The organism is Acidobacteriota bacterium (genome assembly GCA_016716715.1).
Lineage (GTDB): Bacteria > Acidobacteriota > Thermoanaerobaculia > UBA5066 > UBA5066 > Fen-183.
The window spans coordinates 230,687-346,029 of the sequence record JADJVE010000001.1 but is presented as its reverse complement, the minus strand read 5'-3'; the positions used below and the strand labels follow the sequence as shown (position 1 = coordinate 346,029).

86 protein-coding genes, 5 tRNA genes and 3 pseudogenes (2 of these 94 running past the window's edge) are annotated in these 115,343 nt (G+C 70.6%); 52 read left to right on the top strand and 42 right to left on the bottom strand.

The genetic code is table 11. The annotated features are described in order from the left end of the window. Both gap and IPL89_01495 read left to right on the top strand, forming a co-directional pair. A protein-coding gene (gene gap, locus IPL89_01500; protein MBK9061868.1) for a type I glyceraldehyde-3-phosphate dehydrogenase crosses the window boundary here: on the top strand, positions 1-730 show its 3' portion. The gene continues 284 nt to the left of window position 1, outside the view; 730 of the gene's 1,014 nt are visible here — the last part of the coding sequence; its start codon lies off the left edge, out of view; it ends in the stop codon at positions 728-730. Positions 731-764: 34 nt separating this feature from the next. Beyond that, entirely contained in the window at positions 765-2,174 is a 1,410-nt protein-coding gene (locus IPL89_01495) for a glycosyltransferase family 39 protein (protein ID MBK9061867.1), read from the top strand. Here IPL89_01495 and IPL89_01490 read toward each other — a convergent pair. Continuing rightward, on the bottom strand, positions 2,171-5,050 hold the full coding sequence (locus tag IPL89_01490) for a protein kinase (protein MBK9061866.1): 2,880 nt from the start codon (positions 5,048-5,050) through the stop codon (positions 2,171-2,173). The two genes, IPL89_01495 and IPL89_01490, sit on opposite strands and share 4 nt — an antisense overlap. A 274-nt stretch (positions 5,051-5,324) precedes the next feature. On the opposite strand from IPL89_01490, the gene IPL89_01485 reads away from it, so the two are divergent. From IPL89_01485 to IPL89_01465, 5 genes are all read left to right on the top strand, one after another. After that, on the top strand, positions 5,325-6,737 hold the full coding sequence (locus tag IPL89_01485) for a DEAD/DEAH box helicase (GenBank protein MBK9061865.1): 1,413 nt from the start codon (positions 5,325-5,327) through the stop codon (positions 6,735-6,737). After that, the gene (locus tag IPL89_01480; GenBank protein MBK9061864.1) at positions 6,640-7,305 is read left to right on the top strand and encodes a cyclase family protein; all 666 of its coding nucleotides are present in this window, start codon (positions 6,640-6,642) and stop codon (positions 7,303-7,305) included. The genes IPL89_01485 and IPL89_01480 overlap by 98 nt, the downstream gene beginning before the upstream one ends. 190 nt (positions 7,306-7,495) lie before the next feature. Further along, on the top strand, positions 7,496-8,563 hold the full coding sequence (locus tag IPL89_01475) for an SPFH domain-containing protein (GenBank protein ID MBK9061863.1): 1,068 nt from the start codon (positions 7,496-7,498) through the stop codon (positions 8,561-8,563). A 13-nt stretch (positions 8,564-8,576) separates the two neighbouring features. Then, positions 8,577-9,677, top strand: coding sequence for a zinc ribbon domain-containing protein (locus tag IPL89_01470; protein MBK9061862.1), 1,101 nt, complete (start codon positions 8,577-8,579; stop codon positions 9,675-9,677). Positions 9,678-9,718: 41 nt separating this feature from the next. Continuing rightward, positions 9,719-11,248: a hypothetical protein gene (locus tag IPL89_01465; GenBank protein ID MBK9061861.1), complete on the top strand. Its 1,530-nt coding sequence runs from the start codon at positions 9,719-9,721 to the stop codon at positions 11,246-11,248. 133 nt (positions 11,249-11,381) lie between these two features. On the opposite strand, the gene IPL89_01460 is transcribed toward IPL89_01465, so the two are convergent. From IPL89_01460 to IPL89_01450, 3 genes are all read right to left on the bottom strand, one after another. Further along, positions 11,382-12,866, bottom strand: coding sequence for a DUF456 family protein (locus tag IPL89_01460; GenBank protein ID MBK9061860.1), 1,485 nt, complete (start codon positions 12,864-12,866; stop codon positions 11,382-11,384). 15 nt (positions 12,867-12,881) lie between these two features. Beyond that, entirely contained in the window at positions 12,882-15,038 is a 2,157-nt protein-coding gene (locus IPL89_01455; GenBank protein ID MBK9061859.1) for an alpha-galactosidase, read from the bottom strand. Positions 15,039-15,326: 288 nt separating this feature from the next. Further along, positions 15,327-17,462 carry a S46 family peptidase gene (locus IPL89_01450; protein ID MBK9061858.1) on the bottom strand — a complete coding sequence of 712 codons (2,136 nt, stop codon included), beginning with the start codon at positions 17,460-17,462 and terminating at the stop codon, positions 15,327-15,329. Between the two features lie 135 nt (positions 17,463-17,597). On the opposite strand from IPL89_01450, the gene nadC reads away from it, so the two are divergent. Genes nadC through IPL89_01430 form a run of 4 tightly spaced genes read left to right on the top strand, consistent with a single transcriptional unit; the run spans position 17,598 to position 20,897 of the window. Then, a complete protein-coding gene (nadC, locus tag IPL89_01445) occupies positions 17,598-18,638 on the top strand; it encodes a carboxylating nicotinate-nucleotide diphosphorylase (GenBank protein MBK9061857.1) in 1,041 nt (346 codons plus the stop codon). Next, positions 18,635-20,233 carry an L-aspartate oxidase gene (nadB, locus tag IPL89_01440; protein MBK9061856.1) on the top strand — a complete coding sequence of 533 codons (1,599 nt, stop codon included), beginning with the start codon at positions 18,635-18,637 and terminating at the stop codon, positions 20,231-20,233. Before nadC ends, nadB begins: the two co-directional genes overlap by 4 nt. A gap of 47 nt (positions 20,234-20,280) precedes the next feature. Continuing rightward, entirely contained in the window at positions 20,281-20,508 is a 228-nt protein-coding gene (locus IPL89_01435; protein ID MBK9061855.1) for a hypothetical protein, read from the top strand. Next, positions 20,505-20,897 carry a type II toxin-antitoxin system VapC family toxin gene (locus IPL89_01430; protein ID MBK9061854.1) on the top strand — a complete coding sequence of 131 codons (393 nt, stop codon included), beginning with the start codon at positions 20,505-20,507 and terminating at the stop codon, positions 20,895-20,897. The genes IPL89_01435 and IPL89_01430 overlap by 4 nt, the downstream gene beginning before the upstream one ends. A 4-nt stretch (positions 20,898-20,901) precedes the next feature. Here the strand turns inward: IPL89_01430 and IPL89_01425 are convergent, their stop codons facing one another. From IPL89_01425 to IPL89_01410, 4 genes are read right to left on the bottom strand one after another with little or no spacing between them, the layout of a single operon-like run. Next, positions 20,902-21,810, bottom strand: coding sequence for a hypothetical protein (locus IPL89_01425; GenBank protein ID MBK9061853.1), 909 nt, complete (start codon positions 21,808-21,810; stop codon positions 20,902-20,904). Further along, positions 21,803-22,822, bottom strand: a complete 1,020-nt coding sequence (gene ruvB / locus IPL89_01420; GenBank protein ID MBK9061852.1) for a Holliday junction branch migration DNA helicase RuvB — start codon at positions 22,820-22,822, stop codon at positions 21,803-21,805. Before ruvB ends, IPL89_01425 begins: the two co-directional genes overlap by 8 nt. Positions 22,823-22,829: 7 nt before the next feature. Then, positions 22,830-23,423 (bottom strand): Holliday junction branch migration protein RuvA, encoded by a 594-nt coding sequence (ruvA, locus tag IPL89_01415; GenBank protein MBK9061851.1) that lies wholly within the window; start codon positions 23,421-23,423, stop codon positions 22,830-22,832. Between the two features lie 23 nt (positions 23,424-23,446). Continuing rightward, positions 23,447-25,393 (bottom strand): SurA N-terminal domain-containing protein, encoded by a 1,947-nt coding sequence (locus IPL89_01410; GenBank protein MBK9061850.1) that lies wholly within the window; start codon positions 25,391-25,393, stop codon positions 23,447-23,449. Positions 25,394-25,576: 183 nt separating this feature from the next. On the opposite strand from IPL89_01410, the gene IPL89_01405 reads away from it, so the two are divergent. From IPL89_01405 to IPL89_01365, 9 genes are all read left to right on the top strand, one after another. After that, positions 25,577-27,004 (top strand): FecR domain-containing protein, encoded by a 1,428-nt coding sequence (locus IPL89_01405; GenBank protein MBK9061849.1) that lies wholly within the window; start codon positions 25,577-25,579, stop codon positions 27,002-27,004. Between the two features lie 64 nt (positions 27,005-27,068). After that, positions 27,069-28,070: a rod shape-determining protein gene (locus IPL89_01400; GenBank protein MBK9061848.1), complete on the top strand. Its 1,002-nt coding sequence runs from the start codon at positions 27,069-27,071 to the stop codon at positions 28,068-28,070. A gap of 6 nt (positions 28,071-28,076) precedes the next feature. Then, on the top strand, positions 28,077-28,937 hold the full coding sequence (locus IPL89_01395) for a rod shape-determining protein MreC (GenBank protein MBK9061847.1): 861 nt from the start codon (positions 28,077-28,079) through the stop codon (positions 28,935-28,937). Continuing rightward, positions 28,934-29,437, top strand: a complete 504-nt coding sequence (gene mreD / locus IPL89_01390) for a rod shape-determining protein MreD (protein MBK9061846.1) — start codon at positions 28,934-28,936, stop codon at positions 29,435-29,437. The genes IPL89_01395 and mreD overlap by 4 nt, the downstream gene beginning before the upstream one ends. Further along, entirely contained in the window at positions 29,437-31,320 is a 1,884-nt protein-coding gene (gene mrdA, locus IPL89_01385; GenBank protein ID MBK9061845.1) for a penicillin-binding protein 2, read from the top strand. Before mreD ends, mrdA begins: the two co-directional genes overlap by 1 nt. Further along, positions 31,321-32,421 (top strand): rod shape-determining protein RodA, encoded by a 1,101-nt coding sequence (rodA, locus tag IPL89_01380; protein MBK9061844.1) that lies wholly within the window; start codon positions 31,321-31,323, stop codon positions 32,419-32,421. It abuts the gene before it with no gap. A 39-nt stretch (positions 32,422-32,460) separates the two neighbouring features. Then, positions 32,461-34,227: a right-handed parallel beta-helix repeat-containing protein gene (locus tag IPL89_01375; protein MBK9061843.1), complete on the top strand. Its 1,767-nt coding sequence runs from the start codon at positions 32,461-32,463 to the stop codon at positions 34,225-34,227. Positions 34,228-34,264: 37 nt separating this feature from the next. Further along, positions 34,265-35,848, top strand: a complete 1,584-nt coding sequence (locus IPL89_01370) for an Rne/Rng family ribonuclease (GenBank protein MBK9061842.1) — start codon at positions 34,265-34,267, stop codon at positions 35,846-35,848. A gap of 153 nt (positions 35,849-36,001) precedes the next feature. After that, entirely contained in the window at positions 36,002-37,180 is a 1,179-nt protein-coding gene (locus IPL89_01365; GenBank protein ID MBK9061841.1) for an MFS transporter, read from the top strand. On the opposite strand, the gene lon is transcribed toward IPL89_01365, so the two are convergent. After that, on the bottom strand, positions 37,137-39,569 hold the full coding sequence (gene lon, locus IPL89_01360) for an endopeptidase La (GenBank protein MBK9061840.1): 2,433 nt from the start codon (positions 39,567-39,569) through the stop codon (positions 37,137-37,139). The two genes, IPL89_01365 and lon, sit on opposite strands and share 44 nt — an antisense overlap. An 86-nt stretch (positions 39,570-39,655) precedes the next feature. Beyond that, a complete protein-coding gene (locus IPL89_01355) occupies positions 39,656-40,804 on the bottom strand; it encodes a pyridoxal phosphate-dependent aminotransferase (protein MBK9061839.1) in 1,149 nt (382 codons plus the stop codon). A gap of 56 nt (positions 40,805-40,860) precedes the next feature. On the opposite strand from IPL89_01355, the gene IPL89_01350 reads away from it, so the two are divergent. Together IPL89_01350 and IPL89_01345 are read left to right on the top strand one after the other, a co-directional pair. Continuing rightward, positions 40,861-41,280, top strand: a complete 420-nt coding sequence (locus tag IPL89_01350; protein MBK9061838.1) for a CoA-binding protein — start codon at positions 40,861-40,863, stop codon at positions 41,278-41,280. Between the two features lie 662 nt (positions 41,281-41,942). Further along, a complete protein-coding gene (locus IPL89_01345; protein MBK9061837.1) occupies positions 41,943-44,441 on the top strand; it encodes a S8 family serine peptidase in 2,499 nt (832 codons plus the stop codon). Positions 44,442-44,453: 12 nt separating this feature from the next. Here IPL89_01345 and IPL89_01340 read toward each other — a convergent pair whose 3' ends face one another. The 3 genes from IPL89_01340 to IPL89_01330 form a co-directional block, all read right to left on the bottom strand. After that, a complete protein-coding gene (locus tag IPL89_01340) occupies positions 44,454-45,035 on the bottom strand; it encodes a hypothetical protein (GenBank protein MBK9061836.1) in 582 nt (193 codons plus the stop codon). Between the two features lie 21 nt (positions 45,036-45,056). Then, a tRNA-Arg gene (locus tag IPL89_01335) sits at positions 45,057-45,133 on the bottom strand. 18 nt (positions 45,134-45,151) lie between these two features. Further along, positions 45,152-45,227 (bottom strand) — tRNA-His (locus tag IPL89_01330). Between the two features lie 87 nt (positions 45,228-45,314). Here IPL89_01330 and pheA point away from each other — a divergent pair. The 8 genes from pheA to IPL89_01290 all read left to right on the top strand — a co-directional run bounded on the left by pheA (position 45,315) and on the right by IPL89_01290 (position 59,236). Next, positions 45,315-46,487: a prephenate dehydratase gene (gene pheA / locus IPL89_01325; protein MBK9061835.1), complete on the top strand. Its 1,173-nt coding sequence runs from the start codon at positions 45,315-45,317 to the stop codon at positions 46,485-46,487. Continuing rightward, positions 46,484-47,620 carry a 3-deoxy-7-phosphoheptulonate synthase gene (locus tag IPL89_01320; GenBank protein ID MBK9061834.1) on the top strand — a complete coding sequence of 379 codons (1,137 nt, stop codon included), beginning with the start codon at positions 46,484-46,486 and terminating at the stop codon, positions 47,618-47,620. The genes pheA and IPL89_01320 overlap by 4 nt, the downstream gene beginning before the upstream one ends. Positions 47,621-47,672: 52 nt before the next feature. Next, on the top strand, positions 47,673-49,007 hold the full coding sequence (locus IPL89_01315; GenBank protein ID MBK9061833.1) for a dicarboxylate/amino acid:cation symporter: 1,335 nt from the start codon (positions 47,673-47,675) through the stop codon (positions 49,005-49,007). A 166-nt stretch (positions 49,008-49,173) separates the two neighbouring features. Next, positions 49,174-50,085 (top strand): histidine kinase, encoded by a 912-nt coding sequence (locus tag IPL89_01310; GenBank protein MBK9061832.1) that lies wholly within the window; start codon positions 49,174-49,176, stop codon positions 50,083-50,085. Next, positions 50,085-50,663, top strand: a complete 579-nt coding sequence (locus IPL89_01305; GenBank protein ID MBK9061831.1) for a DUF1175 family protein — start codon at positions 50,085-50,087, stop codon at positions 50,661-50,663. The genes IPL89_01310 and IPL89_01305 overlap by 1 nt, the downstream gene beginning before the upstream one ends. Further along, complete coding sequence (locus IPL89_01300; GenBank protein ID MBK9061830.1) at positions 50,660-52,129, top strand: hypothetical protein; 1,470 nt, start codon at positions 50,660-50,662, stop codon at positions 52,127-52,129. The genes IPL89_01305 and IPL89_01300 overlap by 4 nt, the downstream gene beginning before the upstream one ends. Further along, positions 52,126-56,931 carry a hypothetical protein gene (locus IPL89_01295; protein ID MBK9061829.1) on the top strand — a complete coding sequence of 1,602 codons (4,806 nt, stop codon included), beginning with the start codon at positions 52,126-52,128 and terminating at the stop codon, positions 56,929-56,931. Before IPL89_01300 ends, IPL89_01295 begins: the two co-directional genes overlap by 4 nt. Position 56,932: 1 nt before the next feature. Then, positions 56,933-59,236, top strand: a complete 2,304-nt coding sequence (locus IPL89_01290) for a hypothetical protein (GenBank protein ID MBK9061828.1) — start codon at positions 56,933-56,935, stop codon at positions 59,234-59,236. Here IPL89_01290 and IPL89_01285 read toward each other — a convergent pair. The 4 genes and pseudogenes from IPL89_01285 to IPL89_01270 all read right to left on the bottom strand — a co-directional run bounded on the left by IPL89_01285 (position 59,196) and on the right by IPL89_01270 (position 65,789). After that, positions 59,196-62,158 (bottom strand): annotated as a pseudogene (locus tag IPL89_01285) (glycoside hydrolase). The gene IPL89_01290 and the pseudogene IPL89_01285 overlap by 41 nt on opposite strands. A gap of 2 nt (positions 62,159-62,160) precedes the next feature. After that, a pseudogene (locus tag IPL89_01280) lies at positions 62,161-63,472 on the bottom strand (MFS transporter). Between the two features lie 69 nt (positions 63,473-63,541). Continuing rightward, positions 63,542-64,684, bottom strand: coding sequence for an endonuclease/exonuclease/phosphatase family protein (locus IPL89_01275; protein MBK9061827.1), 1,143 nt, complete (start codon positions 64,682-64,684; stop codon positions 63,542-63,544). A 34-nt stretch (positions 64,685-64,718) separates the two neighbouring features. Beyond that, complete coding sequence (locus IPL89_01270; protein ID MBK9061826.1) at positions 64,719-65,789, bottom strand: endonuclease/exonuclease/phosphatase family protein; 1,071 nt, start codon at positions 65,787-65,789, stop codon at positions 64,719-64,721. Positions 65,790-65,966: 177 nt separating this feature from the next. Here IPL89_01270 and IPL89_01265 point away from each other — a divergent pair, with 177 nt between their 5' ends. The 3 genes from IPL89_01265 to IPL89_01255 are packed head-to-tail and all read left to right on the top strand — an operon-like array spanning position 65,967 to position 69,281. Further along, positions 65,967-66,287: a hypothetical protein gene (locus tag IPL89_01265; protein ID MBK9061825.1), complete on the top strand. Its 321-nt coding sequence runs from the start codon at positions 65,967-65,969 to the stop codon at positions 66,285-66,287. Positions 66,288-66,327: 40 nt separating this feature from the next. Then, complete coding sequence (locus tag IPL89_01260; GenBank protein MBK9061824.1) at positions 66,328-67,704, top strand: tryptophanase; 1,377 nt, start codon at positions 66,328-66,330, stop codon at positions 67,702-67,704. Beyond that, positions 67,701-69,281, top strand: coding sequence for a beta-lactamase family protein (locus tag IPL89_01255; GenBank protein MBK9061823.1), 1,581 nt, complete (start codon positions 67,701-67,703; stop codon positions 69,279-69,281). The genes IPL89_01260 and IPL89_01255 overlap by 4 nt, the downstream gene beginning before the upstream one ends. Positions 69,282-69,359: 78 nt before the next feature. Here IPL89_01255 and IPL89_01250 read toward each other — a convergent pair whose 3' ends face one another. The 5 genes from IPL89_01250 to IPL89_01230 form a co-directional block, all read right to left on the bottom strand. Then, positions 69,360-69,635, bottom strand: a complete 276-nt coding sequence (locus IPL89_01250) for a hypothetical protein (protein ID MBK9061822.1) — start codon at positions 69,633-69,635, stop codon at positions 69,360-69,362. Positions 69,636-69,847: 212 nt separating this feature from the next. Continuing rightward, positions 69,848-70,999, bottom strand: a complete 1,152-nt coding sequence (locus IPL89_01245; protein MBK9061821.1) for an FAD-binding oxidoreductase — start codon at positions 70,997-70,999, stop codon at positions 69,848-69,850. 65 nt (positions 71,000-71,064) lie between these two features. Beyond that, positions 71,065-72,822, bottom strand: coding sequence for an NAD-dependent malic enzyme (locus IPL89_01240; GenBank protein MBK9061820.1), 1,758 nt, complete (start codon positions 72,820-72,822; stop codon positions 71,065-71,067). A 61-nt stretch (positions 72,823-72,883) separates the two neighbouring features. Then, positions 72,884-73,798: a hypothetical protein gene (locus IPL89_01235; protein ID MBK9061819.1), complete on the bottom strand. Its 915-nt coding sequence runs from the start codon at positions 73,796-73,798 to the stop codon at positions 72,884-72,886. Positions 73,799-73,850: 52 nt separating this feature from the next. Continuing rightward, positions 73,851-74,684 carry a hypothetical protein gene (locus IPL89_01230; protein ID MBK9061818.1) on the bottom strand — a complete coding sequence of 278 codons (834 nt, stop codon included), beginning with the start codon at positions 74,682-74,684 and terminating at the stop codon, positions 73,851-73,853. A 321-nt stretch (positions 74,685-75,005) separates the two neighbouring features. Between IPL89_01230 and IPL89_01225 the strand changes: the two genes are divergently transcribed. Both IPL89_01225 and IPL89_01220 read left to right on the top strand, forming a co-directional pair. Beyond that, positions 75,006-75,674, top strand: coding sequence for an OmpA family protein (locus IPL89_01225; protein MBK9061817.1), 669 nt, complete (start codon positions 75,006-75,008; stop codon positions 75,672-75,674). Next, a complete protein-coding gene (locus IPL89_01220; protein MBK9061816.1) occupies positions 75,616-76,407 on the top strand; it encodes a DUF3943 domain-containing protein in 792 nt (263 codons plus the stop codon). Before IPL89_01225 ends, IPL89_01220 begins: the two co-directional genes overlap by 59 nt. Before the next feature lie 6 nt (positions 76,408-76,413). Here the strand turns inward: IPL89_01220 and IPL89_01215 are convergent, their stop codons facing one another. Beyond that, positions 76,414-77,031, bottom strand: coding sequence for an outer membrane beta-barrel protein (locus tag IPL89_01215; GenBank protein ID MBK9061815.1), 618 nt, complete (start codon positions 77,029-77,031; stop codon positions 76,414-76,416). A 53-nt stretch (positions 77,032-77,084) separates the two neighbouring features. After that, a tRNA-Arg gene (locus IPL89_01210) sits at positions 77,085-77,161 on the bottom strand. A 59-nt stretch (positions 77,162-77,220) separates the two neighbouring features. Here IPL89_01210 and IPL89_01205 point away from each other — a divergent pair. Beyond that, a complete protein-coding gene (locus IPL89_01205) occupies positions 77,221-77,853 on the top strand; it encodes a DUF4136 domain-containing protein (protein MBK9061814.1) in 633 nt (210 codons plus the stop codon). A 23-nt stretch (positions 77,854-77,876) separates the two neighbouring features. Here the strand turns inward: IPL89_01205 and IPL89_01200 are convergent, their stop codons facing one another. Next, entirely contained in the window at positions 77,877-78,617 is a 741-nt protein-coding gene (locus IPL89_01200) for an SDR family oxidoreductase (GenBank protein ID MBK9061813.1), read from the bottom strand. 33 nt (positions 78,618-78,650) lie between these two features. On the opposite strand from IPL89_01200, the gene IPL89_01195 reads away from it, so the two are divergent. Genes IPL89_01195 through IPL89_01185 form a run of 3 tightly spaced genes read left to right on the top strand, consistent with a single transcriptional unit; the run spans position 78,651 to position 81,359 of the window. Continuing rightward, a complete protein-coding gene (locus IPL89_01195) occupies positions 78,651-79,526 on the top strand; it encodes a hypothetical protein (GenBank protein ID MBK9061812.1) in 876 nt (291 codons plus the stop codon). Next, on the top strand, positions 79,523-80,227 hold the full coding sequence (locus IPL89_01190; GenBank protein MBK9061811.1) for a haloacid dehalogenase-like hydrolase: 705 nt from the start codon (positions 79,523-79,525) through the stop codon (positions 80,225-80,227). Before IPL89_01195 ends, IPL89_01190 begins: the two co-directional genes overlap by 4 nt. Next, positions 80,220-81,359 (top strand): hypothetical protein, encoded by a 1,140-nt coding sequence (locus IPL89_01185; GenBank protein MBK9061810.1) that lies wholly within the window; start codon positions 80,220-80,222, stop codon positions 81,357-81,359. The genes IPL89_01190 and IPL89_01185 overlap by 8 nt, the downstream gene beginning before the upstream one ends. Here IPL89_01185 and IPL89_01180 read toward each other — a convergent pair. From IPL89_01180 to IPL89_01160, 5 genes are all read right to left on the bottom strand, one after another. Continuing rightward, on the bottom strand, positions 81,328-81,681 hold the full coding sequence (locus IPL89_01180; GenBank protein ID MBK9061809.1) for a DUF971 domain-containing protein: 354 nt from the start codon (positions 81,679-81,681) through the stop codon (positions 81,328-81,330). The two genes, IPL89_01185 and IPL89_01180, sit on opposite strands and share 32 nt — an antisense overlap. Before the next feature lie 56 nt (positions 81,682-81,737). Beyond that, the gene (locus IPL89_01175) at positions 81,738-83,012 is read right to left on the bottom strand and encodes an ABC transporter permease (protein ID MBK9061808.1); all 1,275 of its coding nucleotides are present in this window, start codon (positions 83,010-83,012) and stop codon (positions 81,738-81,740) included. Then, positions 83,009-84,229 (bottom strand): ABC transporter permease, encoded by a 1,221-nt coding sequence (locus IPL89_01170; GenBank protein ID MBK9061807.1) that lies wholly within the window; start codon positions 84,227-84,229, stop codon positions 83,009-83,011. Before IPL89_01170 ends, IPL89_01175 begins: the two co-directional genes overlap by 4 nt. A gap of 7 nt (positions 84,230-84,236) precedes the next feature. Beyond that, entirely contained in the window at positions 84,237-85,562 is a 1,326-nt protein-coding gene (locus tag IPL89_01165) for an efflux RND transporter periplasmic adaptor subunit (protein ID MBK9061806.1), read from the bottom strand. A gap of 88 nt (positions 85,563-85,650) precedes the next feature. Then, a tRNA-Ser gene (locus tag IPL89_01160) sits at positions 85,651-85,744 on the bottom strand. Positions 85,745-85,806: 62 nt separating this feature from the next. On the opposite strand from IPL89_01160, the gene IPL89_01155 reads away from it, so the two are divergent. Beyond that, positions 85,807-85,894: transfer RNA gene (locus IPL89_01155), tRNA-Ser, on the top strand. A 10-nt stretch (positions 85,895-85,904) separates the two neighbouring features. On the opposite strand, the gene IPL89_01150 is transcribed toward IPL89_01155, so the two are convergent. The 4 genes and pseudogenes from IPL89_01150 to serS all read right to left on the bottom strand — a co-directional run bounded on the left by IPL89_01150 (position 85,905) and on the right by serS (position 93,464). Then, positions 85,905-90,344: an efflux RND transporter permease subunit gene (locus IPL89_01150; protein ID MBK9061805.1), complete on the bottom strand. Its 4,440-nt coding sequence runs from the start codon at positions 90,342-90,344 to the stop codon at positions 85,905-85,907. Between the two features lie 3 nt (positions 90,345-90,347). Next, a complete protein-coding gene (locus IPL89_01145) occupies positions 90,348-91,457 on the bottom strand; it encodes an efflux RND transporter periplasmic adaptor subunit (protein MBK9061804.1) in 1,110 nt (369 codons plus the stop codon). 434 nt (positions 91,458-91,891) lie between these two features. Beyond that, positions 91,892-92,074: pseudogene (locus IPL89_01140) on the bottom strand (helix-turn-helix transcriptional regulator). Between the two features lie 103 nt (positions 92,075-92,177). Beyond that, positions 92,178-93,464: a serine--tRNA ligase gene (gene serS / locus IPL89_01135; GenBank protein MBK9061803.1), complete on the bottom strand. Its 1,287-nt coding sequence runs from the start codon at positions 93,462-93,464 to the stop codon at positions 92,178-92,180. 71 nt (positions 93,465-93,535) lie between these two features. On the opposite strand from serS, the gene IPL89_01130 reads away from it, so the two are divergent. The 6 genes from IPL89_01130 to IPL89_01105 all read left to right on the top strand — a co-directional run bounded on the left by IPL89_01130 (position 93,536) and on the right by IPL89_01105 (position 101,396). Then, positions 93,536-94,480 carry a glycosyltransferase gene (locus IPL89_01130; protein ID MBK9061802.1) on the top strand — a complete coding sequence of 315 codons (945 nt, stop codon included), beginning with the start codon at positions 93,536-93,538 and terminating at the stop codon, positions 94,478-94,480. Next, positions 94,477-95,502 (top strand): glycosyltransferase family 2 protein, encoded by a 1,026-nt coding sequence (locus tag IPL89_01125; protein MBK9061801.1) that lies wholly within the window; start codon positions 94,477-94,479, stop codon positions 95,500-95,502. Before IPL89_01130 ends, IPL89_01125 begins: the two co-directional genes overlap by 4 nt. Next, entirely contained in the window at positions 95,499-96,599 is a 1,101-nt protein-coding gene (locus IPL89_01120) for a DUF1972 domain-containing protein (protein MBK9061800.1), read from the top strand. The genes IPL89_01125 and IPL89_01120 overlap by 4 nt, the downstream gene beginning before the upstream one ends. A 61-nt stretch (positions 96,600-96,660) precedes the next feature. Further along, positions 96,661-98,097, top strand: coding sequence for a sugar transferase (locus IPL89_01115; protein ID MBK9061799.1), 1,437 nt, complete (start codon positions 96,661-96,663; stop codon positions 98,095-98,097). Positions 98,098-98,148: 51 nt separating this feature from the next. Beyond that, the gene (locus IPL89_01110) at positions 98,149-100,788 is read left to right on the top strand and encodes a protein kinase (GenBank protein ID MBK9061798.1); all 2,640 of its coding nucleotides are present in this window, start codon (positions 98,149-98,151) and stop codon (positions 100,786-100,788) included. Beyond that, a complete protein-coding gene (locus tag IPL89_01105) occupies positions 100,785-101,396 on the top strand; it encodes a hypothetical protein (GenBank protein MBK9061797.1) in 612 nt (203 codons plus the stop codon). The genes IPL89_01110 and IPL89_01105 overlap by 4 nt, the downstream gene beginning before the upstream one ends. Here the strand turns inward: IPL89_01105 and IPL89_01100 are convergent. Continuing rightward, a complete protein-coding gene (locus IPL89_01100) occupies positions 101,365-101,919 on the bottom strand; it encodes a DinB family protein (GenBank protein ID MBK9061796.1) in 555 nt (184 codons plus the stop codon). The two genes, IPL89_01105 and IPL89_01100, sit on opposite strands and share 32 nt — an antisense overlap. Positions 101,920-101,959: 40 nt before the next feature. Between IPL89_01100 and IPL89_01095 the strand changes: the two genes are divergently transcribed. The 3 genes from IPL89_01095 (at position 101,960) to IPL89_01085 (ending at position 106,713) form a co-directional block, all read left to right on the top strand. After that, entirely contained in the window at positions 101,960-103,288 is a 1,329-nt protein-coding gene (locus IPL89_01095; protein MBK9061795.1) for an amidohydrolase family protein, read from the top strand. Between the two features lie 188 nt (positions 103,289-103,476). Beyond that, the gene (locus tag IPL89_01090; protein MBK9061794.1) at positions 103,477-103,956 is read left to right on the top strand and encodes an acyloxyacyl hydrolase; all 480 of its coding nucleotides are present in this window, start codon (positions 103,477-103,479) and stop codon (positions 103,954-103,956) included. A gap of 15 nt (positions 103,957-103,971) precedes the next feature. Further along, complete coding sequence (locus tag IPL89_01085; protein MBK9061793.1) at positions 103,972-106,713, top strand: serine/threonine-protein kinase; 2,742 nt, start codon at positions 103,972-103,974, stop codon at positions 106,711-106,713. Positions 106,714-106,723: 10 nt separating this feature from the next. On the opposite strand, the gene IPL89_01080 is transcribed toward IPL89_01085, so the two are convergent. The 4 genes from IPL89_01080 to IPL89_01065 form a co-directional block, all read right to left on the bottom strand. Then, positions 106,724-108,136 (bottom strand): M20/M25/M40 family metallo-hydrolase, encoded by a 1,413-nt coding sequence (locus IPL89_01080; protein ID MBK9061792.1) that lies wholly within the window; start codon positions 108,134-108,136, stop codon positions 106,724-106,726. Between the two features lie 51 nt (positions 108,137-108,187). Then, positions 108,188-108,517, bottom strand: coding sequence for an RNA chaperone Hfq (locus tag IPL89_01075; GenBank protein MBK9061791.1), 330 nt, complete (start codon positions 108,515-108,517; stop codon positions 108,188-108,190). 133 nt (positions 108,518-108,650) lie between these two features. Then, positions 108,651-109,157, bottom strand: a complete 507-nt coding sequence (locus tag IPL89_01070) for a hypothetical protein (protein ID MBK9061790.1) — start codon at positions 109,155-109,157, stop codon at positions 108,651-108,653. Positions 109,158-109,524: 367 nt separating this feature from the next. Then, positions 109,525-110,496 carry an ROK family protein gene (locus IPL89_01065; protein MBK9061789.1) on the bottom strand — a complete coding sequence of 324 codons (972 nt, stop codon included), beginning with the start codon at positions 110,494-110,496 and terminating at the stop codon, positions 109,525-109,527. A gap of 60 nt (positions 110,497-110,556) precedes the next feature. Between IPL89_01065 and IPL89_01060 the strand changes: the two genes are divergently transcribed. After that, on the top strand, positions 110,557-112,164 hold the full coding sequence (locus IPL89_01060) for a glucose-6-phosphate isomerase (protein ID MBK9061788.1): 1,608 nt from the start codon (positions 110,557-110,559) through the stop codon (positions 112,162-112,164). Here IPL89_01060 and IPL89_01055 read toward each other — a convergent pair. Together IPL89_01055 and IPL89_01050 are read right to left on the bottom strand one after the other, a co-directional pair. Then, positions 112,157-113,575, bottom strand: coding sequence for a glycosyltransferase family 39 protein (locus tag IPL89_01055; protein MBK9061787.1), 1,419 nt, complete (start codon positions 113,573-113,575; stop codon positions 112,157-112,159). The two genes, IPL89_01060 and IPL89_01055, sit on opposite strands and share 8 nt — an antisense overlap. A gap of 143 nt (positions 113,576-113,718) precedes the next feature. Continuing rightward, a complete protein-coding gene (locus IPL89_01050) occupies positions 113,719-114,450 on the bottom strand; it encodes a hypothetical protein (GenBank protein ID MBK9061786.1) in 732 nt (243 codons plus the stop codon). 80 nt (positions 114,451-114,530) lie between these two features. Here IPL89_01050 and IPL89_01045 point away from each other — a divergent pair, with 80 nt between their 5' ends. Then, positions 114,531-115,013, top strand: coding sequence for a hypothetical protein (locus IPL89_01045; GenBank protein MBK9061785.1), 483 nt, complete (start codon positions 114,531-114,533; stop codon positions 115,011-115,013). A gap of 18 nt (positions 115,014-115,031) precedes the next feature. Next, positions 115,032-115,262: a hypothetical protein gene (locus IPL89_01040; protein MBK9061784.1), complete on the top strand. Its 231-nt coding sequence runs from the start codon at positions 115,032-115,034 to the stop codon at positions 115,260-115,262. Here IPL89_01040 and purD read toward each other — a convergent pair. After that, positions 115,259-115,343, bottom strand: the 3' end of a protein-coding gene (gene purD / locus IPL89_01035) for a phosphoribosylamine--glycine ligase (protein MBK9061783.1). Its footprint extends 1,226 nt past the window's final position; 85 of the gene's 1,311 nt are visible here — the last part of the coding sequence; its start codon lies off the right edge, out of view — the gene reads right to left on this strand; the stop codon is at positions 115,259-115,261. The genes IPL89_01040 and purD overlap by 4 nt on opposite strands.

The window sequence follows — 115,343 nt, the reverse complement described above, 5'->3', positions numbered from 1 at the left end:
CGAGTGCTCGGGCGCCTTCCGCAAGAGGGCCGACGCCGCCAAGCACCTCGCGGGCGGCGCGAAGAAAGTCGTGATCTCGGCGCCGGCCGACGACCCGGACGGCACGTTCGTCCTCGGCGTGAACGGGCACACGTACGACCCCGGCAAGCACCACGTCGTCTCGATGGCCTCCTGCACGACGAACTCGCTCGCCCCCGTCGCCAAGGTGCTGAACGATTCCTTCGGCATCGAGCACCTCATGATCACGACCGTCCACGCCTACACGTCGAGCCAGTCCCTCATGGACGCCCCGACGAGGAAGCGCCGCCGCGGCCGCGCCGCCGCGCTCTCGATCGTCCCGACGTCCACGGGCGCCGCGAAGGCCACGGCCCTCGTCATCCCCGAGCTGAAGGGGAAGATGGACGGGATGGCGCTCCGGGTCCCCGTCCCCGACGGCTCGATCACGGACATCGTCGCGACGCTTCAGAAGGACGTCACGCCGGACTCGATCAACGCCGCGCTTTCGGCGGCCGCCGCGACGCCAGCCCTCAAGGGGATCCTCCGGGTCGCCGACGAGGCGCTCGTCTCGCGCGACATCCTCGGCGACTCGCATTCGGCGATCGTCGATCGGGACTCCACGATGGTCCTCGCCCAGCGTGTCGCAAAGGTCCTCGTGTGGTACGACAACGAGTGGGGCTACTCGGCCCGCCTCGCCGACTTCGCCGCTCTCCTCGCCGCGAAAGGCTTCTGATCGGCCGCCATCGCGGGTGCTAGGCTTTCCCGGCTTGAGCAAGACCGCCCGCCTGGCGCTCGCCGCCGCGTTCGCGGCCGGCGTCCTCGCGCGCGCGTGGGCGGTCTTCGCGCGCCCTCTCTGGGCGGACGAGATCTTCACGCTGACGGTCGCGCGCCGGAGCGTCCCGGAGATCCTCGCGGCGCTGCGGGTGGACTCCGGCCCGCCGCTCCACTACTTCGCGGCGCACGTCCTGCTCCTGCCCTTCCCGGCTCCGGGAGCGGGCGACGTCGTCGTGCGCCTGCTTTCCCTCGTCGCGTCCCTTCTGCACCTGCCGCTGCTCTACCTCGTCGGCAGGCGGCTCTCTCGCCCCACGGCGGGACTCGTCGCGGCCGCCCTCTACGCCGTCTTCCCGCTCGCGGTCCTCTACGGCGTCGAGGGACGCGGGTACGCGCTCGCGTCCCTTCTCGCGCTCCTCGCGTTCGAGCGCGCGCTCGCGCTGCGCGAGCGGCCGCGCTTCGGGACGGGCGCCGCTCTCGCGTTCGCCGCAGCCGCGGCCGTCCTCACGCACTACCTCGCGGTCTTTCCCGTGGCGGCGCTCGCGCTTCTCACGCTCGGCGCCCGCCCGGCGGCGCGACGGGCGCTTCTCCTGTCCGGCACGGCGGCCGTCCTTCTCGCCGCGCCGTGGGCTCCCGTCGCGCTCGCCCAGCCCGCCGCGTCCATGGCGTGGGCACGCACCGAAGCGTTCGCGGGAGCGTCGCGCGATCTTCCCGCGAACCTCGGCTTCGGCGTCGAGCCCTTCGGCGCTCTGACCCTCCCCCTCGCCGTCCTCGGCGGCGTCCTTCTCGCGGCACTCCTCGTGCGCGAGAGGCGCGGAGTCCTCTCTCCCGTCGCCCTCGTCCTCGGCGGCTCGCTCGTCCTTCTCGCGCTCGGTGAGCTCGCGACCGGCGCACTGGTCCTCCCCGGACGGACGGCCGTCATGTTCCTGCCGTTCGTCGCGCTCCTCCTCGCGTCGGCGCCGGCCGCCGTGCCGCTGGCCGCCGGGACGGTCGCCCTCGCGTTCCTCGTCCGCGTGCTGCCCGATCTCCCCGGTCCTTCGCACGGAGAGACGCTCGCGCGGCTCGTCGCGGCGCCGGCGCGCGCCGGGAAGACCATCGCGGCGGCCGGCTACTGGGGTCCGGAGCTGGACTACCGCCTCGCGCGTCTGGGCGCGCCGGGACGCGTCGTCCTCTTCCCGTCCGCCGTCGCAGCCCACCCGGGCTGGTACCGCGAAGAAGAGATTCCCGACGAGACTCTCGCGCGCGAGGCGGAGGCCCTCCTCGCGTCGCCCGCACGACCCGCCGTCTTCGTCCTGCCGCGCGGGTCGCGCGCCGCGACGGCGCTCGCCTCCCGAGTCGGCCCCGCGCGGCGGCTCCTCTCGAGCCCGCTCGTCGACGTCGTCGAGACGAGGCCGGCGCCGCCTTAACCCGGACGGACGGGGCCGAGAGTCCGGTCCAGCCAGTCGAGGATCTCCTTGACGAGGGACTGGATCCTCGGCGGGATGTGGCCGCCCTCGAACGTCACGTGTTTCTTTTCCTTCTCCGGCGTCCCGAGCGCCCGGAAGAGGGGAACCTGGGTCGTTTCGTACGGGTGCCCGAAGTCGTACCGGCCTGCGACGAGGAGGACCGGGATCCGGATGCGCGGCGCGAAGTTGAAGGGCTCGACCTCCGGCGCGACCCGCAGAAACCGGAGCCCTCCCGCGGCCAGGATCGCCGTCCTGACGCGCGGCTCCAGCGCGACGAAGATGACGCCGTCGATCGCGCCGAGGCTCAAGCCGTAGAACGCGATCGACTTCGCGTCGAGCTCCCGCCGCGTCTCGATGAAGTCGATCGAGCGGCCGAGCTCCTTCGACCACTGGATCCGGAGATCGCGGAAGGAAGCCGGGCCCGACGGCCGCACGGCGAGGCGCCGCTCGTACGTGTCTTTGTAGATCGGGTGGAGTAGCGCCCGGCCGCTCCGGATCACGAAGTCGACAAAGCGCATGTCGAGGTCCGCGCTCGACGGGATGACGCGAGCCTGGCTGCTCGGGAAGTAGACGACGGTCTGGTAAGGCGGGCGCGCGTTCTTCGGCAGGAAGAGGAACGCGGGGATTCGCTCGCCGCCGGACGCGGCGAGATAGCTGACCTTCTCCTTCTTCCAATATGGAGAGGCGTCGTCCACCCCCTCGCTCTTCACGTCGAGCGGGCTCTTGTCGTACGCGTAGAAGCCCTGGAAGACGCGGAAGACGTCGTCGGCGACGGGCTTCTCCTTCGAGAAGTTGCGCGCCAGGACGGGGATCTCGCGGAGCTGCTCCTCGGGCGGCGGCGCAGCGTACCGGACGCAGCGGAACCCGTTCAGGGGCGAGCGGTCGAACGCGACCTGGGCGTCCGGCTCGGAATACGAGTAGACAGCGTCCGAGAACGCGCCGCCGAGGAGATACCGGCGGCCCGCCGCCTCGTTCCAGCACCATTCCTTCACGTTTCCCGCCATGTCGTACGTCCCGTACGGGCCGAGGCCCTTGTGGGTCGCGACGGGCGCCGGGCCTTTTCCGCCGAAGTTGGACACGCGCAGGATCTCCGAGAAGTTGCCGGTGCCGGTGGCCTGATACCAGTGGTAGACCGTCGGCAGGGCCTTGCCGGCGAACTCCGCATAGGCCGCGGCCTCGTACCAGGAGACGCCGTTGACCGGGAAGTCCTCGCGACCCTCCGGGTAAGTTCCGAGCTCCCATGTCGCGGGGCCCGGTCGGCCCGTCCCGTCGCGGAAGCCGGCGAGGGCTTCCTCTAACGAGAGCGTTCGGCCTTCCTTCAAGAACGGCTGCTTCCAGTACTCGCGCTTCGCGTATCCCCCCGCGTCCACGAACGCCTTGAACTGGCGGTTCGTGACCTCCGTCCGATCCAGCCAGAAGTCGCCGAGCGTCACGGCGCTGAGGCTGCGCAGCGAGAACGGCCCACCCGGCACGCGCACCATCCCCGGCGGCACGGCCGAGACCGCGTCGAGCCGGTACGTGGCCGTCAGGGACTCCGTCGTCGCCTCGACCGTCTGGTGACCGGGCAGCGTGAACCGCCACCGGTAGTACGCGAGGGGCAGCTTGAATTCCCTGAGCGGCGTCTTGCCGGCGGGCGTCCAGCCCGACTCGCCGTCGAGATAGTGCGCGAAGAGTACGTCCGCCCCGGGCGGGTCGGTCGTCACGTCGAACGTCACCCAGTTTCCCTTGCGGAGGCGGGCGACCTCGTCCGGGAGCGTCTTCTCGGCTTCCCGGGCGAGACGCCAGGCGTCCATGAACTTCTGCTGCTCGACGAGCCGGCCGATCTCCGGGAGCGTCTTCTCGCGCACGCGCCGCACGCGCGACGTCTCGGCGATCCGCCAGGCGGCGACGCCGGCTGCGGCAAGAAGGACACAGGCCGTCAGGACGAAGGCGGGGCGTTTCCAGAGAGGCCGCGGCGATCCGGCCCCGGTCGAAGCGCCGCCGAGCGCGGCGAGCTCCTTCTCGACGTCGCCGGCGTTGGAGAACCGGTCTTCCGGACGCTTCGCGAGCGAGCGCGTGACGATCTTCTCGAGCGCGGCGGGCACGTCGGGCCTCACGGTCCCGAGCGGCGGCGGCGCGTCGCGGAGGATCGCCGTCAGAGTCCGGAGATACGAGTCCCCCTGGAACGGCCGCCGGCCGGTGAGCATCTCGTGCATCACGGCCCCGAGCGAGAAGACGTCCGAGCGCGCGTCGAGGGGCTTCCCCTCCGCCTGCTCGGGCGACATGTACGCCACCGTCCCGAGGATCACGCCCTCGCGCGTGCGCTCGACGATCGACGCGGCGGTGGCGGTTGAGTCGCTCGTCATGTCGTCCGGGCTCGAGCCCCTCTCGACGAGCTTCGCGAGGCCGAAATCGAGCACCTTCACCCGGCCGCCCGGTCCCACGACCACGTTCGCGGGCTTCACGTCGCGGTGAACGATGCCCGCCGCGTGCGCGGCGCCGAGCGCCGAGGCGATCCGGGCGGCGATGTCGACCGCGTCCCGGACGGGCAGGCCGCCCGCGGGGATCAGCTGGTTGAGCGGCGTCCCCTCGACGTATTCCATGACCATGAAGTCGACGCCCTGGTCCGCGTCGACGTCGTGGATCGTGACGATGTGCGGGTGGTTCAGGGCCGACGCGGCCTTCGCCTCGCGGACGAAGCGCCACTTGCGCTCGGGATCGCCGACGGACTCCGGCCGGAGGACCTTGAGGGCGACGACCCGGTCCAGGCGGGTGTCCTGGACGCGGTAGACGACGCCCATCCCTCCCTCGCCGATCTTCTCGAGGATGCGGTAGTGCGAGAGCGTGGTTCCGATCATGGTTCTGAGAACGTGTCGCCTTTCGCGTCACTTTACCGCTTCGCTACGGCGTTTGACGGATCGCGCCCTCCGTGAGACCCTGACGTCCGGCTGACGGGCGCCTGCGCGCGTCCCGGCCCCGAACCCCACAGGACCCGCCGCCCAACTCCTTCGGGAAACGGCCGCTTAGGTCCGCTCGATGGCCCGCCGGCGTTCCATCGTTCCCCGCCCCGCCGGACCCTGCACGGGACCGGTGCGTGTACGCAAGCGGCCCCGGAAAGCGATTCGTCCCCACATGGCATTCACCTCGTTCGGTCTCCACCCCGACCTCCTCCGCGGCGTCAAGGAAATGGGCTTCACGCGCCCGACGCCCATCCAGCTCGACTCCATCCCGCCCGCGATGGCCGGCCGCGACCTCCTCGCCTGCGCGATGACGGGCAGCGGCAAGACGGCCGCGTTCGTCCTCCCGATCCTGCACCGGCTCATGGCCAAGCCGCGCGGCACGACGCGCGCGCTGATCCTCACGCCCACGCGCGAGCTCGCCGCGCAGATCGACGAACACCTCAAGCAGCTCGCGGTCCACACGGCGATGTCGGGCGCGGCCGTTTTCGGCGGCGTCGGGATGGGCCCGCAGGAGCACGCGTTCCGGAGCGGCGTCGACGTGATCGTCGCGACGCCCGGGCGCCTCCTCGACCACTTCCGCTTCCCGTACGCGAAGCTCGCCGGCCTGGAGGTCCTCGTCCTCGACGAGGCGGACCGGATGCTCGACATGGGCTTCCTGCCCGACATCCGCCGCGTCCTCAAGCACCTGCCCCCGCGCAGCCAGACGCTGTTCTTCTCGGCGACGATGCCGCCGCCGATCGCCCAGCTCTCGAAGGAGATGCTGAAGGAACCGATCATGGTGAACATCGAGCGGCAGTCCCTGCCCGCCGTCGGGATCACGCAGGCCGTGTACCCGGTTCCGCAGGACCTGAAGTTCGCGCTCCTCCTGGCGCTCATGAAGCGCGGCGACTTCAAGAGCGTTCTCACGTTCACGCGCACGAAGCACCGCGCGAACCGCCTCGCGGACCAGCTCACGCGCCACGGCGTCCTCTGCGAGCGCATCCACGGCAACCGCAGCCAGGCGCAGCGGACGGCTGCGCTCGCGGGCTTCAAGGACGGCAAGTTCAAGGTGCTCGTCGCGACGGACATCGCGGCGCGCGGCATCGACGTCGAGGCGCTCTCGCACGTCGTGAACTTCGACGTCCCGCACGTCCCCGAGGACTACATCCACCGCGTGGGCCGCACGGCGCGCGCCGAGCTGAAGGGCGACGCGTTCACGTTCGTCGCACCCGACGAGGAGGCCGACCTCCGCCAGATCGAGCACGCGATCGGCAAGCGCCTCCCGCGCGTAACGGTGCCCGACTTCGACTACTCGACGCGCCCCACCGAGCGCTTCGAGGTTCCGATCGCCGAGCGCATCGCCGCGATCCGCGCCCGCAAGGCGGAGGAGCGGAAGAGAGCGAAGGAGAAGGCGGACCGCCGCGCGATCCACGAGGCGGGGACGGCGGGACGGCGGGGACCCGGGGGGCCTCCCGGCCCGCGGCCCGGACAGCCGGTATCCTCGCGGCATGCCGCGCCTCGTGGACCTCAGCCACACGGTCCGCGCCGGGATGGCCACGTACAAGGGCCTGCCCGGCCCGGTCATCACAGACCACCTCAGTCGTGAGGCTTCCCGCCCGCTCTACGCGGGCGGGACGACGTTCCAGATCGGGAAGATCGAGATGGTCGCGAACACGGGCACCTACGTGGACGCGCCATCTCACCGCTGGGAGGATGGCGCGGACCTCTCGCAGCTTTCTCTTGCTTCCCTCGCGGGCCTCGACACCGTTCTCATCACGGCGCCGCATGCGGAGGGGCTCGCCGTGGGAGAAGATTTCTTAGAAGGTGAAGAGGTCCGGGGCAAGGCCGTGCTGATCTTCACGGGTTGGGCATCTCGCTGGGGCACTCCCGGATACCACGAGCGCTCGCCCCATCTGACCTTCAAAGCATCTTCTCTCCTCGTTTCTCGCGGAGCCGCCCTCGTCGGGATCGACTCGCACAATCTCGACGATACGGAGGACCTCACGCGGCCCGCGCACTCGATCCTCCTCCGCGCGGGGATCCCGGTCGTCGAGCACCTCACGAACCTCGAGGCGCTGCCGCCGCCGCCCGCCCGCTTCCGGTTTTACGCGGTGCCCGTCAAGGTGGCGGGGATGGGGACGTTCCCGGTGCGCGCGTTCGCCGAGATCCCGTAACTCCTTCGTCCGCAACGGTGAACCCGGAGGGGCTCCCGTTCGTATATTTGGATAGACTGTAGCTTCCATTTTTCACCGCCGAAGGAGGTTCCTCGTGGGCCTGCTCGACAATCTCAAGAATCAGATCGGCAACCAGCTCGGCTCGCAGTTCATCGAGATCATCCAGTGGCTGGACGACTCGAACGACGCGATGGTCTACCGGTTCCCGGTCTACAACCAGGAAATCAAGATGGGCGCGCAGCTCACGGTTCGCGAGAACCAGGCCGCGCTCTTCATCAACGAGGGCAAGGCCGCCGACCTGTTCGGTCCGGGCCGCCACGAGCTCTCGACGCAGAACATGCCGATCCTGACCACGCTGCGCGGGTGGAAGTACGGCTTCCAGTCGCCGTTCAAGGCCGAGGTCTACTTCTTCAACACGCGCCTCCTCACGGACCTCAAGTGGGGCACGACGAACCCCGTCATGATGCGCGACGCGGAGTTCGGGATGATCCGCCTGCGGGCGTTCGGCACGTACGCGATGAAGATCGCCGACCCGAAGACGTTCTTCGCGACGATCGTCGGGACGCAGGGCCTCACGACGACGGACGAGATCACGGGCCAGCTGCGCTCGACGATTCTCTCGAAGCTCTCGGACGCGATCGCCGAGTCGAAGGTGGCCGCGCTCGACATCGCGTCCAAGTACGACGAGCTTTCGGGCACCGGCAAGCAGATTCTCGCGCCCGAGTTCTCGAGCTTCGGGCTCGATCTCTCGAAGTTCTTCATCGAGAACGTCTCGCTGCCCGAGGAAGTCGAGGCCGCGATCGACCAGCGGACGAAGCTGGGCGTCCTCGGCGACAAGATGGGTCAGTACACGCAGCTGCAGGCCGCCGACGCGATGAAGATCGCCGCCGCGAACCCGGGCGGCGCCGCGGGCGCCGGCATCGGCATCGGCGCGGGCATCGCGATGGGCGGGATGATGGGGAACGCCATGGGCACGAGCATGGCGGGCGCCGGTGGCGCGAGCCCCATGGCGCCGCCTCCCCCGCCGGCGGCTCCCGGTTTCGCCGCGCCGCGCTGGTCGCTCACGGTGGACGGCAAGACGTACGGGCCGTACTCCGACGACGCCGTGAAGGGCATGGTTGCGTCGGGGCAGGTGGCCGCAGGCACGCTCGCCTGGAAGCCGGGCGCCGCGGGCTGGGCGCCGATCTCGAGCTTCGAGGAGCTCGCGGGCCCGGGATCGGCCCAGGCCCCGCCGCCTCCCCCGCCGCCGGCCCGCTGACGCGCCGCCACCCATGAACGCAGCCCCGACCGTGGCTCCCGCCGCGCCGGCGAAGCTCCGCAAGTTCCCGTGCGCCGCGTGCGGCGCGGACGTCGTGTGGAGCCCCGGCGCCGCGGCCCTGACGTGCCCGTACTGCGGCGCGAAGAAGGACGTTCCGAAGACTTCCGGGCAGGTGACGGAGCGCCCGATCGAGGAGGCGCTGAAGGGCGCGACGGATCTCGGATGGGGCATGGCGCGCAAGGCCGTGAGCTGCCGGGGCTGTGGCGCGACGACGACGTTCGACGCCGGCGTCGCGGCTTCGCGGTGCGCGTTCTGCGGCGCGCCGTCCGTCGTCGAGGCGCCGCCTTCGACGACGATGGTGCGCCCCGCGGGCGTCCTCCCGTTCCGCGTCGATCGCAACGCGGCGACCGGCCGCTTCCGGCAGTGGCTCTCGTCGCTGTGGTTCCGCCCGGACGACCTCTCACAGAAGTCGGCGCTTTCCGAGCTGAAGGGCGTCTACGTCCCGTTCTGGACCTTCGACGCGGCGACCCATTCTGCGTGGACGGCGGACGCGGGATTCGACTATCAGGTCGAGGTGCGGGTCGAGGAGAACGGGCAGATGCGCACGCGTTACGAGACGCGCACGCGCTGGGAACCGGCCGAAGGTGTCTTCGAGCACTTCTTCGACGACCTTCCAGTCGCCGCGTCACGCGGGCTCCCGCCGGACCTCGCACGCGCGATCGAGCCCTTCCCGACCGCCGACCTTCTCGCGTACGAGCCGTCGTACCTCTCGGGCTTCCTCGCCGAGGAGTACGCGGTCGGCCCGAAGGAGGCTCTCGCCTCCGGACAGCAGCGCATGACGCAGGAGCTTTACGCCCTCTGCGGGCGCGAGGTGCCCGGCGACCGTTTCCGCAACCTCGCCGTGCGCACGGCGTGGTCCGGCATCGCCTGCAAGAACGGCCTCTTCCCCGTCTGGATTGCCGCGTACCAGTACGGCGGGAAGCCTTACCGTTTCCTGGTGAACGGCGTCACGGGCAAGACGGACGGGCACGCGCCGTGGTCGTGGGTCAAGATCGGCCTCGCCGTCGCCGCGGCCGTGCTGCTCTTCATCATCCTCTCCGCAATCGCGAGATGAGGCGGGCCGCGCCGATCTGATAACTTGAGCGCATGGGGTCGATGAGCGAGGCGAGGCCGCCCGCGTCGAGACTGGCCCGGGTCGACTCGCGCCCGGTCCTTGTGACCGCGCTCGTCGTGGGATGGCTGCTTCTCTCCGGCTCCGGAGCCCTGCGCGCGCTCTTCGTCCTCGGGAGTGCCGCCACCACGTCCGCCCTCGGAACCACCGACCCGCTGGCGCGCGCGGCGGCGGCCGCTCCGGATCTCGTCTCCGACGAAACCCGGCAGGTTCTCGCCCAGCGCGAGCAGCGGGCGTCCCTGGATCGAGCCCTCGCCGTTCCGCTTCTCCTGGTCGCGACGCTCGGCATCGTCGGCGCCGTTGCGTTGCTGCGCCGCAGGACCTGGTCCCGCGCGCTCCTCCTGACCGTCGGCGTCCTGGCCCTCGGGCTCTCCGCCTTCCACGCGTACCGTTCGGTCGAAATCGGCGCCTCTCCGGCCGCCGGACTCGAAGCCGATCCGGACGCGCAAAACGCCCTCGCTCTCTTCCGGGCGGCCGCCGGTATCGGCCTCGCTCTGCAGTCGATCCCGCTGGTCATCGCCATGAGCCTGCTGCGGCATCCGATCGTCCGCGACTACCTTGGCGTTCGCACGGAGCCGCAGCCGCGATCAGGTCCCGACCCGCTTCTCGTCGTCGCCGCGTGCGCGGTGCTCGTCGCCTCCGGCGCCGTTCTTCTCTCGAAGAGTCGCGCCCCGGCGCCGGCTCCGGCAAAGAGCGCCCCGGTCTTTCATCCGCCCGAACCCGCCGAGACGTTCCGCTGGAGCGATCAGCCGATCACCTTCTCGCCGCCGGCGGGATCCTGGACGCGCGAGCGCCATGCCGAGGGCGGCCGCAAGGGCGTCTCGTTCACGCGGTACGCGACGCCTCCGAGTCGCATCATCGTGGCCGAGGCTTCCGTGGCGATTCCGCCGCGAACCGTCGAAGAGGTCCTTCCCCGGTTCCGGCTGACGAAGGAGAAGTTCCCTTCCGTGGATTCGAGCACCGTGGGAGACCCGGTGCCCGCGGCCGTCGCGGGCCTTCCCGCGTTCCAGACGGACTACACCCTGAGAGAGCGGTCCATGCAGCACCGGGGCCGCGAGTTCCTCACGGTCGTCGAGGGGCACGTGTTCGTCATCACCCTGCTCGGTCCCGAGGCGGACCTGCGCGCCTTCGAGAACCTCGTGGCATCCGTCCAATTCCCGGCCGCGGGCGGATCCGACGGCGTCGTCCGGACGACGAGCGAGGAAGCTCCTCGCGAGACGAGGGAGCGCGGCGGCGGCACGGAGCTCCGCGTGGGAAGCCACCGGGTGACCGTCCGGGTGCCGCGCTCGTGGGAGCACGTCGACTACGGGGAGCGCCAGGAGTTCCGGCGCGCCGAAGCGAGAATCGTCCTCGCCGACGGAGGCGAGCTTGCGGGGGAGATCGACGACGAGCGCGTCATCGAGCGAGCGCGGCGATTCTTCGACCACGACCTCGAGCGCTGGGAGATCTCCGCAAAGACACGCATTCGCGTGGGACCGGTGGAGGCGCTCGCCGTGGACACGGGGAGCCCCTGAGCCACGTGTTCCACAACCGCACGATCCTCTTCGCGAATGGCGGGCGGCTCCTCGTCGCGGGCACGGCCCAGGGCACCGTGGAGGCGACGAAGGGTCCCCTCGACGAGCTGGTCCGGTCGATCCGGTTCGCGAACTAGCCCGGGCGCCCCGGGCGCCGCAGCATCCGCTGCGGCTCCGTCCGCACGCGGTCGCCGACGGCCCATGCCGTGTCGGCGTCGAGAGCCTGGATCGCGCGCAGCTCCTCGCCGTCGAGCGTGCGCTCGAGCGCCCACGTCGCGCCGCCGTCCCGCGTGCGGGTGACGACGGACCGCGCGGCGCCGTTCGGAAGGTAACCCACGATCCAGCCGTCGGCGCCGGCGAATGCGACGGCCGTGAAGACCGCGTCGCGCGTCCCGGCATCCACGAGGGTCCACGTGTCGCCGCCGTCCGCCGTGCGAAGAACGGTTCCGTACTCCCCGACGAGCCAGCCGTGCGACGCATCGAGCCACGCGCCACCCCACAGGTCCGGCGCGTTCTCCGTGTTCGCCGGCGCGGGGATCGGAACGCGGGCCCACGTCGCGCCGCCGTCCAGCGTCCGGAGGAGAGCGCCGTGCTTGCCCGCGAGCCAACCGCTCCTGACGTCCGTGAAATGGAGAACGCGACCATTCGCGTGGCGCGCGGCCGAGTCCTTCCCGTCGACCACCGCCCAGGTCAGCCCCGCGTCCGTCGTGTGGAAGACGCCCGTCGCGCCCACGGCCCAGCCCTCGTTCCCGTCCCGGAAGTCGAGAGCTCCGAGCAATCGCGCCCCGGGGGCCGCCTGCGCGCGCTGCCAGCTCGCTCCACCGTCGAACGTGAGGAACACGCCGTCGCCGACCGCGCAGGCGCGCATCCGGTCGAACCCGTGGACCGCGTTGAGCCCGGACGACCGGCCGCCCTTCGTCACGCCCGTGACGTACCGCCACGTCCTCCCGCCGTCCTCCGTCCGGCCGATGACCCCGCCGTCGACGAACGGGCTCCCGCCGACGATCCAGCCGACGCTCGAGTCGACGAAGTGGAGGCCGTTGAACACGGCGTCCGTGCCGATCCGGACTTCCTCCCAGCCGCCGGATTCCCGCTCTGCGGAGACGCCCGCGGCCGCCGGCTTCGCGCGACCACAACCTGAAATCAGCAGGGCGAGGGCGAAGACGCCGAGCATCGCGAAAACGATCGCGATCTTGAGGGCGGTGCCAACCGCGAGGCCGATCCACGTCGCGACGCCCGCCCTGCCGGCCTGCTGCCAGTCCCGCCTGACGGCGAACTCGCCGATCAGGGCGCCGACGAATGGCCCGACGAGGACGCCCACGAGGCCGAGGAACAGGCCCACGACGGTCCCGATCGCCGCGCCGATCAGGGCCCCCCTGCTTGCGCCCGCCCTCTTCACGCCAAGGGTCGTCGAGAGAACGTCGACGGCGATCGTGAGCGCCGCGAGGACGCCGAGGACGGCGAGCGTCCAGGGCCCGACGCGCGCGAACCCGTCGATCCACGCGGCGACGAGGAGACCGGCGAAGACGAGCGGCGCCCCGGGCAGGGCGGGAACGACGGTGCCCGCGAGGCCCGCGAGAACGAGAAGGAGCGCGAGGATCCAGAGTGCGACGGTCAAGACGGAGCCGGAATGCTACCGCCTAATCAGCGTGACCAGCGCCGCGCCGTCCGCCGGCGCGATCCCGAGCGTGATTCCTCCGCTCATGAGGTTGGCGCCGGTGTCGGTCGGGAGAACCTGAGGCGCGCGCGCATTCGAGAGGTTGGTGCTCACGGACACGTCGTAGAGCGCGCTCGCCGTGAGGCCCACCGGAAGGACGCGCGCCGCCGCGTTCGTGCCCGTGGCCGGCGCCGTCCCCGGCGCGCTCCAGACCACGATCGTCCCAGCGCCCGACTTCGACTCGTAGCTCTCGACGGCCGCGATCGGGCCCTCGCCGGGCTGGGCCGTCAGGTGGTAGACGGCGCCGTCGCGGTGGACGACGCGCTTCTGCTTGAAGAGGGCAATCGCCGCCTTCGCCGCCGATTCGGTTTCCTGCGTCCAGTCCCCGATCCGGCCCATGAGGAGGAACGGCCCGCCGGGAAGCGCCGACAGGAAGCGATACGTGTCCGGCGAGCCGTCGTCGCCGACGTACTTGTCGAGGTAGCGCGGCGGCACGAGGTAGGTGCCCCCGAAAATCGCGCGCTGGTTTCCGTACGCGTCGTTGCGATCGCTCGTGGCCGACGTGTCGTGCCGCGCGACCATTCCGAAGTCGAACAGGGCCCCGCCGTCCCAGCAGTTCTCGAGGACGAGCTTCGGGTGCCGCTTGCGGATCTCGTCGAGCACCGCGTAGTAGCCGGCCGTCGACGCCCACCAGCCGTCGCCCGCCTGGTGGGAGTGCCCCGGCGCGTCGCAGCCCGTGATGACCGTGAAATCGTGGACGAGCCAGTCGAGCGAACCCTCGGCGGCGAGGCGATCCACCTGCGCGAGAATCCAGGCCCTCACCCGCGGGTCTGCGAGGCAGAGCGCGACGCCGTCCATGTCCGTGGCGACCGGCTCGCCGCCGACGCGCGCCAGCCAGTCCGGGTGCTCGAGGGCGACCTGGGAGAGCGGGTCCGCCGCACCGAGCGCGATCCAGAGGCCGAAGCGCATCCCCTTTCCGTGGGCGCGCGCCGCGAGGTTCTTCAGCCCTCCGGGAAACTTCAGGGCGTCCGCAACCCAGTCGCCCATGCGGGGATACCAGCCCGCGTCGACCGTGAAGACCTCGACGCCCAGCCATGCCGCCCGGTCGATGAGGTCTTCGACCTGCGGCTCGACGATCCCGTAGCTGTATCCCCACGTGTCGAACCCGGCCCACGGGAAGTCCGGCGCCGGCAGGGGCGGCGCGATGCGCCGCGTCACGAACGCGCGTGTCGCGGCGCCGGCCGCGTCGAGATTTCCGGAGAAGACCCCGAAGAACGCCGTGGGCGACGTGAACGTCGCCGCGGCCGCCAGAAGGTGCGCGAACGTTGCGGGAGCGAATCCGATGCCGAGGCCCGTGCTCCCGTCGGCCGCCGTCGCGGCCGCGAGAAGGCCGGGACCGCTCCACTCCCAGCCGGCGAAGACGCCGGCATTCCATTTCGCCGAGCGCAGCGCGAGCCACGCCGCCTGGTTCCTGCCGGGTCCCGTCCGGGCCTTCACGCCGGTCCCGGGCTTGAGCGTCGCCTGCGAGGTCTGGAAGGACGTCGCCGGCTGCCCCCAGTTGAAGTTGTTCACGGTCAGGGACGTGAGCGTGCCGCCGGCCGCGGTGAGGCCGGCGTCGAGGCCGTCGACGGCCTCGAGGAGGATTCGCTGCGTCCCGGTGTTCGTCACGGCGACCGAAGAACGGAAGACCGGCGACTCCGTGTAAGAAACGAGGGACCACGTGACGGAGACCGGCGCCTCGCGCGAAGCAAGGACGAGGTCGAAGCGCATCGTGCCGTCCGAAGCGGGCTTGGACGTCGCGCGCACGAGGTCCCACGTCGACCCCTCGGTGAGCGTGACAGGGTCGAAGCCGGCGGGGTCGGCGTCCGCCGGGGCGTCGGGCGAGGAGACGCGCAGGACGACGCGGAAGCCGAGACCGCCCGCCGCAGACGCCCAGTCCAGGCTGCGCGAGCGATCCCTCAGGCCCATCGTGACGATCCGGCCGTCGCCCGTGTACCGAAGGCCGGTCGACAGGAGAGAGTTGCCAACGGTCCACGAGCGGCCGTCTTCGGGGGATGGCGCCCCGGAAGTCGCGGCAAGCGCCTGCCCGGCCACGATCGCGGCCAGGACGACGAAAAGGGCGCTCTCAGCCACTTTTTTCGACCGCGAAGTCATTCCATCGCCACTTTCTTGCCGCCAGCGGCCTGGAGTTGAGACGCAGGCTCTTCGAACCCGGGTTACGCAAGGAGCGAACCGGACGCGATCCGGAAAACAAATGTGTGCCTGGTGACACACAATTTCATGACGCTGGTTGCCACCCGGAAGTGTCGGTGGAGGGGCCTCGCCTAACGCCCGCCCGAATACCGCCCGCCACCGGCGCAACGAAAGGGCCGCCCGAGGGCGGCCCGAAAAATGGCAATTTGGCTCGACGAGGCAGGGGAACTAGGGAGCAGCTTTCACGTCGAGGCTCGGAGCCTCGCCGATCTCCTTGAGGAGGTTTGCCGCGCCGTCCACCTCGGTCATGGTCCAGAGCATGTAGCGGCTGTCGACGTGGATGGAGCGCGTGCGCGCGGTGTCGAAGAGGTAGTCCGACGCCACCGTGTCGAACGTTCCGTCGAACAGGAGGCCGCAGAGCTCGCCCTTCGCATTGAGCGTGGCCGAGCCCGAGTTGCCGCCCGTCGTGTCGACGGTCGAGAGGAAGTTCACCGGCACGTCGTTCAGCTTCGGGTCGACGTAAGGGCTCGTCTTGCCGGCGCGCAGCGCCTTGATCGCGTCGAGCTCGGCCTTCGGGGCGTTGAACTCACCCTTGCCGGTCGCCTTCTCGGCGACGCCCGCGAGCGTCGTCTGCGGCGCGTAGAGGAGTCCGTCGCGCGCCGGCACGCCGAGGACCTTGCCGTACGTGACGCGGAGCGTGGAGTTCGCGTCCGGCGACACGAGGCCGCCGTTCTTCGCGAGAAGGGCCTCGGCGTACCGCGGCCCGAGCCGGTACATCGCGCCCTCGCGCTCCTTGTTCTTCTCGCGGTTCGTCTCCTGCAGCGGGTAGAGCCCGGCGGCGAGCGTCAACATCGAATCCTTCGTCGCGACGAGATCCGAGGTGGACTTGTCGAAGAGCGACATCCGGAAGTCCTTGTCGTAGATCTTCGTGCCCGCGATCGTGCGGTCCAGCCACGCGTCGATCGCCTTGCCGGCGTCGGCCTCCGCCATTCCCGGCTTCAGGCCGATCTCCTTGTCGAGGACGTCGATCCGCTGGTCGGCCGCGAGCTTCGCGACGTCGGCGAGCGCGTACGCCAGGAGTGCGCGGTCGGCTTTCGGGGAGAGCGTGCGCTGCGCACGCTCCTGCGACTCGCGCAGGCGGCTCCAGTTGCGCTCCTGGAAAGCCGGATCGCGGTCGGCGTCCTTCTTCGCCTTTTCGATCGAGTACCGGTAGAGCGTCTGCGCCGAGCCGAGCCCCGATCCCATGACGCCCGACATTTCCATGAGGAGCGCGTTCCTCTCGCGTGTCCTCGCGCGCTCGGCGGTGAGCGCGCTCATCGCGGGGATCACGTCGCCGTACTTCGCCTTGCGGGCGGGGTCGGCGTCGATCCACTTCACGAAGTCCTTCTCCATCCTCTCCTTGTCCGAGAGGAGCCCGCCCTTGACCATCCCCTGCAGGACGCCCTTGTTCTTCGTGAGGCCGTTGTTGAGGCCGCGGATCGCCTGCGCGACGCGCAGCGCCGTCTCCTTGTCGTCCTTGCCGAGCTTCTCGAGGATCGCGATGCGGTCGGTGGAGCGTCTGATCGAGCGCGGGAGGGTCCACTCGACCGTCTCCCGGACGTCCTCGTACGGATTGAGACGGGCCGTCCTGCCCGGGTAGCCGGCGACGAACACGAGGTCGCCCGGGTTCGCGCCCGCGGGCGAGACCTTGAGCCAGTGCTTCGGCCTGTACGGAACGTTGTCCTTCGAGAACGGCACGGCCTTCCCGTCCTTCGAGACGTACGCGCGATAGAAGGACCAGTCGCCTGTGTGGCGCGGCCACTGCCAGTTGTCCGTCTCGCCGCCGAAGTTCCCGATGCCCGCCGCCGGCGCGTAGACGAGCCGGACGTCCTGGATCTCCATCTGACCGAGCTCGAACCACTTGAGCCCTTCGAAGAACGGCGCGACGCTGCACCGCAGGCCGGCCTTCTCGCACTCGGCCGTCTTCGCCTTGACGCGCTGTTCGATGGCGTCGAAGCGTTTGCGGTCCGTGAGCTTCGGGTCGAGCTTGCCGGTGATCTCGTCCGTGACGTCCCTGACGGAGACGGTCACGAAGACGCGCGAGCCCGGGCCGTTCCAGAGCTCGTCCGCGCGGGTCTTCGCGAGGTAGCCGTCGACCATGAGGTTGCGGTCGGGCTTCGAGTTGTACTGGAGCGCGCCCTGCACGCAGTGGTTGTTCGTGACGATGAGGCCGTCGGGCGAAACGAACGAGGCGCTACAGCCGCCGAGCGAGACGATGGCGCCCATCGGCTGGCCCGTCAGGTCTGCGAAGGCCTGCGGGTCGCCCTGGAAGCCCATCTCCTTGAGACGCGGGGCGAGCTGCGGGATCTGCTGGGGCATCCACATGCCTTCGTCGGCGGCGGCGCCGGCGGTCAGAAGCACGAGGACGCTCGCGAAGACGAGGCGTCCGGAACGAACGATCACGGGATTCTCCTTTGAAAACGACGTGGCGCGCCCGCGGGGCGCGCGAAACACTCGATTATGCTCCGCGAAATCGGCCCCGACATCCCTATCATTTGCATCGGTTCGTCCCGCCGGCCCGCCCGCCCTAAAGTATTCTGTGCGGGCGTGACGAAGCTCTCCCGGGACCTCGCGGAAGACCTCGACGACCTGCTGTCCCGCGCGTTCGCCGAGGACGGCGAGGACGTGACCTCGCTGGCCGTCTTCGGGCCGGCCGCCCGGCTCTCGGCCCGGATCGTGTGCCGCGAGCGCGCCGTCGTCGCCGGCGCCGCGTTCCTCCCCCGCCTCTTCGCCTTCCTCTCGCCGCCGGCGCGCGTGACCGTTCTCGTCGCGGACGGAACGCTCGTCGCCCCCGGCGCGGTCCTCGCGGAGATCGAGGGCCCCGCCATCACGGTCCTCGCGGCCGAACGCACGGCGCTGAACCTCCTCCAGCGCCTGAGCGGCGTCGCGACGAAGACGCGCGAGTACGTGGACGCGCTGAAGGGAACGAAGACCGTCCTCCTCGACACGAGGAAGACGACGGCCGGGCTGCGCCGCCTCGAGCGCTACGCCGTGCGCTGCGGCGGCGGCACGAACCACCGCTACGGCCTCGCGTGGGGGTTCCTCGTGAAGGACAACCACGCCGACGGCGCCGGCAGCGTGTGGGAGGCGACGCGCCGCGCGAAGGACTTCCGCGCGCTCAACCGGAAGCTCGCGCCGCTCCTCCTCGAGGCCGAGGCCCGCACGCGCGACGAGGTGCACCAGGCGCTCGACGCCGGCGCCGAGCGCATCCTGCTCGACAACATGACGACCGCCGCGATCGCGGAGGCCGTGGAGGACGTTCACCTCTACAACGAGGCCACGGGCGCCCGCGTCACGACGGAAGCGTCGGGGCGCATGACACCCGGGACGGCACGGGCCGCGGCGGAAGCCGGAGTCGATTTCGTCTCGGCGGGCGCCATCACGCATTCGATTCGCGCGATCGACATCGCCCTCGACGTCGACACGACCGCCCCGAAGAACTCGAAGAAGAAGATTTCCTTGAAGGTGAAGAGAGGGAAGAAGACGAAGAGGGTCCCATGACCTCCTTCCCCTCCCGCCTGCACGTCCCGGTCCTCGTCCTCGGTTCGGGAATCGCGGGCCTCTCGACCGCCTACCGCCTCGCGCGCCGCGGCGTCAAGGTCCTCGTTCTCACGAAGGCGGCGGACCCCGCCGAGTGCAACACGGCGTGGGCGCAGGGCGGGATCATCTACTTCGGCAAGGGCGACTCGCAGGCCTCGCTCGCGAAGGACATCCTCCGCGCGGGCGCCGGCCTCTGCCGGCCCGAGGCCGTCGAGCTCCTCGCGCGGCGCGGGCCCGAGGTCGTGAAGAGCGTCCTTCTCCGCGACGCCGGCGTGCCGTTCTCGCGCACGCGCCGCGGCGACCTCGACTTCACGCGCGAAGGCGCCCACTCGGTCGCCCGGATCGTCCACTCGGCCGACGCGACCGGAAAGGCGATCGAGACCGCGATGCTCGCGCGCCTGAAGACCGAGAAGAACGTCACGGTCTGGACCGAGGCGACCGCGATCGACCTCATCACGGCCCGCCACCACTCGACGAACGTGGCGCAGCGCTACGCGCTTCAGGACCCCTGCCTCGGCGCGTACGTCCTCGACGCGGACGCCCGCGTCCACACCGTCCTCGCGGAATTCACGGTCCTCGCGACCGGCGGCGTCGGGCGGCTCTTCCTCCACACGACGAACACGCGCCACGCCATCGGGGACGGCCTCGCGATGGCCGAGCGCGCGGGCGCCGCGACGTTGAACCTCGAGTACGTGCAGTTCCACCCGACGGCGCTCTACCACGAGGACGCGGAGGGCTTCCTGATCTCCGAGTCGCTGCGCGGCGAGGGCGCGGTCCTCGTGAACCGTTCGGGCGAGGCGTTCATGCGCCGGTACGACCGCCGCAAGGACCTCGCGCCACGCGACATCGTGACGCGCGCGATCGTCACGGAGATGACCGAGCGCGGCGACCCCTGCGTCTACCTCGACCTCGCGCGGCACTTCAAGTCCCACGACGGCCTCGGAATCCGCGAGCGTTTCCCGATGATCGCCGCGCGCTGCGCGGCGCTCGGCATCGACATTGCCAACGAGCCGATTCCGGTCGTCCCCGCCGCGCACTACCACTGCGGCGGCGTCCTCGTGGACCTCGACGGGCGTACGACGATCCGCCGCCTTTACGCCGTGGGCGAGGCGAGCTGCACGGGCGTCCACGGCGCGAACCGCCTCGCGTCGACGTCGCTCCTCGAAGGGCTCGTCTGGGGAGACGCAGCCGCGACCTCGATCGCGGCGCGCCTGAAGAAGGAAGGGCGGCAGCCCGCGGGCGCCTTCCGCGCGATCCCGGACTGGATGTCGCCAGGCGACGCGGCGAACGAGGACCCGGCGCTCCTTCAGCAGGACTGGGCGACGATCCGGAACACGATGTGGAACTACGTGGGGATCGTGCGGACGACCGCGCGCCTCGCCCGCGCCGTCGCGGACCTGCGCGACCTCGAGAAACGCATCCTGCGCTTCTACGAGGTCACGAAGATCAGCAAGGAGATCGTCGACCTGACGCACGGCGTCCGCGCGGCGCACGCGATCGCGACGGCGGCCTTCAAGAACCCCGTCTCGAAGGGCTGCCACTACCGGGAGAACTAGCGGCCAGGGGCCTTCACATGTGCTCCACATGCGAGTAATCTAATCGCATGTCCACGATGATCCAGATCCGCAACGTCCCCGATGATCTTCACCGCAAGCTGAAATCCCGTGCCGCGTTGGCGGGCATGTCGCTGTCGGACTACCTCCTCGGGGAAGCCCGCCGCGCCGCCGACCGCCCGACCCCCGATGAGATCCGCAAGCGCCTCGAAAGCCGCGAGCCCGTGCGGTTCAAGGGAAGCGCGGCCGAGGTCCGCCGCTTGCGGGGCCCGCTCTGACCGTCGTCGACGCGTCCGTCGTCGTCGACGTCCTTCTGGGCGAACCGGAGGCCGTGCGCTTGCGCAGCCGCCTCTTCGCGGGCGGTGCCTCGCTACACGCTCCCCACCTCCTCGACCTCGAGGTCCTGCATGTTCTTCGGCGTTTCGAACGGCGAGGAATCCTCCACCCGTCGCGGGCGGCCGAGGCCGTCGAAGACCTTCTCGATCTGCCGCTGACGCGCTATCCCCACGTCGCGCTCGCGGGCCGCGTCTGGGAGTTGCGAGGGGCGCTGACGGCCTACGACGCGGCGTACGTCGCCCTGGCCGAGGCGCTCGGCGCGCCGCTCCTCACGCGCGACGCCGCGCTCGCATCGGCACGGGAGCACCGCGCAAGGATCGAGCTCGTCTGAGGATTCACGGCACGAGGATCGAGACGTGCCCCGCCGCAGGGCCGACCGTGACCGGCGTCATGCCGGCGGCGTCGCCGTCGACCTGGACTTCCAGTTCGTAGCCCGCCTTCGAGCGCGCGGTGAACGAGCGCACGGCCATCCGCGAGACACCCTCGTCGAGGAGGTGCGCCCCCTTCCCGCCCGAGAGGTGGTGGTAGAAGAACATGAGCGTCTTCCGCGAGCGCGACGTGAACAGCACGAGGTCGAGCAGGTCGTCCGTCGGGTCCGCGTGCGGCGAGAGGATCGGGTCGCCGCCGTAGCGCGCCGTGTTCGCCGAGAGGACGAACGTCGCCTCGCGGCGGAACGGCACCCCGTGAGCGTCCACGCCCTCGACCTCGATCGCGGGGAACTCGTACTTCGCCCATTCCAGCGTCGCCGTCCAGCCGATGCCCGTACGGCCGAAGAGCCGCTTGAGAATCGGCACGGTGTGCGTCATGACGCGCGCGTCGAACCCGACGCCCGCGCCGATGAGGCAGGCGCGGCCCGCGGCGTGGAAGACCGTGAGCGGCCGCGTACGTGCGGAGAAGAGCGCGGCTTCGGCCGTCTTCCGGTCCGCGACGCCGTACTCGCGTGCGACGACGTTCGTCGTCCCCGCCGGAAGGATCGCGATCGGGACGTTTCGCCCGAGCAGCGCCTCCGCCGCCTCGCCGAGCGTGCCGTCGCCGCCCGCGACGGCCACGAGGTCGAGCGCGTCTCCGAGGCGATCGGCGACGAGCTCGGTCGCGTGGCGCGGCCGCTCGGTCGGGAGCGCGTCGAGCGCGAGGCCGCGCGCGGCCGCGCGCCTCACGACGCCGGGTACGTCGATCCGCCGCGCCGCGCCGCCCGCCTTCGGGTTGTAGACGAGAATCCCGCGCCGCGGGCGCCCGTCAGCCAAACAGCGTTCCCGGACCCGAGGCCGGCTTGAGGCCGAGGTGCCGGTAGGCGAGGGCCGACGCGACGCGCCCCTTCGGGGTGCGCTGGAGGAACCCCGACTGCAGCAGGAACGGCTCGTACAGGTCCTCGAGCGTGCCCTTGTCCTCGCCGAGGGAGTGCGCGAGCGCCGACAGCCCGACGGGACCACCGCCGAAACGCTCGATCATCGTCGAGAGGATGCGGCGGTCGACTTCGTCGAGACCGTGGTGGTCCACCTCGAGCTTGTCGAGCGCCGTCTCGGCGGCGCCCGCCGAGATGCGCGTCTCTCCCGCGACCTCGGCGTAGTCGCGCACGCGCCGGAGAAGCCGGTTCGCGATGCGCGGCGTGCCGCGGCTGCGCTTGGCGATCTCGCGTGCGGCGTCGGCGTCCACCGGGCAGCCGAGGATCTGGGACGAGCGCGTCACGATCGTCCCGAGGGCGTCGGCGTCGTAGTAGTCGAGGCGGTGCGTGATCCCGAAACGGGACGTGAACGGCTGAGAGAGGAGGCCCGCGCGCGTCGTCGCTCCGACGAGCGTGAAGGGCGGGAGCCGGAGCTCGACCGTCCGCGCGCCCGGGCCCGAGCCGATCACGAGGTCGAGCTTTCCGTCCTCCATCGCGGGATAGAGGATCTCCTCGACGGCCGGCGGCATCCGGTGGATCTCGTCGATGAAGAGGACGTCGCCCGGCGCGAGGTTCGTGAGCAGAGCCGCGAGGTCGCCCGCCTTCTCGAGGACGGGGCCGGACGTCACGCGGATCTGCGCCCCCATCTCGCGGGCGATGATGTGCGCGAGCGTCGTCTTCCCGAGGCCGGGCGGGCCCGAGAGCAGAACGTGGTCGAGCGGCTCCTGGCGCTGCCGCGCCGCCTGCAGGAAGACGCCGAGCGTCTCCTTGAGCTTCGGCTGCCCGATGAACTCCGGCAGCGCCCGCGGCCTGAGCGTGATCTCGGGGTCGGCCTCCTCCGTCTGGAGGACGCCCGAGAGGATCCGTTCGTCCATGCGCCGATTATCGGGCCAGCGACTTCAGCGCGGCCGACAGGATCTTGTTGAGGTCGCCCGTCCCGACGAGGCGCACGGCGCTCTCGACGGCCTGCTCGGCCTGGAGGGCCTTGTAGCCGAGGTTCTGGAGCGCGCCGATCGCGTCGTCCACGACGGACGTCTTCCCCGCCGGAGCGCCCGCCGCGCCGCCGAGGCCGAACCCCGCGAGCTTCTCCTTCAGCTCGAGGCCGAGGCGCTCGGCGAGCTTCTTGCCGACGCCCGGGATCGTCGCGAGGACCCGCGCGTTCTGCGAGGCGATCGCGCCGACGAGCTCCGGCAGCGGCAGGCCCGATAGCACCGTGAGCGCGACCTTCGGCCCGATGCCCGAGACGGAGAGGAGCCGCTCGAAGACGTATTTCTCCTGCGGCGTCGCGAACCCGAAGAGCTGGAGCGCATCCTCGCGGACGTGCGTGTGGACGTGGAGGACGGCCTTCTCGCCCGCGGCCGGCAGCGCCGAGAACGTCCCGAGAGGGATCGCGAGCTCGTAGCCCACGCCATGCACGTCGAGGACGACCCTGTCCGTCTTCAGGTCGAGGATCGTCCCCGTGAGGCGCGCGATCACGCCCCTATGTTACGTGCACCGCGCTACGTGCGCGCCCCGGCCATCCGCGAGAGGAGGTCCTTGTTGAACTCCACCTTGAGGTCGGACCGCTGCCGCTGGATGAGCGCCTGGAGCACGCGGGAGGCCTTCTGCCCCCGAAGCTGCTCCTTGATGGCGGCCTTCTCCTTCTCGAATGCGGCGGCGTCGAACGGCGTGACGCTCTCGATACGGAAGACGACGGCGCCGCGCGCATCGAGCGCGACCGGTCCCTTCGTCTCGCCCGCCTTCGCAGCGAACACGGCGTCGAGGACGGCCTTCGGCGCGCCGAGACCCGGGATGGGCCCGGACTTCGGGAACGCGTCGGGCGTCTCGACCTTGAGGTTCGCCTTCTTCGCGAACGCTTCGAGCGAGCCGGCGGACTCGAGCGCCTGCTTCACGCTCGTGAGCGTCGCCTCGTCCTGCTTCTTCTTCTGGATGTCGGAAAGGACGCGCGCCTTGACCTCGGCGAACGCCGGAAGGCCGGGCTTCCGGATCTCGACGCACTTGACGATCGCCTCGCCGCGCGCCGTCGAGACGCCGGCGGCGGCGGTCTCGCCTTCCTTCAGGCCGAAGAGCTTCTCCGTGAACTGCGGGTTGAACCCGATCCCCGCGGGCGCGTCCGTCCGCGCGAGGAAGTCGGTCTCGTTGAACGTGACGCCGGCGGACGCGAGCTTCCGGAGGTCGTCGTCCGAGGGCTTCCCGAGCTTCGCGACCTTCTCCGAGACCGAGAGGGCGAGCCGCTTGGCTTCCTCGCGCGCGCGATCCTCCTGGAGGCGCTGGCGGATTCCGGGCGCGACTTCGAAGAACGGCTGGACACGCTCGCCCGTCCGCTCGAGAACCTGAATCACGTGGTACCCGAAGCTGGAACGGACGGGCCCGACGATTTCCTTCTCCTTCGCGCCGAACGCGGCCTCATCGAACTCCTTGACCATGCGGCCCTTCGGGAAGGACCCGAGGTCGCCGCCGTTCGCCTTCGAGCCGGGATCGTCGGACTCGGCCTTCGCGAGGGCGGCGAAGTCCGCGCCCCCCTTCAGCTTTCTCACCGCGGCGTCGGCCCTGGCTTTCTGGGCCGCGTCGCTGGCGCCGTCGACCTTGTAGAGGATGTGGCGGACGTGGACCTCTTCGCCCTTGCGGTAGGCCTCGGTGTTCGCGGTGTAGTCGGCCTGCACGTCGGCGTCCGTCACCTGGATCGAGGGGCGGATCTTCGAGGTCTCGACGAGCAGGTACTTCGCCTTGCGCTTCTCGGGCTGCATGTAAGGCGTCGGGTTCGACTTGAACCACGCCTCGGCTTCCTGATCCGACACGGCCGCGGGCGCCGCGGCGGCCGGGGGCGCGAGCGCGTAGGCGATCTTCGCCTTCACGTTGCGGCCTTCGTACTCGGCCTTCACGTCGTCGTCGCCGACGACCATCGACTGCGTGTAGAACCGGTTCAGCTTCTCGAGGACGAGCGCGTCGCGCGAGTCGGCCTCGAAGCTCTCGGGCGAGAGGCGGTTCGCGGCGAGGATGCGCTTGTACGCGGCGTCGCCCACGAAGACGCCGTCCTTCACGAACAGCGGCCGGCCCGTCTGCGGGTCCTTGATGCCGAGGAGGTGCTGCGTGAGCTCCTCGTCCGTCACCTTGATTCCGAGCTTCTCCGCCTCGCCGCGCAGGAGGCGCCGGTCGATCATCCCGTTCAGGACCTGCTCGGGCAGGTTCATCGCGCGCGCGAGCTCGGGGCTGAAGTTCTTGCCGTAGGCCTGCCGGTAGCGCTCCTCGGCGAAGGCGTATTCCTTCTGGAACTCCGCCGTCGTCACGCGGATGCCGCCCGCCTTGGCGGCGAGCGTCGTGTCGGTCCCGGCGCCGCGCGAATTGCCCATGCCCCAGTCCACGAAGACGAAGAGGACGAAGACGGCGATGACCCCCCAGAGGATCCACTTGAGGTGCTTGAAGTTCTCGCGCAGCTGTTTGAGCATTTCTTCTCCGGAGCCGGGCACGGCCCGCATCGCGCGGTGCCGCCACCCGAAAGAACGGGCGACGATACCTTACAGACAGGCGGGGGTAAAGTTGGCGGTTCCGGCCCGGCCGGGGGCGCCCGGCAAGGCCTTCGCGTGCTATAACATCCGTTTCTAGAAGGGTTTCCGGAAAACGAAGGCGCCATGATGGACAACAAGAAGGGTCGGGACCTCGAGTCGCAGCTCGAGTGGTACTACGTCTCGACGCAAATGCTGGTCCGGATCGTCGTGGGGTTCCTCGTGATCGCGGGCCTCGTCGCGGGCGGCGTCTTCTTCTTCGTGAAGCGGGACGACTCCGCGCGCCGCGCCGCGCAGGAGATCGCCGACGCCGCCGACGTCCTCTCCCGCGCGAAAAAGCAGCAGGACGCTCCGCTCCTCCAGCGCGAGATCGCCTCGGCCGACGAGAAGCTCCTCGACGCGCGCAAGGACCTCGCGACCGGACAGAACGAGCGCGCGATCAGGACCGCCCTCGACGTGAAGTCCACCGCGCTGAAGATCATGGCGGGCGCCGTCATCAAGAGCGAGGCGCACGTCGCGGACGTCGCGGGCACCGTGCAGATCCAGCGCGCGAACCGCACGACCTGGGAGACGCTCCGCCAGAGCATGCCGCTCCACGAGGGCGACTTCGTCAAGACGGGCCCGAACGGGACGGCCGAGGTCCTCTGGAACGACGGGACGATGTACCGGATCCGGCCCGAGACCCTCTTCGAGGTCCACGCGAACGCGGGCGGCTCGAACCCGAAGCTCGTCGTCGGCACGACCGACGTCTCGACCGGCGAGAAGAGCCGCTCGAAGGTGTCGACGGACGTCGCGACGGCGAGCATCGACTCGAACTCCTCCGTCGGGATGCAGCAGGACGCGACCTCCACGTCCGTGTCTTCTTACCGCGGCTCGACGGTCCTCTCGAACGCCGCGGGCCAGAGCGTCACGCTCGGCGTGCGCGAGCGCGCCGTCGCCGCGCGCGGCGGCCCGATCGGCCCGAAGACGTCCCTGCCGGACGCGCCCGCCCTCCTCGCGCCGGACGACAACCTTCTCGTCGACCTCCGCAAGACCGAGCCCCTGCGCCTCCGGTGGTCCCCGGTCAAGGAGGCGAGCAGCTACCAGGTGGAGATTGCCGCCAGCCGGCTCTTCGTGAAGGACTCCGTCCTCCCCGGCTTCCCGTCCGAGCGCCCCCAGGCCGACACGCTCATCCAGGTGCACGACCCGGGCCTCTACTTCTGGCACGTGCGCACCGTGAAGAAGGGCTCCCCGACTCTCTACTCGGAGTGGACGGCCGAGCGGCGCTTCAAGGCCGTCGGCGGCGACCAGGCCGCGGTCCAGGGAGACGCGCTCCCGCCCGACCTCGTGATCACGCAGCGTCCGAACGTCGTCGGCTCCTCCGTCGTCCTCGTGGGAAGGACGGTCCCCGGAGCACTTGTCACCGTGAACGGGGAGATGACCGACGTGAACGCCGACGGCAGCTTCCGGAAGATCGTCACGATCGGCGGCGACGGCATGCAGACGATCGTCATCAAGGCCCGCACGGCGGGCGGCGAGACGATCAAGCGAGAAACGGTCCTCATCAGCAACTGACCCCGGCGGTCTCCCGCCGACCCCCGAAAGGAATCGCCCCTTGGCCCTGCGCTCTTTCTTCTCGATCTTCTCCTCCGACCTCGCGATCGATCTCGGCACGGCAAACACGCTCGTGTTCGCCGAGGGCCGCGGCATCGTCGTCCGCGAACCCTCGATCGTCGCCGTCAACAAGATCTCCAACAGGGTCGAGGCCGTCGGGAGCGCCGCCAAGGAGATGCTCGGCCGCACGCCCGGGAACATCGTCGCGATCCGGCCCATGAAGGACGGCGTCATCGCCGACTTCGAGGTCACGGAGCGGATGCTCGACTACTTCATCAAGAAGGCGCACGGCCGGTCGCTGTTCGTGCGCCCGAAGATCGTCATCTCGGTCCCGTCCGACATCACGCAGGTCGAGAAGCGCGCCGTGAAGGACTCCGCGCTCCAGGCGGGCGCGAGCGAGGTCTTCATCGTCGAGCAGGCGATGGCGGCCGCCATCGGCGCGGGCCTTCCGATCACGGAGCCCACGGGCAACATGATCGTGGACATCGGGGGCGGCACGACGGACGTCGCCGTCATCTCGCTCGCAGGCATCGTCTACTCGAAGTCCGTGCGCGTCGCGTCGAACGAGATGGACGAAGCGATCATTCAGTACATCAAACGCAAGTACAACCTCCTCATCGGCGAGCGCACGGCCGAGCAGATCAAGATCGAGATCGGCTCCGCCTACCCGCTCGACGAGCCCATCTCGATGGAGATCAAGGGCCGCGACCTCGTCGAGGGCGTGCCCAAGACGCTCACGCTGACGGACGCGGAGGTTCGCGAGGCGCTGGCGGAGACCGTCGGGATCATCCTCGACGCCGTCCGTGTCGCGCTCGAGAAGACGCCGCCCGAGCTTTCGGCCGACATCATGGACAAGGGCATCGTCCTCACGGGCGGCGGGTCGATGCTGAAGAACCTCGACCGGCGCCTGCGCGAGGAGACGGGGCTTCCGATCGCGACGGCCGAGGATCCGCTCTCGTCCGTCGCGCTCGGGACCGGCGCGATGCTCGCGGACGTCGACCTCCTGCGGAAGATCAGCCTCGACTAGGCGCGCGTGGCTTCGCCGTCACTCGCCGCCCGCCGACCCGAGATCCTGCTGGCGGTGCTGCTCTCGCTGTGCCTCGTCGGGCTGTCTCTCCAGGTGAGACGGCCCGGTGGGCGGACCGCCGGCCAGGCGTGGCTTCTTGCCGCCGTGTCTCCGTTCGTCGAGGGCGTGACGGCCCTGCGCGCGGGGGCCGCCGACGTCGGGACCTGGGCCTCGTCGCGACGGCGCCTCCTCGGGGCGAACCGCTCGCTCTCGGGCGAGATCGAGCGCCTCGAAGGCGAGCTCCTGAGGCTCCGCGACGCCGAGCGCGACAAGACGCGCCTCCTCGAGCTCCTCGGCGCGCAGCCGTCGCCGCCCGCGGGCACCGTGCCCGCCCGCCTCATCGCGATCGAGTCCTCGGGCCCGTTCCGCACGGGCCTCCTCGACCGCGGCTCGTCCGACGGCGTCCGCGTCGACGGCGTCGTCGTCGCGCCGGGCGGCCTCGTCGGCCGCGTGATCGCGGTCGGCCCGCGCACGGCCCGCCTTCAGCTCCTCTCCGACAAGACCGCCGCCGCGGGCGTCCTCCTCCCGCGCGGCGCGCGCGCGGGCGTCGCCAAGGGGGACGGCAGGGGCGGGATCGCCGTCGAGTACGTCCCCACGATCGAGCCCGTCGAGAAGAACGACCTCGTCGTTTCTTCGGGGACGGACGGCGTCTACCCGAACGGCCTGCCCGTGGGCCGCGTCTCGGCGATGACGCGCAAGAGCACGCTCTTCTGGGACATTCAGCTGGAGCCGGCGACCGACCCGCGCCGCGAGTCGATGGTGTTCGTCCTCCCGCCCGTCAAGCGCGCGGACGTGCAGGGCGGCCCCGCGGCCGGAGAGCGCCGGTGAAGACCCTTCGCGTCGCGATCGGCCTCGCCCTCGCCGTCCTCGCGACGCTCGCGCTCGGAGCGCTTCGCTTCCCCGCGCCTCCCGACTTCTTCCTCCTCGTCGTCGCATACATGGCGCGCGGCGGCGCCGTCGTGCCGGCGCTGCTCGCGGGCCTGCCCGCGGGCCTCATCGAGGACGCGCTCCAGGGGCCGCAGGGCCTCCTCGGTCTGCACGCCTTCTCGAAGATCCTGACGGGCTACCTCCTCGCGACGATCGGAGCGCGGACGATCGTCGAGAAGCCTCTCGCGGTCGGCGGGCTGCTCGCCGGCGCCGTCCTGGCCGAGGCCCTGACGCTCACGTTTCTCCTCTGGGTCCTCCGCGGCGACTTCCTCGCCCCCGCGCCGTGGCTCCTCCTGGGCCGCGCGGCGACGACCGGCCTCCTCGGGGGCGCGCTCCACGCCGCGTCGCGGGTCCCGTGGCGGCAGAGGCGCGACGCGCGGCGCCGGATGCGGTTGAACTGATGCCGGCCAGCGCCCGCGAAGACCGCCGCCCCGTTCTCTCGCGCATCGACCTCGCGCTGCGGATCCTGTGGGGCCTTCTCGGCCTCCTCGCGGGCGTTTACTGGGTCCACCAGGTGCTGCGCGGCGAGGACTACGAGCGCCAGGCCGAGAACAACCGCATGCGCAAGGTCCCCGTCACGGCCCCGCGCGGCTTCATCCTGGATCGCAACGGCGTCGTCCTGGCCGAGAACGAGCCCTCCTTCACGCTTCTCCTGTACCGCCGGGAGACGAAGGACCTCGACGCCTCGATCCGGTTCGTCGCCGAGCTCTTCAACCGGCCGTTCGACGAGATGAAGCGGCGCGTCGAACGCGACCGCTCGTACTACGACTTCGTGCCGGTCGTCCTCCAGGAGAACCTGACGGTCTCGGAGGTCGGCGCCGTGCAGGCGCGCGCGCTCGAGCACCCCGAGCTCGTCGTCCAGAAGACGGAGCGCCGCGTCTACACGCAGGGGACCGTCGCGGCGCACCTCCTCGGCCAGCTCGGCGAGGCGACGGCCGAGCAGGTCGCCGCGCGCGCGAAGACGCGCCCCGGAGACGAGTCGCTGCCGCAGCCGGGCGAGGCGATCGGGCAGCAGGGCGTCGAGGCCTCCTACCAGGACCTCCTCGCGGGCTTCTCGGGCTCGCGCTCGTACGTGATCGACTCGTTCGGCCGCGAGGTCGGCGAGTCCGGCCACGTCGACCCGATGCCGGGCAACACGCTCCAGCTCACGATCGACGCCGGGCTCCAGCACCTCGCGGAGGACCATTTCGCCGGAAAGGTCGGAGCGGCGGTCGCGCTCGACCCGAAGACGGGCGAGGTGCTGGCGCTCGTCTCGGCGCCCGCGTACGACCCTAACCTCTTCACGCGGCGCGTGACGCGCGCCGAGTGGGACGTGATCCTGACGGACCCGAACCGCCCCCTCAACAACCGCGTCCTGCAGAACCTCTACTCGCCGGGCTCGACGTGGAAGCCGTTCATGGCGTACGCGATCCTCAAGCACGGCATCGACCCGAAGGAGCGCGTCTTCTGTCCCGGCGGGCTCACGTTCTACGGCCGCCCGTTCCGCTGCCACGGGAAGCACGGGAGCGTGGACCTCGCGACGGCGCTCCAGGTCTCCTGCGACTCGTACTTCTACACGATGGGCAAGCGCCTCGGGATCGACGCGATCGCCGACACGGGAAAGCACTTCGGCTTCGGCCGCGCGACCGGGATCGACCTCGCGCACGAGAAGGCCGGCATCGTCCCCTCGTCGGAGTGGAGCGCCACGGTGCGCAAGCACCCCTGGTACGCGGGCGAGACGATCTCCGTCGCGATCGGGCAGGGCCCCGTCCTCGTCTCGGCCCTCCAGCTCGCGCGCGCGCTGTGCGGGATCGCGAACGCGGACGGCGCCCTTCCGACGCCGCACCTCTTTCACATCGGCGAGAACGTGCGCTCGGGCGAGCGCTTCGTCTACCGGCCCGCCGTGAAGGAGTCCGTCGCGTGGACGGGCCTCCCGCGCGACATCGTCCTCGACGGCCTCTGGCGCGTCGTGAACCAGCCGGGCGGGACCGCGTACGGCTCGCGCGTCGCCGGCCTCGACCTCTGCGGCAAGACGGGCTCGGTCCAGGTCGTCGGGCAGAAAGAAGCGAAGAAGGGCCATCTCCTCCCCGAGCAGCTGCGCGACCACGGCTGGTTCATCGGCTTTGCGCCGAAGGACGACGCGCAGATCGTCGTCGTCGTCTTCGCCGAGCACGGCGAGCACGGGTCGAGCGCGGCCGCGCCGCTCGCCGCGAAGATGGCGGACTACTGGGTCACGAAGCGCCGGGCCGGCCCGCCGCCGGTCGTCGCGCAGGCGGGGAGCGCGGCGCCGCGCGGGGCGAACTGAGTGTCGCGCCTCGCCGAGGTCCTCCCCCGCCGGATCGACCTGAGGTTTCTCCTCCTCGCCGCCCTTCTCACCGTGTTCGGCATCGTCATGGTCATCTCGACGACGGCCGGCTCGCCGCGGGGAGACCTCGCGGGCAAGCAGGTCCTGTTCGCGGTGCTCGGCCTCATCGCGGCGGGAGTCTTTCTCGCGGTGGATTACCGGATCCTCCTGCAGTATTCGCCCGGCCTCTACGGCCTCACGCTTCTCGTCCTCCTGTGGCTGCCGCTCTTCGGCAAGCGCATCGCGGGCTCGAAATCGTGGATCAAGATCGGCGGCGGTTTCCAGCTCCAGCCGTCCGAGTTCGCGCGGATCTCGATCGCGCTCCTCCTCGCGTGGATTCTCGAGAACGACGACCGGCCGATTCTCAAGACCCGCACGATCGTCGCGATCGCGGCCGCCGTCGGCGTCCCCGTCCTCCTCGTCCTCCTCCAGCCCGACCTCGGCGTCGCGCTCACGTACCTCCCGTTCATCGCCGGAGCGCTCTTCTTCGGGGGCCTGAAGGGCCGCTGGTGGGCGGCGCTCCTCATCGCGGGGACGCTCGCGGTCGGCGGCTCGTGGTTCCTCCTGAAGGACTACCAGAAGGACCGCATCCGGACGTTTCTCGACCCGAACCTCGCGGCGCGCGGCGCCGGCTACCAGGTGCGTCAGGCGCGCATCGCGATCGGCTCGGGCGGGATCCTCGGGAAGGGCTGGAAGCAGGGCACGCAGAGCCGGCTCGGGTTCCTGCCGGTGCGCCACACGGACTTCATCTTCGCGGCCCTCGCCGAGGAGTGGGGGTTCGTGGGCGTCGCGGTCCTCCTCGGCGCGTACGGGTTCCTGATCGCGAGGGCCCTCGCCATCGCAAGGGACGCGCGCGACCGCGGCGGGTCGATGCTCGTCCTGCTCCTGATCGTGAACATCGCGGGACAGTTCCTCGTGAACGTCGCGATGAACGTCGGCGTGCTCCCGACGACGGGGATCACGCTGCCGTTCCTGTCGTACGGCGGCTCGTCGCTCATCGCGACGTGGTGCATGGTCGGGCTCGTGCTGTCGGTCGCGTACCGGCGGTACGTGAACGTCTGACGCGTGTACGAGCGACGCCGGGTGGAATAATCCCTGTACATGAAGAGCCGCGCGCTCCTCCTCGGGTTCCTGCTCGCCTGCCCGCTCTCGGCGGCCACGCTCACGGTGACGAACACGAACGACAGCGGCCCGGGCTCGCTGCGCCAGGCCATCGCGGACGCGAACGCCGCTCCGGGAAGCACGATCGCCTTTGCGATCGGCTCCGGCCTCCGGATAATCCGGCCGCTCTCCGAGCTGCCCACGCTCCTCGGCGGCTCCGTGGACGGCACGACCCAACCCGGCTATTCGGGAACCCCGCTCATCGGGATCGACGGCTCCCTGCTCCCGCCCTTCAGCCGGGGCCTGGCCGCGTACAACTCGAACCTGAAGGCTCTTCTCGTCACGTACTGCCCCTACTTCGGCCTCCAGCTCTGGGGAAATTCGAAGCTCACCCGGAGCTTCGTCGGGACGGACCCGACCGGAACATCCGCTCGCCCCAATCTCGTCGGCGTCGAAGTCGACGCATCCGTGCAGGGCACCACTTTCATCGGGGGCCCGCTGGCCGGCGAGGGCAACGTGATCTCCGGCAACACGGCCTACGGCGTCTTCGTTCAGGGCGGGCCGGTCGTCATCACCGGAAACCGCATCGGGACGGACGTCACGGGTCTTTTCGCCGTCCCCAACCAGAACGGAATCGAGCTGGACTACGCGACCCCCAACGGCCCGGTGCCTCCCTTCACGATCGGCGGGACTTCGCCCGGCGCCGGCAACCTCATCTCCGGGAACAGCGAGTTCGGGATCCGGGTGTTTCGTTCGACCGACGTCCTGATCCAGGGGAACGTCATCGGCCCGGACGCCTCCGGCGGGGTGGGGCTCGGGATCCAGCGCGCGGGCGTCGACACCGTCCAGAGCGCCCGCGTGACCATCGGGGGGAGTCCGGCGGCGGCGAACGTCATCGCGTTCCATTCCCTCGCGGGCGTCGCGATCGAGGGCGGCAGCGACCGCGTCACGGTCTCGCAAAACGCGATCTTCGCGAACACGTTCGGGATCGACCTCGACTTCGTCCTCGACAACCCGAACCGGATCACCCCGAACGACGCGATGGACGCCGACATCGGCCCGAATCTCCTGCAGAACTTCCCGCTCCTCACGTCCGCCGCGCCCGTCGCCTCGGGGATCGCCGTCACGGGGACTCTCAACAGCGTGCCGAACTCGACGTTCACGATCGAAGTCTTCGCGAGCACCGCATGCAACGCCTCCGGAGACGGAGAAGGTCAGTCGTTCCTCGGCGCCGTCGGCGTGACCACGAATTCCGCGGGCGACGCGTCGTTCGTCGCGACGTTCCCCACGACCCTCCAGGCGGGCGCGGTGGTCACGGCGACGGCCACGGACGGGCTCGGGAACACGTCCGAGTTCTCCCCCTGCCTTTCCGCGAACGTGCCGCCCGCTCCGCTCTCCTACCACCCGCTGCCCCCCTGCAGGCTCCTCGACACCCGGCTCCCCGACGGACCGCTCGGCGGCCCCGCCCTGCCCGCGGCCGCGCTGCGCCGCTTCGATCTCGCTGGCGTCTGCGGCATTCCCGCGACCGCGGCCGCGGTCTCGACGAACGTCGTCGTCGTGACGCCGTCCGGCGGGGGTTCTCTCCGCGTCTTCGCGTCGGACGGTGGGAATCCTCCGATGGGCACGGTGAGCTTCGCCGCGGGACGGACCCGGGCCAACAACGCGCTCGTTCTCGTCTCCCGCTCGGGCACGGCCTCCGTCACCGTCCAGAACGTCTCGGCGGCGCCGATCCATTTCGCGATCGACGTGAACGGGTACTTTCAGTAGCCGCGGTCCCGGGCCGTCCTCCGCGTACACTCCCTCCGTGCTGAAGGAGCTCCTCGTCTCGGCCTCCGACCGCGAAACGCGCATCTCCGTCCTCGAGGAGGGGCGCGTCGCCGAGGTGCAGATCGAGCGCCGCAAGCAGCGCGGGACCGTCGGAAACATCTACAAGGGGCGCGTGACGCGCGTCCTGCCCGGCATGCAGTCGGCGTTCGTGGACGTCGGCCTCGAGAAGGACGCGTTCCTCTACGTCGCCGACGTCGGCGAGGAAGTGGACGACTTCGACGCCTTCGGCTCCGGCGGCGCGGCCGAGGCGATCAACGCCGTGGCGGCCGCGCTCCCGCACGACGCGGCCGCGTCGCCGGCCTCCGAGACGGGCACGGGCTCGGCAGTCCCGGACGAGAGCCTCCCGAAACCCGTCCTCCCGTCGATCGACGAGCTGCTCCGCGAGGGGCAGGAGCTCGTCGTCCAGGTCACGAAGGACCAGATCGCGCACAAGGGCGTGCGCGTCACGACGCACGTGACGCTCCCGGGCCGCACCCTCGTCTACATGCCGACGATCGACCACGTCGGCGTGTCGCGGCGCATCGAGAACGAGGAGGAGCGCGCCCGGCTCAAGGACATCCTGACCGCGCTGAAGAAGGGCCCGGGCGGCTACATCGTGCGCACGGCCGGCGAGGGGCGCGCCGCCGAGGAGTTCGCCGCGGACCGGCGCTACCTCACGAAGCTCTGGGAGCAGATCCGCAAGAAGGGCGAGCGCTCCGGCGCGCCGACGCTCCTGCACCGGGACCTCGACCTCACGCTCCGTGCGGCGCGCGACGTCTTCGGCTCGGATTTCACCACGCTGTGGGTGGACGACGACGAGGAGTACCAGCGGATCGTCGAGTTCCTCGACCAGGTCCAGCCCTCCCTCGTCTCGAAGGTGAAGCTGTACCGCAAGTCGACGCCGCTCTTCGAGGAGTACGGCGTCGAGAGCGAGATCGAGAACGCGCTCAAGTCGAAGGTCTGGCTGAAGTCCGGCGGTTACATCGTGATCAACCAGACCGAGGCGCTCGTCGCGATCGACGTGAATACGGGCAAGTTCGTCGGCAAGAAGCGGCTCGAGGAGACCGTCGTGAAGACGAACCTCGAGGCCGTTCAGGAGATCGTCCGGCAGATCCGCCTCCGCGACCTCGGCGGCCTCCTCGTCGTGGACTTCATCGACATGGAGGAGGAAGGGCACCGGCAGGAGCTCTTCACGGTGCTCGAGACCGAGCTGAAGAAAGACCGCTCGAAGAACCGGATGCTCCCCGTGTCCGAGTTCGGCCTCGTCGAGATCACGCGCAAGCGCCAGCGGCAGAGCCTCGAGCGCGCCCTCACGATGCCCTGCCCCTACTGCGCGGGCTCCGGCAGGACGAAGAGCGTGCCGACGATCGTTCTCGAGATCCGCCGCGAGATCGCCAAGCGCGTGGAGGAGGGCGAGGCGCACTCCCTCATGCTCCGCGTCCACCCCGAGGTGTACCGGTCGCTCGTCGGGGAGGAGCGCCGGCTGGTCGAGGAGCTCGAGGAGCGGATCGGGATGCCGATCCACGTCCAGAGCGACGAGCACCTCCACCACGAACGTTTCGACATCGTTCTCGAGGCCTAGGGTCCTCCCGAGAGGTCGCACCGCGCCGTTTCGGCGCGAAATGGCTGGCACGGAGCGTGCGATAGACCGGTTGCGCACATCCAACCTCCTGCCAGGCCGCCCGGAAGGGCGGCCTCTTTTTTTCCCGGCCGTTCCTCCCTCTAGACTTCGGCCGTGAGCGCCGACCGCCTCTTCACGCGCAAGTTCTTCGTGATGTGCGGGTTCACGTTCACGGTCTTCCTGTCGCTCTTCCAGCTCCTCCCGACCGCGCCGTTCCGGATCCTCGAGCTCGGCGGGTCGACGACGGCCGCCGGCCTCTTCCTCGGCCTCCTGACGTACGCGTCCGCGCTCTCGGCGCCGCTGACGGGCGCGCTCGCGGACCGGATCGGGCGGCGCCGGATGCTGATCGTCTCCAGCGTCGCGATCGCCCTCTTCGCCTTCGCCTACGCGCTGGCGCCCCGCTGGGAGGTTCTCGCCCTCCTCGCGTTCTTCCACGGCCTCTTCTGGTCGGGCCTCCTCTCGGCGTCGGCCGCGTACATGACGGGCCTGATCCCGAACGAGCGGCGCGCCGAGGGAATCGGCTACTGGGGAATGGCGACCGTCCTCGCGACCGCGTTCGCGCCCGCCCTCGGTCTCGCCGTCTACGGGCTCGGCTGGAAGGCGCTCTGCGCGTCCGTCGGCATCCTGAACCTCGCCATGGCCGCGATCGCGTGGAACCTGGAGCCGGACCCGCCGCGCGCGGCGCCGCACGGGCCGTTCTTCACAAAGGACCTCGTCGAGTGGCGCGTCCTCCTGCCCTCGCTCGCGCTCTTCCTCTGCAGCTTCGGCTACGGAGGCGTGACGAGCTTCGTCGCGATGTGGACGGAAAAGAACGGCCTCGCGCCGCGCGGCCTCTTCTTCACCGTCTTCTCGCTCACGGTCCTCGTGCTGCGGCCGTTTCTCGGGCGGTTCGCGGACCGCGCGGGGCCTCGCCGCGTGATGTTCCCCCTGCTCGGCCTGACCGCGGCGGCGTTCGCGCTCCTCGCCGTCGCGACGACCCGGCCGCTCCTCGCGCTCGCGGCGTTCCTCTTCGGCGCGGGGTTCGGCAACGTCTACCCGGTCTTCGCCGCGCACGTGACGCGGCACGTGCGCGAGGAGCGCCGGGGCGCGGCGTTCGGCGCGATCCTCGCGGCGTTCGACATCGGGATCGGCACGGGCTCGATCGCGCTCGGCGCGGTCATCGGACGCTCGGGCTTCCCCGCGGCGTACGGAACCGCGGCCGTCCTCGCGGCCCTGTCCCTTCCGGCGTTCCTCTTTCTCGAGCGCTTCCTCAGTGCGCCGGAGTCCCCGCACTTGGCGCGGCGCCGTCCCTGAGGACGAAGTGACCGCCACGGAAGCTCGCGCCCCGGAGCGTGACGGCGAGCGCCTCGCCGAGCCCGTCCACCGGGTGCACCTCGATCGCGTCCCGGACCTCCTTCGGCAGGTCCGCGAGGTCGGGCTCATTGTCCTTCGGCAGGACGATCGCGCGAATGCCCGCGCGCACGGCGCCGAGGACCTTCTCCTTGAGGCCGCCGATCGGGAGAACGCGGCCCGAGAGCGTGATCTCGCCCGTCATCGCGATGTCGTGGCGCGCCGGCACCCGTGAGAGCGCCGACACGATGGACGTCGCCATCGCGATGCCCGCGGACGGTCCGTCCTTCGGGATCGCGCCGGCCGGCACGTGGACGTGGAGGTCGCGCTCGAACGCCTCGTCGGGGATCCCGAGCTCGGCCGCGTGCGAGCGCGCGTACGTCCACGCGGCGCGGGCCGACTCCTTCATGACGTCGCCGAGCTGGCCGGTGAGGACGACCTCGCCCTTGCCCTTCATGAGCATCGCCTCGATGAACATGATGTCGCCGCCCGCCGGCGTGTAGTACATGCCCGTCGCGAGGCCCACCTGGTCGGTGACGATCTTCTTTTCGGGATGGACGCGCTTCTTGCCGAGGAGCGGGAAGACGTCGGCCCCGTCGACGGACACGGTGGCGACTTCTCCGGCCGCGATCCTCCGCGCGACCTTGCGCGCGAGCTTGCCGATCTCGCGCTCGAGCTGCCGCACGCCCGCCTCGCGCGTGTAGCTCGTGACGATCTCCGCGATCGCGGCGTCCGTCAGGGCGAGCTGCGAGTCCGCGAGGCCGTTTTCGGCGAGCTGTCGCGGCACGAGGTACTGCCGCGCGATCGCGAGCTTCTCCCTCTCCGTGTAGCCCGAGAACTCGACGACCTCGAGGCGGTCGAGGAGCGGGCCCGGGATGTTCTGGATGAAGTTCGCGGTCGCGATGAAGAGGACTTCCGAAAGGTCGAACGGGACGCCGAGGTAGTGGTCCGTGAACGAGTCGTTCTGGGCCGGATCGAGCACCTCGAGGAGCGCGCTCGCGGGGTCGCCCTGAAAAGACACGCCCAGCTTGTCGATCTCGTCGAGAAGGAAGACCGGATTCTTCGTGCCCGCCTGCTTGAGGCCCTGCACGATGCGCCCAGGCATCGCGCCGACGTACGTGCGCCGGTGGCCGCGGATGTCGGCCTCGTCGCGCGCGCCGCCGAGGGAGATCCGGACGTACTTGCGGCCCATCGCGCGCGCGATGGACTTCGCGATCGACGTCTTGCCGACGCCGGGAGGGCCCACGAAGAGGAGGATGCGGCCCTTGCCGGTCGAGACGTCCTTCTTCGGCGCGGGCTCGGCGCCTTCGGCCTTCGCGCGCATCTGGCGCACCGCGAGGAACTCGAGAATCCGGTCCTTCACGTCGCCGAGCGCGTAGTGGTCCTCGTCGAGGATGCGGGCCGCCTCGTTCACGTCGAGCTTGTCGTCGCTGCGCGCGCCCCAGGGCAGCTCCGCCACGTTCTCGAGGAACGTCCGGATCACCTGCGACTCCATCGACTCGCGGCCGATGCGGTCGAGGCGGGCGAGCTCGCGGTCGACCTCCTTGCGCACCTCCTCGGTAAGCGGGTGCGCCGCGAGCTTCTTCTTCAGCTCCTCGAGGTCCGCGGCGTCCTTGCCCTCGCCCTCGCCGAGCTCCTTCTGGATCGCCCGGAGCTGCTCGCGCAGGAGCATCTCGCGCTGGCGGTCGCCGATCTGCTCTTTCACCTTGGACTGGATGTCCTCCTGCGCCGAGAGGACGCCGATCTGCCGCTGCACGGCGACGAGCACGCGGCGCAGGCGGTCCTCGACGGACAGCGTCTCGAGAAGCTGCTGGCGGTCGGCCATCGGGATGTCGATGTAGCCGGCGACGAGGTCGGCGAGGCGGCCCGGCTCCTCGGCCTGCTCCAGGAACTGCGCGACGGCTTCCTCGGGGAGACCCAGCTTCTCGCCGAGCTCGGCGGCGCGCTCGCGCGCCTCCTTGTGGAGCGCGAGAAAGACCGGGTCCTTCGCGTCGGGCGGCGCCATCTCGGCCGCCGTCACGACGACGGCCTCGAGCATCCCGCCCTTCTTCTCCGTCACGCGCATCGCGATGCCGCGGCGCTGCCCCTCGAGGAGAAGGCGCATCCCGCCGAGGCCGCGCTGGACCGAGCTCACCTTCGCGATCGTCCCGATCGTGTAGAGGCCCTCGGGCGTCACCTTCTCGACGTCCGCCCGCTGCGCGAGCGCGAAGACGAGGGCGTCGCCGCCCGCGCGCAGCGCGGCCTCGATCGCACGCACCGTGCCGCCGCGCCCCGCGGAGATCGGCGTCGACACGCCCGGGAAGAGGACGGCGTTGCGGAGAGGGAGAACGGGCAGGGTCAGCGTTTCCGTCATGGTGAGGCAAACGTAGGGCCGCCGGGCCCTATTCCCCAACCTTCTCCCCTCTTCACCTTCTAAGAAATCCCCTCTTCGTCTTCGATTCAGCGGCCGAGCCGCCGCGCGAGGACGTCCACGCCCCGCAGCGCCGCGTCGGGCGGGACGGCCGTGTAGCAAAGCCTCACGTGCGTCGGGTACGGGCCGAAGCTCGGGCCGGGCGCGAGGAAGAGGCCCTCGTTCGCGACGTCTTCGAGAAGCCCCATGAGGCCGCGGCCGTCGAGCGCCGCGGCGACGTCGAGGAACAGGAACATCCCGCCCTCGGGAGCGGGAAGAGAAAGCCGGCGGGCGGCTTCGCGCCCCGTCGCCGCGTACTCGGCGCGAGCCTCGGCGACCCACGCGTCGCCGCCGCCCGCGAGAACGCGGAGCGCCGCGTGCTGCGACACCGTCGGCGCCGAGTAGATCGTGTGCGCCCCGATCTTCACGATCTCGGCGAGCGCCTTCTCCGGCCCGACGAGCCAGCCGCAGCGCGCCCCGGAGAGGCCCCACGCCTTCGAGAGCGAGTGGGCCGCGATCGTGCGCTCGGGCGCCGCCGCGTATGCGGGCCGGTGCGTTCCCGCGTACGCGTAAAGCTCGTAAACCTCGTCCGCGAGAAGCCAGAGGTTCTTCTCGCGCGCGATGCGCGCGAGCGCGTCGACGGTCCCGGGAGGGAGGACGCGGCCCGTGGGGTTGCTCGGCGTGTTGACGTAGATCGCGGCCGTTCTCTCCGTGACGTGCGCGCGGACGGCGGCAATGGCAGCCTCGGGCGACAGGTCGCCCAGGAACAGCGGCACCTCGACCGGGATCGCGCCCGCGAGCCGGACGTGCCCCTCGATGAGCGGCCAGCGCGGGCCGAGAAGGAGAACCTCTTCGCCCGGCGCCACGAGCGCGGCCACCGCGGCCATGAGGCCCGCCGTCGCGCCGCCCGTCACGAGGATGTTCGCGCGCGCCACCGGCGCGCCCGCCTGTCCGGACACGCGCGCGGCGATCGCGTCGCGCAGCTCGGGCAGGCCCCAGATGTCCGTGTAGCGGTTGATCCCCGGCAGCCCGGGCCCGAGCTCTTCCGGCCGGCAGCCGGCGGGGGCCTCGCGCCACGTGTCGCCGACGTGGAGCGGGAAGACCTCCCCCTCGTGCGTCGCCATGCGCGCGAGCAGGCTCGAATACGGATTCCCGCGAAGCGCGGCGGCGGCGGGAGCGGTCCGGGGCGGACGGGGCATCGTTCTCATCCTAGCCCGCGCGAGCTGCGGCACAATCGGGAGGCCGAGGAGGCTCCGTGACACGTCCCGATCCCCATCCGCCCGAAGTTTTCGAGCTCCTGCGCCGGAAGACGGCCGCGACGCGCATCGCCGTCGTGGGCGCGAGCAACGATCCCCGCAAGTACGGCAACATCATCGTGAGGAACCTCGCCGCGAAGGGCTACACCGTCCTTCCGGTCAACCCGAGGGAGAAGGAGATCGCGGGCCTCCCCGCGTTTCCGGACCTCGCGTCGGTCCCGGGGCCCGTGCACCTCGTGAACGTCGTCACGCCGCCGGCCGTCACGCGAGGGGTCCTCGCGGAGGCCGCCCGCCTCGGCCTGCCCGCGGTCTGGCTGCAGGACGGGAGCTACGACGAAGAGGCGCTCGCCATCGCCGCCGCCGCTCCCTTCAAGACCGTCTACGAGTCCTGCATCATGGTGGCCAGCAACTTCGGCTGACCCCTCCCCTGCGGGCCTCGGGCCCGTATGATCCGGCCCTCGCCCCTTTCTCGCGTCTGTCCGTGAAGTCCCCTGCCGGAGGTTCTCTGTGAGGAAAACGCTCTCCGCCGCCCTGCTCCTGAGTCTCGGTTCATGGTCCGCGTTCGCGATGGACAAGGTCCGCGTCGAGTCGAAGATCGACGCCGCCGTCGCGAAATACGGCCTCACGGGCCGCGGCGTGATCGTCGCCCTTCTCGACCGCGGGATCGACTGGAAGAACAACGACTTCCGGAACCCCGACGGGACGACGCGAATCGCCGCCGTGTTCGACCTGACGGACGACACAGGCGCCTCCGCGCCCGGCAACACCTACGGCAAGGGCACGATCTACACGCGCGCGCAGATCGACGCGGCGCTCTCCGGCGGGCCGACGATCCCCTTCCGCGACGCCGTCGGCCACGGCACGACGACCTCCGGCATCCCGACCGGGAACGGGCGCAACGTCGCGAAGTACCGCGGCGTCGCGCCCGAGGCGACGATCATCTCCGTGAAAGTGACGTCGGACGGCGCCCCCGCGCACGACGGAGAAGCGGCCGAGGCGGGGTTCTACGACCCGGCGCGCCTCCCGCTCGCGATCGATTTCGTGAAGGCCAAGGCGCAGGAGCTCGGGCTGCCCGGCCGTCATGCTCCTGAACCTCGGCTCGTCGGGCGGCCCGACGGACGGGACGAGCGAGCTGGCCCGCAAGATCGACGCGACCGTCGGGCCGGGTATCCCCGGCCTCGTCTTCGTCTCGGGCCCCGGCGACGACGGCGGCGCGGCGAACCGGGCGGGCGGAAACGTCGGCTCCGGCGCGACCGAGACGATCCGGATCCAGAAGGGGGCCACGGGCACGCTCACGTTCGACCTCTGGTACCCCGGCGCCGATCGTTTTGACGTCACGATCCAGACGCCCACCGCCACCTACGGACCGTACGTCTCGCCCGCGACGAACGCGGACTTCACGACGACCTCGAACTCGGAGTTCCTCTACTACCAGCTCGGCTCCTCACGCACCTTTACGTCGCCCCAGAACGGCAAGCGGCAGGTCTGGGTCCGGATCTCGGGACCGATCGGCGTCTACACCGTCTCGCTCCGCGCCACGACGGTCACGACGGGCCGGTTCGACGCGACGCTGAATCCCTCACGGAAATACGGGGCGGAGACGAACTTCTTTCTCGACCACGTCGCCCCCGGGAGCATCTGGGACGGCGCGACGGCCCGGAACAACATCTGCCCCGGCGACTACGTGGTCCGGACGAGCTACGTCGACATCGACGGGATCGCGCGGAACATCACGGGCAACGGCAGCGTCGGCGAGATCTGGCCCGGGAGCAGCATCGGACCGACGTTCGACGGGCGCCTCGGCGTCGACGTGACGGCTCCGGGCGACAGCCTCTTCACGGTCTACAACCCGAAGTCGTACTGGGGGACCTTGCGCCACAACATGATCCAGGACGGCGGCGGGCTCTACGGGCGCGCGAGCGCCGTGAGCGCGGCGGCGCCGATCGTCACGGGAATCATCGCCCTCATGCTCCAGGCCAACCCGACGCTCGACGCGCCGACGGTGAAGTCCATCCTCCAGCGCACCGCCCGCGCCGACTCCTTCACGGGCGCGGTCCCGAACACGACCTGGGGCTACGGGAAGGTCGACGCCCTCGCGGCGCTCGACGCCGTGACCTCCACGACGCTGTTCGTCCCGATCGCCCTTTCCTCCTCGGGCGCGAACGGGTCCTTCTACACGACGGAGCTCGCCCTCACGAACCGTGGCACGACGGACGCGACGATCACGTACGCCTACTCGGCCGCGTTCGGAGGCAGCAGCGGGACCGCGACCGAAACGCTGGGCGCGGGCCGGCAGAAGACGTACGCCGACGCGATCACGAGCCTGCGCGCCCTCGGAATCCCGCTCGGTGACGCGGGCAACCGCGGCGGGACGCTGCAGGTGACGTTCGGCGGCCTCTCGTCCTCCGCCGCGGCCGCGGCGACCGTGCGCACCGCGACGCCCGTCGCCGACGGGCGCGCCGGCCTCGCGTACGCCGGCCTGCCGTCCGGCCGCCTCCTGTCCTCGCCCGCATGGCTGTGCGGCCTCAGGCAGAACGCGACGGACCGTTCGAACGTCGCCGTCCAGCACGCGGGCGGCCCGACGGACGGCAACGTCACGCTCCGCCTCACGGTCGTCTCGGGAGATCCGGCGAGCCCGGGCTCCCTCGTGCTGCCCGACGTCACGCTCTCTCCCGGCGGGTTCAGCCAGATTTCCGGAATCCTCGCGTCGAACGGGCTCAGCTTCTCGAACGGCTTCGTGAAGGTCGAGCGTCTCGCGGGCACGGCGCCCTTCTACGCCTACGGCGTCATCAACGACCAGGCGAACTCCGACGGCTCGTTCGTCGAGCCCGTCCCCGCGAGTCCCGCCGCGGCGATCGGGGGCGCGACGCTGCCCGTCGTCGTCGAGACCAGCACGTTTTCGACCGAGCTCGTCCTGACGAACTTCTCGGGCAGCTCACGCACGCTCCTCTGCACGTACGTCGCCGCGCCCCTGCCGGGCGGGCAGGTCACGTTCAACCTTCCGCTCCTTCCGAACGAGCAGCAGATTCTCCCGTCCTTCGTGCAGGTCCTGAGGACGCGCGGCGTCGTCCCCGGCGGCGCGGGCGCCACGTTTGCCGGCGCGCTCTTCGTGCGCGACGCCTCCGGCGATCTGCGCGGCGTCTCGATCGGAGCGCGCACGTCGTCGGCGGGCGGCGGCGGGCGTTACGGCCTCTTCTACTCGGCGGTTCCGAACGGCGCCGAGGCGACGACCGTCGCGTGGCTGTACGGGCTCCAGCAGAACGCGGACAACCGCACGAACCTCGCGCTCGTGAACGTCGGGTCCGCCGACGGGTCGACGGACACGTTCCACATCGACCTTTACGACGGCGCGACGGGCCAGAAGGCCGGAGAGACCGACGCCACGGTGGCCGCGAAGGGCTTCTTCCAGATCGGCGCCATCCTCGGGGCGTACGCCCCGGGCGTCACGAGCGGCTACGCGAAGGTCACGCGCACGTCCGGCAGCAACCCGTTCGTGACGTACGCGGTCATCAACGACGGCGGCCAGCCGAACCAGCGGAGCGGCGACGGCGCGTTTGTCTCGGCGGTCGTGGGGCCATGACCGCCGTCCGCTTCATCCCCGGAGCGTCGCCGTGATCCTCGCGATGAGCGCCTCTTCCTCGGGCGAGATGGCGCTCGCGAGGCCGAGCACGCGGCCGAGCCCCCCTCCCGACGCTTCCGCCACCCGGCGGAAGGAGTCGGCGTACGCGTCGACGCGCTGCTCTCGCTCCTCGGGGGGAAGGACGGAGATTCCGACCTTGATGACCTCGACCGCCGAGTCGTAGAGCGCCGTCGCCGGCTGCTTCTTCAGCCATTCGACGACCTGGGTGTGGGCGGGCGAGCCCGGCCCGGACCCGCGGGCGGCCGCCATGCCCAGGATGGTCTCCCGCTCGCGCTCTGTCACGTCGCCGTCGGCCCACGCGATCTGGACGAGCGGGGCCAGAAACAGGGCCGGCCCCGTGTCGTGCGTGACGCCGAGATCGATGAGGCGCTGCCGCAACGCGGGATCGTCCACGCGCAGCTTCCGCGCGAGGGCCCGCGAGACCTCTTCGAGCTTCGCGCGTTCGCGCAGCTTCTTGATGAGCTCTTCGTCCCGCTGCCGGGCCCACTGGGCCTCGATCGCGCGTCCGCGTTCGTGGAGAATGTTGTCTGTCATCCGCGACCTCCCGAGTGTCAATGGTGCGCCCGAGGCGATTCGAACGCCTGGCCTTCAGATCCGGAGTCTGACGCTCTATCCAGCTGAGCTACGGGCGCATCCGAGGCGGGAAAAACTGGGGTGGAAGACGGGGCTCGAACCCGCGACATTCGGAACCACAATCCGACGCTCTACCGACTGAGCTACTCCCACCGCACTCGATCGGACCGCGGAGAATAGCAGATCGGCGCGGCCCACAGGCCCTACCGGCGCCGATCCCGTAACATCGAGGGTTCCAACATGGACACGCTCGACGACCTGAGACGACGAATCGACGAGACGGACCGGCAGCTGCTCGAAACGCTGGCGCTCCGCCTGAAGTTCGTCGCGGAGGTCGGGCGTCTCAAGAGCAGGGGCGTCCCGTTCCTGCGCGACCACGCGCGCGAAAGCGCGCTCCTCGCGAAGGTCGAGGCGCAGGCGAAGGAGCTGGGCCTCGACGCGTTCCGCGCGACGGAGATCTTCCGCGAAGTCATCGCGATGTCCGTCAAGGCGCAGGAGGAGGCGCTCCTCGACCGCAAGGCGGCCGAACGCTCCCTCGGGAACGCGCACCGCGTCGCGTTCCAGGGAGCCGAGGGCGCGTACAGCCACATCGCCGCGCGCAAGTACTTCGGGTCCGCCGCGACGGACTTCGCGGGCTTCCCGACGTTCGCGGCCGCGCTCGCCGCGGCCGAGCGGGGCGACGCCGGCTACGCGTTCCTCCCGATCGAGAACACGACCGCCGGCTCGATCAACGAGACGTACGACCTCATCCGCCACACGGAGCTGAAGATCGTCGGCGAGGAGATCCTCGAGGTGCGGCACTGCCTCCTCGCGCTGCCGGGCGCGGCGCTCGAGAAAATCCGGCGCGTCGCCTCGCACCCGCAGGCGCTCGCGCAGTGCGGGCGCTTCCTCGCGCAGATCGCGGGCGCGACGGCCGTGCCTTACGTCGACACGGCCGAGGCCGCGCGTTTCGTCAAGGAGTCCGGCGACCCCGCGCTCGCCGCGATCGCCTCGGAAGAGGCGGGCGCCCTCCACGGCCTCGTCGTCCTCGCGCGCGACCTCGCGGACCAGGAGGAGAACTGGACGCGGTTCGTCGTCGTGTCCGCGATCCCGATCGCGCTCGACCCGCGCATCCCCGCGAAGACCTCGCTCGTCTTTTCGACCCCGCACCGCCACGGCGCGCTCGCGCACTGCCTGAACGTCCTCGACGCGCACGGCCTGAACCTCACGAAGCTCGAGTCGCGGCCCGTGCCGCGCCACCCGTGGGAGTACCTCTTCTACGTGGACTTCGAGGGCGCCGCCGGCGAGGACGCCGCCTCGCGCGCGGTCGCCGCGCTCTCCGCCGAGTGCCCGTACCTGAAGGTTCTCGGCTCGTACCCCGCCCGCACCACGAAGAAGGGGCGGGTCGACCGCCTCCCGGAGGCCGCCCCGTGATCGTCCTCGTCGACGAAGCCACCGCGAAGAACGCCGCAGCCGAGAAGGAGCTCATGGACGCGCTCGGCCGCCTGCCCGGCATCGAGATCAAGGTCCACAAGGTCCGCGGCGCCGAAAAGACCGTCACCGAGGTCTACCTCATCGGCGACACGCATCGCCTCGCCGTCGAGGACGTCGCCGTGCTTCCGGGCGTCGAGCGCGTCGTGCGCGTGTCGCAGGAATACCGCGTCATCGGCCGCCACAAGGACGACCGGCGCGCGAGCGGCTTCACGTACAACGGCGTCGAGTTCTCGCAGGACAACCTGCACGTCTTCGCCGGGCTCTGCGCCGTCGACACGCCGGAGAACGCCGACGCGATGTTCGCCGCGCTCGCGTCTTTCGGCCAGACCACGACACGCATGGGCGCGTACAAGCCGCGCACGAACCCGTACGCCTTCCAGGGCCACGGGAAGAGCTGCCTCCCGTGGGTTTTCGAGAAGGCGGGCAAGCACGGCATCCGCGTCATCGCGATGGAGATCACGCACGAGAGCCACATCGACGAGATCGCCGAGTGCCTCGAGAAGACGGGCCGCCCCACCGGGGTCATGCTCCAGATCGGGACGCGCAACATCCAGAACTTCGAGCTGCTGAAGACGGTGGGCCGGCAGACGGTCTTCCCCGTCCTCGTGAAGCGCGGATTCGGGATCACGCTCAACGAGTCTCTGAACGCCGCCGAGTACCTCGCCTCCGAGGGCAACTCGCAGATCGTCTTCGGCCTGCGCGGAGTCAAGACGAACCTGGGCGACCCGCATCGCAACCTCGTCGACTTCGCGCACGTGCCCGTCATCAAGCGGCTCACGCGCCTCCCCGTCTGTGTCGACCCCTCGCACTCCGTCGGCAGCCGCGAGAAAGCGCCGGACGGAATTCCCGACCTCATGCACGTCACGGCGCAAGCCGTCGCGGCCGGCGCGAACATGGTGCTCGTGGACTTCCACCCGCACCCGGCCAAGGCGCTCGTCGACGGGCCGCAGGCGCTGCTTCTCTCGGAGCTCGGCTGGTTCCTCGAGGACGTGGCCGTCGCCCGCGCCGCTTACGAGAAGCGCCGCGCGCTCGCGCGGGCGCACGCCATGATGCAAGAAGCCCACGTTCCCTGACGCTTCGCGCCTTGCCGCCCGCCAGGCGCGGCACTACCTTGAGAAAGGCGCGATGAGACGACTTACCCGCAGCCTGTATGCGCAGGTCCTCATCGCCGTCCTCCTTGGCGCGCTTCTCGGACACTTCAAGCCCGCTCTCGGCGCCTCGCTGAAGCCGCTGGGCGACGCGTTCATCAAGCTCGTCAAGATGCTCATCGCACCGATCGTCTTCACCACGGTCGTGACGGGCATCGCGAAGATGGGCGACCTCAAGAAGGTCGGGCGCGTCGGCCTCAAGGGGCTCGTCTACTTCGAGATTCTCACGACGATCGCGCTCGCGATCGGTCTGGTCGTCGGGAACGTCTTCAAGCCGGGCGCCGGGATGAACGTGAACGTGGCCTCGCTGGACGCCTCCTCGATCGCGGCCTACACGAGCTCGGGGCAGCACCTCTCGACGGTCGACTTCCTCATGAACGTGATCCCGAAGGACGTCGCGGACGCGTTCGCGAAGGGCGACATCCTCCAGGTGCTTCTCTTCTCGATGCTCTTCGGCGTCGCGCTCGCGGCGCTGAGGGAGAAGGGCACGTTCATCCTGAAGGTCGTCGACGACCTCTCGAAGGTCCTGTTCCGGATCGTCGGGATCGTCATGCGCGTCGCGCCGATCGGCGCGTTCGGCGCCATGGCGTTCACGGTCGGCAAGTACGGCATCGGAACGCTGCTCTCGCTCGGCAAGCTCATGGGGACGTTCTACGCGACGAGCCTCCTGTTCGTCTTGCTCATGCTCGGCCTCGTGCTTCGGCTCTGCGGCCTCGGGATCCTGAGGTTCGTGCGCTACATCAAGGAGGAGATCTTCATCGTGCTCGGGACGTCGTCCTCCGAGTCCGCTCTCCCGCTCCTCATGCGGAAGATGGAGCGGCTCGGGTGCAGCAAGCCGGTCGTCGGCCTCGTCGTCCCGATGGGCTACTCCTTCAACCTCGACGGCACGTCGATCTACCTGACGCTCGCGACGCTCTTCATCGCCCAGGCCACGAACACGCACGTGACGTTCGCCCAGGAGCTCCAGATCCTCGCCGTCCTGCTCCTCACCTCGAAGGGCGCGGCCGCGGTGACCGGCGGAGGGTTCATCACGCTCGCGGCGACGCTCTCGGCCGTCGGCAACATCCCCGTCGCGGGGCTCACGCTGCTCCTCGGGGTCGACCGGTTCATGTCCGAGGCCCGCGCCATCACGAACCTCATCGGAAACGGCGTCGGCGCCATCGTGGTGTCGCGCTGGGAGAAGGAGCTCGACACGGTGCGTGCCCGCCGGATTCTCGCGAACGCCGAGGTCGCCGACGAGTACGAACACCCCGCCGGGTACCTCGGGCGCGACGGCGCCGCCGTGAAGAACGCCTCGCGAGGATTCGCCTAGTTCGCTCTGTTTCGGAGAGGATTTCTTAGAAAGAAAGAGCGGAGCGAGCGGGGACGTGTTTGTGTCAGCCGCCCGGCCCCGGCACCGGCCTTGATCTTCCCCGGTTCATGAGCGTTAAGCTGACCCGTCCCCTCGAACGCCCGCCGGCTCGACACAGGAGATGCGCATGAATCCGTCCGTCCTGCTCGGAGTGATCCTCGCTCTCCCGCTTTCCGAAGCGCCGGAGCCCCGCCAGTCCGGCAGGATCCTGGGGGCCGGCACGGCCGCCCCGACGATCGCGCTCACCGCGCCGACCGGCGGCTGGACCGTGGACCGCATGGTCCTCGTGGCCGGGACGGTGAGCGACCCGACGATCAACCCGGTCACGGTCAGCATCAACGGGGACCGCTATCTCCTGAAAACCGTGGGCGGCTCCTTCCAGCGCAAGTTCCCCGCCTCGTCCGGCAAGAACGCGATCGTCGTGCAGGGCACGAACAAGGGCGGAACGGGCCGCGCCGAGCGGACGGTCTACGCGCAAGTGCCGTCCGTCCCCGTCTTTCTCGTCCTCACGAGCGACACGGACGGCGTCTACACGGACCTCCACGTCTACGAGCCGCTGCCCGACGCGCCCGACCCCGAGACGGCCGGCAAGGACGCCACGCAGCACATCTTCTGGGCGCGCACGAGCTCGCCCTCGGGCGGCACGTTCTACCTGAACGAGCAGGGCGGCGACTTCGACAGCCCGGGCTACGGGCCGTACCTCTACACGCACGCGTCGCCGCCTCTCGGCTTCACGCGCGTGGACGTGAACTACTGGCCGAGCGGCGACAAGGCGCACACCGTGGCGACGCTCAACATCGTCCTCTTCGGCGGCACGCCGAACGAAATCCGCCGGCGCGTGAAGCTCCCGCTCGTCAAGCCGGGCGAAACGCAGACGCTCGCGTGGATCAGGGTCGAGAAGGGGCGCCGCGCGCACGTCTGGCTCCCGACGCTCGAGAAGAAGCCCGCGGGCGCGAAGACGTGGCCCGCGTGGGTGACGGACTTCAAGCGGAAGCCCGGCCCGGACGACGCGATGGACTCCGAGGACGCGGGAAACTGATGCGCGCCGCCGCTTATCTCCTCGCGCTGGGGACCGGCGCCGCGCTCGCGGGGGCCCCGCCCGACGTCGCCGCCGCGCGTTTCCGCCTCCTGAACGAGGCCCTCACGCAGGCCGAAAGCCCCCGGCCCGACTGGGATCCGGCGCAGCGTGACTGCGCGGGCTTCGTGCGTCTCCTCTTCCGCAAGTCGCTCGGGAAGGACGCGCCCGCGTGGCGCCTCGCCGGAGGGACGACCGCGCCCTTCGTGTCGGCGGGCGAGCTCCTCGCGTACAACTTCACCGCCGTGTCGCGCGCACCTGGCAGGAACCGCGTCGAGACCGGCGACCTCCTCGCGTTCTTCAACCCCGAGAAGCCGCGCACGGACGCCTGGCACCTCATGGTTCTCCTGCGCCCGCCCGGCGCCGCGCCCGGCCGCGTCCTGGCCGTCTGGCACAACGGCGCCTCCGGCGACGGCGCCGCCGTCCGCAAGGTGTGGCTCGACGACCTCGACAGCGGCCCGCCCGAGTGGCGGCCCTCCCCGGACAACCCGCGCTTCCTCGGCACGTTCCGCTGGAACGGCTGGAAGGAGAACGCCCGATGAACGCCCGCGCCCTCCCCTGCCTCTTCCTCCTCGCCCTCCCTCTCGCGCCCGCGCCCGCCGCCGCGCAGGAGCCGCCCGACGCGCTCGTGCCCGAGTACGAGCTGACCGTCGCCGACGGCGCGCGGCTCCGGTCGCTCTTCAAGGACAACGCCTGGATGAAGGAGTTCGCCGCGTCGAACCTCGCCCGCGGGACGATGGTCCGCCTCGGACCCGTGCTGTACGCCGTCGGGCGCGACGGGAAGGACGGCTGGACGGGCCGCCTGATCGATTTCGTTGCGGACCGCTTTCTCGAGAAGCGGCCGGTGAAGCTCAGCTACTTCCACACCTCCGGGCTCGTGAGCCCGATCGGAATCACGTTTCCGGACCTGACCGCGCGCGAGCAGGCGAGCGTTCATCTCGTGCTGCAGGGGCTGCGCTCGGGGCCCGACCTCGCGCGCGAGGTCGCGGACGACGAGGGCGGCGCCGTGTCCGTCTCCGTCACGCCGCTCGCGCTCCGCCTCCAGAAGTTCGCCGCCGTCGAGACGAAAGGCTGCCTCGCCCTGAGCCGCGACCCGCGCGTCGCGGCGACGCTCTCCCGCAACTGCGCACTCGACCCGCGCCTCGCGGCCGCCACGCTCGACCTCCGCACCGACGAGTTCTTCTCGGCCTGGTCGGCCGTCCTGGAAAAGCTCTTCGGCGTCGGCCCGCGCCTGCGCGTCACGTTCGACTGGGACAAGAAGGCCGCGCGCTTCACGCCGTCCGGCGCCGCGCTCCAGCTCGCTCAGCATCACGCGCTCGGCACGGCGTCGCTCGACCCGGCGCTCCTCGCCGCGATTCCGGCGGACGCGCCGTTCCTCGCGACGGCCGTGCTGCCGGACCCGGGCCACCTCGACGCCTCCTCGGCCGAGGAGTACTTCCGGACGGCGCCGGGCAAGCGTGGGGGGGGCGCCTACGTCCCCGTCACGCTCGTGTCCCTTGGAATGCGCGCGGGGACGGGCGACCGCGAGGGCCGTGCCGAAGCCATGTCGGTCCTCCTCATTCCACGTTCCGGCGCCGGCGAGAAGACCGTCGCGGACCTCGACGCCCTCTTCAACCGGCATCGGACGTTCGAGGTCCACGCCTCGCGCGCGTGCCCCGGCGTCGTCGCCCTGAGCCCGTCGAAGGCTGCGCTCGCGCGCGTCGCGGACGCGTGCTCCGGGCGGAAACCGTCCTTCCGGCAGGCGCCGCCGAAGATCGTCGGCGCCCTCAGCGGCGGACCGATCTCGACCGCGGCGTTCCTGAACGTCGGCGGGTTCCTCCGGTCGGCGCTCCTCTGGGGCTGGCAGCGTGAAGCGCCGTCGCCGCCGAAGGGCGGGGATGACAAGGGACCGCCGCCTCCGCCGAAGGAGCTCGTCGACGCGATGCAGCTCCTCGATCGTCTGCCGATGTACGCCTTTTCGGGCCGCGCCGTCGGGGACGCGGTCGTCATGACGGGAGTCGAGCCATGAACCGCCGCGGGATCCGATCCGCTGTTTTCGCCCTCTCCGGCCTCTTCTTCCTTTCGGCCACACCGCTCCTCGCCAAGGAGATGATGCTCACGGTGCGCCGCGACTTCGGCGCCTCCGAGACGCCCGAGTTCGAGCTGCACTACACGCGCTCGGCGCCGTTCACGGTGCGCGTCTACCGCCCGAAGGACATGAAGGAGTTCGTGACGAGCCAGGCGGACCTCAGGCGCGCGTGGCGCCAGCCGGCCGTCGAGTGGAACAGCGCGAAGTTCCTCTTCTCGGGCCTCAACAAGACGCGGCTGGACCTCGACTGGCTCCGCACCGCCGCGGACCTCGACATGCGCAAGCGTCTGCGCGTCGACTTCGGCGGCAGTGCCTGGAGCCCGTCGCCGACGCGACTGTCGGAAGGCCCGGCGAAGATCGTCGCGGGGCCCGGCGCGTTCGACCTCGTGAACGAGTTTTCGTTCGAACCGGACGCCGCCGACGCGAAGGAGCCCTTCGACGTCCCCGGCTTCGACTGGTGGTTCTCGCGGGAGGGCCGGTTCCGGCAGAAGGTCGTCGCGCTGCCGAAGCTCGCGCCGGGCTTCTACCTCGTCCAGGTCCTGCAGGGCGACCTCGAGGGCCAGGTCGTCCTCGTCGTGAACGACCTCTCGGCCGTCCTCCAGCAGACGGACGGCGCCGCGCTCGTGAAGGTCGCCCGGCGCGACGGCCGCCCCGCCGCGGGCGTGGCGGTCGACGTGAGGAACCTCCAGGGCGCGTGGGTCGCGGCCGGAAAGACGGACGCCGACGGCGTTCTCGACCTTCCGAACGTCAGGGACTCGGAGCTCCTCGCGGTCCTGAGGGAGAAGGACTCGACCGCGATCGTCGACACGGAGTTCTTCCCGACGACGGCCGTCTTCCCGGACGTCTACCTCTACACCGACCGGCCGCTCTACAGGAAAGGCGCGAGGGTTCGCTTCCGCGGCGTCCTGCGCGAGCCCGGCACCGGCATCTCCCGGCTCTTCACGGAGTGGGCGGGCAAGCCCGAGGTCGCGCGCGTCTCCATCCTCGACCTCGCCGGGACGACGGTCGTCAGGGAAGTCACGGCGCCAGTCGGGGCCTTCGGAACATTTTCCGGCGAGCTCGTCCTCGACGGCGAGGACCTGAACGGCGTCTACCGCGTGACCGCGAAGGTGGCCGGCGCCGCCCACGCGGGCGAGCTGCGCGTGCGCGAGTACGTCAAGCCGCTCTTCTTCTTCAAGGTCGACGCCGCACCGGAAACGCTGCGGGCCGGCGAGACGCTGACCGCGAAGGTTGCGGTCGAGCGCTACGCGGGCGGCGTGCCCCCCGGCGTGAAGGTCTCCGCGCAGCTCGTGCGCGTGCGCTCCGAGGCCCCCCAGTGGGTCGAGGACGCCGGGCTCGGCGAGACCGGGAGCGCCACGACGTACGGCTGGGATTCCGCGAAGGGAGAGTCCGTTTCGGTTCCGTTCCCCGTCGCCGACGCAGACGACGTGGCCCTGGACGCGCAGGGCAAGGCCACGATCGCGCTCAAGCTGCCCGAGAAGCTCCCGGGCCCCCCGAATTACGACTACTCGTTCGTCCTGCGCCTCTTCGGCAAGGACCCCGACGGCAACGTCGCGTCGTTCTCGAAGTCGTTCCCGGACGCCCGGAGCGAGGTCGTCGCGCTCGCGAAGGCGTCCGCCGTGTATGCGAGCGCCGAGAAGCCTGCGACGCTTTCCGTCCGCGCCATTTATCCCTCGGGCAAGAGCTACGGGAAAACGAGGGGCAAGGTCGTCTTCACGCTCACGCCGTACAAGCTCCCGCCCGTCACAAAGGAGATCGCGTTCACGACGAAGGACGACGGGCGCTGGGAGACGCCTGTTTCCACCGACGCTTCCGGCCGCCTCGACGCCCTCGTGACGCTCGAGGACCGCGCGGGCCGCCCGACGACGGCCGAGGCGACGATCGTCGTCGCGCCGCAGAAGAGCGGCGCGCCCATCACGGACGTCTCCGAGATCACGCTCCTCCAGGAACGGGACACGTACCAGCAGGGCGAGACCGCGCGCGCGCTCGTCCTCCTCCCCGAGGGGTGGGGCGAGGGCGGGTCGGACCACGGCCGCATCTACCTCACGGTCGCGGGCCGCCGCATCCACGAGCAGCGCGTCCAGAAGGTGGAGGGCCTCTCGGCGTGGATCGCGCAGCCGATCCTCCCGTCGTTCGGGACCGCGGCCTACGTCGTCCTCGGCTACGCGGATCCCGTGCGCGGGTGGATCGAACGGACGATGACGCTGCGGATCCCGCCGAAGGACAAAGCGCTTACCGTCTCCGTGAAGCCGCAGGCGCCGTTCGTGAAGCCGGGCCAGAGGCAGGCGCTCACGCTGCGCGTCACGGACGCGTCCGGCAGGCCCGTGGAGGCCGAGGTCTCCGTCGCCGTCGTCGACAAGGCCGTCCTCGCGCTCCAGCCCGAGTTCCGGCCGCCGCTCCTCGCGTTTTTCTACCCGCTCGAGCGGCTCAACCTCATGAGCTTCTACAGCCGCGAGTTCCAGTCCTACGGGTACGGCGAGCGGCTCGCGCGCCTGTACCGTCCGAACTTCTGGCTCGCCGCGACGAAGCCGGACAAGAAAGACCAGAAGGAGGACGACACGGCGTATTGGAACGCGCGCGTCGTCACGGACGCGGACGGGCGTGCGACGGTCGCGTTCCGCCTCCCGTCGAATCAGACGACGTGGAACGTGTCGGCCGTCGCCGTCGACACGCGCGGCCGGTTCGGCGAGGGCTCTTCGTCGTTCGGGACGAACGCGCCCGTGACGCTCTCCGTCGCGGCGCCACCGTTCCTCCGCCGCGGCGACACGGCCGAGGTGCGCCTCCTCGTCGCCAACCAGGAGAAGAAGGCGAAGGACGTGTCCGCCGCGCTGACCGCCGGCCCCGGCACGGCCCTGGCGGCCCCGCTCGCCGTCGCGGCGAGCCTCGCGCCGAAGCAGGAAGCGTCCGGCAAGGGCCTCGTGACGCTGACGGAGCTGCCGGCCTCCGGATCAACCGCCCTCGCGACGACGCTCACGGTCGGCGGCGAGGCGCAGCGCTTCGAGCATCCGCTCCGCACGCTGCCCGACACCGTGTTGTTCCCCGAGACGAGAGTCCTCAAGCAGGGCGAACCGTTCCTTGCGGCTGCGGGCCCCGGCGAATCCCTCTCCGAGCTCCGCATCTTCGCGACGAACGGCTTCACGGCCGCACTGCTCCCGTCGCTCCGCTGGCTCGTCACGTATCCGTGGGGCTGTGCCGAGCAAGTCACGTCCATGACGGTTCCGAGCCTCGTCGTGAAGTCCCTCTTCGATCCGAAGCGGGGTTCGCCCGGCGCGCTCGGCAATCTCGCCGTCGGACAAGAGGAGACGTGGAAGAACGCGGTGGACTTCTCCGCCGCCGGCGTCGCTCGCCTGAAGACCCTCCAGAACCTCGACGGCTCGTTCGCGTGGTGGGCCGGGCAGGGCAAGGGCGACCCGGCGATGACGGCACTGGTCCTCATGCTCGTCTCCTCCACCGACGACGCCGCCGCCCTCAAGACGCTCGACGCGCCGCGCGCGCTCGGGTGGCTCCGAGACAAGACGCCCAATGCCTCCTCGTCCGAGGGCGTCGTCGCGACGTACGTCGAGTCGCGGCTCGCCCTTCTGGGCGTCCTCCCGGCGGCAGGCGCGTCCGCCGAAGCGACGCTCCGCCTCCAGGGCGCGTGGGCGGCCGCGAGCGGCACCGTCCTCGACCGGTCGCTTCTCCTCCTCGCGCTCAAGAACTTCTCGATGGAAACGAAGCCAGGCCTCGACCGCGTGACGCAGGACCTCCTCGGCTCCGTAGACGCGGACGTCGCCGCCGCGCTCGACAAGCCCGGCTCCGAGGATCCCGCGCGCTGGACGCCGCTCGCCGGCAGCTGGACGCGCTACCCGGGCCGTCTCGGCTCGACGCTCGCCGTCGCGGCGCACGCGCTGAAGGTCCACGGGCGGCTGGACGCTGCCCGGCAGAAGACTCTCGCGCGGCGTCTCCTCGACCGCTTCAACGGACGTCACTTCGGCTCCACGTTCGAGACGTCGCAGGTGCTCGTCCACTCCGCGTGGCTCATCGAGAGCGAGCTGCGTTCCGCGCGCGCCCTGCCGAAGGTGCGCGTCCGCGCGGGCGGGGCCGAGTTGCCGGCGTCCGCGCTCAGCGCCCGCGAGACGCCCGGCGGCGTGGAGATCTCCGTCGATCCGCGCGAAGCCGCGAAGGGCCCTCTCACCGTCGACGGGGGTGGCGAGGACGCCGTCTTCCACGCGCGCTTCGTTCGCGTCATTCCGTTCGACCGCGCGCCCGCGGTGCCCGGGGGCTGGGACCTCCGCCGCGAGTTCTTCCGCCTGAACCCGAAGACGGGCGCGCTCACCGCTCTGGAAGGAAGGGTTGCGATCGGCGACCTCGTCTACGTGAAGCTCACGTTCCGGCCGCGCGCGGGATCGCTCCCGTGGTGGGCGTCGTCGTACTACGTGCTCACGGACCAGGTACCCGCGGGGCTCACGGTGGTCGAAGAGGACAAACTCTACGACGCGGCGCCGTTCAAGCTCGGCCTGCACGGCGCCGGTTACGCCACGCGCGACCTCCGGAGCGACCGCGTGACGTGGACGTTCTCGTTCCAGCGCGCATTCATGGACCGCGCCGTCCAGACGGGTTACGTCCTCCGCGCGCAATACGCGGGCGACTTCTCGGCGGGCGTCGCGCGTCTGGAGGACTTCTACGATGAGGCGCTCTACTCCCAGACAGCTTCTCGCCGCCTTGGGGTCGATCCTCTGCCTGACCGCCCGCGCGCAAAGTGACGTGAGGTTCGAGCCTCCCGTCTCCGCCGACCAGGCGCGGAGATGGGAGGCCGGCGCGCGGACCGTCTGGGCGGAGTGGGAGGCGCGGTTCCGCGCGAAGGCGGAGCGCCCGCCTCTGACGGTCGGCCTCGCCGACGTCTCGAGCCTGCCCCGCGACCTCGGCCGCTCCCGCGGCGCCCGCATCGAGCTGAACGTCTCCCTCCCGCAGGAGGCCGCGGACGCCACGTTCCGGCACGAGCTCGCGCACGTCTTTTTCGAAAGCCGTTGCCCCGGTCTCGCGAACGCGTCGCCGCTCCTCTCGGAAGCGTTCGCCCTCCACGCCTCGGGCGACGCCACGCGCCGTCTCGCGTCCGCGAGCGGCCTTCCCACGCTCACCGCGGCGCGCGACTGGCTGATCCTCCACGGCGAGGACGGGCGGACGGACGAGCGCGCCGCCTCGCGCGCCCTCGTACGCGTCGTCGGGCGGAGCGGAGGCGCCGCCGCGTGGGACGCCGCGTTCGCCGAAATGCTGGCGAGCTGCCGCTTTGCGTCGTTCTCGACGAGCGGAGCGGTCGCGGCGTTCGTCGACGAGATCCAGGGAGGCGGCGACGAACCGGCCGTCTCGCGCGCGGACTTCCTCCTCCTCGACGGTCTCTCGGGCGAGACGCTCGCCGAGGACGGGCGGCCGCGCGCGCGCTTCCCGGCAGGCTCGATCCTGAAGCCCTCGCTCGTCGCCGCCGTCCCCGCGCTTCTCGAGCCGCGCCCGGCGCGCGAGGACGCGTCGTGGCGTTGCCCCGGACCGCCGCGCGCGGGCGAGGTGATGGCCTGGCAGGATGCTCTCCGGCGCTCGTGCAACGGCTTTTTCCTCGACTTTTCGAGCCCCGACGCCACGGCATTCTCGAACTGGGAGGACATGTTGCGGCGGCTCGCTCTCCCGGAGCCTCCGCGCACGATGGAGGGCCGGATCGGCCTTCTCGGCGACTACGCCGTCTCCACGCTCGACGCCGTCCGGCTCTTCGCGTGGCTGGACCGCGCGGCGCCGCACGTCGTCGACGCGCTGCGTGGAACGGCGGTGTCGGGCACGATTTCGGGAGCGTCCTCCGCGGCCTGGTTCGCCGCGCGCGGCATCGCGCTGAAGACCGGCACGGTGCGCGACGCGCGGAGCGAGCCGCGGGACGCGTGGGTCGTCGCCGTCGGGCCGCGCGCCGCCTCGGGCACGCCCGCGTACGTCGCCGCGCTCCACGCGACCGGCCGCGCGACGACCTCTCTGCTCCCGGAACTGAAGCGCCGTCTCGAGGCTGCCCTCACGTCTCTCGCGACGCCCGCCTCGGTGCAGATCCTCGGCCTCGTTCCGGCCGGCACCGTCGGCGTCGCGTGCGAGCCCGGCGTGGCACTCGCGATCCGCAGCCCCGAGGGGGAATGGAGCCTCGGAGAGCCTAGCAGGGGCCTCCCCGCCGGAGCGCTCCTCGCCGGCGCGTCTTACGCGTGCCCGGCGTCGAACCTCCTCGTCACGCGAACCGTCTCCGGCGGAGCCGTCCGCGTGCGGCCGTACCACGGGACGCTGCACGTGGAGGCGCCGCCGCCCACGCCTCCCTCGACCGTCCCGCTCCGCGCGAGGAGCGCGCGCGCCCGCGCCGGTTCGTGGTTCGTCCTCGAGACGAGCGTTCTCGCGTACGTGACGTCGAGCGTCCTGTCCGAGGCCCCGTCGGCGCACTCCGAGCTTCAGAAAGCGCTCTCGCTCGTGGTGAGGAACAACCGCCTGACGGCGCGCCACGGCGACCGCCCGCCCTGCGACACGACACACTGCAACCTCTTCGGGCAGGACGAGCTGATCCATTCGCGGGCGCGCGCGCGCGTGCGCGCCGCCGCCGCCGCGACGGCCGGTCTCGAAGTCGCGCCGCCCGCCGCGGGCCGGGCGTGGCTGCCGTTCTTCCTCGGCGGGCGCGATCCGTGGACCGAGACGCGGAGCGCCGAGGAGATCCGCGCCGAGATCGGCCTGCCCGTCGTCCCGGCTCGGATCGCGAACCGCGGCGACGGCGTTCTCGACGTCGACGGCGACTCCGGCGCGTCGTTCCGCGTCCCGTGCGAGACGCTGCGCAACCAGCTCCGCCTGCCGTCCTGTCCCGACCGGATCTTGAAATCGGGCGACGGCTTCGTCTTTCGCGGTGCGGGCGAAGGGCACGGCGCGGGCCTCGACGTCACGGAGGCGAACGCCGCAGCAGCCGAGGGCGCGGATTTCCGCGCCCTTCTCGAGCGCGCTTATCCCGGACTCGAGCTCTCGCCCGTCAGCGGCGACGCCGCGGCTTCTCCCCGTCCTTCGCCTTGACGGCGAGGCCCTCGAAGCCCTTCTCGGCCTCGTCTGCCGCCGCGAGGACCTGCGGCGTCGGCGCGTCGTCCGATTCCTGAACCACTCCGTAGAGGCGCGTGAGCTTTCCCTCGAGGGACTCGGCCTTCCCGGCGTCCGCGCCCTTCTTTCGCGCGTCGTCGAGGCGCGCGAGGTCTGCCGCGAGGCGGCGCGCCGCCGCGTGCTGCGCCGCGAGGTCCGCGGCGGATGCCTTCACGCGCGGGTCCATCGCGACCGTCAGCGTCCGCGTGAAAGTCTTCCCGTCCACCGTGAGCGCGGCCGTGTAGGTGCCGGGCAGGACGAGCGGGCCCTCCGGCTCCGGCGGCGTGCGCCCGGGTATCGCAGAGATCGGGTACTCGCGCGACGAGACCGGTGGCGCGGCGTAGCGGAGGTCCCACACCCAGCGGTGGTGGCCCGCGATCCGGGGCAGGACGCGCGCGGGACGCGCCCAGTCCGGCGTCACGACGAGCGGCTCGACCTTCGCCTCGGGCGCGTCGTCGCTCGCGTACCGGCGCACGACGGCGCCGGCCGCGTCCCGGATCTCGAAGACCACGGGCGTCGCGGACGAAGCGCCGAGGAAGTAGTCGAGGATCGCGCCGTCGGGCGGGTTCTCGCCGGCGGGCTCCTCGACCGGCACCGGCGTGTCCGTCCAGCGGTTGCGGCGGATGCGGGTCGCTTTCTGCGGCTCGAAGAGGTGCGCCCGCGCCGCGGCGACGGCCGGCGTCATCTGGCGGAGCGGCGTCACGTCGTCGAGGATCCAGAACGAGCGGCCGTGCGTCCCGATCACGAGGTCGTCGCCCTTGACGACGAGGTCGCGCACCGACGTCGCGGGCATGTTCAGGCGCAGCGGCTGCCAGTGCGCGCCGTCGTCGAACGACACGCACACCATCCGCTCGGTCGCCGCGTAGAGGAGCCCCCGTCTCACGGGGTCCTCCCGGACGGCGTTGACGGGGTCGTCGGGGAGGCCGTGCACGACCTCCTCCCAGGTTTTCCCGCCGTCGTGGGTCCGGAGGACGTGCGGCTTCATGTCGTCGAGCCGGATGCGGTTGATGGCGGCGTAGGCCGTGAGGTCGTCGTGCGGCGAGGCCGCCAGCATCGACACCTTGCTCCACGCCGTGAGCGCGGGAGGCGTGACGTCGGCCCACGTCTTCCCGCCGTCGGCGGTGCGGTGGATGAGGCCGTCGTCCGTGCCGGCCCAGAGCACGTTCGCGCTCTTGTACGCCGGCGCAAGCGTGTAGACGACGCCGCGGCGCGTCATCGTCTCGAGGTCCTTCGTCCGGAAGACGCCGATCGTCTCCGGCACCGCGGTCTTCTCGCGCGAGAGGTCGGGGCTGATCACGTCCCAGTTGCGGCCGCCGTCGGCCGTCCGGAAGACGACGTTCCCCGCGTAGAAGAGAAGACGCGGGTCGGCGGGCGAGAAGATCACCGGCGCCGTTCGCAGGAACCGATACGTTCCGCGCAGGGGCGCGGGCGAGACGTCCTGGACTTCCTTCGTCGAGTGCCGGTAGCGCGTGAGCTTGCCCCGTAGACGACGTCGGGGTCCTTCGGGTCGGGCGCGACGTATCCGTACTCCTCGGCGGCGACGGGATGCCAGTCGCGGGACGTGATGGCGCCGTCGTCGCCGCGGCTCGCGACGCCGACGGAGCCGCTCTCCTGCTGGCCGCCGTAAACCCAGTACGGGAAGCGGTCGTCCGTGGAGACGTGGTAGAGCTGCGCGGTCGGCTGGTTGTACCAGCTGCTCCACGTGGAGCCGCCGTTCACGGAGACGATCGCGCCCTGGTCCGCGGCAAGAAGGATGACGTCGGGGTTTTCCGGGTGGAACCAGATCGTGTGGAAGTCGTCGCCGCCCGGCGCGCCGCGCACGGGCTCGAACGTCTTCCCGCCGTCCTTCGAACGGTAGGCGGACGTATTCGCGACCCAGACGACGTCCTTCGACAGCGGGTGGACCTTGATCTCGGCAAAGTCCGAGCCGCGGCCCCAGAGGCGCTTCTCGCCGTTGACCTTCACGAACGTCTCGCCCGCGTCGTCCGAGACGAAGATCCCGACGTTCTTCTCCGTCTCCTCGCTGAGAGCGTCGACGGTCGCGTAGACGCGCTTCGGGTCCGACGGCGCGATTCCGAACCCGATGCGGCCGCCGCCCTCGGCGTGCGCGGGCAGCCCCTTGCCGATCGCCCTCCACGTCGTCCCGCCGTCCGTGGACTTGAAGAGGCCCGTGCCCGGCCCCTGCCACTGCCCGTTCTCCCAGGGCCCGAGCCGCGACGACCACAGCGCCGCGTAGACGACGTTCGAATCCTTCGGGTCGAGCGCGACGGCCGCGCCGCCCGTGTCCGCGTCCCTGTAGAGGACCTTCACCCACGTCTTCCCCGCGTCCGTCGTGCGGAAGATCCCGCGCGTCTCGTTCGCGGCGTACGGGTGGCCGAGGACCGCGACGAACGCCCGGTCGGCGTCCTTCGGGTCGGCGGCGATCGCCGCGATCTGCTGACCGTCCGCGAGGCCGAGGCGGATCCACGACTTCCCTCCGTCGTCCGAGCGGTACATGCCGTTCCCCACGGAGAGGTCGGGGCGCTGCAGGCCCTCGCCGCTCCCCACCCACACGCGGTCGGGGCGCGACCACGACACCGCGAGAGCGCCGATCGAGCCCGTGGGCTGCGCGTCGAAGATCGGGGCCCACGTGCGGCCGGCGTCCGTCGTCTTCCAGACGCCGCCGTTGTTCGGCGCCATGTAGAAGACGTTCGTCGAGCCGGGAACGCCCGAGGCGGCGACCGTCCGGCCGCCGCGGAAGGGCCCTATCATCCGCCAGCGCATCTCGCCGAACAGGGCCTGGGGAAATGGCTGCGCGAAGGCCGGGAGAGCGACGAAGAAGGCGAGGGCGAGAAAACGCGACGGCGTGCGGTCGTGCGTCATGGTCATTTTGCCGGCGGCGTGACCGCCTCGAGGCCGTGGGCGTGCGACCCCCTCTCGCTCCGCCAGAGGAGGAACGAGAAGACGAACGCCACCGACGCCAGCACCCCGAGCGACACGATGACGGGCGTCCAGCCCTCCGGGCGTGCGGCGCTCGCGTGCGAAGCGTCCTTGAGGAAGCCGAGGCCCCAGCTCATTCCGGCCCAGCCCACCTGCTGGCAGAACGTCATGAGCGCGTAGGCCGAGCCGAGGCGGGCCTCGGGAACGAGATACGTGACGGCGGGCCAGAGGACCGCCGGGACGAGCGCAAACGCGAGGCCGAGCATTCCCATCAGGAGCGTCGGGGAGACCCCGGAGAAGGGCAACAGGAAGAACGGGGGCACGAGGAGCGCCGAGCCCACGGTCATCAGGAGCGCGCGCTTCCCGATCCGGTCGGCGAGCAGGCCGAAGAGCGGCATGCCGATCATCGAGAGGAGCGGGAGGATCGACTTCAGATTCCCGGCGGCCTCGGGCGACAGCCCCTTCGCCTCGATGAAGTAGAGATTCGCGAACGTCCGGAACGGGAAGATCGTCGCGTAGAAGGCGACGCAGAGGCCGACGACCCACCAGTAGCCGAGGTCGAACCTCACGAGGTCCGACCAGACGAGCTTGTCCGTCTTGCCGGGCCGCGACACCGCGTAGACCCGGGCGGCCCGGCGCTCCAGCCCCGAGTAGACGACCGCGAAGAGGAACCACACGACGCCGAGCGCGGCCGCGAGGAGGAGCGGCGGCTGCCAGGTCGCGAAGAGGGGCTTGACGAGATCGGGCGACTTGTCCGCCGCCCAGGAGCCGAGGCGCGCGACGAGAAGCTGGATCGCGAGCGCGAACGAAATTTCCCTTCCCCTTGAACCAGCGTCCGATCACGGTCGTCGCCGCGACGATGAAGAGCTCCGAGCCGATCCCGAGGAGAAATCGCCCGGCCATCATTCCGGCCCAGGGCGCGCCGGGGACGAGAACCGGGAGAACCGCGATCAGGATGCCTCCCGCGGCTCCGATCGCGCCGAAGAGAATGGCCGAAGCCGCCACGCCGATCCGGTCGATGAGGACACCCCCCGCGATGAGCGTCAGGAGGGCCGCGACGTTGTACGACGTGTCGAGGAGCCCGATCTGCGCGCCCGTGAAGCCGAAGGCCTTTTCGAGGAGCGGCGTCACGGGGTAGAGCGCGTCGAAGACGTAGTAGGCCCCGAACATCGCGAGGCTGCACGTGAGCAGAACCGCCCACCGGTAGGCGGGCGGCGGAGGTGCGAGGGCGGGGCCCGGGGCGGGACTGTCCGGCATCCGCGCAGTCTAGCCCGTGCGTTGAGGCGAGCCGCTGGCGGCGGCCACCCTCGCGCGCTCAAAGCAGATTCACGGCACGAGCTTCACGACGAGGCCGGCGTGGTCGGACGGCCACAGTCCGGACGGCGCCACGTCGCCGCGCGTGTTGCCGACGACGTCGGCGCTCACGAGGCTGAAGTCCTCTCCCTTGAGAAAAACGAAGTCGATGCGCTGCGTGAAGGCCGGGAACGGCGCGAGGAGGTCGGGGTTCGGGCCCCACGTCAGGCCGGCTTCCTTCGGGTGCAGCGCGAGCCACGCGTCCTTCAGCCCGGGCCCGGCCGGCGCGGGCGCCGTGAGGAACCGGTACGTCGGCCAGAGCGTGGCGGCGTCGGTGTTGAAGTCGCCCGCGAGGATGACCCTGAGATCGGTCGCGAACGGCCCATTCTCGCCGAGCGTCAGCTCGGCCGCCTGCGCAAGCTGGAGCTGTTCGAGCGGCGAGGGCTCCTCGTTCGCGACGGGCGCGGGCACATCCTCGAGATGCGCCACGACGAACCGGAACTTCGCGCCTTTCGTCCCGACGTCGACGGACGCCCAGCCGCGCTTGATCACGAGCGGGACCTCGCACGATCCGTCGGCCGCGGGCACGATGCAGAGCTCGGCGAGGAGGGAGAACGTTCCGCTCTTCGGGTTCGAAACCGCGAGGCGCCGCTGGCCGGGCGGCAGGTCGACGCGCACGAGGATCGCGCTTCGGTCTAGGAGCATCACGACGTTGCCGTCGGCGTCCGGGAGCATCACGCTCGTGTCCTCGACGACGGACCTCATCTCGTAGAACATTCCCTCGGCCGCGAGGGCCTCGATCAGGATCGCGAGGTGGTCGATCACCTCCATCGGCTCGAAGGTCGCCCCGTCGAGCCGGACGTACTGGACGGCCTCCTGGACTCCGAAGAGATCGGGCCTGGCCGCCTTCACCTTCTTCGCGATCTCGGCGGCACGCACGTGGAAATCGGTGGCGTGGACCTGCGCCCAGACGCCGCTCACCGCGGCGGCGATCAGCTCCGGGTCGCCGGAAGCCGCGGCCGCGAAAAGCGGCCCCTCGTCGAAGCCGAAGTACGTGTTCCAGGTCATGAGAGTGATCGGCGCTCCGCCGCTCGCGCGCGCCGCGGGGCTGAGTACGAGGCCCGCGGCGAGCAGGAGGGCCGCGAGCGCGGGAAAGAGACGCGTACGTGAGTTCATGGGGTCCTTCCTTTCCGTCCGCGCGGGCCCTTGCTCACGGGACGAGGGTCACGACGAGACCGGCGTGGTCGGACGGCCACATGCCGGCGGGGACGCGGTCGAGAAGCGTCGCACCGACGACGTCGGCGTCCGTCACGCGGAACGCTCCCGAGAAGAGGACGAGATCGAGCCTCTGGGTGAGGCGCGGGAAGGGGTTCAGGAGGTCCGGCGACTGGCCCCACGTGAGGCCCGGCGCGAAGCGGTTCGCGGCCCTCCACGCGTCGGTCAGGCCGAAGTCCTGCGTGAGCATCTTGTACGTGGGCCACCTGCGGAAGCCGTCCGTGTTGAAATCGCCGACGAAGACGACGGGCAGGCCGGACGCAAGGTGGATGTTCACGAGCTCGGCGGCCTGCGCCTGCTGGAGCGGCGTGAGCTCTTCGGGACTCGCCGAAGCGTCCTCGAGGTGAGTCGTCACGAAACGGAAGCGGTGCCCCCATGCCGCGACGTCGACCGACGCCCAGCCCTGCGCGAGCGGGAACGGGAAATCCGGCGGGCCGAGAATGTACTGGAAGATGCCGCGCTGCGGGTTCGAGGTCGTGACGCCGTGGCCCTTGCGCGAGAGGATCGCGTTGCGATCCCGGAGAGAGACCATCGTCAGGTTTCCCACCGCGTCGAGGACCGGCAGGTCGACGGCCGTGACGTCGACGGACGAGACGATTTCGTACTTCATTCCGACCTGATCCAGCGCGGCGACGAGGATCTCGAGGTGATCGAGCCTCTCGACGATCGAGCCCGTCGGGCCGACCTGCGTGTAATTCACGGCTTCCTGGACGCCGATGAGATCGGGCTCCGCGAGGCGGACCCGAAGGGCGATGTCGCGGACGCGCCTGTGGAAGTTCGTCGCGTGGATCTGCCCCCACGCCACGGTGGCCGCTTCGGCGATGGCCGCCTCGTCGCCCGACATCGCCGCGGCGATCACCGGCCCGTCGTCAAATCCGTAAAAGAGGTTCCACGTCATCACCTTGACGGGCTTCGGCCCGTCCGCCGAGGCGGCCGGGGCGGCCGCGAGGCACAGCGCCGCCGCCGCTGCGGCGAAGAAGGCAATCAGGCTCGAGCGGCTTTTCATGGGGTTCCTGCCTTTCCGTCCGTTGGAGTGGACGCTCCGAACGTAGGAGCGGTGAAACCCTCAGTCTCAGCGGATTTACAGGAGAATTTGCGGTTCCAGGCGGCGGTCATGAAGCAGTTGCTTCAATGGCGGCGGGACGAGGCCCGGCCACATCTTCTAGGAGGAGGGATCTCCCCCATGAGGAAAGGCTCCGTTGCCGTGGCGCTTGCGCTCCTCCTTGCCGCGGCCCTGCCGCTTGCGGGCTCCGGCCGCGACTGCAGCAAAATGACCGAAATCCAGGTCCAGGCCAAGTCTTCCAAGACGATCTACACCGGCAACGTACCCGCGACGTACCGCGTCTGCGTGTGCGACGCCGAGCCGGTCGTCGAGCTCGTCGTGGACGGGAAGGTCGTCGGCGTCGTGACGGGCGGCCAGTGCATGGACGCCACCGGCACGAAGATCGAAGTCCGCGCGTCTCCGGACCGCGGGGTCACGGTCGGCTACACCGCGGTGCACTGAGCGGCGCTCCGGGCGCGCTCCGCGCTATCCTGCGGCCACGATGAATTTCCGCACGATCATCGAGCCGTTCCGGATCAAGTCCGTCGAGACCGTCAAGGAGACGACGCCCGAGTACCGCCGCCGCGCGATCGCCCAGGCCGGCTACAACGTCTTCCTCCTGCCCGCCGCGGACGTCCTCATCGACCTCCTGACCGACTCGGGCACGGGCGCGATGTCGGCCGCGCAGTGGGGCGCGCTCATCCAGGGCGACGAGTCCTACGCGGGCAGCCGGTCGTTCTACCGTTTCCGCGACGTCATCCAGGACCTCACGGGCTTCAAGCACGTGATCCCGACGCACCAGGGCCGCGCGGCCGAGCGCATCCTGTTCCACACCGTCCTCAAGAAGGGCGACGTCGTCCCGAACAACAACCACTTCGACACGACGCGCGCGAACATCGAGGTCGAGGGCGCCGAGGCGCGCGACCTCGTCATTCCCGAGGGCCGCATCCCTTCGCTCGTCCACCCCTTCAAGGGGAACATCGACCTCGTCGCCCTCGAGAAGACGCTCGCCGAGGACGGCGGCCGCGTGCCGCTCGTCATGGTCACGGTCACGAACAACTCGGGCGGCGGCCAGCCCGTCTCGCTCGAGAACCTGCGCGGGGTCCGCGCGCTCTGCGACCGCTACAAGAAGCCGTTCTTCCTCGACGCCTGCCGCTTCGCGGAGAACGCGTACTTCGTGAAGCGCCGCGAGAAGGGGCAGGAGGGCCGGACGCCCAAGGCCATCGCGCAGGAGATGTTCTCCCTCGCGGACGGCTGCACGATGTCTGCGAAGAAAGACGGCCTCGCGAACATCGGCGGCTTCCTCGCCATGAACGACGACGCGTGGGCCGAGAACGCGCGGAACCTCACGATCCTCACGGAGGGCTTTCCGACGTACGGCGGCCTCGCCGGCTACGACCTCGAGGCCATCGCGCAGGGGCTCATCGAGGTCGTCGAGGAGCACTACCTCCAGTACCGGATCCGCTCGATCGAGTACCTCGCGGACAAGCTCGACGCCGGCGGCGTCCCCATGATCAAGCCGTCCGGCGGCCACGCCGTCTATCTCGACGCGCGCGCCCTCCTCCCGCACATCCCGCCGGTGAGGTATCCCGGGATCGCGCTCGCGAACGCCCTCTACGAGACGGGCGGCATCCGCGGCGTCGAGATCGGCACCGTGATGTTCGGAATGAAGCCCGACGGGCGCGAGGAGCCGGGGCCCATGGACCTCGTGCGCCTCGCGTTCCCGCGCCGCGTTTACACGCAGTCGCACGTCGACTACGTGTCGGAGGTCGTCCTCGAGGTCGCGCGAAACGCGGCCGCTCTTCCGGGCTACCGGATCACGTCGGCCCCGCGCGTCCTCCGCCACTTCACGGCCCGCTTCGAGCCGATCGCGTCGTGAACTCCATGCGTCACCGCCGCGCCGCCGCGTTCCTGCCCGTCGTCCTGTTCCTCGCTTCGGCCGCGCCGCCCGCGCGCGCGTCCGCCGACGTCCCACCGGCGGCGTTCGCGGACCCCGCGCGCCGCGCGAAGCTTCTCGCGGCGCTGCCGGCCGTCGAGAAAGCCGTGGCTTCGGCCGTCGAGAAGAAGAAGTTTCCGGCCGCCGCGTTCGGCGTCGTCGTGGACGGCGAGCTCGTCCTCGCGAAGGGGTGGGGGGCGCGCGGGACGGCGGGCGGCGCCGTGGACGCGGACACGGTCTTCCGGATCGCGTCGATGACGAAGAGCTTCACGGCCCTCGCGATTCTCAAGCTCCGCGACGAGGGCAAGCTCTCGCTCGACGATGCGGTCGCGAAGTGGGTGCCCGAGCTCGCGGGAATGCCGAAGGCGACGAAGGACTCCCCGGAGATAACGATCCGGCACCTCCTGACACACTCCGAGGGTTTCCCCGAAGACAACCCGTGGGGCGACCGGCAGCTCGCGCAAAGCGACGCGTTCCTCGCCGCGATGGTGAAGGCTGGGATCCCGTTCTCGAACGCCCCGGGCGTCGCGTTCGAGTACTCGAACACGGGCTTCGCGCTCCTCGGGCGCGTCGTCGCGAACGTGTCGAAGATGCGTTACCGCGATTATGTGGACGCGAACATCCTGAAGCCGCTCGGGATGACCTCGACGTACTGGGAGGCTTCGGCCGTGCCGCCGGGGCGCCTCGTGACGGGCATGCGGCTCGAGGGCGAAACCCCCGTCGAGGAGCCGCTCCTCGGCGACGGCGCGTTCGGGGCGATGGGCGGGCTCTTCTCGACCGTGCACGATCTCGCGCGGTACACGGCGTTCTTTCTCTCGGCGTGGCCCCCGCGCGACGACGCGGACGCGGGCCCGGTTTCGCGCGCTTCGCTGCGCGAGATGCAGCAGTCCGCTCGCGCCACCGGCGCCTCCGCGAGGCCCGCGGCCGACGGCAAGCCCCTGCGCCTCGCCGCGGGCGGATACGGCTACGGCCTCAACGCCCGCACGACGTGCTCGTTCCGCCACGTCGTGTCGCACGGCGGCGGCCTGCCCGGCTACGGCTCGCTCATGCTCTGGCTGCCCGAGCACGGCGTCGCGCTCGTGGCGCTCGCGAACCTCAGGTACGCGGGCTGGAGCGGCATCTTCAACGACGCCCTCGACGCTCTCGCGGCGGGCGGCGGGCTCAAGGCGCGCGTCCCCCAGCCGTCTCCGGCTCTCCGCGCCGCGTACGGCGCCGTGAACGGGCTCTACGCCGGGTGGGACGACGCGGCCTTCGACGCCCTCGCCGCCGACAACCTCGTCCTCGACACACCGAAGGAGAAACGGCGCAGCGAATTCGCCGATCTGCGGGCGAAGCACGGCGCCTGCGTGCCCCGGGCGCTCGAGGCCGAGAACGCGCTGCGCGGAGCGTGGACCCTCGCGTGCGAGCGCGGCGAGATCGCCCTCAACGTCACGCTCGCGCCGACGCGGCCGCCGAAGGTGCAGCTCCTCGAGGCGAAATCGGGCCCTGCGCAGGCCGCCGACGAGCCCTGCAGGCCCTGACGAAAAGAAAAACGCCTCCGGGCACGGAGCCCGGAGGCGCACGAAACGGCCGCGGGGGCGGCCGGAGCGAGAACCCGGTTACTTCTTCTCTTCGACGACGGGGATCTTCGACCAGTCGATCTTCCCGTCCTTGCCCTTGGCGGCCTTGACCTTGTCGCCCAGCTCGTTGAGCGCGGCCGTCTCCTTCTTGGGCATCTTCTCCTTGTGGCAGCTGGCGCAGGTCGCCTTCGGGTCCTTGGCGCCCTTTCCGTCCACTCCGCTCTTGTAGACCTTCATGATGTCCATGGTCGCGAAGGCGGAGCTGCCCAGCACGAGTGCGGCGATGGCGGCGACGGCGGTGGTGGTCTTCTTCATGTTCTTTCTCCTCCGTTTTGTCCCGTCATCGGGACCAATGTCACTTGAACTCAAGTCCGGTGCCAGCCGCGGGACGAAACAGAATCCCTTGCATCGACGGGGGTTGCGCGGCCGGACCCGGATTGGTCCGCGAATGATCGCCCTGCCCGGGCGGCGAATCACACGAAATCGTGCTGATTCAGATGCTTCATTGAACTGGCGCGCCGGCGCCGTCAGAGGACCATCGTCTCGTGGATCAGGGCGCCGCGCCGAAAGCGATCGAGCGCGAGGGGCCCGACGTCCACCGTCTCGCTCCGCCCGTTGAGGACGAGCTCGGCGATCGCGCGCCCCGCGGCCGGCGCGTGCATGACGCCGTGGCCCGAGAAGCCGGACGCGACGAAGAGGCCGGGCATTTCCGGCACGGCGCCCACGACCGCGTGGTGGTCGGGCGTGACCTCGTAGAGCCCGGACCAGCTCATGTGCATGTCGAGCCCGGCCGCGGCGATCGACGGGAACCGCGCCTCGAGCGGCTCGGCGAAGCGGAGGAAAAAGTCCGGGTCGAACGCCGCGTTGAACCCCGGCGGCTCGTCCGCGTTCGACCACGCGATCGCGACGCGGCTTCCCTCGCGCCGCACGAGGACGCCGCTGTCGGCGTCGATCGTCATCGGGATCACGGGCGCGAGGTGTGGGCAGGGCCCGCTCACGAAGATGTGCCGGCGGACGGGCTCGACGGGAACGTCGAGCCCGGCGAGGGCCGCGACGCGCCCGGTCCACGGCCCCGCCGCGATCACGACGACCCCGGCCTCGACGGCGCCCGCGCCCGTCTCCAGCCGGAAGCCGGCGCCCGCGCGCGCGACGGCCGTCACGCCCGCGCCGTAGAGCGTCCTGACCCCGGCTCGCGACGCCTCGCGCAGAAAGAAGTTCGTGAGGCCGCCGGGGTCGATGAACCCGTCCCGCGGGCCGAACGTTCCGCCGGCGATCGGGCCTTCCGCGTACGGCGCCCGCGCGCGCACCCCCGCCGCGTCGAGGACCTCGACGGAGACGCCGCGCGCGCGCTGGAACGCGGCGGCCGACTCCATGGCGTGGAGCTTCTTCGGGTCGCCGGTCAGGAAGAGATAGCCCGCCTTGCGGTACATGGGCGGCTCGCCGATCTCTTCCGCGAGCGCGTCGAGGATCTCCATCGACGCGAGCGACATCGCGACGTTGACGTCCGTCGTGAACTGCGCGCGGATGCCGCCGTTCGCTTTCGCGGTCGAGCCCGTGCCGGGCAGCGACTCCTTCTCGAGGAGGACGACGCGCGCCGCTCCGAGCCGCGAGAGCTGGAACGCGACGCTCGTGCCGATGACTCCCGCACCGATGATCGCGACGTCCGCGCGCTCCGCCATCGTGCCCGAAGGCTATCAGGCCGGACGAGGCGCCGGCCCGCAAACGGGCCGGCGCCTCCGGAAAGCTAGACCAGCGCGGGAACGAAGTCGTCCGCGTGGACGTCCGAGCGCAGCGGCACGGCCACGGTCGGCAGGTACGCCGGGTTCCACATCGCGGCGGCGACGACCTTCGGGATCTCGGCGTCCGGGATGGCCTTGCCGAGCCCGGAGTCGCGCGCGACCTTGACGACCGCAACGGCGACGGCGGTGCTGACGCGCCGAATCTCCGACGTGGACGGGAAGAGGCTGCCGGACGCGAGGTCGGAGGCCTTCACCTCGTCGGCAAGGGCCTTGGCGGCGGCGGCGAACATCGCCTCCGTGACCTCCTTCGCCTCGGAGACGAGGACGCCGAGCCCGACGCCCGGGAAGATGAACGCGTTGTTGCCCTGGCCGACGACGATCTTTTTTCCGCCGTGCGGGACGGGGTCGAACGGGCTGCCGGTCGCCATGAGGGCGCGGCCGTCGGTCCACTTCACGAGGTCGACCGGCTTCGCTTCGGTCTTGCTCGTCGGATTCGACATCGGGAAGATGACCGGCCGCTCGACGTGCTTGGCCATCTCGCGGATGATCGCTTCGGTGAACGTGCCGGGCTCGCCGGACGTCCCGATGAGCACCGTGGGCTTGACGGCCTTCACGACCGCGAGGAGGTCGCGCGGCGCGCCGGGGCCGAGGCCGTACTTCGCGGCGAGGGCCGCGGGCCACGCGAACGGGCGCTTGTGGACGTCCTTGATCTCGACGTCGTCCACGACGAGACCCTTGCTGTCGATGTTCGCGGTCGCGAGCGCGAGCGCCTCGCCCGAGACGCCCGCCCGCGAGAACGTGTCGCGCAGGAGGCGCGCGATGCCGATGCCCGCGGCGCCCGCGCCGAGGATCACGACGCGCTGCTCCTTGACCGGGATTCCGGTCACGCGGCAGCCGGCCATCATGCCGGCGACCGCGACGGCGGCCGTGCCCTGGATGTCGTCGTTGAAGCAGGTGATCGACTTCTGGTAGCGGTCGAGCAGCCGGAACGCGTTCACCTTCTTGAAGTCCTCCCACTGGAGGAGGACCTTGGGGAAGCGTTTCTTGACGGCCTGCACGAACTCCTCGACGAGCGAGTCGTACTCGGCCCCGCGCAGGCGCGGGAAGCGCCAGCCGAGGTAGAGCGGGTCGGCGAGGAGCGACTCGTTGTCCGTCCCGACGTCGAGGCTGATCGGGAGCGTCTGGGCCGGGTGGATGCCCGCGGCGGCGGTGTAGAGCGCGAGCTTCCCGATCGGGATGCCCATGCCGCCGGCGCCCTGGTCCCCGAGGCCGAGGATGCGCTCGTTGTCCGTGACGACGATCAGGCGGACGTCGGCGAACGGCGCGTTTCCGAGAACCTCGTAGATCCGGCCGCGGTGGCCGGGCGTGATCCAGAGGCCGCGCGAGCGCCGGAAGATGTGGCTGAACTCCTGGCAGGCCTTCCCGACGACCGGGGTGTAGACGATCGGGAGGAACTCCTCGATGTGATCCACGAGCGTCCGGTAGAAAAGGTGCTCGTTGCGATCCTGCAGGGATGCGAGCCCGATGAACTTCTCGAGTTCGTCGGCCTTGCGCGAGATGTTCGCGTAGACCCTCTTCTCCTGCTGCTCCATCGTGCTGACGGCATGGGGCAGGAGCCCCTCGAGGCCGAACGCCTCGCGCTCCTCCTCCGTGAAAGCCGTGCCCTTCGTGTAGATGGGGTGGCGGAGCAGCCGTGTGCCGCGGTAGGGCACCTCCAGCCGGGCCGCGCCCTTGGAATCGTGCCGAACCGAATACTTCTCCATGTCGGAAGCCTCCGTCTTACAACGTGGGCCTCCGGCCCGCCCCGGGCATGAGGCATTTGCTTCAGTTGGGCAGCATCACGACCAGGTACTTGCTCCCCTTCCAGAAGCGGGCGGCGTCCGTCACGGTCAGGATGCTCGCCTTCTCGCCGGCGGCGGCGAGCGTGTAGCTGTCCTTCGGGTGGTCCGAGAGGACCCGGGCCTTGTCCGGGGCGGCCGGGACGTCGAACGTCGTCACCTTGCGCGTGTCGACCGCCTTGAAGAGGGTCTCGTCGAACTGGCCCGTCTGCTTGTAGTTGCCGCCGAGGCCGAGGACCGTCCCCTTCTTCTCGACGATGCCCGCCTTCTTCAGGGTCTCTTTCGGCGCGATGAGGACGTACGCGGTCGCCATCTGGGCCTCGCGGTCCGCGATGACGGCCTCCTTCTGCTGGACGGTCTCTTCCTTCTCCTTGACCGTCCCCCGCAGCTCCTCGGTCGTCTTCGTGAGCTCCTTCGTCTTGTCCTCGAGGGCGGCGATGGTGGCTTCCTTTTCCTCGAGCTGCTTCCTCAGCTCGCCGACGAGCCTCTCGAGCGACGTCACCTTCGCATCCGAAGCCTTCAGCGATTTCTGGAGGGTCGCCAGCTTCGCGAGGTTCGCGGCGACGGCCTTGCGGATGTCCGCGATTTCGGCCTTCAGCTCGTCGCGCTGCGCCGTGTTGGGCTTGCCTTCCTGGGCGAGGGCGATCGAGGTCTTGACCGCCTTGAGCTCCTTGACGCGCAGCTCCTCGAGGCCCTTCTGGACCTCGTCGAGCGTCGTCTGCATCTCCGCCGTCGCGGCGCCGGCGGCGCTGAGCTCCTTCTGGGCGCGGGCCTTCTCCTCGGTGAGCGTCTTGTTCTCGGCCTGGACCTTCTCGAGGTCCTTCTTCCAGGCGCAGCTCGTGAGGACGAGCGCGGCGAGGACCACGGCGGGAACGCGGGCGGAAAGCGGCAGTCGTTTCATGGCGTCACCTCGTTGCGCCCATCGTACCTCCGGAGTAACCGCGGCGGCGGACTCACGGCGACCAGGTTCGCGCCGGGATCGCCGTCCCGTCGTTGGACGCATTGTTCACGTTCACGCCGTAGCAGTAGACGCCGGCGCCGGGGTTCCCGGAGATGACCCAGAAGATGGCGATCACGTCGTCTCCCTCCACCGGCACGGCCTGCTGCGCCCAGCCGAGCGGGGCGAGGTCGAGCGTCGCGCTCGTGGTCGCCGAGCGGATGAAGTTTCGGAACGCGTAAAAATCCGCCCGCACCCGGATCGGGTCCGCGCTCGCGCTCGAGCATCCGAAGTTCGCCCGGTTCGCCGCGTCGACGCGCAGCCCCGCGGCGACGGAGACCGGGCTCGCGACCGGGCTCCCGAGCGTCACGACCGCGTCGTCGGCAAGGAGACCCGTGAGGGGCGTCGAGTAGCGCCCGGCGTCGCTCTCGGTGAAGACCTCGGCGATCGCGACGAAAGACTTCGCGAGCGTGCTCTCGGCGAGGTTGATCCCCGCGCCGCCCGTGTAGCCGAACTTGTCGTCCAGGAAATTGTCGAAGCGCGTGTAGGTGTTCGCCGGGAGCGCGATCGAGACGGTCTGCGAGGCGCCCGTGGGCGTCGACAGGAACGCGCGGACCGTGATCGGGTCGCCGCCCGGGTTGTAGAGCGTCAGCTTCGTCCTGAAGTACGCTCCGAACTGCCCCTGCGCGTTCGCGGAGGACGGGAAGACGTAGCTCTTGCCGACGAGGGCGGCCGGCCGGGGCGCGTCGCCGGCCCGTGCGGGCGGCGCCGCCAGGAGAAGACTCGGGAGAAGAAAACAGAGCGCATTTCGCAACACGTTCACGGGAGCCTCCACTCTGGAAGTGTGCACGGGTCACGCGGCAGCCGCCGGTGAGAAGATCCGCAGGTGAGACGAGCCGCCCCGTTCCTCGCCGCTCTGGTGCTGGCTGCCGCGCCCGCCCTTGCGCAGGATCAGGCGGGCCGCGCTCCCTCCGACTACGGACTTCGCACGAGCCGCTTCACGCTCGGCGGCTCCCTCGGTTTCAGGGATCGGGACCGTGACCTCGGTCGAGGTGGGGGTCCGGCGCGCTGGCGCTACCTCCCACGAAGGGGACCGGGTCTGCGGCTGGAGTCACTTCGGGAACGTTCGGCTACGCGGACGGCGACCCAGCTACCCGGCTGGTGCAAGGCCATGTACGACCAGGAGGGGATGCCGCGCATGGGGAACGGGTGCACGAGCTACGCCCTGACCCTGAAGTTCCTGCGCGGCGGCAAGGAAACCTGGGTGTTCCTCCAGGCCGGCGAAGGCGACGGTTCGTATTCGATGACGGTTTCAGAACGCGAGGCGATGAAGCAGGACGTCGCCGTGAACGAGCTGGCCGACAAGCTCGCCAAGGACGGGTTCATCGCGCTGTACGTCAACTTCGACACCGGGAAGGCGACGATCAAGCCCGACTCGGCCAGGACTCTCGACGACGCGGCGGCCGCTCTCAAGGCGGCCGCGGCTCTTCGTGTCGAGGTCGCCGGGCACACCGACAACGTGGGCGCGCCCGAGCGAACCTGCGCCTCTCCCGGAGCGCGCGCCCTGGGCCGCGCTCGTGGGGCGCGGCATCAAGACCGACCGGATGACCGCGAAGGGCTACGGACAGACGACGCCCGTGGCCGACAACCGCACGGAGGAAGGACGCGCCAAGAACCGGCGCGTGGAACTGGTCAGGAAGTAGCGGCGTCGACGGCATGGATCTCGGAGACGCCGCAGTCCGCTCGTCGACCTCGCTGCGGCCGAGTGAGTGGGTCTCCGTGTGGTTCCGGCGCTGCGTGCTCGCCGCCGGCATCTGCCTCCCGCTTCTCGCGAATGTGACGGGGCCCGGGCCGACGACGGCCCTGCGACCGGACGCGAAGGCCATCAGCGGCCTCAGCCTTCGGGCTGCGAGCCACCGCCGGGGCGTTTCTCCCTCGGTCTCGACTCCCTGACGACGGACCCCCCGGCCAGGCCCGATGTCCGGTGGGACCTGCCCCTCGAGCCGCCCTTCCGGCCGGCGCCGGCCCCCGGCGAACCGCTCCGCGGCGTTCGGAACTCGACCGCGACGTTCGGCACGAAGTTCTGGCGAGGCACGCTCATCATCACGGGCACGGAGCTCGCGAGCGGGGTCGTCCTCGCGCTGCTGCCGAAGGAGAACACGAAGTGGGACTCCGAGACCCTCAGCCGCGCCGGCTCGAATTTCGTCCGGGCGTGGACGGAGCTGCCGACCTGGGACGGCGACATTCCCTTCCACAACTGGATCGGGCACCCGTACGCGGGAGCCTTCTACTACAACATGATCCGGTCCCAGGGGGGGACGGTCCTCCAGTCCTTCGGCTTCGCCGCCTTCCAGACCGTGATGTGGGAGTACGTCCTCGAGTCGTGGGCCGAGCAGCCGAGCATCCAGGACCTCATCACGACGTCGATCATGGGCTCGGCCCTCGGCGAGCTCTTCCATCGCTGGTCGGTCGCCATCCTGAGGAAGGGGCGCCTGAACTTCGGGCAGAAGGCCCTGGTCTTCTTCCTCAACCCGTCCTACGTGATCAACAACGGCTACCGGCCACCCGAGTGAGCGCGGTCAGAACGAGAACAGCGTTCCGATGGACACGTCCACCTGAAGCGTTCCCCAGCCGGTGAGCCCGACCATGCACTCCGAGAACTGACAGAGGCCCTTCAGCGAGCCGCCCGAGAAGAGAGCGAGCGTCCGGAGCTCGAGGCGGGCGCCGAAGTTGCGGGTCGCCATCACCTTGACGCCGCCCGAGAGGGACGCCGTGAAGGACGTCACCTGGCCTCCCCCCTGTGCCTCGAGGGACGTCGCGCCGACGGCGGCCGAGACCAGCGGACGGACCCGGGCCTTGGGCGAGAAGTCCCACTGCACGCCCGCGAGCGCGGTCTGGATCCTCATGTCGTGGAGACCCCCGAGACCCCCGCCGAACGTGACGTCGCTCGACGCGCGCGTGAGCTGCTGCATGTAGGTCGCCTCGATGATGAGGTTCGGGGAACCGAGCGAGATCCCCGCCACGACCCCCCAGGACCACGACGGCTGGATGGAGAAGGACTCGCCGGTGACGGCGTCGTTCAGGGTTCCCCCCGCCCGGAAACCGATGATTGGGGTCAGCTCCCCGACGCCGTCCTGGGCGTTGGCGGGCGCAACCGCGGCGAGCATCAGCACAGAAAGGACGAGGAGACGGCGCATTCCGCGGATTCTCCCCGGTAACGCCCGAAGCTGCAGCCGTTCTTTCAAATCAATGGCCTGCCCGACCGGATTCGAACCGGTGACCCTCGGCTTAGAAGGCCGATGCTCTATCCAACTGAGCTACGGGCAGGTGCGGTGCCTGCGAAGCGAAATTACTGTAGCACCGAGCATCGGCTAAGCTCTCGCCCCATGTCGACAAAACGCGCATCCCTCGCGATCCTCGCCGTCCTCGCCTCCCTCGCTTTCGCCTCCGCCGCGCACGCCGGCACGAAGGTCAAGGAGAGCTGGGCCGACCCGCAGTTCGGCAAGATGAAGTTCAAGAACGTCCTCGCGATCGTCGCGACGAAGGACGCGTCCCTCCGCCGCACGGCCGAGGACGAGATCTGCAAGAACGTCGTGAAGACGGCGTGCACGCGCGGCTACACGATCCTCTCCGAGGCGGACGCCGGCGACAAGGAGAAGGCGGTCGCGGCGATCAAGGCGGGCGGCTTCGACGGCGTGGTCCTCCTCCGCTCCCTCGGCGGGGACGGCGGAATGTCGCGCGAGGCCGGCGCCGCCCGCCCGACGTACTACTGGACGTTCTACACGTACTACGGCTACTGGGGCACGAGCTGGGGCGTCCCGTACGTCGCCGCGAACACGAGCTACACGAAGACGCAGACCTTCATCACGCTCGAAACCAACATCTACGACATGACGACCGACAAGCTCGTCTGGGGAGGCTCGACCGAGACCAAGAACCCCGACTCGGCCCGGGAGCTCGTCCGGGACGTCACGAAAGCCGTTCGCAAGGACCTGAAGGCCAAGGGCCTCGTCGACTAGGGAGGCGCCCCTCCGGCCGATTCCTACGTTCGAATCGCGACGGACGTTCCGCCCCACACGTCGAGCACGGCGCCCGAGATGGTGGCCGCGGCGGGCGAGACGAGGAAAAGGACAGCCTCCGCCACGTCGCGGGCGTGGAGCTTTTCCTTCAGGGGCTCGGCGTGGGCGGGCGGGTCGAGATCGAGGCTCTTGTTGTCCGTCGCGCCGGGGCTGACGGCGTTCACCGTGACGCCGACGCCGCGCAGCTCGGCCGCGAGGGCCTTCGTGAGCCCGACGAGCCCGAACTTCGCCGCGCAGTGCGCGACGACGTTCGCCTCGCCCACGGAGCCGTGGATCGACGCGACGTTCACGACGCGGCCATGCCCCGACGCCGAGAGCGCCGGGAGCGCCGCCCGCGCGAGCAGGTAGCTGGCCTTGAGGTTCGTGTCGAGGATCCGGTCCCAGTCGTCCTCCTCGAGCTTCGCGAACGCCCGCCACACGAAGACGCCCGCGTTGTTCACGACGACGTCGATGCGCCGTGTCTCCTCCAGCGTCCGCGCCACGAGAGCCTCGACGGCGGCCCGGGACGTCACGTCCGTGGGGACCGCCAGGGCCCGCCCGCCGCTCGAGCGGATCTCGGCCGCCGTCCGTTCGACCTCGTCGGCGGAACGGGACGCGAGCGCGACCGTCGCCCCTTCGCGCGCGAACGCAAGGGCGATTGCGCGCCCGATCCCGCGCCCGCCGCCCGTGACGATCGCCGTCTGACCTTCGAGAAAGAGGGGCATGGAGAAAGGTTAGCAGGCTCCTAGAATCCCGTCATGAGACGTCGTTTCGCGTGCGTGCTTCTCGCGCTGCTCGCCGCCGCCCCGGCGGCGCGGGCCGCGCGGCGCGACGAGCGCGTGCCCACGCGAAACATGCCGGGGCCGGTCCCCGTCGCCGTCGCGACGCCGCCCTCGTACGAAGCAACGCCTCTCCGGCGGTACCCGGTCCTCTACTTCCTGCACGACGGGCAGGGCGACGAGGCGGTGCTCTTCCGGCAGGGCGTGATGGACGCGCTCGACGCGGCGATGCGCGCCGGGCGTCTCCCCGAGATGATCGTCGTCTGTCCGCGCGGCTCCGGCACCTGGTGGGTGGACGCGCAGGGCGGCGCGCGGCGGATGGCCGCGTTCCTCACGGACGACCTCGTGCCGTTCGTGGACCGGACGTTTCGCACGCGCGCGTCGCGCGACGGACGCGTCGCCGCGGGCATCTCGATGGGCGGCTACGGCGCCCTGCGCTGGGCCCTCGCCCGGCCGGATCTCTTCACCGCGGCGGGCGGCCTCTCGCCCGCGATCCAGCAGCTGTGCGTTCCCTCCGTCGCCGCGCTCCCCTTCTTCCTCAAGCCGTCTCTCGAGGCCGCCTTCGGCGCCGATCCCGTCGCGAACGTCCTGCGCAAGAACGACCTTTACCAGATGCTCCTCGAAGACGCCTCTCTGGCGGCACGGGCGCCGTTCCTGCTCGTGCGCTGCGGCACGGAAGACAAGTACCGCCTCGCGGAGATCGCGGGGTTCTTCGGCCGCTTCGCCTCGGCCGTCGGCGCGGCCCACGAGGTCCGGCTCGAAACCGGGGTGCACGACTGGCCGTACTGGAGACGCGTGTTCCCCGACTTCGCCGCCTCCCTCGCCGCGCGCCTCCCGTCCGGGGACGGGCCGTGAGCGCCGCCCGCGCGCCGCGCCCGCGGCTCGTCCTCTTCGACATCGACGGGACGCTCCTCTCGGGCGGCCGGGCGGCGCGCACGGTCTTCGCGGGAGCCCTGACGGAAGTCTTCGGGACGTGCGGCGACGTCGAGACGTTCGCGTTCGAAGGCAAGCTCGACCCGATGATCGTGAGGGAGCTCCTCCTCGCGGCGGGCGTCCCGGAGGAGACCGTGCTGCGCCGCCGGGCCGAGGCGCTCGCGCTGTACCTCGACCGTCTCGAGGCCGCGCTCGCCTCGGAGCGGCCGGTTCTCAAGCCCGGCGTCGCGGCCGTCCTGGATGGCGTCGCGCGCTCCGGCGGCGCCGTCCCGGCACTCCTCACGGGAAACGTCGAGCGCGGGGCGCGCATCAAGCTTTCGGCCGTCGGCCTCTGGGACCGATTCGCGTTCGGGGCGTTCGGCGACGAAGCGCCGCGCCGCGAGGACCTCGGCCCCGTGGCCCTCGAGAAGGCCCGCCAGCTGGGCCACGCGTTCACCGGCTCCGACTGCGTCGTGGTCGGCGACGCGCCGCAGGACGTCGCCTGCGCTCTCGCGCTCGGCGCGCGCATCGTCGCCGTCGCGACGGGCAGGACGCCCGCCGGACGGCTCGCTGAGGCGGGCGCCGTCGTCGTCCTCCCCGACCTCTCCGACACGTCCCGTGCCCTGGAGGCCATCCTTGGTTGAAGCCCGCGTTCGCCCTGCGCTTTTCACCGCGCTCGTCCTCGCGGCCCTCGCCGCGGCCCGCCCCGCGTCTGCCGCCGACACGGCTTCCGGGCCGCCGTTCGACCTCAGCGCGAAGACGCCGCACGAGATCGCTTTCACCATCGACACGCAGCCGGCCCGCGACGTGCTCGGCCTCCTCGCCGGCGCGCCCGGGCCGACGGCCGCGCTCCGGCGCCTGAAGGCGTCCGCCCACGCCACCGCGGCGATCCGCGGCCAGAACCTCTCGCCAGACGACTACTACGGCAAGCTCGTCTCGGCGATCGCCGGGACTCCGGACCCGCTCTTCACGTCGTTCATCGGGACGAGCCCGGCCTTCACGGCGCTGCTCGACGAGATGGACGCCACGGGCGCCGCGGACGCCGCGCTCGAAGCGCGGCGCCTCGCGTCGATCCTGCCCACGGGCACGCCGGTGAAGGTGAACGTCGTCCTCGTGCCGTTCCTCGCGATCTCGGGGTTCGCCGAGATCGTCTCCGTGAGCGGCGACGGCGAGATCGTCATCTCCGCCGACCTTCCCCGCCTCGTCGGCAGCGGCGCTGCGGCGCCACCGCCGCGCGAGACCCTCCTGAAGATCCTGCGCGGCGCGGCGGCCGAGGCGTGGCGCGCGCTCTTCGAGGCGCACGTGAGAAAGGCGCCCGCCTGGCCGCCCGCGGGCGACAAGTCGCTCGACTTCGACGCGCTGCTCGCGCGCACCGTCGCCGAGGGCCCGGGCACGCTCTTCCTCGTGCCGGACGAGTTCTTCCCGCTCTCGCCCTTCCTCGAGGAGCCCATCGCGCGGAGCTTCGGGCGCTGGAACACGGCGGCGGATCTCCTCCTCGAGCGCAAGCTGAAGGAGGACCAGAGGCAGGACCTCTTCCTGAACGCGGGCAAGGGCGACTTCTGGCAGCGCTACCCCGCGATCGTCGGCGCCCAGATGACGGACGGCGTCCTGCGCCTCGCGGGCCGCGAGAAATTCCTCGCGGCCTTCGCCGCGGGCCCGCGCGCGCTCGCCGCGCTCTACGTCTCGGCCACGAAGGGCAAGGGCTACCCCGACGTCACGAAGCTCGTGAAGAAGGCGCTCGAGGTCAGACCGTCGGGAGCAGCGGGAAAGCCGTGACAGGCGGCAGGTCGGGCGGGTTCTCGCCCCAGGCCTTCAGCCGCGCGTAGGTGTAGAGCCCGTCGGCGTGCCCGTCGCCCCAGAAGATCTGGAGCGCGTAGCCGCCCACCGGCGACGTGCCCTTGACGACGTACGACTCCTGCGTGAGCGGCTTCTCCGGGGGCTTGTAGATCCGGCCGAGGAGATCCCCCTCGCCCTGGCACGAGGCGCACGGGCAGAGGCGCCTGAGGTCGGTGAGTTTCTGGTACGTCTCGGCGCCGTCGGCCCACACGATCGCGAGCTCGTCGCCGAGGACCTGCACGTCTTTCGGGATCACGGCCACGGGAGGATCCTAACCGGAACGCCGGACTCGAGGGCGGGGGCCTGCCCGCCGGGGAACTACTCGTACCTCAGGGCGTCGATCGGATTGAGGCGCGCGGCCTTCATCGCGGGGTAGATCCCGAAGAAGAGACCGATCGACACCGAGACGCCGAGGCCGAGGAGGATGCTCCAGAGCGGCGTCTCGGTCCGGAGGCTCGAGACGTTCTTGACGATGAGCGACGTGAGCATGCCGAGGAGGACGCCCGCCGCCCCGCCGAGGGCCGTCAGCATCATCGCCTCCGTGAGGAACTGGAGCGAGATGTCGCGCCGGAGAGCCCCGACGGACTTCCGGAGCCCGATCTCCTTCGTTCGCTCCGTGACGGAGACGAGCATGATGTTCATGACGCCGACGCCGCCCACGAGGAGCGCGATCGCCGCGATGAGGACCATGACGCCCGAGATCGCGTTCGTGACCGCCTGCATCTGGGCGAGCATCTTCTCGGCGGTGAAGATCGCGAAGTCGTTCGGCGCGTTGAACGGCACCTTGCGCCGCGCCCGGAGGACGGCCGTGCCCTCCTCGATGACGCGGTCCACGAGCTCGGGCGAGCGCGGGATCGTCGCGATGTGGATCGTGTCGTCGTGCGAGTTCTTCGTCTCGGGAAAGTGGCGGTCGAACGTCGAGATCGGGATCACGACGACGTTGTCGGGCTGCCCGCCGAAGCCCGAGGAGCCCTTCTTCGCGAACGTGCCCACGACCTGGGCGCGCCGGCCGTTGATCGTCAGGATCTGGCCGAGCGGGTCCTTGCCCTTGAAGAGGGACTCGATGACGTCCTGACCGACCACCGCGACGTCCGTCGCGTGAAGGACGTCCGTCTCCGTGATGTTCCGTCCGTCTTTGATCTCCCAGTTGTTGCAGATCGCATAGTCCTGGTTGACGCCCGCGACCTGCGGGGAGTTCGCCTCGACGCCGTTCGCCTTCACCTGCGACGGGCGCCACATGTACCGCTCGGGCGAGACCGCGAGGATCGACGGGCAGAGATCGCGGAGGGCCTGGGCGTCCTCGATCGTGAGATCCCGCCGCTTGCGCTCCTCCTCGGAGCGGTGGCCGGGGCCGAAGCGCGGCTCGAACTTCTGGAACTGGACGAGCGTCGTCCCGAAGGACGAGAACGCCTCGGTCTGCGAGCGGTCGAATCCCGTCACGAGCGAGACCATCCCGATGACGGTCCAGACGCCGATCACGATGCCGACCATCGTGAGGAACGCGCGCAGCTTGTGGGCACGGAGCGCGATCAGGGCGAACCGGAGGTTCTCCGCGAGGATGCGCCGGAGGGCGTCCATGACGCGCGCCGTCATTCGAACCTCAGGGCCTCGATCGGCGTCAGGCGCGAGGCCTTGATCGCCGGGAAGACGCCCGCGATCACGCCCGTGAGCGTGGCGAGGACGAGGCCCGAGATGACGAGGCCGGGCGTCACGAGCGTCGGCAGCGGCGTGAACGCGTCCACGCAGATCGCGATGACCCACCCGAAGAAGACGCCGAGGACGCCGCCTCCGAGAGCGAGAAGGCCCGCCTCGAGCAGGAACTGGAAGAGGACGTCGCGCTTGCGCGCCCCCACCGCGAGGCGCAGCCCGATCTCCTTCGTCCGCTCGATGACCGAGACGAGCATGATGTTCGCGATCACGATTGCGCCCACGACGAGCGAGATTCCGCTGATGAAGACGAGGAGCGCGAACGCGGCGGCCGTGATCGCCTTCCAGACGACCTGGATCGCGTCCGCGTTCACGAAGGAGATCGGGTCCGGCGCCTTCGGGTCCGTGTGCCTCAGCGCGCGGAAGATGGCTCTCATCTCGTCCATGGAAGCCGGCACGCCCGGGACGCCGCCCTTGGCCTGGACGAGGATGTTGATGTTCCGGTTCTTGCCCCAGGCCTTGCAGAGCGTCTCGCGCGGGATGTAGACGACGGTGTCCTGGCTCTGGCCGAGCACCGAGCCCTGCTTCGCGAGCACCCCGATGACCTGGAACGGAATTCCGTTCAGCGTGAAGGTGCGGCCCAGCGGGTCGAGGCGCGGGAAGAGCTCGTCCTTGACGTCCGAGCCGATCACGGCGACGAACGAGCGGTGCTCGTTCTCCATCTCCGTGAAGAAGCGGCCGGATTCGAGGTCGAGGTTCCGGATCTCCGCGATGTTCGCGGTCGTGCCCGAGATCTGGACGTCCGAGAGCTTGCGGCCCTCGTAGCGCGCGAGGCGCGTCGTCCCGGAGGAGGCCCCGATCTTCTCGGCGTTCTTCGCGAGCCGCATCACCTGCTCGACCTCGGACTTGTTCAGCGGCTTGCGCTTGAGCGCGGCGAGGAACTCCTCGCGCGACGTGATGATCCCCCAGCGCGTGACGGCGTAGACGTCGGGCGAGAGGGAGAAGATCTTCGTCGCAACGTAGTTGTTGAGGCCCGAGATGACCGCCACGACGGCGACGACGGTCATGACGCCGATGATGACGCCGAGAAGCGTCAGGAACGAGCGGAGCTTGTGCGCCGTGACCGCCTTCCAGGCGACGCGCAGGAGCTCCCCGATCAGCATCGCCGCCTCAGGACTTCTTCGCGGCGTCGGCCGCGGGCGCGGAGTTGTCGACCTTGACCTTGTCGCCGATCTTGAGCTGCCGGAGTGCCTTGAACGGACCCGTCACGATCTCGTCGCCTTCCGCGAGGCCTTCGACGACCTCGGTCTGGAGGTCGGCGTTGATGCCCGTCTTGATCTTCTTGAACTCGACGGTGCCCGCCTTCGTCACGACGAAGACGCCCTCGACGTCCTTCTTCTTCTCCGCGGACCCCGCCGCCGCCGAAGCAGCCGGGGCCGCCGCCGTGGTCGACGCGGCCGCGCCTGCGGCGGGCTTGTCGTCCTTCTTGCCGGGCTTGGGCCTCTCGAGAGAGGCCGGGTCCGCGACGACGAGCGCCGGGATCGGGATGGCGAGGGCGGCTTCGCGGCGGTCCGTCTCGATCTTGCCGGACACCGAGAAACCGGGCCGGATGTTCCCGGGCGGGTTCGTGACCTGGACCTTGACCTTGAAGTTCACGGCCGACGAGTCCGTTCCGAGCGCGGACTTCGTGATCGGGCTGCCGCCCATCTCCGTGACCTTCCCCTCGAACTTCTTGTCCACGTACGCGTCGAACGTGAGCGTCGCCTTCTGGCCGATCTTCACGTGCGGGACGTCGGTCTCGTCGACCTCCATCTCGCCCTCGACGATCGACATGTCCGACACGGTCAGGAGCACGGTGCCGGGGTTGTTCATCGTCCCGATGATGGCGTTCTCGCCCTGCTCGACCGGGCGGGCGGTCACGACACCGTCGATCGGCGAAGTGAGCGTCGTTTTCCGGAGGCTGTCCTTGTTTCCCATGAGGTTCGCGCGCGCCTGCTCGATGCGCCGCTCGGTGGCCCGCTCGTTCGCGGCGGCCGCGTCGAGCGACAGCTTCGCCTTCTGAAGCGCCTGCTCGGACGTGATCTTCGCCTCGAAGTTCTTCTGCTCGCGCGCGTAGTCGCGCTCGGCCTGCTCGCGCGTGGCGCGGTCGGACTCCCGCTGGGCGAACAGGGCGTCGAGGCCCGCCTGAGTCGCCTGCGCGCCGGCGTCGTACTGGGCCTTGTCGATCTGGAGAAGGAGGTCGCCCTTCTTGACGTGGTCGCCCTCCCGGACCGCCAGCGTCACGATCTGTCCCATGACCTGCGACGAGATGTCGACCTTCGTCTTGGCGCGAACGCGGCCGTTGCAGCTCACGGTCGAGACGAGCGGAACCTTGCCGACCTTCGCGGTCGTGACCCGCACCGTGTTCTTGTCCTTGCGGGCGATCGACGCCCAGATGACGACGGCCAGGATCGCGACGACCCCGATCCCGATCGCCGCCTTGATCCGCGTGCTCATGGAACGGCTCCCTTCCGGCGCAAATGCTGACTCCGTCACCTGTTACGGCATTTCCGGCTCCGAGGTTTCAGGGCCGGGGGCGAAGGAATGGCGGACAGGGGGGGATTCGAACCCCCGGTAAGGTTTTAAAGCCCTACGGCGGTTTAGCAAACCGCTGGTTTAAGCCACTCACCCACCTGTCCGTGGCGGCACCGGGCCGCGAAGTCTAGCAGGGAGAGGAGATAATGGCTTTCCGCGTCCTTCCGGAGGAGTGGCCGAGTGGTTTAAGGCGGCGGTCTTGAAAACCGTTGTACCGAAAGGTACCGGGGGTTCGAATCCCTCCTCCTCCGCCAACCTTCCCTTTCAGAGCGTTCCCTGCACGTACCTCAGGTTCGTGAGCGCGACGAGGTAGTCCCGTTTCGCCTTGGCGAGGTTGCCCTCGGCCTGGCGCACGTTCACGAGGGCGTCGTCGACCTCGAGGCGCGTCTTCACGCCGAACTCCTGCCCCTTCTCGGACATCTCGAGAAAGCGCCGGGCCTGGTCCACGTTCCCCGAGAGGGCGGCCACGATCTCGCCGGCGACCTTCGCCTGGTCGAGCACCGTCCGAACCTCGACGTTGATCCCGTCGCGCAGCTTGGCGAGGTCGAGCTCCGCGCGCGTCAGGTCGCTGCGGGCCTGGATGACCCGGCCGCGCGTCGCGAGGCCGTCGAAGAAGGGGAAGGAGAAGGCGACCCCGATCCCCCACTTCTGCCCGTCGACCGCGATCGGCTCCGCCTCGAACCACGTCCATCCGGCGTTCGCGCGCAGGTCCAGCCGGGGCTTGTCGTCGGCGTTCCGGATCTTCACGAACTCGCGGTAGACCCCGACGCCGTGCTCGAGCCCCTTCACGTCCGGCCGGCGCTCGAGCGCCGTCTTGACCGCGGCGTCGAACGACGGGATCTCCTGCGTCCCGGATTCGAGCGCCCCCGTCACGTCGAGGGCCGCGGTCTCCTCCGCGAGGACGAGCCTCAGGCGGTCGAGGGCGATCAGGACGAGGTTCGCGCTGCGGAGCACCTCGGGTTTCTGGTTGTCGAGCGCGACGCGCGCCGCGAGGACGTCGTAGTCCGTCGCCGTGCCGAGCGCGTGCCGCTGCTCGGCCTGCGCGAGCTGCTGCTCTCTCAGCCGGAGCGTCTCTTTCGAGATCTCAGCGAGCCTTCGCGCGAGGAGGACGTCGTAGAAGGCCTCGGTGACGTCGCGCACGGCGGCCTGCCGGAAGTGCTCGAGCTGGTCCGCCGCCGCCGCGATCCCCTGCTTGGCGGCGCGGACGGCCGCGCCCACCTTGCCCCACGCGAAGAGCGTCTGGGACAGCGTGAGGCCGGCGGCCTGCGTCGTCTGGCCCGACGGAAAGAGGCCCCCGGTCAGCGCCGCGTACGTCCCGTCCCACGAACGCGCCCAGCCGGCCTCGGCCGAGATGATCGGGAGCGCGGCGGCGCGCTCCTCGACGTATTTCCCGCGGACCCATTCCTGGTAGCTCCTTGCCTTCTCGACGTCGCGGTTCTTGTCCGTGGCGATCGCCACGGCGTCCTCGAGCGTCAGGACCCGGGGCGACGTTGGGGCCGCGGGCTCCCCCGCGCCCGCGGAGGCGCGCCCGGCCGGGGCGAGGAGAGAGACGGCGAGCAGCACCGACGCCGCGGTCTTCGCAGCGGCCGCGGACCCGTGCGCGCCCCCGGCCTCGGCGTTCGCCTTCGCCCAGCGCCGGTGGATCCACGCGGCGAAGTCGTCGAAGAGCGTGTAGACGACGGGGACGACGAGGAGCGTGAGAACCGTCGACGTGATCAGGCCGCCGATGACGGCGCGCCCCATCGGGGAGCGCATCTCGGCCCCCTGGCCGAGGCCGAGGGCGAGCGGGAGCATCCCGAAGATCATCGCGAGCGTCGTCATCATGATCGGGCGGAGCCGCGTCCTTCCCGCGGTGACGAGCGCGGTCCGGCGGTCCATCCCCTGAGCGCGGAGCACCTTCGTGTAATCGACGAGGAGAATCGCGTTCTTCGTGACGAGGCCCATCAGGAGGATGAGCCCGATGAGCGACATGATGTTCACGGTGTCGCCCGTCAGCGCGAGCATTCCCGCCATCCCGACGATCGACAGCGGGAGCGACAGCATGATCGAGAGCGGCTCGATGAACGACTCGAACTGGGCCGCGAGGATGAGGTAGACGAAGACGACCGCGAGAAGAAGCGCCTCGGCCATGTACCCGAAGCTCTCCTCCATCCGTTCGGCCTCGCCCGGGAAGTAGATCCGGTAGCCGGGGGCCATCGGAATTTTCCCGGAGGCCTCCCGGATCTTCTGGACGGCCGTTCCGAGCGGGACCCCGTCGAGGTTCGCGGTGAGGAGGACCTCGCGCGAGAGGTCGCGGCGCGAGATCTCCGAGGGCGTCGTCGCCCTCTCGGCCCGGACGAGCTCCGAGAGCGGGACGAGAGCGGGAGCCCTCTTCCCGCCCGGGACCGCGATCCTCAGCTCCCCGATCTGCGAGACGTCGCGGCGCATCGCGAGCGGGAGGCGGACCCTCACGTCGACCGCCTCGCCCTCCTCGTCCTCGTACGTCGTCACGGTCTGCCCGCCGACGAGCGCGCCGATCGTCCGGGCGATCGCGGGCGTCGAGAGGCCCGCGTCCGAAGCGCGCTCGCGGTCCACGACGAGCCGGTATTCGGGCAGGTCGAGCTCGAGCGTCATCTCCACGTCGACGATGCCGGGCACCCCGTAAACCGCTTCCTTCAGCTGCGCGGCGTACTTCTTCAGGAGCGGGATCTCCTCGCCGCGGATCGACACCATGATCGGCTTCTCGGCGAACTCGTCGGTCTGGATCTCGACCGACGGGATGATCCCGGCGATCGGGGCGATCCGCCTGCGGGCCTCGGCCGCGAGGACCGTCGCGTGCTTCTTCCGCTCCTTCGCCTCGACGAGCTTGACGTAGACGCGCGCATCACGGACGGTGCCGGTCTCGCCCGCGCCGATCGAGGCGTAGGTGTGCTTGACCTCGGGCATTTTCTTCAGCTCGGCGAGCACGGCGCCCATCCGGCCGCGCGTCTCCTCGAACGACGCGTCCGGGGCCGTCTTGAACTTGACCTGGAACTCGGCCTGGTCCGCGTTGACCATGAACTCGCTCTGGAGCGTCCCGAACAGGAACAGCCCGCCGAAGAACGCGGCGGCCGCGAGGCCGAGGACGGTCCGGCGGTGGTCGAGGGCCCATCCGACGAGCGCCCGGTACCGGTCGGCCGTGCGGTCGAACCAGCCGTTGAAGCGGTCGAGGACGCGCGCCACCGCGCTGCGTTCCCCTTTCCGCTCGACGTCCGGGTCCACCCAGCGCGACGAGAGCATCGGGTCGAGCGTGAAGGAGACGAAGAGGGAGACGAGGACCGCGAACGCGACCGTCATCCCGAACTGGAAGAAGAAGCGGCCCATGATGCCCTTCATGAACGCGACCGGGACGAAGACCGCGATGATCGAGAGGCTCGTCGCGAGAACCGCGAGCCCGATCTCCGCCGTGCCGTCGCGGGCGGCCGACATGTGGTCCTGCCCCTTCTCGAGGTGCCTCACGATGTTCTCGCGGACGACGATCGCGTCGTCGATCAGGAGGCCGATGGCCAGAGACAGCGCCATCAGCGTCATGACGTTCAGCGTCATCCCGAGGAAGTACATCGCGATGAACGACGAGATGACGGAGATCGGGAGCGTGAGGCCCGTGATGACGGTCGACCGCCACGAGTTGAGGAAGCAGAAGACGATGAGGACGGTGAGGACGCCGCCGAGAATCAGCGTGTTCGTGACGTCGTGGACGGACTCCTTGATCATCACGGAGCCGTCCCTCACGAGCTGGATCTCGACGGACGGCGGAAGCTCGATCCGGAGGCGGTCGATCTCGCGCGTGACGGCCTCGACGACGCCGACGGTGTTCGCCTTGCTCTGCTTGAAGACGTCGAGCGCGACGGCCGGCACGCCGTTGACGAGCGCGAGCTTGCGCCGCTCCTCGACGCCGTCCCTCACGTCGGCGACCTCCCCGAGCGTCACGGCGACGCCGCCGCGCGTCGCGACGACCATCGACTTGAAGCCCGGCACCTCCTTCGGCTTGCCCGAGACGCGCACCGGCAGCTCCTGGCCGCCCCCGTCGAGCCGGCCGAGGGGCGTGTTCACGTTCTCGCCGGAGAGCCCGGCGACGACCTCGTCCACGCCGAGGCCGAGCGCGTCGAGCCGCGCCCGGTCGAGGTCGACGCTCACCTCGCGCTTGCTCCCGCCCACGAGGTCGACCTTGCCCACGCCCGGAAGGTTCTCGAGGCGGCGCTTGACCCTGCGGTCGACGAGCGTCGTCAGCTCGCGCGGGGTCATCGCGTCGGACCTCACCGCGAGCGACACCACCGCCATCCCGCCGATGTCGAGCTTCTGGATGACCGGCTCTTCGATTCCCTGAGGGAGATCGTTCCGGATCGCCGAGATCTTCGAGCGCGCGTCCTGCGCCGCGTCGTTGATCTTCACCTCGAGGTTGAACTCGACGATGACCGTCGAGAGCCCCTCGCGCGAGGTCGAGAAGACGTGCTTGACGCCCGAGATCGGGTTGACCGCCTGCTCGAGCTTCTTCGTGACCTCGCGCTCGACCGTCTCGGGCGAGGCGCCCGGGAACCGCGTGAAGATGGAGAGGACCGGGATCTCGACGTCCGGGAACATGTCGATCGCGAGGCGCCGGTACGAAAAGATGCCGAGCGTCACGAGGGCGAGCATGAGCACGGTCGCGAAGACCGGCTTTTTGATGGAGAGGTTCGAGAGGAACATGGCTCAGGCCTTCGCGGGCGCCTGCACGCGATCGCCGTCGCGCAGGCTGAAGCCGCCCCGCGTGACGACCTCCTGGCCCGCCGCGAGCCCCTTCACGATCTCCACGCGGTCGCCGGACGCCGCCCCCGTCTCGACGAGGAGCCGTTTCGCGGTGCCGCCTTCCACGACGAAGACGCCGGCCGAGCGCGCCGCCGTGTCCCACGAGACGAGCGCCGAACGGGGGACGACGAGAATCGAGCTCCTCTTCCCGGTGACGATCCGGCCCTTCACGAAGAGCCCCGCCTTGAGCGACTCGTCCGGGTTCGGCACCTCGGTCTTCACCTTCACGGTCCGGCTCGCCTCGTCCGCGGCCGGGTTGATGAACGAGACCCGGCCCGCGAACTCCTTGCCCGGGAACGCGTCGCTCGAGAAGGCGAACGGCTGGCCGGCCCTCAGCTCCGCCATGCGCGCCGACGGCACGCTCGCCGTCAGCTCGAGAAGCCGGTTGTCGACGATGCGGAAAATCGGCGGGGGATTTCCCATGTTCTCGACGAAGTCCCCCACGTTGACGTTCCGCGTCGCGACCACGCCGTCGATCGGAGAGCGGAGGACGGCCTTGGTCCTCCGCGTTTCGGCCATCGCGAGCTGGGCTTTCGCGGCCGCTTCGCCCGCCCGCGCGGCCTCGTCGACCGTCTTCGCCTCGTCGAGCCCCTGCTGCGTCGCGAGCCCCGCCTGCTTGAGCTTGGCGCTCCGGTCCAGCTCTCGCGCGGCGCGCTGCACGGCGACCTCGGCCTGGAGCGCGGCCGCGCGCGCGGCCGCCACGGTCGCGTCCGCCTCGCGCGTGTCGAGGCGGGCGAGCGGCGTGCCGGCTTTCACGCGCACCCACTGGGTCACGTAGACCTCGGCGACGGTGCCGCTGTACTCCGTCCTCACGTCGGCCTCGCTGCGCGCCGTGAGCGTGCCGACGACCTCGACCGCCTGCTCGAGGTCGGCGGAAGTGACCTTTGCCGTCTCGACGGCGACGGCCGGCCGGCCGGCGCCGGAGGCGCCGTTTCCGGCGACCGGCTTGCCGCAACCGGCGACGGCGAGGGCGAGGACGCTGCAAAGAAGGAGGGCGGCGGTCGAACGCGTCATCGGAGGGTCTCCTTGAAGGCGGGGCCCGGCGCGGCCAGGCCCTCGAAGAGGAGGTCGAGCGCGCGCCGCAGGCCGTCCTTGCCCACGCCGAGCTCCGGCCGTGCGAGCGTGAGGTCCATCGTGAACGAGAGGACGCCCATGAGGGCGAGCGTCATGTCGGCGGGGTCCGCGGCGCGGAGCTCGCCGGCGGCGATCCCCTCGCGGACGATCTCCCGCATGACGACGAGGAGCTTGTCGTGGAAGGTCTGGAAGTCGAAGGGCGGGGCGCCCTCGGCGGGCCCCCAGAAAACGGCGTTGATGAGCCGCACGCCCGCCTTCTTCTCCTCGAAGGCCTCGAACATCCCGACCAGGAACCTCGCCAGCCGTTCGCGGACCGGGCCGCTCGACACGCGGCTCCTTGCGATCACCTCGTCCGTGTGGCGCGCGAGGTCGTTGAGGATCGCAAGGTAGAGGTCTTCCTTGCTCGCGAAGTGGTAGTAGAGGGCGGGCTTCGTCACCCCGGCACGCTCGACGATCTCCCGCACGGAGGTCGCCGTGTACCCGCGTTCCGTGAAGAGCTGGATCGCGGCATCCTGAAGTCGTTTCTCTACAGACTTTTCCGTCGCCTCCGCGGGCATCCTGACGGCCTCCAGATTCCTACCAGCTCGTTCCCCAAAGGAACTACCGACCGGTAAGTAAACTTGGGGTTGCCGCCGGAGGGCGTCAAGTGATCAAGGCGCTTCAGGCCTTCGTGATCTCCGTCTTCCCGCCGCAGTAGGGCTGGAGGGCTTTCGGGATCGCGACCGAGCCGTCCTTGCGCTGGTAGTTCTCGAGGATCGCGACGAGCGTCCGCCCGACCGCGAGGCCGGAGCCGTTCAGCGTGTGGACGAGCTCGTTCCGGGGCTTGCCGCCCGACTCGACCTTGACGCGGATCGCCGCGCGGCGCGCCTGGAAGTCCTCGAAGTTCGAACAGGACGAGATCTCCTTGTAGGCGTCCTGCCCCGGCAGCCACACCTCGAGGTCGAACGTCTTCGCGGACGAGAACCCGAGGTCGCCGCGGCAGAGCGCGATCCGCCGGTACGGGAGCTCCAGCTTCTCGAGGATCGCCTCCGCGTCGCGCGTGAGTTTTTCGAGCGCCTCGTACGACGCGTCGGCCTTCGCGAACTTCACGAGCTCGACCTTGTCGAACTGGTGCTGGCGGATCATCCCGCGCGTGTCCTTGCCGGCGGCGCCCGCCTCGGCGCGGAAGCACGGCGTGTACGCGCAGTAGGAGATCGGGAGCGCGCTCTCCGCGAGGATCTCGTCGCGGTGCATGTTCGTGACGGGCACCTCCGCCGTCGGCGTCAGGTACCAGTCCGTGCCCTCGAGCTTGAAGAGGTCCGCCTCGAACTTCGGGAGCTGGCCCGTGCCGAAGAGCGAGGCCGCGTTCACGATGAAGGGCGGCAGGATCTCCGTGTAGCCGTGCTCGCGCGTGTGGACGTCGAGGAAGAACTGGATCAGGGCGCGCGAGAGCAGCGACGCTCCGCCCTTGAGGACGGTGAACCGCGAGCCCGTGATCTTCGCCGCCCTTTCGAAGTCGAGGATGCCGAGCGCCGGGCCGAGGTCCCAGTGGGCCTGCGGCGGGAAGTCGAACTTCGTCGGCTCGCCCCACGTCTTCACGACGACGTTCGCAGTCTCGTCGGCGCCCTCGGGGACGGACGCGTGCGGGACGTTCGGAAGCGTTCCTTCGATCGCGGCGAATCGTTCCTCGAGGCTTTTGAGAGTTTCTTCGAGTGAAGAGATCCGGGCCGCGAGCTCCTTGGAACGTTCCTGCAGCTCCGTTGCGTCCTGCTTGGCCCGTCGGAGCGCTCCGACTTTCTCGGAGATGGAGTTTTTCTCCGCGCGCTCCAATTCCACCTGCGTCAGCAGGCGGCGCCGCTCCGCGTCCAGCTCGCCCCACGCGGCGAGCGCCGACGGGTCGTAGTTGCGGCCGCGGAGCAACTCGGGCATCCGCCCGAATTCCTTTCTAAGAAAATCTCTCGAGATCATTCAGCCCTGCATTCTGTCGGGCGCGCCGCCGGGATTCAAGCAGCCCTCCCGCCGCACTATCATCGACAGGCTTGACCGCCCCCCGCGTCCTCGTCGCGATCGTGTCGTGGAACTCCGCCGCGCACCTGCCGGCCGCCGTGAAATCGGTGCCGCCCGGCGTGCCCGTCGTCGTCGTCGACAACGCCTCGACGGACGGGTCGGCCGGCGTCGCCCGGGCCGCGGGCGCGCGCGTCGTCGAGGCGGGCGCGAACCTCGGGTTCGGCCCGGCCTGCAATCTCGCGGCGAAAGAAGGGGCCCCGTCCGAGGCGATCCTCTTCATGAACCCCGACGCCGCGCTCCTCGACGGCGCATCCGCGCTCGCGGCCCTCCTCTCGGCCCTCGACGCCGACCCCGCGATCGTCGCCGCCGCGCCGCGCCTCACCGGCCACGGGCAGGAGGAGTTCCAGCTGCGCCGCCTGCCGCGCCTCGGCGCGATCCTGCGCGAGGCCCTCCTCGTCGACCGTCTCTTCCCGTCCAACCCGTGGCTCCGGCGCGACCGCTATCTCGACCGATCCCGCGACGAGGCGTTCGACGTCGAGCAGCCCGCCGCCGCCGCCCTCCTCGTGCGGCGCACCGACTTCGAGGCCGCCGGCGGATTCGACCCGGCGTTCGCGCCCGCGTGGTTCGAGGACGTCGACCTCTGCGCGAAGCTCCTCGAGCGCGGCGGCCGGATCCGCTACGTCCCGTCCGCGCACGCGACGCACGTCGGCGGCGTCGCGATGGACGCGCTCTCGTGGCGCGACTTCCGCCCGCTCTACGTGCGAAACCAGTTCCGCTACCTCGCGCGGCACGCGTCCCTCCCCGTGCGCGCCGCGGCCTGGGCGGCGACGCTTCTCGGCGCCGCGCTGCGCCTCGTGCTCGCGCCCGTCGTCCGCGCCGACCACCCGCGCCCGGACGTCGCCGCGGCACAGGTCCGGGTCGCCCGGGGCCTTCTCGGCCTCGGCTGGCGCTCCGCGCTTCTCCCGGGGGACGCGTGACGGCGCGCGTCCTCGTCTCGCTCGTGACGCACAACGAGTCCCATGACGCCGAGCGGCTTCTGCCCTCGCTCTTCGGGCAGTCGTTCCGCGACATCGCCGTCTCCGCCATCGACAACGCGTCCGAGGACGGGACGCGCGCGACGTTCGCCGCCTTCGAGAAGGTCGCGCCCGTCCCCCTCGAGGTCTTCCCGTCGCGCGAGAACCTCGGATACACGGGCGGCCACAACCGATCGATCGCGAAGGCCGTCGAGCGCGGGATCCCGTGGGTCCTCGTCCTGAACACGGACGTCGTCCTCGCGCCCGGCTTCATCGCGACGCTGCTCGAGGACGCCGAGCGCCCCGAGCACTCCCGCGTCGCGGCGTTCACCGGGAAGATCCTCCGCGCGGAAGGGCCCGACCTCGAGCCGACCTCCGTGCTCGACAGCGTCGGGATCCGGATGACCCGGAACGGACGCCACTTCGACACCGGCGCCGGAGACCGCGACGCCGGCCAGTTCGACCGGCCCGCCGGGATCTTCGGCGCCTCCGGCTGCGCCGTGCTGTTCCGGACGGAGGCGCTCGCCGACACGCGGATCTCCACGGGATTCTTCGACGACGATTTCTTCGTCTACCGCGAGGACGTCGACCTCGCGTGGCGCCTGCGCGGGCGGGGCTGGGCGGCGCGCTGCGTCCCGGCCGCGGTGGCCTGGCACCGGCGGCGCAACCTCCCGGAGCGGCGCCGCGAGATGTCGGCGCTCGCGAACCTCCACTCCGTCAAGAACCGCTTCCTCCTCCGGATCAATAACGCCGGGAAAGCGCACCTCCGCGCAACGTTCCCCCGGACGTTCCTCCGCGACGCGGTCGTCGTCGGGGGCTGCCTGACGGTGGAGCGCACGTCCTTCGAGGCGCTCCGGTGGCTCGCCGAAAACCGCGAGCGCCTCCTCGAGAAGCGCGCCGAGATCCAGGGCCGCAGGACGGTTTCCGACGCGGACCTCGCGCGCTGGTTCACGGACGACCCGCGCGGCGCGAGGATCGAGGCGTGAAGATCGCGATTCTCGGGACCCGCGGCGTCCCGGCGGCTTACGGCGGCTTCGAGACGTTCGCCGAGGAGCTCTCCGCGCGCCTCGCCGCGCGCGGGCACGCCGTGACCGTCTACGCGCGGCGCGGCGGAACCGCCGCCGAGGTGGCTCTCCACCGCGGCGCTCGCGTCGTCTTCCTCCCGACGGTGCGGCACAAGTACCTCGAGACCGTCGTCCACACGGCGCTCTCCAGCCTCCACGCCGCCGCGCAGGGCTACGACGCCGTCCTCGTGTGCAACGGCGTCAACGCGCTCGCGTGCCGGTTCGTGCGTCTGCTCGGCGCCGGAACGCGCGTCGTCCTGAACGTCGACGGGCTCGAGCGGAACCGGCGGAAGTGGAACGCGCTCGGCCGCCTCGCCTACGCCGTGTCCGAGCGCCTCAGTTGCGTGATGCCGGACGTCCTCGTGACGGACGCGCGCGCGATCCAGACGTACTACCGCGAGGCGTACGGGCAGGACTCGCTCTACATCCCGTACGGCTCGGACCTCGCCGAACCGGCGGGGACGGGGGCGCTCACGCGCCTGGGCCTTTCGCCGGGCGGCTACGTCCTCTACGTGTCGCGCTTCGAGCCCGAGAACAACGCCGACGCCGTCGTGCGCGCGTACCGCTCGGTCCCGGGCACGGCTCCGCTCGTGATGCTCGGCGGCGCGCCGTACGCCGACGCGTTCGTCGCGGCCGTGACGGCCGAGGCCGCGAGGGACTCGCGCGTCCTCCTCCCCGGCGCGCTCTACGGGGAGGGTTACCGCGAGCTCCTCGCGAACGCCGCCGTCTACGTCCACGCGACGGAGGTCGGCGGCACGCACCCGGCGCTTCTCGAGGCCATGGGGTTCGGCCGGGCGCTCGTCGTCCACGACACGCCCGAAAACCGGGAGACCGCGGGGAAGGCCGGCCTCTACGCGGACGCGGCCCGGCCCGAGACGCTGGCCCGCGCGATCCAGGCCCTCCTCGCCGATTCCGAGCTCCGCCGGCACTCCGGCCTGGCCGCCCGCCGGCGGGCCCGCGAGCACTACCGCTGGGACGCGGTGACGGACGCCTACGAAAAAGCCCTCCTGGGAGCGTGAGGAGGCGCGTTTTCGCGGCACTTGCTAGCATCCCCATGCCCCCTCGCCGGGGTTTGCCCCGATGCTGAAGCAACAGGCCCGGACCATTGCGGCCCTTCTGTACGCCGCCGACCTCAGCGTCACCCTCGCGACGCTGCCAGTGGCGTATCTCCTTCGCAGCGAGGTCGTTCCGCTTTTCGCGCGCCGCCTGACCGCCCTCTACGACTTCAACATGTACCTCGTCCTCGTCGGGCCGATCGTCCTGATCTGGACGGCCCTGCTCTTCCTGGGCGGGGCGTACCGCAGCCGCCGCACGGAGGCGCTCAAGGACGAAGTCGCGCTCGTCGCGCGGACCGCCCTTTTCGGCTCGGTCCTCCTCGCGCTCGTCGTCTTCGGCGCGCGCTGGGACTTCATTTCGCGCCCGTTCGTCGCGGCGTTCTTCGTCGTGAACCTCGTCCTCCTCGTCGCCGAGCGCGTCACGGTGCGCCTCGTCGCCCGGCGCGTGCGCGCCCTCGGCTTCAATTTCCGGACGGTCGTCCTCGTGGGCGACACGCCCGGCGCCGCCTCGATGGCGAAGCTCATCCGCGACCACCCGTGGTGGGGCCTCAAGCTGCTCGGCCTCATCCGCGAGAAGCCGATCGAGCCCGGCGAGACGACGACGTCCAACGGCGTGCCGTACCTCGGGACGCTCGCGGACTTCCCGCGCGTCTTCACGGAGTTCAGCGTCGACGAGGTGCTCCTCGCGGTGGATCGGGGCGACCTGCCGAAGATGGAGGATCTCTTCCTCCTGTGCGAGGAGATGGGCGTCAAGACGCGCCTCGTCCTCGACTTCTTCCCGCACGTCCTCGCGCGCGTCGAGCTCGAGGAGCTCGACGGGACGCCGCTCCTCACGTTCTCGACGACGCCCGACGACAGCGCCGCGATGATGGCCAAGCGCACCGTCGACGTGCTCCTGTCGATTCTCCTCGGCGCAGTCGCCGTCGTCCCCGTCACGCTCGCCGCGCTCGTCATCAAGCTCACGTCGAAGGGGCCCGCGCTCTTCCGGCAGACGCGCGTCGGCCTGAACGGGAGGCCCTTCACGCTCGTGAAGCTCCGGACGATGGTGGAAAACGCCGAGGATCGCCTCGCGGAAGTCGCGCACCTCAACGAGCACGACGGGCCGGTCTTCAAGTCCGCGATCGATCCGCGCCTCACGGCGTTCGGCCGGCTCATCCGGCGCTTCTCGCTCGACGAGATCCCGCAGCTGTGGAACGTGCTGCGCGGCGAGATGTCGCTCGTCGGGCCGCGGCCGCCGCTCCCGGAGGAAGTCGCGCGCTACGAGCGCTGGCAGCGGCGGCGCCTCTCGATGAAGCCGGGCGTCACGGGCCTCTGGCAGGTGTCGGGCCGCAACGAGATCTCGCGCTTCGAGGAGTGGACGAACCTCGACCTCGCGTACATCGACAACTGGAGCCTCTCGCTCGACGCGAAGATCCTTCTCCGCACGATTCCGACGGTCCTCTCCGGCCGCGGCGCGCGTTGAGATAACGTCCGCGCACCAGCGGACAAGACGAAAGACGCGCGAGGGCCGGGAATGACGCTTTCCCCGGGACAGAAAATCGGCCCCTACGAGGTCGTCGCGCCGCTCGGCGCGGGCGGCATGGGTGAGGTGTACCGGGCGCGGGACCCACGCCTGAGTCGAGAGGTCGCCGTAAAGGTACTGCCGGAAGATTTCCTGGAAGGTGAAGAGAGGAAGCAGCGGTTCGAGAGAGAGGCTCGGCTGCTCGCGGCGCTCAATCATCCCGGAATTGCCGCCATCTATTCATTCGAAGAGATCCCCTCTTCCTCCTCTTCTTCGTCCCGCCACATCCTCGTCATGGAGCTGGTCGAGGGCGAGACCCTGGGCGCGCGCCTCGCGCGCGGGGCGCTGCCGGTCGACGAAACCCTCGACATCGCGAAACAGGTCGCCGCGGCGGTCGAGGCCGCGCACGAGAAGGGGATCGTCCACCGCGACCTCAAGCCCGGGAACGTCATGCTCCGGCCGGATGGGACCGTGAAGGTGCTCGACTTCGGGCTCGCGAAGGCGGGCGCGGCGGCGGGCGCCGGGTCCGACGTGGACCTATCGCATTCCCCGACGATGACGCAGGTCGGCACGCAGGCCGGCGTGATCCTCGGGACGGCCGCCTACATGAGCCCCGAGCAGGCCCGCGGGAAGCCGGTCGACAAGCGCACGGACATCTGGTCCTTCGGCGTCGTCGTCTACGAGTGCCTCACGGGGCGCCCTCTCTTCCGGGGCGAGACGGTCTCCGATCTCATCGCGAAGATCCTCGAGCGCGAGCCGGACTGGACCGCGCTGCCGCGCGCGACGCCCCCGCGCGTTCACGACCTCCTCCGCCGCTGCCTCCGCAAGGATCCGCGCGAGCGCCTGCGGGACATCGGCGACGCGCGCCTGGAGCTGGCCGACGCGATGACCGCCGTCCCGCGCGCGGCGGACGCGGCCGCCGCTTCCCGCCGCGCACCCGCGTGGGCTTGGCTCCTCGTCGCGACGACGGCCCTCCTGCTCGGGATCGGCGCGGGCCGGCTGCTCCGCGGCCCGGCGAAGAGCGCGCCGGCGCTCCTGCGCTTCACGATCCCCGCCACGCAGCTCAAGGGCGGCACGCGCCTCTCGCCGGACGGCCTGAAGGTCGCCTATGCGACCGGCTCGAGGCTGATGATCCGGGACCTCCAGCGCTTCGAGTCGGCGGAGATCCCGGGCACGGAGGGGGCGACCGACCCGTTCTGGTCCCCGGACGGCTCGCAGATCGGCTTCGCGCGGGACGGGAAGATCTGGATCTCCTCCCTCGCCGGGTCGAGCGCCGCGCCCCTGTGCGCGATCCTGCCGGCGGGAGGGTTCAACGGGGCCGCCTGGGGAAAGGACGGGAAGATCGCCTACGCGGGCTTCCGCGGCGGGCTCTACGAGGTCTCCGCCCGCGGAGGCGAATCGAGGCTGGTCCTGGCGCCGGACCCGAGCGAAGTCGACTTCCACTGGCCCGAGCGGCTCCGCGACGACGGCAAGGTCGTCCTCGTCGCGCACCGCAAGGCCGGCCCCCGTCCCGTCGCGGTCGTGACGCTGCGCGACGGCTCGAGGAAGAACCTCCGCGAGTTCGGGGGCGTCGGCAACGCAGTCTACTCGGCCACCGGGCACATCCTCCTCGCCTTCAGCGAGGGCCGGCAGCGGATCATCGCGGTGCCCTTCTCGGACTCGAGGGACGAGATCACCGGCGAGCCGTTCGTCGTCGCGCCCGGCGCCTACGGCCCGTCGGCCTCGGCCGACGGCGCGCGGATCACGTACACCGCGGGCTCGTCCCGCTCTCTCCGCGAGATCGTCTTCCTGACGCGCGACGGACGCACGGAGCGCGTCGTCGGCCCGCCGCAGCTCGGCCTCGACTTTCCCGCGATCTCCCCCGACGGGACGAGCGTCGCCGTCACGGCGGTCGAAAACGAGAATGCCGACCTCTGGCTCCAGGACCTGGCCCGAGGCACGCGGCGCCGGCTCGTCGCGAGCCCGCGCAACGAGCTGTTTCCGAGCTGGTCGCGCGACGGCAAGCGCCTCGTCTACGGCGAAGAGGGGGACGTCGAGCCCGCCCTGAAGGAGGTGTCGGCCGACGGATCGGGCGACCCGCGCCCCATCGGCGCGACGGGGTGGTGGCCCGCGTGGACTTCGGGCGGTGACTCCCTCGTGTTCCAGCGGGACCTCTCGGGGCAGGGGGTTCTCTGGCGGCTCGACACCGCCGCCGGAGCAAAGCCCGTCCGCCTGACCTCCTCCCAGACGATCAACGAGGACGCCCCGACGCTCTCTCCGGACGGGCGATGGCTCGCCAGCATGTCCGACGAATCCGGTGCGAACCAGGTCTTCGTCCGGCGGCTGGCCGACGGGGCGCAGAAGCAGCAGGTCTCGCTGGCCGGGGGCGCGTTCCCCTTCTGGAGCCCGGATGGACGGACGCTCTACTACTGGGAGGGGCAAACGCTGATCGAGGTCGCGATCGGCGCCGGGGAGACGCTCACGTTCGGAGAGCCGAAGCGGCTCTTCAGCGCCGTGGACGCCGGCATCGCCCTCGCCACGTACCTGGGCAACCGGCCGGCGGTGGTCGCCGCCGGGAACGGCCTCTTTCTCGCCGTCCGCCGTGCGGCGAGCGACCCTTACGCCGGGATCCTCGTCGTCGAGAACTGGCTCGAAGAGTTCCGGCCGCGATGAAGCAGGCCTGGGCCGACGCGTGGCGGGACCCGCGCTTCCGGCTGGGTCTCGCCCTCACCGTTCCCGCGCTCGTCGCCGTGCTCGCGACACTGGCGCGCTTTCTCACGTTCGTCGAGGCACGGCCGGGCGCCGTCCTGCCCGACCCCGTCCTCGCGCTCCTCGCGCCGCGGGACCTGACGTGGCTGACGTTCTCGCTGATCTACCTCGGCCTCGCCTTCGGCGTCGCACGCCTCGCGACGGACCCGCGCGCCCTTCTCGTTGCCCTGCAGGCCTACGTCCTCATGGTGATCTTCCGGATCGCCGCCATGTGGGTCACGCCGCTGGAGGCACCGCCCGGGATGATCCCGCTCCACGACCCGCTCGTGCGCCTCTTCGGGCCGGGGAAACTCCTCACGAAGGACCTCTTCTTCTCGGGCCACACGTCGACGCTGTTCCTGCTGGCCCTGGCGGTGCCCGGCCGGCGGTCGAGGGTGTTCTTCCTCGCGTGCACGGGCGCCGTGGGAGTCAGCGTCCTCGCGCAGCACGTCCACTACACGATCGACGTTCTCGCGGCCCCGTTCTTCGCCTGGGCGAGCTTCAGGATCGCCCGGAACAACGCAGGACCTTAGGCCCCGCGAGGACCCGGCGGATCTGGCCGAGGTGCTTGCCCTCGTGCCCCGCGAGAAACTCGAACCAGTCCACTCCGCTGAAGCGCCCGAGGAGGAAGTGCGGGAAGACCATGTTCGCGAAGCGCTCCTCGCCCATGCGGTCGGCGATCGCCAGGAGGGCCGTCCGCGTCTGGCGGAGGCCTTCGACGACCTCCACCGGATTCACCTCGGAGCGGGGGCGCGGACGCACGAGCTTCGGCGCGCGGAACCTGATCTTCCAGAAGACGGGCGACATCGGGAGGCGGTACCACCATGCGTACTTCGGGACGCGCGTCGGCTCGCCCTTCTCGTGCTTCGTGAGCGCCTTGACGAGCGTGCGCTCGGCCGTGCCGATGTGGTCCAGCACTTCCGCCGCCGACCAGCCGCCGTCGGCCGGCGGGCAGAGAAGCTCCGCGGCGGACTTTCCCGAGACGGCCTCGTAGATCCCGGCGCGCACCGCTTCCATGCGCTCGCGGGCCTGACGGAGTTCCTCGGCGCGGCTCATAATCCCCGCTCATCCTGATCGGGAAGGGGGCCTCCGTCAAATGCGAATCCGCCTCGCGCTCGTCCTGCTCACCGCCGCCCTGACGCTGGACGTCGCGGCGCAGCCGCTCACGGTGAAATGCGGAACCCTCCTCGATCCGGGCAGCCGCGAATCGAAGAAGAATATGAAGATTTTCTTCGAAGGTGGCAGGGTGGCAAGGGTCGAGGCCGCGAGCGCCGCCGACGCGCCCCCGCCCTCTTCACCTTCTAAGAAATCTTCTTCCGAATCCCCCTCATCCGTTCTCGATCTCTCTTCCCACACGTGCCTCCCGGGCCTCATCGACGCGCACACGCACCTCCTCCTGCAGGGCGACGCGCTGCCGGAGGAGTACGACGAGCAGGTCCTCAAGGAATCGACCCCGTACCGAGCGCTCCGCGCCGCCGCCGCCGCGCGCATCGCGCTCGACCACGGCTTCACGACTCTCCGCGATCTCGGGACCGAGGGCGCGGGCTTCACGGACGTCGACCTGAAGAAGGCCTTCGACCGCGGGATCGTGCCCGGCCCCCGCGTCTTCACCGCCGGCCCTGCCATGACGCCGACGGGCCGCTACCCGCTCCTCGGCTTCTCGTGGGAACGCAAGATGCCCGACGGCGTCCTCAAGTGCGACGGCGCGGACGAGTGCCGCAAGGCGGTGCGGTACCAGGCGCAGTACGGCGTGGACTGGATCAAGGTCTACGCGGACGGGTCGTACTACCGCACCCCGGACGGCGGCTGGGCCTCGATTCCGAACTTCACGCAGGACGAGATGAACGCGATCGTCGACGAGACGCACCGCTTGAGGAAGAAGGTCGCCGCGCACTCGATGACGCCGACCGGCCACCGGATCGCGCTCCAGGCGGGCGTCGACTCGCTCGAGCACGGCGACGTGCTGGACGACGAGACGGTCAAGGCGATGGCCGCGAAGAACGTCGCCTACTGTCCGACGATCACGGCGCTGGACTTCGTGAAGGGCCCGCGCAGCAAGACGAACCCGATCTGGGACCAGCTGTGGGCCGCATCGGAGGAGTCGTTCAGGCGGGCCTACAAGGCCGGCGCGCCGATCGCATTCGGCACGGACGCCGGGGGCTTCGACTGGGACAAGCGCAACCAGGCCGGGGAGTTCTCCTTCATGGTCGCGTGGGGCATGACGCCGTGGGACGCGCTGCGCACGGCGACGACGGTCGCGGCCGACCTCCTCGGGCCGCACAAGGACGGCAAGCTCGGCTGCCTCGCCGCCGGCTGCGTCGCGGACCTCGTCGCGGTGAAGGGCGATCCGCTGACCGACATCAAGGTAATGGAGAAGACGGTCGCGGTGATCTCGCGCGGCAAGGTCGTCAAGAAACCCGATTGAGGGGGACAAAGGCCCGCACGCGACGAGCAAGCCTCTCTCTCGCCGTACTGCTGTTTTTCTTAGAAGGTGAATGCACCCTCGCGCAGGCGCAGCCAGCGCCCAATGCTGCGGCCGCGCAGGCTGCGCCGGGCTCTTTACCACTCGAAGAAAATCTTCAATCTCCCTCCGGGCAGACATTTCCCTGGCACGTGATCTCCTCCTACGGCCAGGCGTCCGCGCCGACCTCGCAGGAGTTCGCGGAGTTCGGGTCGCTGTCCGTCGCGCGCGACTTCCCGCTCGGCCCGAACTTCGTCTGGGGCGTGGAGCTGACGCCGCTCTTCCTCGTGAACCTCACGCGCGTCGACCTGCCCGACCACCCGCGCGAGAGCCGCGCGGCGGTGGCCGCCGCGCCGTTCCTCGCGTGGGAGGCGTTTCCCCGTGCCGCGGTCGGCCTTCGCCTCGAAGCCTCGGTGGGCCTCCTCTGGGCGTTCTCCCCCGTGCCCGCGGAGGGTTCGCGCTTCAACTTCATCGACATCCTCGGGGGGCGTGTGCGCGTCCGCCTCGGCGGGGGGGCCGCGCTTTCGCTCGGCGTCCGCCGGACGCACATCTCGAACCTCGGCACCGTCGGGCCCGACAACCCGGGGCTGAGCTTCTACGCGGGCGCCCTCTCACTCGACCTCACCCGCTGACTTATCCTTCCCGTGTTGACCATCCAGGCCGGAACCATGGTCGGGCCGTTCGAGGTCGTGTCGCTCCTCGGCTCGGGGGGCATGGGTGACGTCTACCGCGGTCGCGACACGCGTCTCGGCCGCGAGGTCGCCCTCAAGGTCCTGCCGGCTCACCTCGCCGACGACAAGGAGGGCCTCGTCCGCTTCGCCCACGAGGCCCGCGCCGCCTCCGCGCTCAACCACCCGAACATCGTCACGATCTACGACATCGGGAAGACCGACGGCGCGCCCTTCCTCGCGATGGAGTTCATCACCGGCCGGACGCTCCGCGAGATTCTGAAGGACGGTCCCCTGCCGCTGCGCCGGCTCCTCGACGTCGCCGCGCAGCTCACGGACGGCCTCGCGAGCGCGCACGGCGCCGGGATCGTCCACCGGGACCTCAAACCCGAGAACCTCATGCTCTCGGCGGACGGGTTTCTCAAGATCCTCGACTTCGGGATTGCAAAGCTCTCACCGTCGGTCGCCGGCGGCGACGCCGCGCCGGCCCTCACGAGCACCGGTCTCGTCGTCGGGACGCCGGGCTACATGTCTCCCGAGCAGGCGTCGGGCCGCACCGTGGACTTCCGCTCCGACCAGTTCTCCGTCGGGCTCCTCCTCTACGAGATGGCGACCGGCCGGCGCGCCTTCGAGCGCCCGACGCCCGTCGAGACGCTCACGGCGATCATTCGCGACGAGCCCGAGCCGCTCGCCGTCGCCGCGCCGCGCCTCGCGGCCCCGGTCAGGTGGGTCATCGAGCGCTGCCTCGCGAAGGATCCCGAGGAACGCTACGCGTCGACGCGCGATCTCGCGCGCGAGTGGAAGCAGCTCGAGCGCAACGCCGACATGCTCGCGACGGACACGTCCTTCCAGACGGCCCAGACCGCGCGCTTCGAGGCCGCCGCGACGGCGCGCACGCGCGCGGACGCGGGGCCGTCCGTCACGCTCGGCGGGCCCGTCCCGGTTCCAGCGCCGGCGCCGCCCGAGTCCGCCGGCCGCCGCGCCGGGCGCGTCGCGCTCCTCACGCTCGGCGCTCTCGCGCTCGTCGCGGTCGGCGGCGGGCTCGGTTTCTGGTTGAGACGCACGTCCGCGGACACGCCCGTTCCGGCCTGGTCGGGTTCGCTCGTCATGGGCGGGTCGACGCGCGTCCTCTCCCCGCACAGCGGCCCCGACGGCCGGCGCGTCGCGTTCCTGACGCCGGTCGGCGGCCTTGCGCAGGTCGCGGCCATGGAGCCCGAATCGGGCGACTGGACGGTCCTGACGAAGCGGCGCGACGCGGGTGCGGTCCATCGCGTGGAGTGGTCGCCGGACGGGACGCGCCTCCTCTTCGACCGCGTGACGGACGTGCCGCTCGGCGTGTCGAGCGTCCCCGCGATCGGCGGCGAAGAGCGTCTCGTCGTCGAGGGCGCGCAGAGCCCCGACCCGCTCCCGGACGGCAGCCTCCTCGTCGTGAAGCTGGACGCCGAACGGCGGTTCCAGCTCGTGCAGGTCTGGCCCGACAGCGGCAGGCAGAAGAACGTCGGGCCGCCCGTCCTCGCCGACTCGAGCGACCTCGCCTCGCGCGCGTTCCCGGACGGCAAGTCGGTCCTCGTCTGGGGGCGCCTCGCCGGCGCCAAGGACGCGGGCGGGCGGCGTCTCCACGTCATCGACGTCGAGACCGGCGCGGCGAGCCCGTTCCTGCCCGAGCTGCCGCTCCTCCCGCCGTTCCTCCCGACGCGCGACGGGACGCGCGTCCTCGCGCGCCTCGCCGCGGGCGATCTGCATCGCATCGTCGCGGCCGCGCGCGACGGGACCGGCGTCGAGACGCTTCTCTCCTTCTCCAGCCGGCCGCGGTACCTCGCGGAGGGGCCCGCGGGGACGCTCTACGTCGGCTTCTCCGACGGCGCCGCCGAGATCCTGCGCCTGCCCGCGGCGGGCGGCCTGCCCGAGCGCCTCGCGAGCGCGCCCGCGAGCCTGGTCATGACGCCCGTCGAGTTCGAGGACGGGCGCCTCCTCGTCCCCGGCCTCGTCGCGGGGCGCCGCCAGATCCTCGTGACGGGCGAAGGCGGCGACCTCCGGCCTTTCACGGGGCTCTCGGAGCCCACGTTCGGCCCCGCGGCGCTCGCGGGGCGGGACGCCGTGGCGTTCCTCACCGGGCCGTCCGGCTCGCCGCCGCTCCTCGCGATCGTCGCGCGCGCCGACGGGCGCCTGATCAAGAAGCACGCGCTGCCCAAGAACGCGATCCCGTCGTCCCTCGCGGCGTCCCGCGACGGCAGGACGATTTTCTTCGCGGACGGCGGGACGATCTGGTCCGTGGACGCCGCGAGCGGCGCCGCGAAGGCGTTCTCTCCCGGCCACGGCGTCGCGGGCGACCCGGGCGCGGACGACGTTCTCGTCCAGCGCAACGCGGCGTCGGGCGTCCAGCTCGTTCGCATTCCGATCGCGACGCGCGCGGAGACTCAGGTCCTCACGACCGGGCCGCTCCGCCTCGCGACCGCGCCGCTCTCGGGCGGCGCGGTCGGGCCCGACGGGAAGATCCTCGTCTCGGTCGTGTCGCCGGAGACATGGCTGCCCGTCCCTGCCGTGCTCGACCCCGCGACCGGCGCGCTCACGCTCATCCCCGTGCGCACATCCGGCGAGATCCTGACGGCCTCGTGGGGCCGCGGCGGAACCGTCCTCGCGATGGCGCTCGGGACGAACGGCGAGTTCTGGAGCTTCCGCCCGAAGGACGAGGCAGGCGCTCCCTCGTCCCCCGGGCGTTAGCGGGACAGTCCTACTTCTTCGGCCGGTAGCCCTTCGCGCCGACCTTGCCCAGCGCGGCGACCTGCTGGAAGTACTTCGCGAACGCGATCATGCCGCCGGACGCCTGCTCCCAGTCGTAGTTCTCGTTCGGGGAGTGGTAGCCGTGCTCGGGCAGCGAGAGCCCGAGGAAGACGATCGGGACCTTGAGGACCTGCTCCATCGTGAGGACGGCGCCGATCGAGCCGCCCTCGCGGACGAAGACGGGCTCCCGGCCGAACGCGAACTTCACGCTCGAGCGCACCGCGTCCGCGAGCGGACCGGTCGTGACGCCCTGGTACGGGTCGAGGCGCCCCTCGAGATGGACCTTCACGTCCTTGTTCTTCTTCTTCACGAAGTCCGTCACGAGCTTCGCGATCTTCGCGCCCGTCTGGTTCGGGACGAGCCGGCACGAGACCTTGACCTCCGCGCGCGGCGCGATGACCGTCTTGACGCCGGGCCCCGTGTAGCCGCCGACGAGGCCGTGGATCTCGAACGTCGGCATCGCCCAGATGCGCTTCATGACGTCCAGCGCGTCGTTCGTGCGGATCGACTTGAAGAGGTGATCCTTCTTGAAGCCGGCCACCGTGAAGCCGGACCTCCGGAAGTCCTCGAGCTCGGCCTTCGTCGGCGGAACGACGTCCTTGTAAAAGCCGGGGATCTTCACCTTGCCGGTCTTCGCGTCGAAGCACTCGGAGACGACCTGCATGAGCTCGGCAATCGGGTTGCGCGCCGCGCCGCCCGTGACGCCCGAGTGCTGGTCCGTCGTGCCCGTCTCGAGCGTGAAGAGCATTCCCTGCATGCCGCGGAGGCCCGCCGGCGCCGCCGGCTTGCCGCGGGCGATCCAGATCGTGTCCGACACGATCACGGAGTCCGTCGCGAGCTTTTCCTTCGCCGCCGTGATCCCCTTCGCGAAGCTCGGGGAGCCGATCTCCTCCTCGAACTCCCACAGGACGCGCACGTTCACGGGCACGCCCGCGTCCGCCGCCGCCTTCGCGCCGAAGAGCGCCGAGAGCGCGGGGCCCTTGTCGTCCGTCGTCCCGCGGCCGAAGTAGCGGTCGCCCTTCTTCGTGAAGACGAAGGGCTCCGTTTCCCAGGGCTCCGTCTCCTTCGAGGCGGGCTGGACGTCGAGGTGGTTGTAGACGGTGACGGTCGGGCGGGACGGGTCGTCGCCGAACACGCCGTGGACGATCGGGTGGCCGCTCGTCTCGAGGACGGACGGGACGCCGCCGAACGCCTTGATCGTGTCGCAGGCGAGCTTCACGCAGTCGGCGATCGCGGGCTTCTTCGAGGGATCGACGGAGACCGTCGGTCGCTCGACGAAGTCCTTGAGGAGGGATTCGAAGCGATCGCGGTTCTGGGCCGCGAACGCCGAGAGGGCTTCCTTGGTGAGTTTGCTGTCGTTCATGCGGGCGAGTGTATGCCCGCCTCGCGGCGCCGCGTCAATCCCGCAGGGACTTCATCCCGGGCCGCCGACTCCCGGACCCGCGCCGGGCAGCGGGCGCCGCCTCTTCTTGTGCATGCGCTCCTCTTCCTCCTTGTAGAGGTACTTGATGGAGCGCTTCGGGATCAGGAGGTTCGGGGCGTGGTCCCGGTTGAGCTTGATGACGTCCTTGTCGTACCACTCGATCCAGCCGCGCAGCTCCTCGCCGTCCACGAGGCGGACGACGATGGGCGTCTTGGACTGCATCTGCTTGAGGTAGTAGTAGGCCTCGGCGTTCGTCTGCTCGGGCGGGACGACGCGCCGGGCGCCGCCGCCGGCCGGCCGGGGAGCCCCGTGGTCGCGCATGACGCCGGCCAGCGAGGGCCGGATGAGCTTGCGCGGGCCCAGCTCCTCGGGCGGACCTCCCCCCTCGCCGGGGGCGGGGGCGCCGGAAACGGGCCTTTTCGCGGAAGCCATGTCGGGACTCCTCATGGGGTGTCTACGCGGGAGGGGAAACGGATGTTGCCCGGAGTCTATTCCGGGCTTCCCCAAAGGACGAAACCCGCCTCAGGCGGGAGGCGGCGGCGGGGGCCGGGGCGGCCTTTTCGCGGCGCTCGCGGTCGCCGCCATGGCCCATGCGCCGGGCGGCCTCGATGCCGCCCTCGAGCTCGTAGGCCACGCAGCACTTCAGGCGGCCGCACTGCCCCGTCAGCTTGGCGGGGTTCGGGGTGAGCCCCTGCATCTTCGCCATCCGGATCGTCACGGGGTGGAAACCCTTCAGCCACGTCGAGCAGCAGAGCGTCAGGCCGCAGGAGCCGATGCCCCCGAGGATCTTCGTCTCGTCGCGGACGCCCATCATCTTCATGTCCACCCGGAGGTCGAACTTGTCGGAGATCGCGCGCGCGAGGTCGCGCACTTCGGGCTTCTTTTCCGACGTGTAGAGGACGGTCAGCTTGCGGCGGTCGAAGCCGACGGCGCATTTGACGACGTGGACGTCGAGGCGCATCGCGGCCACCTTCTCGTCCGCGAACGCGAGGGCGGTCTGCTGGAGCTCGAGGCGCTCGGCGTAGTCGGCGTACTCGGAATCGGAGGCGAGCCGCAGGAACCGGCGCGCCTTCTTCGCCGAGCAGGACCGCGCGAGCGTCGGGGACGTCGTCGTGACCTCCGCGAACTCCGGCCCGTTCTCGGTCTCGACGATGAGGCGCTCGCCGGGCTTGACCTGACCTCGCCCGTGAAGACGAGCGTCGTCTTCCCGTCCTCGGCGTCGGCGAGGCGCGCCCCGACGTAGTTCCCGCCGGGGTTCGTGGAGGTGCCGATGGAGCAGCCGGTGCAGCTCATGGAAGCCCGATTGTGCCAGATGAACCGAGCGGGACTCAGTCGCGGGAGTAGAGGGCCGCCCCGAGGAGCCCGGAATCGTCCCCGAGGCCGGCCGGCTCCACCCGGAGCTTGCCGAGGTCCTGCGTGAAGGCGAAGGCGTCCGCCCACTTGCGGACCTCCGCGAGGTAGGCCGGACCGACGTCCGTCGCGACGCCGCCCCCGAGGACGAAGACGTCGGGCGAGAGGATGTTCCAGACGTTCGCGATCGTGATTCCGACGGCGCGGGCCGAGCGCGCCAGCGCGCGGCGGGCCAGCTCGTCGCCCTCTTCCCACGCCTCGCGCAGCTGCGAGCCCTTGAGGCGGACGTCCTTCTTCGAGACGGCCTTCTCGAGAGCCGTCCGGTCGCCGCGGTCGATCCGGCGCTTGAGGTACTCCGCAATCCCGACCTTGGCGGCCGTGCCCTCGAGCGTGCCGTCGATCTTCCCGGGGGCCGCCCGGCGGAAGTCGATCTGCGTGTGGCCGATCTCCCCTGCGTTGCGGTTGTGCCCGGAGTGGATCTTCCCGTTCATGATCACGGCGCCGCCGACGCCGGTCCCGACCCACACGGCGACCATGAGGTTCGAGCCGCGGCCCGCGCCGAGCCGCGCTTCCGCGAGCGCCGCGAGACGCACGTCGTTCTCGACGCGGCCCGCCGCGCCGGGAAACGCCGCGCCGACCGCCTTCACGACGTTCCAGTTCGAGGCGTTGAGGTTTGCGGCCCTGAGGAGCGTCCCCTTGATCGTGTCGACGGCGCCGGGCGCCGCGATCGCGAAGGAGGAAACGTCGGCCCGGGTGACGCCGGCCTCCTTGAGGGCGAGGTCGCTGGCCTCGACGAGGGCCGCGCCGATCGCGTCGGGGCCGTCCGCGAACGGGGTCTTCAGTTTGCCGCGCCCCAGGATGCGGTTCGAGGCGTCCACGGCGCCCGCGAGAATCTTCGTGCCGCCGAGGTCGATGCCGAGGGCGAGGCCCTTGCCGGTCGCTTTCGCCATGAGGCGCGCAGTTTACGCGGGCCCGCCCGGATCGGAGATCATGGAAGGGGGAGGCTCCCGATGTCCGCTCACGACTGGCCCCGCGTCCAGGCTCTGTCGCTCCACGTGCCCGCGCTCGGGCTCCTCGTCGACCTCTCGAAGACCGGCCTCACGGACGACGCGCTGCGGAAGGACCCGCTCGTGACCGGCCTTTTCCCCTCTGCCTTCGCCGCCATGGACGCGCTCGAGAAGGGCGCGATCGCGAACCCGGACGAGAAGCGCCGCGTCGGCCACTACTGGCTGCGGGCCCCGGAGCGGGCGCCGGATGCGGAGACGGCCGAGGCGATCCGCGGGACGCTCGCGCGCATCGAGGACTTCGCGGCCGCGGTCCACGCGGGGCGTGTGGCCCCGGAGAAGGCGCCGCACTTCACGAACATCCTCGTCGTCGGCATCGGCGGCTCGGCGCTCGGACCGCAGTTCGTCGCCGACGCGCTCGGCTCGCCGCGCGACCCGCTGAAGCCGTTCTTCTTCGACAACACCGACCCCGACGGCATGGCGCGCGAGCTGTCCCGCATCGCGGCGACGGAGGGCGGACTCCCCGCGACGCTCACGGTCGTGATCTCGAAGTCGGGCGGGACGAAGGAGACGCGCAACGGAATGCTGGTCGCGGCCGACGCGTACCGCCGCGCGGGGCTCGACTTCGCGAAGCACGCCGTCGCCGTCACGGGCGCCCACAGCGAGCTCGACGAGGTGGCCGCGCAGGACGGCTGGCTGGAGCGCTTCCCGATGTGGGACTGGATCGGAGGGCGGACGTCCGAGCTCTCGGCCGTCGGCCTCCTCCCCGCGGCGCTGCAGGGGCTGGACATCCAGGCCCTGCTCTCCGGGGCCGCCGCCTGCGACGCGGCGACGCGCGTCCCCGAGGTCGCGGAGAACCCCGCCGCGATGCTCGCGCTCGCGTGGCACCACGAGACGGGCGGCCGCGGCGCGAAGGACATGGTCGTCCTCCCGTACAAGGACCGGCTCCTCCTCTTCTCGCGCTACCTGCAGCAGCTCGTCATGGAGTCGCTCGGCAAGGAGAAGAACCTCGAGGGCCGCGTCGTGAACCAGGGCATCGCCGTCTACGGCAACAAGGGCTCGACGGACCAGCACGCGTACGTCCAGCAGCTGCGCGAGGGCGTCCCGAACTTCTTCGCGACGTTCCTCGAGGTCGAGAAGGACCGCGCGGACGGCGAGCGCTCGCTCGAGGTGGAGACCGACGTCACGCCCGGCGACTACCTGCACGGGTTTCTCCTCGGGACGCGGAAGGCGCTCGCCGAGAACGGCCGCGGGTCGATCACGCTCACCGTGCCGGACGTCTCGGCGCGGACGATCGGCATCCTGATCGCGCTCTACGAGAGGGCCGTCGGCCTCTACGCGCAGCTCGTCGGCATCAACGCGTACCACCAGCCGGGCGTCGAAGCGGGCAAGAAGGCCGCCATCGCCGTCCTCGCGCTGCAGGCGCGGATCCTCGCGGAACTGAGGGCGAAGAAGGGCGAGTTCCGGACGGCCGAGAAGATCGCGGCCACACTCGCCGAGCCGGACGTCGAGACCGTCTTCGCCGTCCTCCGCCACCTCGCTGCAAACCCCGACCACGGCGTCGCGAAGAAGGACGGTCCGACGTTCTTCCTCGCGACGTTCGGAATCAGATGAACAGCCGGTCGCGCTGGAGGATGACCCTGAGGTCTTCCTTCGGCTCGCGGCAGATCCAGATCGGGCGGCCGTTCTCGTACGGCATCGCGAGCGGGTGGCCGGTCTTGCCCGCCTCCTCGACGCTTCCGAAGACTGCCGTCAGCGTCTCGCGCTGTCCACCGATCACGATCAGAGGCCCCTTGAACGGCGCATTCTTCTCCGCGTCCGCGGCGCTCCAGAACCAGAAGGAGTTGTGCGGGCAGAGGACGCGCGGGACGCCGAGCGGCGCGCCGTACTTCTCCAGCGCCGCCGCCTCGCCGTAGTTGCGCGCCCAGACGCGCGCCGTTTTGCGTTCCGCCTCGGACAGGGTTCCCGCGACGCGCCCGACCTCGGCCGCCATCCCGGGCCAGCCGAAGCGGTCCGCGAAGTGCTGCGGGAGCGGGCCGAGCTCGTTGCGCTCCGTCGTCGTCGGCCCCATCCCGAGCGCCTTCGCGTACGCGACGTACTGTGGCACCGGCAGGAGCGGCAGCGCGAACGGCGCGATCGCGAGGCCGCCCAGGACGAGAAGCGTCCCGTACACCCACGCGGGCGCGGCGCTCCGCCCGCGGTGGAGGACGCGCTCGAGGGCGACGCCGCCCGCCGCGAGGAGCGGCGCGAACGACGCCGCGAGGTACTCGGCCTTGCTCGAGCGGTTCGCGAGGAGAATCGCGAGCGTCGCGACGAAGACGACGCCGAGGGCGCGGAAGCGCCGGCCGTCCCGCGCGGCGAGAAGCCACACGAGGCCCGCGATCCAGAGCGGCGCCGCGAGCGGCTGGAAAAGGAAGAGGAGCTCGCCGCCGAACGCAAGCGGCGAGGTCGTGCGGTACTTCTCGCCTGTCGCGCGCCGCATGAACTCCAGCGTCGGCCAGCCGTGGAGCGCGTTCCAGGCGAGATACGGCAGGAGCCCGAGGAAGGCGATTCCGCCCGCGAGCCACGGGCCCAGCGTCGTCAGCCAGCGCCGCGCGGGCGTCAGGAGAAGGCCGGCGAAAATCCCCGCGCCCAGCCACAGAACGCTGATCTTGTTCAGGAGGCCGAGGGCGAGAACCGTTCCGAGAAGCAGCCACAGGCGCCCCACACCGCCTCGCGGACCAGTCTCGACGTCTCCCTCGAGAATCCTCGCCAGGAGACTCGCCGCAAGCGTCCAGAACAGGATGTCGAAGGAGTTCATCGAGTAGTAGCCCGTCATCCCGACCCAGATCGGCGCGACGGCCGCGGCAGCGGACGCGAGGCCCTGCGCCGCCGGGCCGCCGCCGAAACGCCGCGCGAGGAGGCCCGTGAGGACCACGACGGCGACTCCGCAGAGCGCGGGCGGGGCCATGAGCGCCGCTGCCGAGTCGCCGAAGAGGGCGCGCCACGCGGAGAGGAAAAGGATCGAGAACGCCGGCTGGTCCACGTACCCCGCGGCCGGACGGCTCGCGCACGAGAGGTAGTACAGCTCGTCGCGGAAGATCCCGTACCGGCCGACCGACGCGGCGTGGAGGGCCGCCTGCAGCAGCGCGGCGGCGCCGATCAGACTCCAGGCCGGCGCCGCGCGTCTCAGTTCGATCCCGCGCAGGCGTTCTTCTCGGCGACGTAGCGGTCCTGCCCCGGCAGGATGACCGAGACGTGACCCACGATGTTGTTGTTCGTCTCGTCCTTCTCGCGAACGGTGTTCGCGGGATCGACCGTGACGCGCACGTCCTTGTGGCCGGTGCTCGGCCACGAAGTCTTCACGGACTCCGTGTGCTCGGCGCCGGGCGCGAGCGCCGGCAGCGGGAACGATCGCGTGCCGAGGCGCTCCACGCGGAAGTCGAACGTCGTGGCCGTCGACGGAGCGTTTCCGGAATTGCGGATCCTCGCCGTGATCGTCTTGTCCTCGTTCATGTAAGGGCGCCTGCCATTCCACGCGAGGCACGCCACGAGATCGGGGAGCAGCGCGACCGCCTCGCCGAGGACGGCGACGCGGAACGTCGCGCTGGAGAACGCGCCGCCGCCCGGGATCTGGACGACGACCCGGTAGAGCCCCGCCCGCGCGTTCGCCGGGATCGTCACGGCCTGCTGGCCGTCGTTCGGCGTCCCCGACGCGAGGCTCCACGCCGTGTCGTCGTTCGCGAGCCCGATGTTCACCGTCGCCCCCGTGAACCCCGGCGACGTCCATTTCACGTCGAGCGTCCCGCCGGCGGCCACCGTCTTCGCCGCTGTCGGCTCCGTCACGAGAATCGCCTGCCCGGCGGCTCCGTCAGGCAGGAGGAGCGCCCCGAGGAGCGCCGCCGGGAAGAACCGTCTCATGTCGCCTCCGTCTTCCCGTGAAACGTGGGGCGGGCCGGAGGGGGCGTCAAGGGTCCCGTGATCTGCGCGATACTGGACCCGTGGCGACGCTCTCGGACCTCTCCATCAAGAACCGCCTCTTCATGGCCACGTACCGGTACCGGACGGTCGATCCCATTCCGTTCGCGCGGCCCCACCGGCCGCTGCGCGAGGCGCGCGTCGCGCTCGTGACGACGGGCGCCGTCTACGCGCCGGGCCAGGAGCCGTTCGACGACGAGAAGAAGGGGGGCGACTCGTCGTTCCGCGTGATCCCGCGGGACCTCGACGTCTCGACGCTCGGCATCGCGCACAAGTCCGACGCGTTCGACCAGACCGGCTTCCTCGCCGACCGCAACCTCGGCTTCCCGCTGGACCGCCTGCGCGAGATGGAGGCGGAGGGGCTCATCGGAAGCCTCGCGCCGCGCGCGCTCTCGTTCATGGGGTCGATCTCGGCGCCGGGACGGCTCGTGAAGGAGACCGCGCCCGAGGCGGCGGCGCTGCTCGCGGAGGACGGCGTCGACGTGGCACTCCTCGTCCCCCTTTGACCGCTCTGCCATCAGACCGTGTGTCTGATCGCCGCGGAGCTGGAAGGAAGAGGGATCGCGACGACGTCCGTGACGGCGCTGCCCGAGGTCACGCGCAAGGTCGGCATCTCCCGCGCCCTGGCGGTTCCGTACGCGCTCGGCTATCCGCTCGGGCTGCCGCATGACGCCGTGCTCCAGACGAAGATCCTGACCTCGGCCTTCGCGCTGCTGCGCGAGAGCGGCCCGCCGCCCGTCGTCCGCGACTTCTAGCGCAGGAGCGAGCCCGACCGCTCCATCAGAATCTCCAGGGCCTTCTTCCCGATGTCGCGGCGGAAGTGCCGCCCGTCGAAG

Excerpts from the sequence above, each read along its gene's own strand:
- serS (MBK9061803.1), bottom strand. The coding sequence starts at position 93,464 with ATGATCTCGAGAGATTTTCTTAGAAAGGAATTCGGGCGGATGCCCGAG.
- IPL89_01470 (MBK9061862.1), top strand. The coding sequence starts at position 8,577 with ATGAACGCAGCCCCGACCGTGGCTCCCGCCGCGCCGGCGAAGCTCCGC.
- IPL89_01475 (MBK9061863.1), top strand. The coding sequence starts at position 7,496 with ATGGTCTACCGGTTCCCGGTCTACAACCAGGAAATCAAGATGGGCGCG.
- IPL89_01450 (MBK9061858.1), bottom strand. The coding sequence starts at position 17,462 with ATGTGGATGCCCCAGCAGATCCCGCAGCTCGCCCCGCGTCTCAAGGAG.
- IPL89_01250 (MBK9061822.1), bottom strand. The coding sequence starts at position 69,635 with ATGAAGAAGACCACCACCGCCGTCGCCGCCATCGCCGCACTCGTGCTG.
- lon (MBK9061840.1), bottom strand. The coding sequence starts at position 39,569 with ATGACGGAAACGCTGACCCTGCCCGTTCTCCCTCTCCGCAACGCCGTC.
- IPL89_01310 (MBK9061832.1), top strand. The coding sequence starts at position 49,174 with ATGAATCCGTCCGTCCTGCTCGGAGTGATCCTCGCTCTCCCGCTTTCC.
- IPL89_01275 (MBK9061827.1), bottom strand. The coding sequence starts at position 64,684 with ATGAACTCACGTACGCGTCTCTTTCCCGCGCTCGCGGCCCTCCTGCTC.
- IPL89_01065 (MBK9061789.1), bottom strand. The coding sequence starts at position 110,496 with ATGGCGAAAGCGACCGGCAAGGGCCTCGCCCTCGGCATCGACCTCGGC.
- IPL89_01070 (MBK9061790.1), bottom strand. The coding sequence starts at position 109,157 with ATGCGCCTCGACGTCCACGTCGTCAAATGCGCCGTCGGCTTCGACCGC.
- mrdA (MBK9061845.1), top strand. The coding sequence starts at position 29,437 with ATGCCGGCCAGCGCCCGCGAAGACCGCCGCCCCGTTCTCTCGCGCATC.
- IPL89_01150 (MBK9061805.1), bottom strand. The coding sequence starts at position 90,344 with ATGTTCCTCTCGAACCTCTCCATCAAAAAGCCGGTCTTCGCGACCGTG.
- IPL89_01050 (MBK9061786.1), bottom strand. The coding sequence starts at position 114,450 with ATGAGACGGTTCTTCCCGGCGGCGCTCCTCGGGGCGCTCCTCCTGCCT.
- IPL89_01170 (MBK9061807.1), bottom strand. The coding sequence starts at position 84,229 with ATGCTGATCGGGGAGCTCCTGCGCGTCGCCTGGAAGGCGGTCACGGCG.
- IPL89_01265 (MBK9061825.1), top strand. The coding sequence starts at position 65,967 with ATGAGGAAAGGCTCCGTTGCCGTGGCGCTTGCGCTCCTCCTTGCCGCG.
- IPL89_01075 (MBK9061791.1), bottom strand. The coding sequence starts at position 108,517 with ATGCGCGACCACGGGGCTCCCCGGCCGGCCGGCGGCGGCGCCCGGCGC.
- IPL89_01270 (MBK9061826.1), bottom strand. The coding sequence starts at position 65,789 with ATGAAAAGCCGCTCGAGCCTGATTGCCTTCTTCGCCGCAGCGGCGGCG.
- IPL89_01080 (MBK9061792.1), bottom strand. The coding sequence starts at position 108,136 with ATGAACGACAGCAAACTCACCAAGGAAGCCCTCTCGGCGTTCGCGGCC.
- IPL89_01295 (MBK9061829.1), top strand. The coding sequence starts at position 52,126 with ATGAACCGCCGCGGGATCCGATCCGCTGTTTTCGCCCTCTCCGGCCTC.
- IPL89_01315 (MBK9061833.1), top strand. The coding sequence starts at position 47,673 with ATGAGACGACTTACCCGCAGCCTGTATGCGCAGGTCCTCATCGCCGTC.
- IPL89_01340 (MBK9061836.1), bottom strand. The coding sequence starts at position 45,035 with ATGACAGACAACATTCTCCACGAACGCGGACGCGCGATCGAGGCCCAG.
- IPL89_01165 (MBK9061806.1), bottom strand. The coding sequence starts at position 85,562 with ATGAGCACGCGGATCAAGGCGGCGATCGGGATCGGGGTCGTCGCGATC.
- IPL89_01355 (MBK9061839.1), bottom strand. The coding sequence starts at position 40,804 with ATGCCCCGTCCGCCCCGGACCGCTCCCGCCGCCGCCGCGCTTCGCGGG.
- nadC (MBK9061857.1), top strand. The coding sequence starts at position 17,598 with ATGCTCCGCGAAATCGGCCCCGACATCCCTATCATTTGCATCGGTTCG.
- IPL89_01200 (MBK9061813.1), bottom strand. The coding sequence starts at position 78,617 with ATGCCCCTCTTTCTCGAAGGTCAGACGGCGATCGTCACGGGCGGCGGG.
- nadB (MBK9061856.1), top strand. The coding sequence starts at position 18,635 with ATGACCTCCTTCCCCTCCCGCCTGCACGTCCCGGTCCTCGTCCTCGGT.
- IPL89_01095 (MBK9061795.1), top strand. The coding sequence starts at position 101,960 with ATGCGAATCCGCCTCGCGCTCGTCCTGCTCACCGCCGCCCTGACGCTG.
- IPL89_01110 (MBK9061798.1), top strand. The coding sequence starts at position 98,149 with ATGACGCTTTCCCCGGGACAGAAAATCGGCCCCTACGAGGTCGTCGCG.
- IPL89_01405 (MBK9061849.1), top strand. The coding sequence starts at position 25,577 with ATGATGGACAACAAGAAGGGTCGGGACCTCGAGTCGCAGCTCGAGTGG.
- IPL89_01225 (MBK9061817.1), top strand. The coding sequence starts at position 75,006 with ATGTACGACCAGGAGGGGATGCCGCGCATGGGGAACGGGTGCACGAGC.
- IPL89_01195 (MBK9061812.1), top strand. The coding sequence starts at position 78,651 with ATGAGACGTCGTTTCGCGTGCGTGCTTCTCGCGCTGCTCGCCGCCGCC.
- IPL89_01410 (MBK9061850.1), bottom strand. The coding sequence starts at position 25,393 with ATGCTCAAACAGCTGCGCGAGAACTTCAAGCACCTCAAGTGGATCCTC.
- IPL89_01205 (MBK9061814.1), top strand. The coding sequence starts at position 77,221 with ATGTCGACAAAACGCGCATCCCTCGCGATCCTCGCCGTCCTCGCCTCC.
- IPL89_01345 (MBK9061837.1), top strand. The coding sequence starts at position 41,943 with ATGCTCCTGAACCTCGGCTCGTCGGGCGGCCCGACGGACGGGACGAGC.
- IPL89_01435 (MBK9061855.1), top strand. The coding sequence starts at position 20,281 with ATGTCCACGATGATCCAGATCCGCAACGTCCCCGATGATCTTCACCGC.
- IPL89_01300 (MBK9061830.1), top strand. The coding sequence starts at position 50,660 with ATGAACGCCCGCGCCCTCCCCTGCCTCTTCCTCCTCGCCCTCCCTCTC.
- IPL89_01115 (MBK9061799.1), top strand. The coding sequence starts at position 96,661 with ATGCTGAAGCAACAGGCCCGGACCATTGCGGCCCTTCTGTACGCCGCC.
- IPL89_01100 (MBK9061796.1), bottom strand. The coding sequence starts at position 101,919 with ATGAGCCGCGCCGAGGAACTCCGTCAGGCCCGCGAGCGCATGGAAGCG.
- IPL89_01105 (MBK9061797.1), top strand. The coding sequence starts at position 100,785 with ATGAAGCAGGCCTGGGCCGACGCGTGGCGGGACCCGCGCTTCCGGCTG.
- IPL89_01245 (MBK9061821.1), bottom strand. The coding sequence starts at position 70,999 with ATGGCGGAGCGCGCGGACGTCGCGATCATCGGTGCGGGAGTCATCGGC.
- IPL89_01215 (MBK9061815.1), bottom strand. The coding sequence starts at position 77,031 with ATGCGCCGTCTCCTCGTCCTTTCTGTGCTGATGCTCGCCGCGGTTGCG.
- IPL89_01490 (MBK9061866.1), bottom strand. The coding sequence starts at position 5,050 with ATGATCGGAACCACGCTCTCGCACTACCGCATCCTCGAGAAGATCGGC.
- IPL89_01260 (MBK9061824.1), top strand. The coding sequence starts at position 66,328 with ATGAATTTCCGCACGATCATCGAGCCGTTCCGGATCAAGTCCGTCGAG.
- IPL89_01240 (MBK9061820.1), bottom strand. The coding sequence starts at position 72,822 with ATGGAGAAGTATTCGGTTCGGCACGATTCCAAGGGCGCGGCCCGGCTG.
- ruvB (MBK9061852.1), bottom strand. The coding sequence starts at position 22,822 with ATGGACGAACGGATCCTCTCGGGCGTCCTCCAGACGGAGGAGGCCGAC.
- IPL89_01060 (MBK9061788.1), top strand. The coding sequence starts at position 110,557 with ATGTCCGCTCACGACTGGCCCCGCGTCCAGGCTCTGTCGCTCCACGTG.
- IPL89_01235 (MBK9061819.1), bottom strand. The coding sequence starts at position 73,798 with ATGAAACGACTGCCGCTTTCCGCCCGCGTTCCCGCCGTGGTCCTCGCC.
- IPL89_01465 (MBK9061861.1), top strand. The coding sequence starts at position 9,719 with ATGAGCGAGGCGAGGCCGCCCGCGTCGAGACTGGCCCGGGTCGACTCG.
- IPL89_01485 (MBK9061865.1), top strand. The coding sequence starts at position 5,325 with ATGGCATTCACCTCGTTCGGTCTCCACCCCGACCTCCTCCGCGGCGTC.
- IPL89_01175 (MBK9061808.1), bottom strand. The coding sequence starts at position 83,012 with ATGACGGCGCGCGTCATGGACGCCCTCCGGCGCATCCTCGCGGAGAAC.
- IPL89_01145 (MBK9061804.1), bottom strand. The coding sequence starts at position 91,457 with ATGACGCGTTCGACCGCCGCCCTCCTTCTTTGCAGCGTCCTCGCCCTC.
- IPL89_01305 (MBK9061831.1), top strand. The coding sequence starts at position 50,085 with ATGCGCGCCGCCGCTTATCTCCTCGCGCTGGGGACCGGCGCCGCGCTC.
- IPL89_01375 (MBK9061843.1), top strand. The coding sequence starts at position 32,461 with ATGAAGAGCCGCGCGCTCCTCCTCGGGTTCCTGCTCGCCTGCCCGCTC.
- pheA (MBK9061835.1), top strand. The coding sequence starts at position 45,315 with ATGGACACGCTCGACGACCTGAGACGACGAATCGACGAGACGGACCGG.
- IPL89_01480 (MBK9061864.1), top strand. The coding sequence starts at position 6,640 with ATGCCGCGCCTCGTGGACCTCAGCCACACGGTCCGCGCCGGGATGGCC.